Consider the following 111,704-nt stretch of genomic DNA (forward strand, 5'->3'; position numbering starts at 1 on the left):
CTCGGCGAGATACAGGCCAAGATTTTCAGCCTGCGTTTCATCCATCTGCATTCCGCTTTGCAACAGCCAGTCGGTGAACGCATCGGCCATATCGAGCAGCTTGTCGTGAGCGTCAGCCTCTTTCTTACTGGCAAATGTCATTTTCTCTTCACCTTTTCTTACGACAACAAATTTTGTTTCAACAGCCATCGTGCACCTCGTTATACTGTATTTATATACAGTATAGCAGCAACAGATCGATGTTGCAGCAAAATATGCATTACTGGCGAAGCTGCTGTGTTTCCGGGCCACTCATACTCCGTCGCCATGCCCCAGGCGCCTGACCATACTGACGCTTAAAGCTGCGGTTGAAGGACTGCTGGGAGTCAAAGCCCAGCGCGATCGCCACGTTCAGAATCGGTTCATCGCTGTGGGATAACCGCTCAACCGATTTTTGCAGCTTTTGCGCGCGAATATACCCGGCGAGGGGATAGCCCGTATGCTCTTTGAACAGGCGCTGGAGGTGCCATTTCGAGTAGCCGGAACGCCTGGCGACGGTCTCAATGTCCAGTCGGCTGTCCAAGTTGTTGTCGATCCAGTCGAGTAAATCATGCATAAATGCGCCAGTGTTCATCTGGTTACCCCCACGCAGCGGATGAAAAAGTATCTTTGTCTGTTGCATTTAAAGGTGGCGCGTTTTTGCAGTAATTGCAAGTTTTATTGTTGCATTTAAATCCCTGACCGAAACGGGTCTTTTCACATCCACTCAAATAGCACATAAAGTGCAACAATTATTCTTGCACTTAGTTAAGCGCCTTCCTACAATCGCCGCGAATAGTGTATTCGCAACTGTTACAGTTTTGTGGCGATGAACGACACAAATGGCCTTAAGACAGCCCCCGGACAAAGGAAGTGGCGCGGTGCCTCCTGCTGCGTCTTGCCCGGTGGCGACAATTATCGGAATAAAAATAATGAGCCTGCAAAAAACCTGGGGTAATTCTCATCTGAGCGCGCTGGGGGCCATGTTGCTCTCCGTGCTGCTCGTCGGATGCGATAACAGCGTCGCGCAAAATGCCGCGCCACCTGCGCCTGCCGTGAGTGCCGCTGACGTGGTGGTGAAATCGATTAGCCAGTGGGATAGCTTTAACGGTCGGATTGAAGCGGTGGAGAGCGTTCAGCTGCGCCCGCGCGTGTCCGGCTACATTGATAAGGTGAATTACACCGACGGTCAGGAAGTGAAGAAGGGCGAGGTGCTGTTCACCATTGATGATCGTACCTATCGCGCTGCGCTGGAACAGGCGCAGGCGAACCTGGCGAGAGCCAAAACGCAGGCCAGCCTGGCGCAAAGTGAGGCTAACCGTACCGATAAGCTGATCAATACCCATCTGGTCTCACGGGAAGAGTGGGAGCAGCGACGTTCGGCTGCCGTTCAGGCGCAGGCCGACATTCGCGCCGCGCAGGCGGCGGTTGACGCAGCCCAGCTCAACCTGGACTTTACCAAAGTGACCGCGCCTATCGATGGTCGCGCCAGCCGGGCGCTGATCACCAGCGGGAACCTGGTGACTGCGGGCGACACTGCCAGCGTCCTCACCACGCTGGTCTCGCAGAAGACGGTGTACGTCTACTTTGACGTGGACGAGTCAACCTACCTTCACTATCAAAACCTGGCCCGCAGCGGGCAGGGGGCGACCAGCAATCACACGGCGCTGCCGGTTGAGATTGGCCTGACGGGCGAGGAGGGCTATCCCCATCAGGGCAAAGTGGATTTTCTGGATAACCAGCTCACGCCGAGCACCGGGACCATCCGCATGCGCGCGCTGCTGGATAACTCACAGCGTCAGTTCACGCCGGGACTGTTTGCCCGCGTACGCCTGCCGGGCAGCGCGGAGTTCAAAGCCACGCTTATCGACGACAAGGCGGTGCTGACCGATCAGGATCGAAAATACGTCTATATCGTGGATAAAGAGGGGAAAGCGCAGCGTCGCGACATTACGCCGGGACGTCTGGCAGACGGTTTACGCATTGTGCGGCAGGGGCTGAACCCTGGCGACAAAGTCATCGTCGAGGGTTTACAGAAAGTGTTTATGCCGGGTATGCCGGTTAACGCCAAAACCGTTGCCATGACCGCCACCAGCGCCCTCAACTGATCCCTTGACCTGAGAATCCAACCCATGGACTTTTCCCGTTTTTTCATCGACAGGCCGATCTTTGCTGCCGTCCTGTCGATTCTGATTTTTATCACAGGGTTAATCGCCATCCCGCTGCTGCCGGTGAGCGAATACCCTGATGTCGTGCCGCCAAGCGTGCAGGTGCGCGCGGAGTACCCGGGCGCCAACCCGAAAGTGATTGCTGAGACCGTGGCGACGCCGCTGGAAGAGGCGATCAACGGCGTTGAGAACATGATGTACATGAAATCCGTCGCGGGTTCGGACGGCGTGCTGGTGACTACCGTGACCTTCCGTCCGGGAACTGACCCCGATCAGGCGCAGGTTCAGGTGCAGAACCGCGTCGCGCAGGCCGAGGCGCGTCTGCCGGAGGACGTGCGGCGTCTGGGCATTACCACCCAGAAACAGTCCCCGACGCTGACGCTGGTGGTGCATCTGTTTTCGCCAAACGGTAAGTACGACTCGCTGTATATGCGCAACTACGCCACGCTGAAGGTGAAGGATGAGCTGGCGCGCCTGCCCGGCGTCGGCCAGATCCAGATTTTCGGCTCCGGCGAGTACGCGATGCGCGTCTGGCTGGACCCAAATAAAGTGGCGGCGCGCGGTCTGACCGCCTCGGACGTGGTCACGGCGATGCAGGAGCAAAACGTACAGGTCTCCGCCGGTCAGCTTGGCGCCGAGCCGCTGCCGAAAGAGAGTGATTTCCTGATCTCCATTAACGCCCAGGGCCGCCTGCATACCGAAGAAGAGTTTGGCAATATTGTCCTGAAAACAACGCAGGATGGTACGGTCGTCCGCCTGCGCGACGTGGCGCGGATTGAAATGGGCTCCGGGAGCTATGCGCTGCGTTCCCAGCTGAACAATAAAGACGCAGTCGGGATTGGTATCTTCCAGTCACCCGGGGCGAACGCTATCGACCTGTCTAACGCGGTGCGCGCGAAAATGGACGAACTGTCCACGCGCTTCCCGGCAGACATGAAGTGGGCGGCACCTTACGATCCGACGGTCTTCGTGCGTGATTCGATCCGTGCGGTGGTGCAGACGCTGCTGGAAGCCGTGGTGCTGGTCGTGCTGGTGGTCATTCTGTTCCTGCAAACCTGGCGCGCGTCGATCATTCCGCTGATCGCGGTGCCGGTGTCGGTGGTGGGTACCTTCAGCATTCTCTACCTGCTGGGCTTCTCGCTGAATACCCTTAGCCTGTTCGGGCTGGTGCTGGCCATCGGTATCGTGGTGGACGACGCCATCGTGGTGGTGGAAAACGTCGAGCGAAACATCGAAGAGGGGCTTGCGCCGCTTGCGGCTGCGCACCAGGCGATGCGTGAAGTGTCCGGGCCGATTATCGCGATTGCGCTGGTGCTGTGCGCGGTGTTTGTGCCGATGGCGTTTCTGTCGGGCGTTACCGGCCAGTTCTACAAGCAGTTTGCGGTGACGATCGCGATATCTACGGTGATTTCAGCGATTAACTCGCTGACGCTCTCTCCGGCGCTGGCGGCACTGCTGTTAAAGCCGCACGGCGCGCCGAAAGATTTCCCGACCCGGCTTATCGATCGTCTCTTCGGCTGGATTTTCCGTCCGTTTAACCGCTTCTTCCTCCGCAGCTCAAACGGCTATCAGGGGCTGGTGGGCAAAACGCTGGGACGACGCGGGGCGGTATTCGTGGTTTATCTGCTGCTGCTCTGTGCCGCAGGCGTCATGTTTAAAGCGGTGCCCGGCGGGTTTATTCCGACGCAGGACAAGCTTTACCTGATCGGCGGCGTGAAAATGCCGGAAGGCTCTTCGCTGGCCCGCACCGATGCGGTGATCCGCAAAATGAGCGAAATCGGGATGAATACCGAAGGCGTGGACTATGCGGTCGCGTTTCCGGGACTGAATGCGCTGCAGTTCACCAACACGCCGAATACCGGGACGGTCTTCTTCGGTCTGAAGCCGTTCGACCAGCGTAAACATTCCGCGGCGGAAATTAATGCCGAGATTAACGCGAAAATCGCGCAAATCCAGCAGGGCTTTGGCTTCTCCATCCTGCCGCCGCCGATTTTAGGGCTGGGTCAGGGGTCGGGCTATTCCCTGTACATCCAGGACCGCGGTGGTCTGGGATATGGCGCGCTGCAAAATGCGGTGAACACCATGTCCGGTGCAATTATGCAGACGCCGGGGATGCATTTCCCGATCTCAACCTACCAGGCTAACGTGCCGCAGCTGGACGTGCAGGTTGACCGCGATAAGGCGAAAGCGCAGGGCGTGTCGCTGACCGATCTCTTCGGGACGCTGCAAACCTATCTGGGCTCGTCGTACGTCAATGACTTCAACCAGTTCGGACGTACCTGGCGCGTGATGGCGCAGGCGGACGGGCAGTTCCGCGACAGCGTGGAAGATATTGCGAATCTGCGCACCCGTAACAGCCAGGGCGAAATGGTGCCGATTGGCAGTATGGTAAACATCACGACCACCTACGGGCCGGATCCGGTGATCCGCTACAACGGCTACCCGGCGGCGGACCTGATTGGCGATGCCGACCCGCGCGTGCTCTCATCAGCGCAGGCGATGACGCAGCTGGACGCGATGTCTAAGCAGATCCTGCCGAACGGGATGAACATCGAATGGACGGATCTGAGCTTCCAGCAGGCCACCCAGGGCAACACGGCGCTGATCGTCTTCCCGGTCGCGGTGCTGCTGGCATTCCTGGTTCTGGCGGCGCTGTATGAAAGCTGGACGCTGCCGCTGGCAGTGATCCTCATCGTGCCGATGACCATGCTCTCCGCACTGTTTGGCGTCTGGCTGACCGGGGGCGATAACAACGTCTTCGTGCAGGTGGGGCTGGTGGTGCTGATGGGGCTGGCCTGTAAAAACGCCATTCTTATCGTGGAGTTTGCTCGCGAGCTGGAAATTCAGGGTAAAGGCATCATGGAGGCCGCGCTGGAAGCGTGCCGCCTGCGTTTACGCCCGATTGTGATGACCTCCATCGCCTTTATTGCCGGGACCATTCCGCTGATCCTCGGCCACGGCGCGGGCGCAGAAGTACGTGGCGTCACCGGGATCACGGTATTCTCCGGTATGCTGGGGGTGACGCTGTTTGGTCTGTTCCTGACGCCGGTGTTCTACGTGACGCTGCGTAAGTTCGTCACGCGTGGGAAGAAAGAGGAAAGGGACGTGCTGCCCGCTTAAGGACGTTGCTGATAATAAAAAACCGCCTTCACTGTGAAGGCGGTTTTTTTTTGCATCAGGTAAAACGTTAAGACGTTTTTTGATACTGGGCGATGAGGTCGGGGAGCGGATCCCAGCCGCTGCTGTCGGCGTTTTTCACCGCTTCCAGGGCACTTGCTACGGTATGGCGGGCCAGTACCGCTAACGACGCCTGCTCGGCCTCTTCGGAAATTGATTTAAAGTACCAGCACGCGTTAGCGCTGACCACGCAGCGAGCCGGTACGTCAGGGCGCGACGCCCACAGCTTTTTATCTTCGATGACCGACAGATAGATGTCGCGCAGGGTGATCTCTTCCGGCGGGCGACCAAGATGAATGGAGCCGTTACGGCCAAGCGTTGAGACGATAATGCCGTCTCGCGTCAGCGGAACCATCAATTTGCGGATGAAGCTCGGGTTCGCTTCCAGGCCATAGGCCAGAATCGCACTCGTTGAACGTTCACCCAATTGCTCCGCCATCGCTACGCTGAGAACCATCTGCAAAGCTGTCGGGAAGCGGTAATCTAACATTTCTCTGTCCTGGGTTGCGGTGAATCTTGTTCTTTTTGGCACCGCAGAGGTGAATAAGCAATAAACAACAATATAACAAATACGGTAATTATTTTGAAGCAATCTGCGGCATTTGCGATCAAACCCCCTGTTCTGCTTTAGCTAAACGTGCGGTTCGGGAAGTCAACCGTCACCAGGAGGCCACCTTCTGCAGAGGTACTCAGATTTACGCTGCTGTTGTGTTGCTGCGCCACCGCTTTGACGATGGCAAGCCCCAGGCCGCTGCCGCTTTGCACCTGATTGGGATCGCGGAAAAAGCGGTCGAACACGCGCTCCTGCAGCTCGACCGGAATACCCGGGCCCGCATCGGAGACGCGCAGCTGAACGACGCGATCGCCTGCACGCACGTCGACCTGAATCCGCCCGCCCTCGGGGCTGTACTTCACGGCATTCTCAATGAGATTATCAATCAGCGACACCAGGCGTTCCCTGACGCCTGAGATCCACACTTCATCCTCCGCAAAGAATTCCAGCTCGATCCTCCGCGCAGACGCTAAGGGCTCCAGCTCGGCCATACGTGCCTGGATGAGCGTCGTCAGCGGCACGGGCTCCATGGCCGTATCAATACGCGCTTCGCTGTGCATCATCAGCAGCAGCTGATTGACGAGACGCGCGGCGCGGCTGTTGCTGCGGATCACGCCGGCAAGCAGCTCCTGCTGGCTTTCGCTGATGACCCAAGACTGCAGCGCTTCCACGTTGATGCGCATCGCCGCGAGGGGCGTACGCAGCTCGTGCGCGGCATCCGCGATGAAAACACGCTCCCTTTCCGCGCTTTCACGCACCCTGGCAAGAAAGTCATTGATCGCGTCCACCATCTGGCGAAGCTCTCTGTGCTTCGGTACGGCTTTTAACGGGGAGAGATCGTCCGGCGTGCGTAACGTAATCTCATTGACCACCTTATTCCAGGGACGCATCGCAATGCGTATTGACAGCCACGCGGGAAACAGCAGAAAAGGGAAGCAGACCAGCAGCGGCAGGATGTAGTACCCGCGTGAGTTCAGATAGATAAAGAAGTTCCAGCCGCTGGCTGGGGTGAAAAGGGTAACCTCCACGTCGGAGTGCGGGGATTTGAGGGTGCGGCTGGTCCAGGTTCGATCACCACTTTGAACATGCTCCAGTTCGCCGAACCGGGTGTTTGTTATCCCTGCGGGCGCACCGTCGGAGGCAAAAATAACGGCATTATTTTTGCGAACGATGAGGTTAATCGATAGCACGGGATCTTCCCCTCCGCCGTAACCTTCACGCAGCGCCTTGCTGAAGGTCTCCAGCACGGCGGTACGATCCTGCGGGCGTCCGTCCATACGCTCAGCCAGGGTAAAAACGGTTTCGTACGTTTTACTGCCCGTGAGGATAGGGGGGCTACGCAGGTCCTCCCACAGAATAAAGGTTAAAAAAAGACACCACAGCAGGGTAAGCAGCAGCATCTGGGCGATGATAATTCGCCGTACCAGCGTCGGACGCCTCAGGTGATACCAGACGTTTTGCATTAACCGGTCACCTTCTGTATTGAGACGGTATCAATAACGTACCCGACGCCCCGGACCGTTCGCACATAGCCGTCGCCGATTTTTCGCCGTAAATTTCCCATATGCACGTCGAGCGCGTTGCTGATGTTCTCTTTGTTGCCGAATATCCTTTCTTCCAGAAACCGCCGGGTCAGCACGCGGTCCGCGCGCAGCATCAACGTTTCCAGCAGCGCGTATTCACTGGCCGTTAAATCGATATGCCGCGCACTCACCGTCACGCGGCGCGTCGGGACATGAAGGGATAGCCCACGAATTTCTATCGCCTCATTTTCAAAACCGTAGCTGCGCCGTGCAAGGGCTCGCACTCTCGCCAGCAGCTCGGCGAGAATAAAGGGTTTGACGAGATAGTCGTCCGCGCCGGCATCCAGCCCGCACAGGCGATCCTGCAGCGTCCCTCGCGCCGTCAGGATGATGACGGGGATCCCCTTGAGTTGCTGACGCAAACGCGTCATCAGGCTCATGCCATCGCCATCGGGCAGCCCCAGGTCGAGCAAAATAAGTTCCGGCACGCAGACGTCAAGCTGATGCAACGCATCCTCTTTACGGCGAACCCATATGACGTCAAATCCTTGATCTGAGAGGGCGATACGTACGCCATTGCCGAGATCCAGGTCGTCTTCGATAAGTAGAATTTTCACATTGGTAACGGTATCAACCGTGAATGAAGAATAACTTAAGAAAAAAACGGTAGCAGGAAATCTGTCCGGATGACAGCACCTGCCCGCGCTTCAGTGTTTCTTCATTTTCGGCTCATAAGAACCTTAGGGTCACTCTTCAAAATGGGCGTTCCGGCGTTTAACCGCCTGCATCGTCATCATTTGAATCCATAAGGACTTCCTTAATGAGAAATATCGAACTGCGTCATACGTTCCCTCATTTACTTTCGGACCGCTGCCTGAAAACCCTCGTGCCGGGCGTCGTTCTGGCGTTACTGGCTACGCCTGTACTGGCGGAAGAACAGCGCCAGGGTAACGTCTTAACCCTGGGGGGCGGCGTGGATGTGGGGCCGCGCTACTCGGGTTCAGATAAAACCCGCGTCTCAGCGGCTCAGGTAGTGGATTATTCCATGGCAAATGGCTTCTTTATCGGCACCACGCGAGGGATCGGTTACGGTAACAACGTTGGCAACCTGGATTACAGCGCAGCGCTGAGCTATCGAGTTGGCCGTAAAGATAAAGACGTGAGCAGCGATTCGATCAGCTCCGGTAGCGACGAGCTGCGAGGGATGGGAGAGATTAAAGGCTCGGCAATCATCGTGCCCGGGCTGGGGTACAAGGTGACCGACTGGCTGAATCTGCAGCTGCAGGCTGAGGTTCCGGTGTCTGAGAGAGACAACGGAGAGGCGGTGCATTTCGGCTTGAGCAGCCCGCTCTATACCTCACCAACAAATGCGGTGACGCTGGCGCTGACCGGCAGTTGGGGATCCGACAAGTATATGCAGACGTATTACGGGGTCAACGCCGCCCAGTCGGCCGCATCGGGCTTTGCCCGACATGACGCCGGGGCCGGGGTTTATGCCTGGTCGATGAACCTGGACTGGACCCACAAGCTCACCTCTCGCTGGAGCGTGCTTGCCTCAGCGGGCGTGACGCAGCTGACGGGGGATGCGGGTGATAGTCCGATTGTGCAACGCAAAACGTCGCCTACGGGGAGTTTGAAGGTGACGTACAGTTTTTAATTGTGGGTTGCGGCGGCTGGTGGTCTTGAGCCGTATATAAGCCGCTCCGGTTTAGATGGCGGGGCGGAACCTCTTGCTGACAATTACAGCACACGTGGTTGACGGATTTATCTAAAGCTCCATTGTGCTGTGATGACAAACACGGAAGGGATGATAATACCCACATCCATGCCAAAATAAGACGTAAAATTATACTGGAATCCGTGATATATGTAGGGGGAAAATCCTATCCCGGTTACTTTTTTAAAATCATGGTATGAACCATGGTCGCCACAATCATCGAATGTATCAAAGAAAAATTCGCCTACATATCCATAGATTCCCTTAAAAACCCAACCGTTATTCCACCCAGCCCAGTCTCTTCTTACGCCGGCAGCCAGACATCTGTCATTAAAGCTGTTTTTCATTGTGCCTAGCACAACACTATATTTCGATGTATCCGAAAATTTCCTCTCCACGGATATAAACTTGTTTTCAAAGTTCTCCGTGTATTGTCCGTGATTATTTGTCAGATGATAAACGTATGAGCCCGTGTTTATAGAATACAGATTTATTTCATCTGCAGAGCAATTCCATGTAACCAGATAAAAAATTCCGCACCACAGCCATGCGGGGTATCTTTTACGTGCTGTCTGCTTATGTGGAATATTATCCATATTCGCTCACTTTGGCTAACGTACTGAATTTATAAGAACTAATTTTTGGCCTGCAGCTGTACAAATTTTAGCATACATACGGAAAGTTGAGATCTTGCGTCACGGGAACGGGAAAATGTTCGCTTTCGGTGCAGACAACGCGGACCTTGTCAGACAGTTCCATGCGAGTCATCTCAATTCAGTACACGGCTGGTACAGTCCGCCTCTGGCTCGATGCGGACGATCTGACTGAGCTTAAGGTTCGCAGTGAGCGAAAAACGGTCCTTTAATCCATTCTGTATCAGATGCAGGACTAACACTAGCATGTGATAATCTACCGGGGGTAGGTCATCGCATCTGGTCAGGTAGTGGCGATGTGATTCTACGGTGTAAGAAATGAACAAAGATATTTGGTGTTAAAAAATGACGAAAATGGACGATGACTTTTTAGAATATGATCTGGACTGGTTTTTATCCAGCCAGGAAGGGTACTTAGCGCATTTTGCAACAGCAGGTCAGGGGCCGATTCCTGAAAGGATCAAGTCATCTGTCGAGGACTATAATTTTATTCTTGATTATATTTACTCATTGGAACCCTTGTCAGAGGTCTATGTGATAGAAGGCAATCTGCCTGCTTTTTCAAATGAAAATGAACGTTCTTGCTATCTGCGCTCATTTGTTGAGATGTCAAGTAAAGGATTGTTCAGCTACAACTATGAACAAGATGGGTATAAATTAATTTCGCAACCAAAAACACCATTGAAATATGAAACATTGCCAAATGAAGTGAAAGGTGTGATTTATGTTGCAGATAGAGAAATTGACTTATAGATATGATATGCTGATGCGGCATGCGCTCAATTTTTTGACACGCAATAGCCATAGAAAGATCCGATCGTGTCACGGCGCGGATCGACTCGAAGATCGATATCCGCTCTGAGCGAAGAGCGGAAATAGTATTTATGAATGACTTTTACATAGCCAAATAAATTATTATTTGCCGCTTTTTTCTGGTTAATCACGAACACCATCATAATCATTAAGTATTTGCATTAATATTATTCTTGGTATGTCTTTTGTGGATATTCTGAAACTGGTGCTCAGGCGCGAGGCAATCATGGCGGAAGTAATTTTATTATCATCGTAGGTGACGGTCATATGCTTTCCGATATTCTGTCGGGTCATGTCCGACAACCTTTTGCCACATTCATCGGAGAATCTAAAGACTAAATTCTCTGCTCCTGTCTCATCCTTCTCTACATAATCAATTGACTTTACACATCCAGAGTCAAACGAAGTTTTCTCATTACCGACCGAAAAAACAAAACTCCCTTTTGCTGCAGTCGATGTCAATGGCACAAGCACCACGAGTAACAACACCCCAAACTTGATTTGCATCTTCTTCTCCTTTTATGTGTTGACCTGATCCCCATAAATTAACATATCTCAACGTTATCAACGTCTGCTTTTGGCTTGCAACGGACCGCCTGAAGCGCCGCGAAATATGCTATGAGGGCCGGCTAAAAGTAACAAATGCGATGGCCGAAAAATAAGCTCATCAGCATGTATGGTGGATTTAACCAAAAACATGCATAGTTTCCAATTGCTCTTTTTTTATTGCATTACAAGAGGATAAAAAATTATCTTTAAAATCTGATGGGGGAGTTTTTAGTTGCTGCACTGCCGCTTTATTTACTTCTAACTCCCGTAATTGTGCGATTGTGCTTCTACGAATCGAGGAAAGAAAAAAGTCCCCTGAATTTTCTTTATGACTCTCCAAATAATTAGTTAGTATTTGAGAAGATACTTGAATTGCTTTTTCCTCAGAAAAACCCAAAGTAAAGCGAGAGTAGATAACATTGTATTGGTATAGACATGCTGCTTCAGCCATTTGTTTAGCTTGCTCCCCAGGGGAGGATTGATTTGCCCACGATTGGGAAGTGACGAGCAATATAAGCAGTAACAATTGTTTTTTCATGTGTAGAGTCCCTACCATTATGAATGCAATATTTAAAACTTTGAAGCCTGGCATTGACAACAACCGCTGACCTGCTCCCCGTTGACCAACTAAGACTCTTGTTCTTAATGTCCGCCCCTGGCACAAAACTGACATTGCAGAAATAGTAGGTCAGTTTGGATCGAGGAGCGGAAGTTTGCAATCGCTCTCATAGCGGGTGTCAGCGGCACTCATGTCAGCCCAGGAAATGTTGTCAGTTACTCTATCCAGGGGACAGGTTCACCACTATAGCCACCACAGCGATTTTCTTTACTGCTTGAGACATTCCCATCTCTTACCCCGCAATCCATTTTAGCTTCAGTAATGTTTAAATATTCTTCCGTATTTCCTGGCCTCTTTTCAACTACCAATAACGGGTTACAACGTCGGTGACCTTGCTGCCGGTTCCACCTCCGACTAACCGTTCGTTTTTGAACTATGTTTAACACCAGTCAGAATAATAAAATTGTTAAGTATTTACAGGACCTGAGCGGCGGGGCCTCCCTCCGGAGCATTTGAAAGCCAGAACCTCAGTTTAAAGTGTGGCAACATTTCGTGGGTAATATTCATGTCCGGAGAATAACGTGTTCGGAAAGCTATTGTTGAACTACATGCCAGGGCTACAAAATTTGTTGGCCTACGATAAAAGCTGGCTAAAACATGATGTTAAAGCGGGGTTATCCGTTGCGGCTGTCGCGCTCCCTGTTGCGATTGCTTACGCTGAGTTGGCGGGTGTGGGGGCAATTGTAGGGCTCTATTCCTGCGTTTTACCAATGATAGCTTACGCACTGTTTGGCTCTTCACGCCAGCTTATTGTGGGCCCTGATGCCACAACCTGTGCGGTGATTGCGGCCGTCGTATTTCCGCTTTCTGCCGGGAATCCCGAACTGCACTGGCAGCTGACGATCATCATGACATTGATGATGGGCGGGTGGTGCCTCCTTGCAAGTAAATTTCGCCTGGGCGCGCTCGCGGATCTGCTTTCTCATCCCATTCTTACCGGATTACTTAATGGCGTAGCCGTGACGATTATTGTCGGGCAATTAGGCAAGGTATTGGGGATCAAGCTTGATGAGGCGCAGGTTATTGAAAAAATAATCGCCTTGCCAGGTCGACTTTCAGATAGCCATTTATTAACCGTAGGAATATCCCTTTTTACGTTAATTATTTTAATGGTGATCAAAACGTATCGCAGCCAGTGGCCAGCACCTTTAATCGCCATTGTAATAACAACGGCACTGGTATGGGTGACCTCTGCGCAACAGTACGGTATTGCCACGATAGGGGGAGATGGCTTCCAGCCTGGTTTACCGGTCGTTCACTGGGGGGCGTTCCAGCCGGGGCCGATGCGTGATTTGGTGATCCCGGCGCTGAACCTGGCGTTGGTCAGTTTTGTCAGTCTGATGCTGACCGCCCGCAGTTTTGCCGCGAAAAATGGCTACGAAATTAATGCGGATGCAGAGTTCCGTGCGCTGGGTATTGCGAACATTATGTCGGGGTTATCTCAGGGGTTTGCTATCAGTGGCGCCGATTCCCGGACCGCGGTGAATGATTCGGTTGGGGGAAAAAGCCAACTGGTTTCCGTGGTCGCCGCCTTGATCATCGGTATCGTCGTGCTGTTTTTCACTCAGCCATTACAATACATTCCGGTATCTGCGTTAGGTATTGTTCTAATGTATGCATCATGGTCATTAATCGATTTACGTGGACTATGGAACCTGAGACGCAGAAATAAACAGGCCTTTCGCCTGGCCTTCTTCACGTTTGGCTGTGTTTTAATTATCGGCGTTATCCAGGGGATTGGCCTTGCGGTGTTGCTTGGGTTGTTACAATTCCTTCGTACAGTATTTCGTCCCTCTGAGCACCTGCTGGGCACTGACGAAGATGGAATGATTCATTCGTTAGGGAATACCACCGATATTAAAATGGTCCCGGGCGTGCTGATGTATCGATTTAACTCACCGTTGACCTATTTTAATGTGGCTTATTTTAAACGTCGGGTATTGAACCTGGTTGATGGGGCAGCCATACAACCTAAATGGGTGGTCATTGATGCCGTTGCCTGCTTCACCTATTCAGACATCAGCGTCCTGGCAACCATTAATGAGTTAAAGCGTGACCTGAAAGGCCGACAGATTAAATTAATCCTTGCGGGCAGGAAAACGGAATTAACACGCTGGTTTAAAGACAGTCGGCCAACAATGAATGATGATGACATGATTCTGGCGCCAGACCTCTACCTGGCACTTCGCTTCATTCAAAGTAAAGAGAGTGCGAGTGAGGGGGAATCAGTCAGTGATACATAACCAAATACTGGTTAAAGGCTTGTAACGCATGCTACTGGCAGGCAGGGAACCCTCACACTTTCTACCACCGAGGCGCAACTACAGTTGGCCTGGACAGTGAGGTGTTCCTAGCCTGTCTTACCTTCTTCTGCCATCTATCTCAGTAAAAACTGAATCAGCTGAACAAAGATATACACTGCCGCCGCCACTCGTATTGCCTGCCAACTCCATCTGAGATAGCGCCATTCATAGCGTTCTCTGGCATTAGCCTCTGCTATAGCGGAGTCATAACGCTTTTTTTTCTTTCTCCTGACTACGTCTATTACCCACAGGATGAGAATAAAGATAATGATAGTTTTCAGAAATATGGGATTATCCACTAAAAATGACTCCGGCTTGCTCGCTGAAAAAGCAGAATAGATGAACAGTCGTCACGTATCCACCACTAAATGTGGGGGTATGAATGAAATTTACCCTGATTCGATTTTGAGATGACCCTGCCCATAGCCGGTTTCTCCGCTGTGAATGCGCAATCTGTGGTGCGACGTATCAGGCTGACGGCTATAAGCAAGGAGCGGACCTTGAGTACCATTCATTTTTGCCGGAACAAAAATAGATAGGGTCGTGCCTACAAATAAATAAACTCATAATTCACAATGTAACTTCCAATATTATTCACACGAGCCGTTACCCACACCCCAGTCATTCCCTGCTTACGGTGGCTGTGCAGATATTCTTTGTTTGTACAAAGCTGAATCCATCTGTTGGTGTTCTGATCTTTTAACCAGAGACCCGCTTCACAATGGCCATACTTACCTCTCGAAGGCCCCGGAAAGACAACCTCATATTCAGATTCATAGCCAATTATTTTGTCCGGGAAGAGATAGACATAAATATCATAGCAATTTAAGCTCAATACAAACCCAAGGCAAAAGCCGCTAAAAAAAGCACTGGCAATATATTCTAATGTTTTGTTAAAAGTGCGCAGGTAAAAAGCGCGCATAACAAAAATTGTTCCAATCAAAACGCCAAGTGAAATATATGTCATCCATTCAGGAGCGGATTTTTTTAATATAGTATTATGGGAGATGCCAGATGCCCATGACATATACCAGAACCATCCACCTAAAACGCTGAATATCACGGCTGTAACAAGTAATTTCTTGCGTTTATCTTCGAAAGAATAATTTTTAGTCATGGTTTTGTTTTGTATGTATCAAACGAAAGTGTTGACCTTACCAGGAAAAGCTATTTTATATTATTAAATTCAATATGCCTCCTGTTTCGAGTTAAATTTTTTAAGCTTCCTCTTTTGACCGTAGCTTGCTCGCTATCCGCGAGCAAGCCACACCCCTTAGCGATACAGCGTTTTTTCCGCAACCGGAATAAGGAGCCCGGATCGCCAGTCCGCGAGTGTCAGCTGCGCAAGCTTACCGAGCGCGGTATAAAACGGATGTCCGGCGTTGTCGACAAACACGGACAGGAAGCGGGTGCTCCACGGCAGCAGGTGCCACGCCAGAAGTTGAGCGCACTCCGCATCGCGGCCGTTCTCAGCCAGCCAGGCCGCGAGCAGCAGCAAAGTCCCGAAGTGATCTTCCGGTTCATTCAGCTGCATTTCAAATGCGATAGCGTTCTCCCGCATCCACTGGCGCAGAGCGAGGGTCGAGTCGCCGAACAGTACGGATTCGCGGTCAAGCCAGACGGAGCCCCACGGTGGCGCGGGCAGGGCGTAAGGGCCAACAAACAGCCGTTGCCAGGCGTCCTTCAGCGGCTCATCGGCAGACGCGGCAAAGGTGTCAGCTACAGGCTGCAGCGTTTCCGACGGCAGGGGCCAGTCCTGAACCCAATCCCCTGCGGTGAGGGCCTGCACCAGCGGCGCGGCCTGCTCGCTGTCTGGCGAGAAATAAAACAGCGCGCCCAGCACCCGGGCGCTGAACGCGAACGATTCACGATGTGAGACGTCTTTCATTACATCTTCCTTGTTCGCGCGGAGAGTGTCCGCGCGACTGTGTTAACCGATAATACAAACCATAGAATAAACCACGACCACGCCATTCACCCGCTACACCTTCTCGATCTGCACCAGATTGGTGTGCTGCGGGTTGCCTTTTGCCAGCGGTGAAGGGCGGTGGGTGGTGAGGGTGTTGATGCAGGAGCCGTGATCGATGCGATCGCCACTCATATTGGCGTCGTGCCAGGCACCCTGGCCCATAGCGCTCACGCCGGGCATGATGCGCGGCGTCACTTTTGCTTCAATTCGTACCTCGCCGCGGTCGTTAAAGACGCGCACCGTATCGCCGTTCTTAATGCCGCGTTTTTCAGCATCGACAGGATTAAGCCAGACCTCCTGGCGACAGGCGGCTTTCAGCACGTCAACGTTACCGTAGCTCGAGTGGGTACGGGCCTTAAAGTGGAAACCAAACAGCTGCAGCGGGAACTGTGCGCGCTCGGGCGCATCCCAGCCGTCGAACGTTGATGCGTAGACGGGCAGCGGACTGATGGTCTCATCTTTTTCCAGCTCCCAGGTGGCCGCAATCTCCGCCAGCTTGCTGGAGTATATTTCAATCTTACCCGATGGCGTTTTCAGCGGGTTGGCTTCCGGGTTTTCGCGGAATTTTTTATAGGCCACAAAATGGCCGTTCGGATCTTTACGCTTGTAAATACCCATTTTTTTCAGCTCGTCATAGGACGGCAGATGAGGGTCTTTTTCGAGCATTTTGGCATACAGATACTGCAGCCACTGTTCCTGCGTCCGTCCTTCGGTAAATTTCTGATGGATATCCGGCCCGAGGCGTTTCGCCACTTCGCTCATGATCCAGTAGATGGGCTTGCGTTCAAATTTCGGCGCGGTCACGGGTTGAAGGAATATCAGGTAGCCCATGTTACCCGCATAATCGTTAGGAATGATGTCTTCCTGTTCGACGGTCATCAGGTCCGGCAACACGATATCGGCATATTTCGCTGACGACGTCATGAAGTTATCGATGACCACAATCATCTCGCACTTGCTTTCATCCTGCAGGATATCGTGGGTTTTATTGATATCGGAGTGCTGGTTGATGAGGGTATTGCCCGCGTAGTTCCAGATGAACTTAATCGGCACGTCCAGCTTATCCTTGCCGCGCACGCCGTCGCGCAGGGCGGTCATCTCCGGACCGCGGGTGATAGCGTCCGTCCAGCTGAAGCAGGAAATTTGCGTTTTGACCGGGTTATCCGGCAGCGGCATACGTTCGATGGTGATGGTGTAGGTGGACTCACGCGCGCCGCTGTTCCCGCCGTTGATCCCCACGTTTCCGGTGAGGATCGGCAGCATGGCGATGGCGCGGGAGGTCAGCTCGCCGTTTGCCTGGCGCTGTGGTCCCCAGCCCTGACAGATGTAGGCCGGCTTCGCGGAGCCGATTTCGCGGGCAAGCTTAACGATGCGATCCGCCGGAATGCCGGTGATGCGTGAGGCCCACTCCGGCGTTTTCGCCGTGTGGTCATCGCCCTGGCCGAGAATATACGCTTTGTAGTGACCGTTAGCGGGCGCGCCTTCCGGCAGCGTTTTTTCGTCATAGCCGACGCAGTATTTGTCGAGGAACGGCTGGTCGACCAGGTTTTCGTCGATTAACACCCAGGCAATACCCGCTACCAGCGCGGCATCGGTACCCGGACGGATCGGGATCCACTCATCTTCACGTCCGGCTGCCGTGTCGGTGTAGCGCGGGTCGATAACAATCATGCGCGCGTTGGACCGCTCGCGGGCCTGTTCCAGATAGTACGTAATCCCGCCGCCGCTCATGCGCGTTTCTGCCGGGTTATTGCCGAACATGACCACCAGTTTGGTGTTTTCGATGTCCGAGGTGCTGTTGCCGTCGTTACTGCCGTAGGTGTAGGGCATCGCGCAGGCAATTTGCGCCGTGCTGTAGGTACCGTAGTGGCTCAGGAAACCGCCGTAGCAGTTCATCAGACGCGCCACCAGCGAAGCGTAAGGGGAGGAGCGGGTGATATTGCCCCCGACAATCCCGGAGGAGTAGTTGATATACACCGCTTCGTTGCCGTAGTCGGCCACCACGTCTTTCAGACTGGCGGCGATCGTGTCGAGCGCTTCATCCCAGGTGATGCGTTCGAACTTACCTTCGCCGCGTTTGCCCACGCGCTTCATCGGGTAGTTCAGACGGTCAGGGTGATTGATGCGACGGCGAATTGAACGTCCGCGCAGGCAGGCGCGCACCTGGTGATCGCCATACACATCCTCACCAGTGTTGTCCGTTTCGACCCAGTACACTTCGTTGTCACGCACGTGCAGACGCAGCGCACAGCGGCTGCCGCAGTTGACCGAGCAGGCGCCCCACACCACGGTATCTTCAGGCGGCTGGACGGCGTGCTTCACCGCCGCGGCGGCGCTTTTTAAACCAAAAGGCAGCGAGATCCCACCAGCGGCAAGCGCCAGAGAACCTATCGCCGTAGATTTCACGAGAGTTCGACGGCTAATTCCGCCGTGATGTTCAATATCGGACATGGCTCACCCCATCATTATAATTGCGTATTATTTTTCCCGAAATGATATCCGGGCTAATGATGGGGTGAGTGTTACTTATTTGGGGGTATTAAATATTAATCCTCATCAAATCAAAGGGGATTGAGGGTCAATTACTGAGCTTCAGCTGCCGCACCACTGCCTGTGCGGGTGTATAAAATTTTGAAGGTGTCGTTGGCGCAGTGGCCCACCACCTGCGTGCCCGCCTGGTCGGCCTGGTCGTTCGGCACAATGCTCAGCGTAAACCCTGATTCAGGCACGCCGTTGTTGATAATCTTCTGCTGAATGTCGCTTTTCACGCGCTCGCAGGAATCCGGTGCCGCCAGCGCGACCGTTGAGGCACTCATTAACAGCAGGGCGGTAATCCAGGGTAACCGTTTCATCTGTAGCTCCTTTTCTCTGTGTAGAGATTAATTTTAGCAGGCTTCGTGTAAACAACTGTATTTGCTAATATGATTGGGAATAATCTCCCTGTACGGTAATAAATGTGAAGAAATACGCAGCGATAACGCTACTGGCAGCAACACTGATGGGGTGCGACAACAGCTCCGCGCCGCTGTCGTTTACGCCCGAGATGGCGAGTTTTTCAAACGAGTTTGATTTTGATCCGCTGCGCGGGCCGGTCAAAGACTTTACCCAGACGCTGTTCAACGAGAAGGGCGAAGTGTCCAAACGGGTCACCGGCACCGTCTCGACGGAAGGGTGTTTCGATACGCTGGAGCTGCACGACCTGGAGGCCAACACCGGCGTGGCGCTGGTGCTGGATGCCAATTACTATCTCGACGCAGAAACCCAGCAGCGCAAAGTGAAGCTGCAGGGGAAATGCCAGCTGGCCGAACTGCCGTCAGCCGGGGTGACGTGGGATACCGACGACAACGGTTTTGTGGTGGCGGCGCACGGCAAAGAGATGGAAGTGAAGTATCGCTACGACGCGGATGGCTACCCGCTGGGCAAAACCACCGTCTCCGGGGATCAGCATCTGTCCGTCCAGTCGACGCCGTCTAAAGATCTTCGCAAAAGAATGGATTACTCGGCAGTGAGCATGTTGAATGATAAGCCGCTGGGCAACGTGAAGCAGAGCTGCGATTACGACCGCCACAATAACCCGGTGAGCTGCGATCTGACGATCACGGACGACAGCGTCAAACCTGCCGTTGAGCGCAAGTACACCATCAAGAACACGATTGAATATTACTGAGAGTAACGTGCATTTTGTACGTTTCGCCCGGCGACGCTACGCTTGCACGGGCCTACAATGAAGCACCCTGTAGGCCGGGTAAGCACAGCGCCACCCGGCAAGAAAGACAGCGCAATGGTTCATGACAAGGTTTGTCATCAATCTCACTGCGCGGTAGGTTTCAGCAGGCTGGCGCCTGACGGTTTGTGTCCGGCCAGGTGCTGATGCTGGAAAATGCACATGCGGATGGTGTTGCGGTATTCACCGTTAATAAAGAACTCGTGAATCAGCTCGCCTTCCACCATAAAGCCCAGCTTGCGGTAGATATGGATCGCTTTCTCGTTCTCTTTGTCCACAATCAGGTAAAGCTTGTAGAGATTCAGAACGTTGAATCCGTAATCCATTGCCAGCTTAGCCGCCCGTGACGCAAGGCCTTTTCCCTGATGCTCAGGGGAGATGATGATCTGAAACTCCGCCCGGCGGTGAACGTGGTTGATCTCAACCAGCTCCACCAGCCCGGCTTTTTCACCTTCACACTCCACCACAAAACGACGTTCACTCTGATCGTGAATGTGCTTATCGTAGAGATCGGAAAGCTCGACAAACGCCTCGTAAGGCTCTTCGAACCAGTAGCGCATCACACTGGCATTGTTGTCGAGCTGGTGGACAAAGCGCAGGTCCTCACGCTCCAGCGGACGGAGTTTAACGTCGCAGGACACCGACATTATGGGGCTACCGTGCGGCCAGTGCGGCGATCCAGGCAGCGCAGGGTGTTAGGCTCCCAGTAGGCATTGACGTTTGCACTTTGCTGACACTTATCGCGCGCGTCAAAAGCGACATCTTCTTTGTCCCACTCTTTTTCAGCACGTTTGTTGACCTTCTGACGAAGGTTACGGGTGTCATTCCATTGTTCTTTGTCCATGGCGGCGTTCTGACGGCTTTGCGCGCTGTCACCAGACTCAATAATGAGCTTGCTAGTTTCCGCTGTCGCAGAGGCGGCAAAGGCGAACGAAGACAGCGCCAGCAGGGCTGTCAGACAAAGGCGTTTGCTTAATGTGGTCATAGCGTTTCCTTTTAAATGGGTGCAGATAATCAAGTTACCCCGTACAGATTCTACACTAAAGCGAAATGACGGCATACCCGCGGAGCAAGTATGGAAAAGTAAAGGGCATCATCAGGTATGATGGTTAAATAAATCCTCACCTGACGTGAAATATGCTTAAAACGACGCTGCTTTTTTTTGCCACCGCGCTATGCGAAATCATCGGTTGCTTCCTGCCCTGGCTCTGGCTGAAGAAGGGAGGATCCGTACTGTTGCTCATCCCGGCAAGCGTCGCGCTGGCCCTGTTTGTCTGGCTGTTAACGCTGCATCCGGCGGCCAGTGGGCGCGTCTACGCGGCCTACGGTGGCGTCTATGTCTGCACGGCGCTGCTGTGGTTACGCGTGGTGGACGGCATCAAACTCAGCGCATATGACTGGGCCGGGGCGCTGATTGCCCTGTGCGGTATGCTGATTATTGTGGCGGGATGGGGGCGCGCGTGAGCCCCGGGTTTTGTGATCGTTAGCTGATTTTATGATCATTATACTTGTATGGTAGTAGGGTTGGTGGGTGGATTTCCAGCATCACAACGAACGATGTAAGGAAAGGAATTATGAAGATTGTCGCGGCTGACGTGTTTGTTACCTGCCCGGGGCGGAACTTTGTCACCCTCAAAATCACCACCGATGAGGGGATTGTCGGTCTCGGTGACGCTACGTTAAACGGACGCGAGCTCTCCGTGGCCTCTTACCTGAAGGATCACCTTTGCCCCCAGTTGATTGGCCGCGATGCGCACCGCATCGAAGACATCTGGCAGTTCTTTTATAAAGGCGCCTACTGGCGTCGCGGTCCGGTTACCATGTCGGCCATCTCCGCCGTGGATATGGCGCTGTGGGATATCAAAGCCAAAGCGGCCAACATGCCGCTCTACCAGCTGCTGGGCGGCGCCTCCCGGGAAGGGGTGATGGTCTACTGCCATACTACCGGCCACACCATTGACGACGTGCTGGAAGATTACGCCCGTCATAAAGAGATGGGCTTTAAGGCGATCCGCGTGCAGTGCGGCGTGCCGGGCATGAAAACCACCTACGGCATGGCCAAAGGAAAGGGGCTGGCCTACGAGCCTGCGACCAAAGGCGACTGGCCGGAAGAGCAGCTCTGGTCCACCGAAAAATACCTCGATTTCACGCCGAAGCTGTTCGACGCGGTGCGCAGTAAATTTGGCTTCAATGAGCACCTCCTGCACGACATGCACCACCGCCTGACGCCAATTGAAGCGGCGCGCTTCGGCAAGAGCATCGAAGCATTCCGCATGTTCTGGATGGAGGATCCAACGCCTGCGGAAAACCAGGCCTGCTTCCGCCTGATCCGCCAGCACACCGTCACCCCCATTGCGGTAGGCGAAGTGTTTAACAGCATCTGGGACTGCAAGCAGCTTATCGAAGAGCAGCTTATCGACTATATCCGCACCACCATTACCCACGCGGGCGGCATTACCGGGATGCGTCGCATCGCCGACTTTGCTTCGCTCTATCAGGTGCGTACCGGTTCACACGGTCCGTCGGATCTGTCGCCCGTTTGCCATGCCGCCGCGCTGCATTTCGACCTGTGGGTACCGAACTTTGGCGTGCAGGAATACATGGGCTACTCCGAACAGATGCTGGAGGTCTTCCCGCACAGCTGGCGCTTTGATAACGGCTATATGCATCCGGGCGACAAGCCGGGGCTGGGCATTGAGTTTGATGAAAAGCTGGCAGCGAAATACCCGTACGATCCGGCCTATCTGCCGGTAGCCCGTCTTGAAGACGGCACGCTGTGGAACTGGTAAGCGAGGAGCGAACGATGAAAAGCGTAGTGATTCAGCAGCCAAACCAACTGATGATTGAAGAGCGGCCACGCCCGGAACCAGGCGCAGGCGAAGTCCGCGTGAAAATCACGCTGGCGGGTATCTGCGGGTCGGACAGCCACATCTATCGCGGCCATAATCCTTTTGCGAAATACCCACGCACGATCGGCCACGAGTTCTTTGGCGTGATTGACGCCACAGGCGAAGGGGTTGACGCTGCCCGCCTGGGCCAGCGCGTCGCGGTTGACCCGGTGATCAGCTGCGGACACTGCTACCTGTGCTCCGTGGGAAAACCGAACGTCTGCACCTCGCTGGTCGTGCTGGGGGTGCACCGTGATGGCGGCTTCAGTGAATATGCGGCAGTGCCTGCTCAAAATGCCTGGGCCATTCCGGATGACATTCCCGATCGACACGCCGTCATGGTTGAGCCCTTTACCATTGCCGCCAACGTAACGGGACAGGTGAAACCGACGGAACAGGACGTCGCACTGATTTACGGCGCTGGCCCGATGGGACTGGTCACCGTGCAGGCGCTGAAAGGCGTCTATCAGGTGAAGCAGGTTATCGTGGTTGACCGCATAGACGAGCGCCTGGCGATGGCCCGGCGCAGCGGCGCGGATTGGGTCTTTAATAACGGCGAGCAGTCGCTGCAGGCCGCGCTGGAGGAAAAAGGCATCAAACCGACGTTAATCATTGATGCCGCCTGCCATCCATCTATTTTGCAGGAAGCGATAACCCTGGCCTCGCCAGCGGCGCGCATCGTGCTGATGGGCTTTTCCAGCGAGCCGAGCCAGATTGTTCAGCAGGGCATTACCGGCAAAGAGTTGGCGATCTTCTCCTCGCGCCTGAATGCCAACAAATTCCCGGTCGTCATCGACTGGCTGAAGAGGGGGCTGATCGACCCGGAAAAACTGATCACCCATACTTTTGACTATCACCACGTAACAGACGCCATCGAACTGTTTGAGAAAGATCAGCGGCAGTGCTGCAAAGTCTTACTGACGTTCGGCCAATAATCATTTACGCGATTAAGAGCCTGCGCAGACAGGCTCTATGTGGTTCGCATCTTACCTTTCAGAGATAGCCATCATGACACAAGTACAACCGCAACGATCCACCGCCGATCTGGTGAAAGCCGCCGTTTCCGGCTGGCTTGGCACCGCTCTGGAGTTCATGGACTTTCAGCTTTATTCGCTGGGGGCCGCTCTGGTCTTCCATGAGATCTTCTTCCCCGAACAGTCTGCCGCGATGGCGCTGATCCTGGCGATGGGGACCTACGGCGCAGGCTATATTGCGCGCATCGTCGGGGCCTTTATCTTTGGCCGAATGGGCGACAGCATTGGCCGTAAGAAGGTGCTGTTTATCACCATCACTATGATGGGGATCTGCACCACGCTGATTGGCGTCCTGCCGACCTACGCGCAGATCGGGATTTTTGCCCCGGTTCTGCTGGTGACGCTGCGCATCATTCAGGGTCTGGGCGCCGGGGCTGAGATCTCCGGGGCGGGGACCATGCTGGCGGAGTACGCGCCGAAAGGAAAACGCGGCATCATCTCCTCGCTGGTGGCGATGGGCACGAACTGCGGGACGCTCAGCGCCACGGCGATCTGGGCGGTGATGTTCTTTGCTCTCGATCGTGAAGAGCTGATTGCCTGGGGCTGGCGCGTGCCGTTCCTCGCCAGCGTCGTGGTGATGATCTTTGCCATCTGGCTGCGCATGAACCTGAAAGAGAGTCCGGTCTTTGAGAAAGTGAACGATGCACAAACCGTGCAGCCGGACACGTCGCTCGGTTCCATGGTGAAAAGCAAATCCTTCTGGCTGGCGACAGGTCTGCGTTTCGGCCAGGCAGGCAACTCAGGTTTGATCCAGACTTTCCTTGCGGGCTATCTGGTCCAGACACTGCTGTTCGATAAAGCCATCCCTACCGATGCGCTGATGATAAGCTCCATTCTCGGGTTTATCTCCATCCCGCTGCTGGGCTGGCTTTCCGATAAAGTGGGGCGCCGTCTGCCGTACATTATCCTCAATATCTCCGCCATTCTGCTCGCGTACCCAATGCTGTCGATCATCGTCGATAAGAGCTATGCGCCGGGAACGATCATGCTCTCTATCATCGTTATCCATAACTTCGCCGTTCTGGGGCTGTTCGCGCTGGAAAATATCACCATGGCGGAGATGTTTGGCTCGCGAAATCGCTTTACGCGTATGGCCATCTCCAAAGAGGCGGGTGGTCTGGTGGCGGTGGGTTTTGGTCCGGTGCTGGCAGGGATCTTCTGCAATATGACCGGCTCCTGGTGGCCGATTGTTGCCATGCTGGTGGCCTATTCCGTGATTGGACTGGTCTCGGCGATCCTGATGCCGGAAGTGCGCGACCGTGATTTGAGCGCGCCGCATGACGCAGCTGAGTCTGCGACAAAAGAGACGGTCGGTTACGGCGCTGTCTCCTCGCGCCGCTAGCGGTTTATAGCTTGCGTGACTTATCACACAACTTTGTTTTTATGTCACACCACATGACCAAAAGTTAATATAAATCAAAATCTCAAACGGCAGTATCAGTATGGTTGATGGCAGTAATTTTTTACCCCAACTGCCATTCTAGTTGGTGTAGTCAGCAGGCGCTGCCGCTTCAGAAAGAGCGGCAGCGATCCACAGCTTTCTAATTAACGAGTCTTAATCATGGAAAATACCTTATTACAGGCCAATGCGACGCTGCCTCAGTACGATCGCGACAGCCTTAAAGCTCGCATCGTTCATTTAGGCTTTGGCGCATTTCACCGGGCGCATCAGGCAGTGTATGCCGATATTCTCGCCGCTGAGCACGGCAGCGACTGGGGCTACTGTGAGGTTAACCTGATTGGTGGTGAGCAGCAGATTGCCGATCTGAACGCGCAGGATAATCTCTATACCGTGGCGGAAATGTCTGCCGATGCGTGGACCTCCCGCGTGGTGGGCGTGGTCAAAAAGGCCCTTCATGCGCAGGTTGACCGGCTGGAGACGGTGCTGGCGGCGATGTGTGACCCGCAGGTCGCGATTGTCTCTCTGACCATCACCGAGAAAGGGTACTGCCACTCGCCGGCGACCGGGCAACTGATGCTCGATCATCCGTTTATCGTCGCCGACCTGCAAAACCCGCACCAGCCAAAATCTGCGCCGGGTGTCGTCGTGGAAGCGCTCGCGCGCCGTAAGGCGGCAGGTCTGCCGGCGTTTAGCGTAATGTCCTGCGACAACATGCCAGAGAACGGTCACGTGATGCGCAATGTCACCTGCGCGTACGCCCGTGCGGTAGACGGTGAGCTGGCGGACTGGATCGAATCCCACGTCACCTTCCCGTCAACCATGGTGGATCGCATCGTGCCTGCGGTCACCCCCGACACGCTGGATAAAATTGAACAGCTTACCGGTGTGCGCGATCCTGCGGCGGTGGCCTGTGAACCGTTCCGCCAGTGGGTAATCGAAGATAACTTTGTGGCAGGGCGTCCTGCGTGGGAAAAAGCCGGTGCTGAACTGGTGTCGGACGTGATCCCGTTTGAAGAGATGAAGCTGCGCATGCTTAACGGCAGCCACTCATTTCTGGCCTACCTGGGCTATCTGGCGGGCTACCAGCATATCAATGAGTGTATGGAAGATGAACATTACCGCATCGCCGCGCACGCGCTGATGCTCAACGAGCAGGCGTCTACGCTGAAGGTCAAAGGCGTCGATTTAGGACGCTATGCCGATCTCCTGATTGCCCGCTACAGCAACCCGGCCCTGCGCCATCGGACCTGGCAAATTGCGATGGACGGCAGCCAGAAGCTTCCGCAGCGCATGCTGGATTCCGTGCGCTGGCACCTGGTGCATCAGAAGCCTTTCCCGCTGCTGGCGCTGGGCGTGGCAGGGTGGATGCGCTATGTCGGCGGCGTGGACGAGCAGGGTAATGCGATTGACGTGAGCGATCCGCAGCTGGCAGTGATTCAGGCGGCGGTTAAAGGCAGTGCGGAAGGGGAAAACCGGGTCAAGGCGCTGCTCGGCATCGAGGCCATCTTCGGCAAGGAATTACCGCGTGAAGCCGTCTTTGTTGATGCGGTGATGAAGGCGTACCAGACGCTGCTGCAAAAGGGGGCGAAAGCGACCGTGGCACAGTACGTGTCTCAACGGTAATTCAGCACATGCCGCCGTTCGCGGCGGCATGTCTACGCACCGTTTAGTGCATACCCAGGCGAATCAGCTCAATCGGTTCGAACTTACCTTCGCATCCTTCCACTTCAACCGTTTTGCTGCGGCGCACCTGCGCGGCATCCAGCCCGTCGCTGTGGATCGCTTTAATCACGCCAGTTTTGCCCGTGCCGCTAATCATGACGCGGCTGCCGGTGGTGATTGCATTGCGGTTACGGTCGTATGTCATCATGGTATTTTCTCCTCTCTAACCTGTTCGTTACGGCGTTATTTCAGGGTTGCCGTTCACGGAGCATATAAATACGCCTGTCTGCATCACATGTTTTTGTTTTTGATCAAACTCACACTTTTTTCTTTATTGTGCCGGGCGCTGACGGTTCACGACAGCAATTGACAAAGCAGACCGTTATTTTCATTTATTGATAGTTTCAGCAGGGAAGCGTTGAGGGTTGGTTTATATTCCCGGTGCCATTCTGGGTACAGGAAATAACCCTTTCATCGGAATAAGGAGTCAGGCTTATGTATAAGAAGATTTTGATGCCTGTTGATGTGTTTGAAATGGATTTGAGCGACAAAGCGGTTCGCCACGCGGCAAACCTTGCGAAGGCAGAGGGCGCCTCGATTACCCTGGTCAATATTCTGCCGGCCAGCAGCCGCTCCCTGCTGCGCGGATTTAATGCCGATATTAAAAAGTTCGAAGAGTATATGACCGAGGAATCCGGTAAGAAAATGAACGCGTTAAAAAGACTGTTCGATATCTCGCTGGAGAAAATTGACAGCCTGGTGCGCTTTGGCAACGTCCGCGATGAAATTATCAGGCTGAGCAAGGAGGGGGAATATGACGTGATTGTCATTGGGTCGAAAAATCCGGGCATCACCACCCATCTGCTGGGATCAAATGCGGAATCTATCCTGCGCTACGCCACAATTCCGGTGTTAGTCGTTCGCTAAACCTATCGCCGCGTCCGAAAGGGGGCGGCGTAATATTACTCTTCGCTAAACCACTCGCTATTTTCCTGACGAATCAGCTGCACGGATTCGCTAATTTCCTGCAGATGCAGCGTCATCGCTTTTTCCACGCCGTCCGGGTCGCGTTTTTCCAGCGCGCTGAAAATATCGTGATGCTGTCGGAGCAGCATTTCCGGCGGGGAGACGTGATCGAGACTCATATAACGCACGCGGTCGATGGTGGCCTTGATGTTTTCGATGGTGTCCCAGGCCAGCTGGCAATCCGCAATCTGCGCCAGTTTCTGGTGGAATTCATCATCAAGCTGGAAGAAATCATTCAACTGCTTACGGTCAATCGCAATCCGCTGCTGATGCAGGTTTTGCTCCAGTAGGTAACACTGCTTGTCGTTGATGAGCGTTGCGGCACGGCGCGCCACCGCGCATTCAATGGCCTGGCGAACAAAACAGCCGTTGCGCACCTGAGAGAGTGAAATTTTGTTCACGTAGCTGCCGCGCTGCGGGCGGATCTGAATCAGACCGTTTTCCGCAAGCTTAATAAACGCTTCACGCACCGGCTGACGGGAAACGTCAAAACGCACGGACACCTCTTTTTCAGAAAGCGGCGTTCCCGGTGGGATCAGGCAATGGACAATATCACGTCGCAAAATGCGATAGATTTGCTGGTTTACGGGCTGGGTGGGATTGAGTTGCGATTCAGCGGCCATGAGTTGTCATTTCTCAGAGAGTTAGCCTGAACATACTACCATTCTTTTATAACCCGAAACAGACCCGGCCCGCAGGCCGGGAAGGTCAGCGTTAGCCACGATGGACGCTAAGTCCGGCAAAACTCTGGCTGACCGGCATCATTTCTACGGTATTGATGTTGACGTGTTTTGGCAGCGTCGCCACCCACCAGACCGTTTCGGTGACATCTTCCGGCGTCAGGGCGTTTGCGTTTTCATAGGTTTTGTCTGCTTTCGCGTCATCGCCTTTGAAACGCACGTTGGAAAACTCGGTGCCACCCACCAGGCCCGGCTCGATGTCGGTGACGCGAATGGCGGTGCCGTGCAGATCGGTCCGCAGGTTAAGGCTGAACTGGCGCACAAACGCTTTCGTCGCCCCGTAGACGTTACCGCCTGCATAGGGCCAGCTTCCGGCGGTGGAGCCGATATTAATAATGTGGCCACGATTACGCTCAACCATGCCCGGCAGCACTGCGCGGGTCATGTAGACCAGCCCTTTGTTGTTGGTGTCGATCATGTTTTCCCAGTCTTCCACGCTGGCTTTGTGGGCAGGCTCCATGCCCAGCGCCAGACCGGCATTGTTGACCAGCACGTCGATGGCGCGCCATTCTGCTGGCAGATTCGCAATCATCTCTTCGATCGCCGCGCGGTTACGCACGTCCAGCTGCGCGGTCAGAATGCTGTCGCCTAGTTCGTCCTTCAGCTCCTGCAGACGTTCCTGACGGCGGCCGGTCGCGATAACCTTGTGCCCGTTGGCGACGAAGCGACGCGTGATGCTTTCACCAAAACCTGCCGTTGCCCCGGTAACTAAAATAATCATCTCACTGTTCCTCAACGCTTTTTGTGTTGTACTAACATAGCACGGCCGTAGAGGGTGCGTTAAGGCAACATTTGTATGACAGCGTTGCAGGGGAAGGCGGCCTGGCCTACTCTGGGAGGATACCCGTACTCAGGAGCGAAAGATGACGGCCACGAATCCCTTTTTTAACATCAGCCTGCTGCCTTACCAGGCCCCCCATTTTGATGAGATCAACGACAGTCACTATCGTCCGGCCTTCGATGAAGCCCTTCGCCAGAAGCGGGTGGACATTGACGCGATTGTCGCTCAGGCCGCTGCGCCTGACTTTGCTAACACCGTGCTGGCGCTGGAGAAAAGCGGCGCTTTGCTCGCGCGCGTCAGCAGCGTGTTCTTCGCCATGACTTCCGCGCACACCAATCCGTATTTACAGGAGCTGGAGGAACAGTTCTCCACCGAGCTTGCCGCGCTGGCAAACGATATCTGGCTGAATGACGTGCTGTTTGCCCGCGTGGAGAGCGTCTGGCAGGACCGTGCCGCGCTTGACGCCGAATCCCGCCGTCTGGTCGAAGAGACGTATCAGCGGTTTATTCTGGCCGGCGCGCGTCTGAATGAGACAGAAAAGGCCGAGCTAAAGGCGTTGAATACCGAGGCGGCCTCCCTGACCAGCCAGTTTAACCAGCGTCTGCTGGCGGCCGATAAAACGGGTGGGCTGGTGGTGGATTATGCGCACCAGCTTGACGGGCTAAGCGCCGGTGAGATTACTGATGCGGCTCAGGCTGCCGCGGAGCGAGGGCTAAACGATCGCTGGCTGATCCCGCTTTTGAACACCACCCAGCAGCCCGCGCTTTCCGCGCTGCGCAATCGTCAGACGCGCGAAAGCCTCTTCAACGCAGGCTGGAAGCGTACCCAGAAAGGGGATGAAAACGATACTCGCGCGCTGATCCTGCGTCTGACGGCGCTGCGTGCGCGGCAGGCCCGTCTGCTGGGCTTTGAGGATTACGCCAGCTGGAGCATCGCCGATCAGATGGCGAAAACCCCGGCTGCCGCGCTGGAATTTATGCGCGGCATTGTGCCTGCCGCCCGCGCCCGCGCGGAACGCGAGCAGGCCGACATTCAGAAAGTTATCGACGACGAGCAGGGCGGTTTCACCGTGGAGGCCTGGGATTGGGCCTTTTATGCGGAGCGCGTGCGCCAGGCAAAATATGCTCTCGATGAGTCGCAGATCAGGCCCTACTTTGCGCTCAATACCGTGCTGCAGGATGGCGTATTCTGGGCAGCCAGCCAGCTGTTTGGCATTCGCTTCGTCGAACGCTTCGATATCCCGGTGTACCACCCGGACGTCCGCGTATGGGAAATTTTCGACCACACCGGTGAGGGCATGGCACTGTTTTACGGTGACTTCTTTGCCCGTGATTCCAAACAGGGCGGGGCATGGATGGGGAATTTCGTCGAGCAATCCTTCGAGTTTGCTGCCCGTCCGGTGATCTACAACGTCTGTAACTATCAAAAACCGGCGAATGGCGGTGTCGCGCTTCTCTCCTGGGATGACGTGATAACCCTGTTCCACGAGTTTGGCCATACGCTGCACGGTCTCTTTGCCAGCCAGCGGTTCGCCACGCTTTCCGGCACCAATACGCCGCGTGATTTTGTTGAGTTCCCGTCGCAAATCAACGAGCACTGGGCCAGCCATCCACCGGTGTTTACCCATTATGCGCGCCATTACGAAACCGGTGAGCCGATGCCGGACGCGCTGCGGAAAAGCATGCTCAACGCGACCCATTTCAACAAGGGTTATGACATGACTGAACTGCTGGCTGCCGCGCTGCTGGACATGAACTGGCATGGCATCGGCGAGGCCGTTTCGAGCGTGGAGGATTTTGAAGCGGCTGCGTTGAAAAAAGAGGGGCTGGATCTGCCTGCCGTGCCGCCGCGCTACCGCAGCAGCTATTTTGCCCATATCTTCGGCGGCGGCTACGCGGCGGGGTATTACGCCTACCTGTGGACGCAGATGCTGGCTGACGACGGCTATCAGTGGTTTGTTGAACAGGGCGGCCTGACCCGTGAAAACGGGCAAAAATTCCGCGAGGCGATTTTGTCGCGCGGCAATAGTACTGATTTAGCTGAACTGTATCGCAACTGGCGCGGGCACGATCCAAAGATTGAGCCGATGCTGGAGAATCGCGGGTTGAGCGAATAGAGTCAGTCTCGTCAGAAAACAGAACCGGGCTTACGCCCGGTTTTTTATACGTTTCATCGTTCCTGTGACCACGATAACAAAAATAGTCTTAATACCCATTCTGAGTAAATACAACCGCTGAGGTTAACAGTTACTTTTACCGGTATATTTAATTAACCGGGTTTGGGCTGTAAAAGAATTAATGATTAATAATTTGATCTGGACTGTAAAAATTAAACATTCTTTAGCTTCATGCTTTTAGCTATAAAATTTCATTAATATTTGCCGATAAATGAAGGTGGCATAAAAATTGTCGTAATAGTTGTTAAGAAGGCGAAAGATGACCCTACCTCTGAACACTCCGGGCTTCACGGATACCGAGCCTTCTAAAGGCCTGATAAATAAAACCTTTACCTATATAGTAACGCTGTTGATTAGTATTTTCATCGCAGCAATAATATCTCTGCTAATAATAAAAAATAATGTTAATGAAATCAGCGACAAACATGATGAATTTTTGTTAAGGAAAGCGCTGGATGCCCGTCAGGAAAGCATGCGAAGTCATTTGAAAGACAATGCAGAGTGGGGAGATGCCTACAAACATCTTCATCTGAACACTGACGTTCACTGGGCATGGGATAAGCAAAACCTGGGTAAGTCCCTTTATGACAACTTTGGTTACGAAGGGGTTTTTGTTCTGTCCCCGGCAGGCACCACGCGATACAGCGTGGTTGACGGGAAACTGAAGCTTCAGGATCCTGAGCGCTGGTTAGATAAATCAACCAAAGACCGTTTACTCCATGATGTGAGCATAAGAAATGGATTGCCGGTTTCTATGCTCGCGCTCATCGACTCCGTTCCGGCCATTGTTTCTGCAGAATGGATAACGACGGGCGATGATACGAGCGTGCAACCCTTACCGGGGAAACCTTCGACAATGGTGTTTATCGACAAATTAACGGCTGAAAAACTCCTTACGATTGGGCTGGATGCCGGAATCAAAAATGTTCGTACTTCACCCACAATAATCAGTTCTCCAATAAACAATCAGACAGCATTTACCTTAAGAACTCAGAATGGCGATGTGCAAATTATCTGGGACAGCGAAAACCCCGGCCAGGCGTTGATTGTTTATTTTTTACCATTACTCATCCTTTCAGTCATTCTGACGGTATCAATGACGGTTATTCTCATGCGTCATATTATGCAGAAGGCAAGAATGCTTGATGAAAATACCTTTCTCCTCGATCAGGCGCGGTTGAATCTTATCACCAGTGAAAAACGATTCCGGGACGTCAGTGAAACAACCAGCGACTGGTTCTGGGAAACAGATTTATCGTTAAAGATTACCTGGCTTTCAGGTCGTTTTTCTACAGTGACGGGATATGAAAATAGCGAATGGATAGGCCGTAAATTAGATGACCTTTTTTCCTCGACAAGCGCATTATTACATGGCTGTGTCAGCCGCCGCGAGTTAACTGAACGATTTGAATTTAAGAACTGTCCTTATACACACGCGCAACAATCCACGTCCTATTGCACGCTTCTGGCAAAGTTTTCGACTCAACCTGATGGAACGGTGGTTTTGCGAGGCGCGGCAACCGACGTCTCTCAGGAAGTTGAAGCAACAAAACGTGTGGAGTTCCTTTCACGCCATGATGAATTAACCGGTCTGCCGAACCGGTATCATATTAAGGAGTTTCTTGCAGGCCAGTTCGCTAAAGAAGGCGTCAGTCATTACCCCTTTGCCATGATTTGCCTCGATTTAGACAAGTTTAAACCCGTTAATGATATTTTTGGACATTCCGCGGGCGATGCTCTGCTTGGCGAGGTCGCTTTACGTCTAAAAAATTGTGTTCGTCGAGGTGATTTTGTCGCAAGGCAGGGGGGAGATGAATTTATGCTGCTCCTCGGCAACAGCAGCCAAAAAGCGCAAATTGAGGAGGTGTGTCACCGTATCGTGCAAGAACTTAACCGTCCTTTCTCCATTGAGGGCAATGATGTGGCGATAGGCGTAAGCATGGGTATTGCGCTGGCTCCCCAGGATAGCAGCAGCGCAAGCGATCTTTTACGCTATGCAGATATCGCGCTTTACCAGGCGAAACAATCCGGCAGAAACCGATGGGTCTATTATCGTCCGGATATGTCGGAAAAGTTGACCGAACGGAGAAAACTGGAATTAGAACTGAAGACTGCAATTCGTGAAGAGCAGCTCTACCTGGTATACCAGCCGCGTTATAACCTCCGATATTCAAAAATAGATGCCGTCGAAGCGCTGGTACGTTGGAAGCACCCGCAGCGAGGGACGATGATGCCCGATCAGTTCATCACCCTGGCGGAAGAAACAGGCCTGATTATTAACCTCAGCAACTGGGTCATACGTACAGCGTGTGCGGAGACAAAAGAGAAATTGCCGGGGTTATCGGTATCCGTAAATATTTCGGCCATCGAATTTCAGGCAAGCGATCTTGCCGAAAGGATAAAAGAGATACTTCACGAAACAGGACTTGAACCTAACCGTCTGGAAATAGAAGTGACTGAAAATGTCACGCTTTCCGATCCTGAAAAAACCTTGCAGACAATGAAGGCTCTCAAAAAAATGGGCATCCGCATCCTGATTGACGACTTCGGTACCGGCTATGCATCTCTGAGCTATCTGCGGAAGTTTCAGTTTGACGGGCTCAAGCTCGACAAGAGTTTTATTTTTACCCTTGGCGATTCACCGCAGAACCAATCAGTCGTAGAGAAAATTATCGATCTGGGTAAAGCCTATTCGATGGCGGTAACCGCAGAAGGGGTGGAGACTGCCGAACAGCTCTCTTTTCTTAAAAAAAATAAATGTGATGAAGTTCAGGGCTACTTGCTGGGAAAACCAGCCGCTATTACGGACTTAAATTTAAATGCAAACAGCGTAAATCTCTAAAGCGTGCTTTCACTCAGGGAAGCGTAAATGAAAAACCGGGCGTTACGCCCGGTTTTTTTATCTTACCACCAGCACAGGGCATTTCGCATGCCGAACCACTGCCGCAGCGTTTGAGCCCAACAGATAGGTCGAGATGTCCGGCTTATGGGAGGCGATAATGATCAGGTCGGCGCCGATCGTATCTGCGAGCTTAAGGATCTGATCCTTCGGAGACCCCGTCACGGCATGCGTCTGTATCTTGTCTGCAGGGATTTTGAATTGCTTAACTATTTCATCCAGTTTTGCTAAGGCCGCGTGCTGGAATTCTTTCATCTTCGGCATTTCTACGGGGTAGGCCAAACCTAACGATGAATAATAGGGAAGCGAAGGAATAACGGTAAGAAAGTGGACTTTGGCCGTGTTAAGTGCGGTATGTGCCTGAACGAAAGGGATAACCATGTGCGTCAGGCTATCCTCGGAGATATCAATGGGAACCAAAATTGAATTGTACACGTGTCCCTCCTGGGTATTTTTTGCACAACTCAGGGTAAACCGTTATTTCCAGCAAAACAGAGAGCAGGTGGTCATAACGGGGACAAATTTCGGTTCTGTGATTTAGGTACAGTTGAACCTGCCTGTCATTCCGTCGTGACAATGAACATTCTTGCTTCCTGGGCGAGCTGGCGTTCAGCCTTAATCGGCGCATATTTTTCCGAATGATAGAAGGCAAGGGCCTGATCTAACGTCGGGAATTCAAAAATGCCCGCATAGGGTAACGGCTCTTCATCACCTTCCAGTACCTGTGCGACAGCACCAAAATGAACAATTTTACCGCCTGCTTCCTCTAATGCTGACGTGAAGCGGGGGGCAAGGCTGGCCTGTCTGGCTGGGTCAATAACGCGTAAGTTGATATGAACAAAGGCTGGCATAACCGTTCCTCAAACATGCTTAATAGTGTATATACACTATTAACTTTAGCATTGAATGTCGAGATGAAATGATGAGCAACATTGATGTAACGTTGTTGAAGGCCATTCCGGAAGTCTGCCCGGCGTTTCAGGCGCGCGCTACTGCTCGGGCTATTACGCGCTATTACAACGCCTGCTTCAGACCGTTTGATCTGACCGCTGAGCAGTTCAGTCTGATAGTTGGCATCGGGGGTTCTCCTAATGAAACCGTTGCGGAACTCGCCGCCAGAGCAGGGGTGGATGCGACAACACTGAGTCGTAATATCCGTAGTCTGGAGTCCCGAGGCATTATTGGCTCTACTGGAGGGCGTGGACGTTCAGGAAAACGACTCATGTTGACGGGGGAAGGCTGGCGTCTGCTTGAACAGGTCATTCCGGTATGGCAATCCGCTAAGCAGGAATTGTCCCAACTTGTGGGCAGCGAGCAGCTTAGCCTCACGACGAAAATGATGAAAAGTCTTGCCAGAATCAGCGCTTCTCTATGACTCTCTCCGTGTCACTGCTCTTTTCTGCAAAACAGCAAAGCCTCAACCGGGCGCAATGCCCGGTATCGTATTCATATTGCGTGACAGCTTACGGAAGCCATAATTTTATTCCCGCCAATATTACCCATAATTAGCTCGAGTAATTTCCGGTATTCCTCACGGGTCATCACCTCGGCCCGTATTTCGGTTTTACCTTCTGCTTGCGCCGTATCGCAATAAATGGCTTTCAGGCTTAACGTCAACTCTTTCGCCATGTTGACAATATTCTGCCGCACCGCATCTTCATGCTCGTCATTACAGGTGATTTTCAGGACATAGCATTTTTCGCCTTCATGGAGCGCGGGCAGTTGATTAATCCGCTGCGCAGCTTCGCGAAGCAGAATGTTGGCGCACAGAATAATCACGCTGGCCATACCGGCATTCCAGAATTGACCTAATCCGCATAGCACGCCAATTCCGGCCGAACACCACAGCGTTGCGGCGGTATTGAGACCCCGGATATTCATTCCCTCACGCATAATAACGCCTGCGCCAAGAAAACCTATGCCGGAGACGATCTGCGCTGCGATGCGCCCCGGGCTATCGGGTGACGTCGAGAGGGAACTTAAAATAAACACGGCCGCGCCCGTCGCAACCAGTGCATTGGTACGAAGCCCCGCCATACGCTGGCGCCATTGTCTTTCCGCGCCGATAATTGCGCCCAGCAGCATCGCTGCGAGCAGATGAGAGATATAAGGGAACATCAACCTGTCGCCTGTTAACATGATTAAACGATAAGCGTCAGCGCTTCACAAAGCACAGTATGACGCCATTAAAACGCAAAGCATGTCAGCGCGAGGGCGGTGGAAAGAGTGAATGATGAAACATGAACATCGCGATGCCCCAAAAATTTGGTCGTTCTTAATGTATTGGGATGCAATCACGTCAAGAGGATTGCTGCCCACCCTTAAGGTAAGCAGCGAGAAAATCGCGTCAGCTTACCTTCGTATCGACGATAAAATAACTTTCCAACGAAGGACTCCTGTGAAAATTTATTGCCAGTATAGTCAGGGCCGATTATGAGTAAAGTGAAAAAACATCGTCCGTTATGAATTGTTTAAGTTCGGAAGGCATGTTTTTTAAGACGTCATCTGATTTTCAAAAATACCCGGTATACTACATTTTCTTTTTTTCAGGCGATAACAGGCAAGGCAGGAAGTATGTCTCTTCGTTCGCTGCGGGCGCTATGCCTGACAAGTTTTTTCATTGCAGATGTCCGCGATGGCCTGGGGCCTTTTCTCGGTATTTTTCTGACCGAACGCCACTGGACCCCTGATGATATTGGCATTCTGATGACGGCCGGCGGGCTGGCGGGGTTACTGGCCACGCTGCCGGCGGGGTTCATCACCGACACCTCCCGCAACAAGCGTGCTGTACTCGCGCTGCTGTGCATTCTGATCACACTAAGCACGCTTCTGCTCTGGTTTAGCCAGCAGAGCGGCGTTGTCGCCGTGTCGCAAATCGTCACCGGTATCTGTGCGGCATTTGTCGGGCCGTTGATCGCCGGGATTATGCTGGGGTTGACCGGGCAGAGCGGCTTCAGCGCGCAGATGGGCAGAAACGAGGCGTTCAATCACGGCGGAAATTTTGTCACCGCGCTGATTGCGGGCGGCATTGCGTGGTACTGGGGCGTGGGCGGGATTTTCCTGCTGATGACCAGCACCACGCTGCTAACGCTGTGTGCGCTGCTTGCCATTCGCAACAGCGATATCGATAACGACGCGGCGCGCGGGCTGTCCTCTTCAGCGAGCCTGCCGGTCCCCGGTTTTGCCGTGCTGATGAAAAACCGGGCGCTGTTTGTGACCGGACTGACGCTGCTGCTGTTCCACCTGGCGAACGCCGCGCTGCTGCCGATGCTGAGCATGAGGGTTGCTGCGGCACCTGCCGCGATCAACCCCGGTTTGTATGCGGCCGGTACCGTCATCATCTCTCAGGCCGTGATGATCCCGGTCGCCATCTGGGCCTCGCGCCGGATCGAACACTATGGTTACTGGCGCTTGATTATGCTGGCGCTGCTGGTTATGCCGGTGCGCGCGGCGCTGGCGGCATCCACGGACGCGCCGTTAATGATGATCCCCGTACAAATTCTCGACGGCCTGGCCGCCGGGATCCTGGGAGTCGTCGTACCGTCGTTTATTGTGGTGCTGCTGCGTGGAAGCGGGCACGTCAATGCCGGGCAGAGTGTGGTGATGTTGATGCAGGGAGTAGGGGCATCCATGAGCCCGGCGTTAACCGGGACGATCGCCGGACATTACTCCTTTGCGACGGCATTCAGTGTCCTGAGCGCCATTGCCCTGGCCGCCGTTCTGCTCTGGTGGCGCGTTGCGCACCGGAGCTGGGAAACAAACGCGCCGGGTGAGGCTTAGCCCCACCCGGCGTAGCACTTAAGCCAGCTCGTTAGGGCACGGCTCACCCTTTTCTAACTGCTGAAGGTTACCCAGCGTGGTTTCCGAAATGCTGATCAGCGCTTCGGCAGTCAGAAACGCCTGATGTCCGGTAAACAGCACGTTATGGCAGGCAGAGAGGCGACGGAACACGTCGTCCTGGATGACATCATTAGACTTGTCTTCAAAGAACAGGTCGCGTTCGTTCTCATAGACGTCCATCCCCAGCGCGCCAATTTTCTGGGTCTTCAGCGCTTCGATAGCGGCCTGGGAGTCAACCAGTCCGCCGCGGCTGGTGTTGATGATCATCACGCCATCCTTCATCTGGTCAAATGCCGCCTGGTTAAGCAGGTGGTAGTTTTCCGGCGTCAGCGGGCAGTGGAGGGAGATTACGTCGGACTGAGAGAACAGCGTCGGCAGGTCGACGTACTCCACGCCCAGATCCAGCGCTGCGGCGCTTGGGTACGGATCGAATGCCAGCAGACGCATGCCGAAGCCTTTCAGGATGCGCAAGGCAGCCACGCCAATTTTACCGGTCCCGATCACGCCAGCGGTTTTGCCGTACATGGTAAAGCCGGTCAGCCCTTCCAGCGAGAAGTTGGCGTCACGGGTGCGCTGATAAGCGCGGTGAATACGACGGTTGAGCGACATCATCATGCCAATCGCATGTTCCGCCACCGCTTCCGGGGAGTACGCCGGGACGCGCACCACCTTCAGACCCAGCTCTTTTGCCGCGTCGAGATCCACGTTGTTAAAGCCCGCGCAGCGCAGGGCGATGTACTTCACCCCCTGTTTTTTCAACTCTTCCAGCACCGGACGACTGCCATCATCGTTTACGAAAATGCAGACGCCTTCACAGCCGTGCGCCGTTTTAGCGGTTTTTTCGGACAGCAGAAAGTCGAAAAATTCAAGCTCAAACCCGTAAGCCTCGTTAACATGTTGCAGATACTTTTTGTCGTACTGCTTTGTGCTGTATACCGCGAGTTTCATAAGACTTTCTCCAGTGATTTTGCATTCACGTTAGCATGATTAAAATTATCTTACAATTTCTAAAATATTATTGAATTCAATAAGTTCTATCAATTATTCTAGAGCATATGTCCACCCTAACTCCATGATATTCTTGCTACGAGGAATCTTTGGCGTGAATCTGGTCAGGGCGTGTAGAGAAAAATACAGTGGGTTGAGGATGCGAAAAAAGCCTGTCTGAATTACGTTAAAGAATGGCAAGAGGGTGTGAAAACTGCAATCCTTCTGGATGTGATGGGACGATATCAGGAACCGGGTGAGTTTCTGATAAAGAGGGAGAATGATGCATGTCGCAACAACTGGGGTTGTCCTTATCTCCGCCAATGCTGCCCGCTTTGTACTATTTCATTGTATCTATAGTAGTTTTTTTCTTGTTATATATTGGGAAACAGAAGATTAACCGGCTACGAAAATACCCACTGTTCATTGGCTATACGCTGTTTGTGATAGCCATTGCAGCCATCCAGATTAACGTTTTTGCCAACGGCTATGAGTTTGTTCGCGGTTTTTTACATATCGATTTTGATCCCTGGCGGTACGACTCGGTGTACTGGGGGTCATTGATATTCGCAATGCTTTACCTGCTGGCAATGCCCAGGAACAGGTATTAATTACGCAGTTATTCCGGCTTCTTCGCCTGAAATTATGCGTAACCCACTGAATCTAAATTGTGTTCTTCAGGTTACGCATAGCAAAAAAGTTACCTCATACTATTTACAGCATCTATCCTTAATCTTGGCGTTAACTTCAACTCAACCGCTAAACATGCGACAATGATCGGCACTGCCGGCTTAATTCTTTCGCTAAATCAGGATATTAACTGCCCATGAAGGGTAAATACAAAGCCGCTCTTGCGCTATTACTGCTGTTCATACTGTTGCCGCTGACGCTGCTGATGACGCTCGCCCAGTGGGTGCCGACGCTCGCTGGGATCTGGCTTCCCGTCGGGACGCGCATCGCTTTCGAAGAGAGCCCGAAACTGACTCGCCACGCGCTGGTGATCCCCGACCTTCGCTATCTGGTGGAAGACTGCGAAATTGCCCGCATCGATAACGTGACGCTGTCACATCCCAGCCGCTGGAAGCTGGATATCGGCGCGCTGGATCTTAACTCCGTCTGCCTGAGCAAAATTCCCCAGTCAGCGCCTTCAACGGTCGCCCCGAAAACGCTGGCGGAATGGCAGGCGGTATTGCCCAATACCTGGCTTACGGTTCACCGCCTGACGCTGTCGCCCTGGCAGCAGTGGCAGGGTGAGCTTCACGCGTCCCTGACCCCGTCCAGCCAGGAGATCGCCTATAAAGGCGAGCAGGTCAGCATTAAAGGCACGCTTCGCGGTCAGACGCTATCGGTCAGCCAGTTCGATGTTCAGCTCCCTGACCAGCCGCAGCCTGTTAAGCTGGTGGGCGAGTTTACCCTGCCGCTGGTGCCGGACGGCGTGCCGGTGAAAGGCCACGCGGTGGCGACCTTTAACGTGCCACAGTTAACGTCTCTGGTCGATGCCGATCTCGACTGGGAAGACAATCAGGGACAGCTGGTGGTGATGGCGAGAGACAACCCCGATCCGCTTCTCGACCTGCCGTGGCAGATCACGGCGGAACAGCTGAACATCAGCGACGGACGCTGGAACTGGGATCTCTCGGGTATGCCGCTGAGCGGGCGGGTGTCCCTTCGCGCCGACAACTGGCAGCAGGGGCTGGAGAAAGCTACGCTGACCGGACGACTGAACGTGTTGACGCAAGGCGATGCGGGGAAAGGCAACGCGGTACTGAATATCGGGCCCGGCAGGCTCAGCATGGAAAACAGCGACATGCCGCTGCATCTGAGCGGCGAGGCGAAGCAAAACGATCTCATTCTTTACGCCAAATTACCGGCAAAACTGACCGGCAGCCTGTATGAACCGCAGCTCGCCTTTGAGCCGGGCGCGCTGCTCCGCTCGCGCGGGCGCATCATCAATTCACTCGATATCGATGAAATCCGCTGGCCGCTGGCGGGCGTGAAGCTCACCCAGAAGGGCGTGGACGGTCGTTTACAGGCGATTTTACGCGCCCATGAAAACGAGATGGGCGATTTTGAACTCCATCTGGACGGTCAGGCCAACGACTTTTTACCTGATAACGGCCTGTGGCAGTGGCGGTACTGGGGGAAAGGCGGCTTTACGCCGATGCATGCCCGCTGGGATGTCGCCGGGAAAGGCGAGTGGCGCGACAACCTTATTGAGCTGACGGCGCTCTCCACCGGTTTTGACAAGCTTCAGTACGGCACGATGGAGGTCAGCAAGCCGCGTCTGGTGCTGGATCAGCCTGTACGCTGGTTGCGCGATGCCGAAAAACCGGCCTTCAGCGGTGCGCTGTCGCTGAATGCCGGGCAAACGCGCTTCTCCGGCGGCAGCGTGTTGCCGCCATCGGTCCTGACCTTCAGCGTCGATGGCACCGACCCGACAATTTTTCAGTTTAAGGGCGACCTCCATGCGGACAACATCGGCCCGGTACAGGTCAACGGAAGGTGGGATGGCGTGCGCCTGCGCGGGCAGGCCTGGTGGCCGAAACAGTCCCTCACCGTATTCCAGCCGCTTATTCCGCCGGACTGGAAAATGACGCTGCGCGACGGTGAGCTTTATGCGCAGGTCGCCTTCTCGGCGGCGGCCGATCAGGGCTTTGAAGCGGGTGGTCACGGGGTACTGAAATCCGGCAGCGCCTGGATGCCGGACAACCAGATAAACGGCGTCGATTTTGTGCTGCCGTTCCGCTTCAGCGAGGGAACCTGGTCTCTGGGCACGCGCGGACCGGTCACGTTGCGCATTGGCGAAGTGGTAAACCTGGTGACCGCGCGCAACATTACCGCGGATTTACAGGGCGATTATCCCTGGACGGAGGACAATCCGCTGCTGCTCACCAACGTGAAGGTGGAAACCCTCGGCGGGAAGATCACCATGCAGCAACTGCGGATGCCGCAGCACGATCCGGCCCTGCTGCGGGTAGACAATATCTCTTCGAGCGAGCTGATTAGCGCCGTCAATCCAAAACAGTTTGCCATGTCGGGTCCCGTCAGCGGGGCGCTGCCGTTCTGGCTGGACAACGAAAAATGGATCATTAAGGATGGCTGGCTGACTAACCCGGGCCCAATGACGCTGCGCATCGACAAAGATACGGCCGACGCCATCGTCAAAGACAATATGGTCGCGGGCGCCGCGATTAACTGGCTCCGCTATATGGAAATTTCGCGTTCGTGGACGAGAATCAATTTAGATAACCTGGGTGAATTAACCATGCAGGCGACCATCAAGGGGACCAGCCGGGTCGATGGCAAGAGCAGCTCCGTCAACCTGAACTATACCCATGACGAGAATGTCTTTACCCTCTGGCGCAGCCTGCGTTTTGGAGACAATCTGCAAACCTGGTTTGAGCAACACGCGGCGATACCCGGTCTCCGCAGTTCGACTGGCAAGGAAAGTGAGGAACAACAATGAAAAAGATGGCTGGTGCGCTCACCGTTGCCGTTGCCGTGCTACTGTCCGGCTGTACGCCGCGAATTGAAGTCGCTGCACCAAAGGAGCCGATTACCATCAATATGAATGTCAAAATCGAACATGAGATCCACATTAAGGTCGATAAAGACGTTGAAACTTTGCTGAAATCGCGCAGCGATCTGTTCTGAGGACGCCATGAAACGAGTAGCTCTGATTCTACTGGCGCTGGGGATGAACGTGCAGGCGGCTACGCTCACCCTAAATGACGCCCGGGCGCAGGGGCGCGTGGGGGAAACCCTCAGCGGTTATCTCGCCCCGATTCAACAGGACGCCGAAACGCTGGCGCTGGTTAATCGCATCAACGCGGCACGCACGGAAAGCTACCAGAAGCTGGCTGACAGCAATAATTTGCCGGTCGATGAAGTGGCCAAAATTGCAGGGCAGAAACTGGTTGCCCGCGCGCAGCCGGGCGAGTACGTGAAGGGCATTAACGGAAAGTGGCTCAAAAAATAGCTAGCGGTAGCGCTTGCGGTATTCACCCGGCGAAACGCCAAAGCGCTGCTTAAACGCCGTTGAAAAATGGCTATGGTCGGTGAACCCCCAGCTGTAGCCAATGCCCGCCAGCTTTTCGTCATCACCGGCAGCGCGCAGCACCTCCGCGCAGCGATCCAGGCGGCGGTTTTTAATGTACTGCGCCACCACCAGACCCTTCTCGGCAAACATGCGGTAAAGGCTGCGCACGGACATACCGCTCTCGGCGGCAATCCATTCCGGGCGCAGCGATTCAGACTGAATGTGGTCGTCAATCAGCGCCACCACATGCTGGAACTGGCGTTCCTTACGCGGCTGAATGATTTCGCGCTGCTGGAAAGCGGGGCGCAGCAGGCAGATCATCGCTTCGAGCGCCGCTTCGCTCTCCCGGTCACTCAGGCTGGTATTGCTCATACTCTCCATCAACAGGCGATGGCTCAGCTGTACCGTGGGCAGCGTGCGGGAAAGGGCGGTGGCGCAGCTTATCTCCTGAAAGCGGCACTGCTGCTCAATGATCTGACGGGGAACCAGGAGCGAAATCTGGCGGGATTTTTCCTGCCAGTTGATCGAGCAGGGGCGTGAGGCATCAATCAGCGTAATATCACCGGTTCTGAGTACCGCGCGGCGGTCATCCTGCTCAATTTCCGCACTCCCTTCGAGCTGGAACACGGTATAGAACCAGGCATCGTTACTCTGTTTGATCTCCTGACGGGAGCGGAACAAGTTGACGCCGCCGGCGGTGACGGTGCTGAGCTTCAGGCTGCGCGCATAGCTGGTCTCCAGCTCGCCGTAGAATTTTCCCTCGGTGGGCTGCGCGTTAAAACGCCCGCAAACCTGGTTAATTTGCGCCAGCCACTGCTGATACTGTTCCTGCTCGCTTGCACACGCCATCGTTTCTCTCACTGCACCGTCAACGTTTTCGCATTGTTGCATTTGTGTTGCATTTTGTCAGAGCTATGAGGCTGACTATAGGAAAGAACACTCACCGGTAACAGCGATATAAGCGGCAATTATCGTGATTTGCGGAGCCTGTCACAGGTGGCAAAGCGAATGTCACAGAGACAAAAGCGAGAATGCAAAACCCCACTTAGACTGGATGAACACCCTGCGAAGAATAACGAAGGAGTATCCTATGTCTGAATCACTGGTAGCTATTCAGCCTGCCGTGCAACAATTTTTAGACCGACAGCATGGCCTGTGGATTGAAGGGCGTCAGGCCGCATCGGACAGTGAAAAGCGGCTGAATGTCTACAACCCGGCCACGGGCGAGGTCATCGCCTCGACTGCCGACGCCAGCGTCGACGACGTTGATCGTGCCGTCATGTCCGGCTGGCGCGCCTTTGTGGCCCGTACCTGGGCCGGAAAACTCCCGGCGGAGCGCGAGCGGATCCTGCTCCATTTCGCCGATCTGGTGGAACAGCACAGCGAGGAGCTGGCCCAGCTTGAAACGCTGGAGCAGGGCAAATCCATCAACATCTCCCGTATGTTTGAAGTCAGCTGCACCCTGAACTGGATGCGCTATACCGCCGGGCTGACCACCAAAATTACGGGTAAGACCCTCGACCTCTCCATTCCGTTACCGCAGGGCGCCCGCTATCAGGCGTGGACGCGTAAAGAGCCCGTTGGCGTGGTGGCCGGGATTGTGCCCTGGAACTTCCCGCTGATGATCGGGATGTGGAAAGTGATGCCAGCGCTGGCCGCGGGCTGCTCTATTGTCATCAAGCCGTCTGAAACCACGCCGCTGACCATGCTGCGCGTGGCGGAACTGGCCAGTGAAGCGGGCATCCCGGACGGGGTGTTCAACGTGGTGACCGGCAGCGGCGCGGTGTGTGGCGCAGCGCTGACCTCGCATCCGCATATTGCAAAGGTGAGCTTCACTGGCTCAACGGCGACGGGTAAGCAAATCGCCCGCGCGGCGGCGGACACGCTCACCGGCGTGACCCTGGAGCTTGGCGGGAAAAACCCGGCAATTGTGCTCAAGGATGCGGACCCGGCGTGGGTAATCGAAGGCCTGATGACCGGCAGCTTCCTGAACCAGGGGCAGGTGTGCGCGGCGAGCTCGCGTATCTATATTGAAGCGCCGCTGTTCGACACGCTGGTCAGCGGGTTTGAACAGGCGGTGAAATCCCTCAGCGTCGGGCCGGGCATGTCGCCAGAGGCGTTTATCAACCCGCTGGTGTCGCGTGCGCACTGTGACAAGGTGCAGAGCTTCCTCGATGAGGCGAAGTCGCGCAACGCGGAGCTGATTGTCGGTAACCGTGGGCCGGAAGGCAAAGGCTATTACGTTTCGCCTACGCTGGTGGTGAACCCGGATGCCTCGCTGCGCCTGACCCGCGAAGAGGTGTTTGGCCCGGTGGTCAACGTGGTGCGCGTCGCCGACGGGGAAGAGGCGCTTCAGCTGGCAAACGACAGCGACTATGGCCTGACGGCGAGCGTCTGGACGCAGAATATCAGCAAGGCGCTGGAATATACCGACCGCCTGCAGGCGGGCACCGTCTGGGTCAACAGCCATACGCTGATCGACGCCAACCTGCCGTTCGGCGGCATGAAGCAGTCCGGGACAGGGCGCGACTTTGGTCCGGACTGGCTGGACGGCTGGTGTGAAACCAAGTCGGTTTGCGTACGGTATTAAAAAGCAAGCCGGGTGGCGGCTACGCCTTACCCGGCCTACAACGACTCGAACCGTAGGCCGGGTAAGCGCAGCGTCACCCGGCTTTTATTTAGAGCGACCACCGATCCCGTCCGGCCTCTTTCGCACGATAAAGCGCCGCATCGGCGCGGGCGATGATCTCGGTGCCGGCCAGCCCCTCCGCCATGCTCGCAATCCCCATGCTTACGGTGACATGGTCGCTGACCGTGGAGGCGTCGTGCGGTATGGCTTCCGTACGCAGGCCGTCCTGAATACGCAGGGCAACCTTTTCCGCGATGTTTGCCGGGCAATTGAAGAGGATGACCACGAACTCCTCACCCCCGTAGCGTGACACCACATCATCAGGTGTGCGCACCGACTGCTTCAGCACGCGCGCCACGCGGGTCAGACAGTCGTCGCCTGCCTGGTGCCCGTAGGTATCGTTGTAGCGCTTGAAGTAGTCGATATCCAGCATGATCACCGAGAAGGTTTTTTTCTGCTCAACCGCGTTCTCCAGCACCACCTCCATTTTCCGGCGATTGGCGGTCTTGGTTAACGGGTCCTGGTGCGCCAGCGCGTCCAGCCGTGATATCAGCAGCTGATTTTGCTGGTTACGTCGCCAGGCTTCGTCAAACCAGCTCAGCAGAATGAAACGCCCGCAGACCAGGATCAGCGTAAACACGCTCCAGATGATGATGAAGTGCAGGTTTAGGCCATCATTGCGTACCCAGCTTGCGACCGGCAGGGTGATCCAGAGCGGGAGCACAAAGGCGAGCAGCCCCTCAGGGTAAAAATAAAGCGCCGTTAACCCAGCGAGTAACAGAATGACGCACAGCGGCCAGACGTGGGGCAGCAGCAATTGCGTGATGAACCAGAAACAGGAGACCGACCAGATGGCGCTACAGATAAATAACACCACGCTGATTCCGGCGATACGCCGCCAGGCCATCAGGATCAGCGCAGCAGAGAGAATAATAATGCCGAGCATGGAGGCATCGACCATTCTCGTCAGCTGCGGCGAGTGGGGATAAAGGGGATCGCTGGCCTTAAGCAGGATGTGTCGCAGCAGGATCATCACCGCGAAACTGACGTTGACGAAGGCCAGCCACGGCAGGTTCATCGCCAGCCCATGCATGACCATGGCATGGCGCGTGGACCAGGTTGCCCGTTCCAGCGTCGGTTGTTTTCTTTTTTCCATAAAGGCCTTTCCCGTCCGGGGGATAAATCATGCAGGTGAGATATCAGTAACTATAAGCAAGCCAGGGCGATCCTCAAACTTCAGGGCAAAAAAAACCGGGCAACTGCCCGGTGGATGGTTATTTTTCGTCTTTTTTCTTTCCGAGCGTTGGCGTCTCGTCGAAGAAGTTCCACGGTTTAAGCAGGGTATGCACCCATTCCGTTGGCATGATCGGCCACTCTTCCGCACGTGCCACGTGGGTGGTGCCGGTGGTCATCCAGACCACGTCATCCTGATCGTTGAGCGACTCGTTATCCTTGCTGTACTGCCCCAGGCCGGTGTCGTGCACGGAGCGGTTAGGGAATTTTCCTTCCGGGTAGAGCTCATCCGGGTGGTAGCGGGTCACCCACAGCTGTTTGTCCATAAAGCTCAGGCGATGGTAAATCCACTCGTCCGGCGCAAATTTCGCGCCGGTTGCCACCGGGTGCGTGCCGCCCGCGTAAGGGATGATCTGGTACGAAACCGGGTTGCCCATGCGGTTCTCTTTGCGGGTGTTGCTCAGCAGGCGAATCGTGCCCGGGTCGAACTTCTGCGCTGCCTGCTGCTCGGTATCAATATCATACTGATTGATCTGCATGGTGCTGGTGCGCGGGCCACCGGTGGTATTCGGCTTCACTTCCGGATCCATGGCCACCAGCTTGTTGTTGATGCCGTCCACGTCCATATCGAGACGGAAGTTGTAGATGTGCTGGTGCGTGGTGCCCACGATGTTGTGGTCGATCAGCGTACCGTATTTTGTATCGTCTTTGGCGGTGGCATCGTGCATGGTTTTCGCCTGCACGCCTTTCACCGCTTCGATACCCGTCGCACCGGCGTCAATGCCGATGGTGCCATTTTCATGGAACACCCAGTCGAAGATGTAATCGTAATTGCCCACGGTACTCACCCAGCGCACCACCAGTTCGCGGCGCTCGGTGCTGACGTTAGGCTGGGCCATCTCCTGATGCTTATATTCCGGGCCTGCGTAGCGTTCGAAAATGGCGATTGCGCGCGGGACCTCCATCGGCGCGCCGGTGTAGTCCGGGATGGTTTCATTGAGCATCACCGCGTTGGACGGCACGTCTTTACCGCGCACCAGCGGCGAGGTCAGGGTGCCCATGCCGTAGTCGCCGGAATCAAGATAGGCCTTAAAGTACCAGCCCACGTCCGGATCGCCGTAAGGAACGATCATGCCGCCGAGCGACCCCTGATACATAATCTGGCGTTTTTTGCCGTTGTCGTTATAGGTGACGGTTGAAATCATCGGGCCGACGCGGGAGTCCAGGCTCAGGTGGAAGTCCCAGTTCTGCCAGTGCACCATATCGCCGGTAATGGTGTAGTTCTTGCCTTCCGGCTCAATGATGTCGAGCGGTTTTTTCGGCGTCTCTATACGGTCGCGGCCATCGTAGGGGCGCGGCGTCATCGGAACCGGAACAACGGCACCTTCCTCAATCTTCTGGATTTTCTTCTGCTCAAGATCGACCACGGCCACCAGGTTTTCAATCGGGTGCGCCCAGTAGTTGCCGTCGCCGACATCCAGATAGCTCACCACTTTCAGCAGGCGATCTTCCTGCTTCAGGCCATCTTTACCGTCGAAATAGCCGACGGTCAGCGGCGTGGTAATCACTTTTTTCGGGTCGGTGATGCCGTGTTTTTTAAGCACCTCGGCAAACTCCGTGCTGTCGTTGATGATCTGCTGTACCGCGGTGAAATCATCCAGCAGCACCATGCCGTGCGCATCTTTCACCGGCTCCCAGCGCAGGATTTTTTTATCCTTCAGATCCACCAGGCTTTCGATAACGTGCTTTCCATCGAGCATCACAATCTTTGCCTGACGCGGGGCATCCACAGCCGTACCGTTAAGCACAAAGTCCCACACTTTGGCTTTCTCTGGCTCAGCAAGGGCAATCTGGGTAAAGCGGGTATTCGGTTTAAAATCCGCTGAGGCTTTGACAATCTCAACGGCTTGCTTAATTTCGTCCGCCGTCAGCGCGTTTAGCGGGTGAGGGCGTTTTTCAACCTGGAAAGTCTGGTCAAGACCGGACTGGAAAACATCGTTGATGAAGCTGTCAGAGATAAAGGCTTTTTTGCCTTTCATTACCACCGGCACCTCGAGCTTGAGGGTTTTCCCGTTGACGATGGCGGTTTTAGCGCCCGGTTTGACCTTCACAAAGGCGCCGTCTTTCGCAATGGTGAACATCTGTGCGTAATCATCCCACTGAACGTCGGCGCCAAAGTCCTGCAGCGTTTTGTCCATCGGGACCATATGCGCCTCACTGCCGTGGGCGAAAACAGGGGATTGCCAGGCGCAACACAGCGCAACGGCCATAGCCAGCGCCGTTCTACGGGCAGAAAAAGAAGAATTGCTTCCCATCGTAGACCTCATCTTGTTGTGTTTATTGTGTTGTGACAGCCTTATCCTGACAGGCGCCTGAGAAAAGCGTTTGCCTGCATCTGCCAGATTATTTGCCAGTCTTGCCAGGTTAAAAAAAGAGCGGGGCGATGTCACACCCCGGTTGGTCGTCGTAGGCCGGGTAAGCATCGCGCCACCCGGCAGGAAAGGCGGTGAAGGGAAGGTGTCAGAAATCCCCCTGCTGGCGCGCCACCAGCGTCAGGATAGAGTAGAGCGCCACGGCCTGCTGGTGCTGGTTGAAGATCTCAACCGCCCATTCCACCACGCCGGTTGGTTTTTCCTCGGCGGTACGCTGTTTCTTCAGCGTTTTACGCTTGCAGGTCAGACGCACCTGAATGGTATCGCCCGGTTTAACCGGCTCGATAAAGCGCAGGTTTTCCATGCCGTAGTTGGCGATCACCGGCCCGACGCCCGCATCAACAAACAGCCCTGCTGCGGCGGAAATCAGGAAGTAGCCGTGCACTACGCGCTCGCCAAAGATCGACTCTGCCGCGCCAATCTTGTCCATATGGGCGTAGAAGTGGTCGCCGCTCAGGCAGGCAAAGTTCACGATGTCCGCTTCCGTCAGGGTGCGGCGCGGCGTCAGCAGGCTGTCGCCAGGCTGCAGCTCCTCAAAGTATTTGCGGAACGGATGCACGCGATCTTCCTGCACCGTTGCGCCACGCACCCACTGCTTGCCAATGGCGGCCAGCATGGTCGAACTGCCCTGAATGGCGGTGCGCTGCAGGTAGTGCTTCACCGCGCGCAGGCCGCCCAGCTCTTCGCCGCCGCCCGCGCGGCCCGGGCCGCCGTGCACCAGCTGTGGCAGCGGGGAACCGTGGCCCGTGGACTCTTTCGAGGCTTCCTCATTGAGGATCTGAATACGCCCGTGGGCGCGCGCCGCACCGGTAATAAACTGACGGGCAATGTCCAGGTCTGCGGTGACCAGCGTACCCGCCAGGCTGCCGCCGCCCGCGCGGGCAAGCTGTATTGCGTGGCGCGCGTTGCGATACGGCATCAGCGTCGCGACCGGGCCAAAGGCTTCGGTTGAGTGCACTGCCGGAGTTTCATCCGGCTGCGGGCAGAACAGCAGGGTCGGCGGGTAGAACGCGCCCGCGGCCTGCAAATCCGCTTTGCCACCCAGGCGGACCTGGCAGCCTGCGGCGATCAGTTGCTCCACTTTCTCCTGCACGTCCGCACGCTGTTCGGCGTTGACCAGCGCGCCCATCTTTACCCCTTCCTGCGCCGGGTCGCCCACCACCACCTTTTCCAGCCGGGCAACCAGCGCCTGGCTCACGGCGTCAATCTGGCTCTGCGGGACGATAATGCGGCGAATGGCCGTACATTTCTGCCCGGCTTTGGCGGTCATCTCGCGCACCACTTCCCGAATGAACAGGGCAAATTCCGGCTGCTCCGGCGTGACGTCTTCCCCCAGCACGCAGCAGTTCAGGGAGTCGGCTTCCATCGTGAACGGAATGGCATTCGCCACAATATTCGGGTGCACGCGCAGGCTTTGCCCGGTGCTGGCGGAGCCGGTAAAGGTCACCACGTCCTGACTGTCGAGCTGGTCGAGCAGATCCCCCGCACCGCCGCAGATCAGGCTGATGGCGCCGTCCGGCACCAGGCCGCTGTCGACGATGGATTTCACCATCGCCTGCGTCACCTGTGCGGTGGCGGTGGCGGGTTTGATGATGGCGGGCATACCGGCAAGCCAGGTCGGGGCCAGTTTTTCCAGCATTCCCCAACAGGGGAAGTTAAAGGCGTTGATGTGCACCGCCACCCCGGATTTGGAGGTCAGGACGTGACGCGCGGCAAAGCCGCCTTCTTTTGACAGCGGGATCAGCTCGTCTTCCGGCCACACGGTGTCATCCGGCAACTCGCGGCTGCCCAGGCTTGCATAAGTGAAGAGGGTGCCGATCCCGCCTTCGATATCGACCCAGCTGTCTGATTTTGTCGCCCCGGTCTGGGCGGACAGGGCATAAAACGTCTCTTTCTCGCTAAGCAGGTGCTTTGCCACCGCCTTCAGCATGGCCGCGCGTTCGATAAAGGTCATTTCGTGAAGCGCTTCGCCGCCGCGCTCAATCGCATAGCGACGGGCGGCCGCCATGTCCAGCCCTTCGCTGGTCACGCTCCACAGCGCTTCGCCACTGATGGCGTGATGAATAGTGCGTTCGCGGCCCCGGCCAGACTGCCAGGTACCGGATAAGAAGCTGGCTAACTGCTGCATCGCTTATCTCCAAATGTTACGTAATTTACCCATTAATAGTTTGATCATGAATCATAAAAATCAAGCTGAGTTTTAATGAATTGTTAACATTGTGATCCGCTCTGATGAAACGCGGCGCGCCAGGACGCTCTTCAGCGCGCTTGTAGTAAAAGACTTGCGAGCAGAGTCACATAATCAGGAAACAATTCTTGGGGTTATATTTAACCTTTGTGTAACTTTTAAAAAACAAAGTGATTCAACATTACGCTTTAATTTGCAAACTAACGAATCATAAAGGTGATGACGTGACGCAAGAACAACGGTTTGAGCAGCGCATAGCGCAGGAGACGGCGATTGAGCCTCAGGACTGGATGCCTGACGCCTACCGTAAGACGTTGATCCGCCAGATTGGCCAGCATGCGCACTCCGAAATTGTCGGCATGCTGCCGGAAGGGAACTGGATCACCCGCGCCCCGACGCTGCGCCGTAAGGCAATCCTCCTGGCGAAGGTGCAGGACGAAGCCGGACACGGGCTTTACCTCTACAGCGCGGCGGAAACGCTGGGCTGCGCACGGGAAGACATCTACCAGAAGATGCTCGACGGCAAGATGAAATACTCCTCCATCTTCAACTATCCGACCCTGAGCTGGGCCGATATCGGCGTGATCGGCTGGCTGGTAGATGGTGCCGCCATCGTCAACCAGGTGGCACTGTGCCGAACCTCCTACGGTCCGTATGCCCGCGCGATGGTGAAAATCTGTAAAGAAGAGAGCTTCCATCAGCGTCAGGGCTTTGAAGCCTGCATGGTGCTGGCGCAGGGCAGTGAAGCCCAGCGCCAGATGCTGCAGGACGCCATCAACCGCTTCTGGTGGCCGGCGCTGATGATGTTCGGGCCGAACGACGACAATTCGCCGAACAGCGCCCGCAGCCTGGCGTGGAAAATCAAACGCTTCGGCAACGACGAGCTGCGCCAGCGCTTTGTCGACAACACGGTGCCGCAGGTAGAGATGCTGGGCATGACGGTGCCCGATCCCGACCTGCGTTTTGATGAAGAGAGCGGTCATTATCGCTTCGGCGAGATTGACTGGCACGAGTTTGACGAGGTCATTAACGGGCGCGGCATCTGCAACCACGAACGCCTGGCCGCCAAACGTAAAGCCTGGGAAGAGGGGGCGTGGGTGCGGGAAGCCGCACTGGCGCACGCCGAAAAACAACACGCCCGCAAAGTGGCTTAAGAGGAATCACGATGAGCAATGTCTACTGGCCGCTGTACGAAGTGTTCGTACGCAGCAAACAAGGGTTATCCCACCGTCACGTGGGCAGTCTGCATGCCGCCGACGATCGCATGGCGCTGGAAAATGCGCGTGATGCCTACACCCGCCGCAGCGAAGGCTGTTCTATCTGGGTGGTTAAGGCGAGCGAGATTGTCGCCTCCCAGCCGGAAGAGCGCGGCGAGTTCTTCGATCCGGCGGAAAGCAAGGTTTACCGCCATCCGACGTTCTACACCATCCCTGACGGCATCGAGCACATGTGAGGCAAAGAATGAATTCAGTGACTGCCTATGCCCTGCGTCTGGGCGACAACGGTCTGGTGCTCTCCCAGCGTCTCGGCGCCTGGTGCGGCCACGCGCCGGAGCTGGAGATCGATCTCGCGCTCGCCAATATCGGCCTCGATCTGTTGGGACAGGCGCGCAATTTCCTGACCTATGCCGCGCAGCGGGAAGGCCAGGGCGATGAAGACACGCTGGCGTATGGCCGCGATGAGCGCCAGTTCCGCAATGTCCTGCTGGTGGAGCAGCCGAACGGCAGCTTCGCCGACACGATTGCCCGCCAGTACCTGATGGATGCCTGGAACGTGGCGCTGTATGAACGCCTGACCCAAAGCCGCGACGGCCAGCTTGCCGCCATTGCCGCCAAAGCGATTAAAGAGGCGCGCTACCACCTGCGCTTCAGCCGCGGCTGGCTGGTGCGTCTGGGCGACGGGACCGAAACGTCCGCGCAAAAAATGCAGCAGGCCATCGACAACCTGTGGCGTTTTACGGCCGAGTTGTTTGAAGCCGACGAGGTCGAGCGGGAGCTGATTGAGTCCGGCGTGGCGGTTGACCCGCGCCTCCTGCGCCAGCCGTGGGAAAGCGAAGTGTATGCCGGTCTGAATGAAGCCTGCCTGCAGGTGCCCGCCGAGGTGGCGTACCGCACCGGGGGCAAGCAGGGGCTGCATACCGAACATCTGGGCCCGATGCTGGCGGAAATGCAGTACCTCCAGCGCGTGTATCCCGGTCAGCAGTGGTAAAGGAGAACGCTATGCAACGCCTCGTCGACATCGCGCCCGCGCAAATCCCGCAGATCTGGGCGCTGCTCAGCCAGATCCCTGACCCGGAAGTGCCGGTGTTAACCATCACCGATTTAGGCATGGTGCGCAGCGTGAAGGCGCAGGGGGAAGGCTGGGTCATTGGCTTCACACCAACCTACTCGGGCTGTCCGGCGACGGAACACCTGTTGGGGGCGATCCGCGAGGCGATGACCGCGCACGGCTTTACTCCGGTGCACATTGTGCTCCAGCTTGAACCCGCCTGGACCACCGACTGGATGACCCCCGACGCGCGTGAGCGCCTGCGGGCGTACGGCATCAGTCCGCCGGTGGGGCATAGCTGTCACGCGCACACGCCGGTGGAGGTGAGCTGTCCGCGCTGCGCCAGCACCGACACCTCGCTTATCAGTGAATTTGGCTCGACGGCCTGCAAAGCGCTCTACCGCTGCAATTCCTGCCGTGAGCCCTTCGACTATTTCAAATGTATTTGAGGCTGCCATGACAACGTTTCATTCATTAACAGTGGCAAAAGTGGAACCCGAAACCCGCGACGCGGTGACCATTACCTTTGCGGTGCCGCAGGCGCTGCAGGAGGCCTACCGCTTTCGTCCCGGCCAGCACCTGACGTTAAAAACGACGCTTGGCGGAGACGAGCTGCGCCGCTGCTACTCCATCTGCCGGAGTACCGCCCCGGGCGAAATCAGCGTGGCGGTCAAAGCCATCGACGGCGGGCGCTTCTCCCGCTATGCCCGGGATGAGATCAAAGCGGGCATGGCGCTGGAGGTGATGGTTCCTCAGGGGCAGTTTGGCTACCAGCCACAGGCCGAACGCGAAGGCCACTACCTGGCGATTGCGGCAGGCTCCGGGATCACCCCGATGCTGGCGATTATCTCCGCGACGCTTGCGACCGAACCCAACAGCCATTTCACCCTGATCTACGGCAACCGCAGCAGCCAGAGCATGATGTTCCGCCAGGCGCTGGCGGACCTGAAGGACAAATACCCGCAGCGGCTGCAGCTGGTCTCCATCTTCAGCCAGGAGCGGCTGGACAGCGATCTGCTCTATGGCCGCATCGACGGGGAAAAACTGCAGGCACTGGCGAAAACCCTGATCAACTTTCGCCAGTATGACGAGGCCTTTATCTGCGGCCCGTCGGCGATGATGGATGACGCGGAAGCCACGCTGAAGGCGCTGGGGATGCCGGACAAATCCATTCACCTTGAGCGCTTTAACACCTCCGGAATCACCGTTAAGCGCGCGGTGCACGTGCAGGCGGGCGGACAGAAAGTGACCGTTCGCCAGGACGGGCGCGACCGTGAAATAACCCTGACGGCGGACGACGAAAGCATTCTGGATGCCGCCCTGCGTCAGGGGGCAGATCTGCCGTATGCCTGCAAGGGCGGCGTCTGCGCCACCTGCAAATGCAAAGTGCTGCGCGGGAAGGTGGACATGGCGACCAACTACAGCCTGGAGCCGGACGAGCTGGCCGCCGGGTATGTGCTGAGCTGCCAGTCGTTACCGTTAACCGCCGACGTGATCGTCGACTTCGACGCGAAGGGGATGGCATGAGCGAGTTGACTGTTACCCGTCATGGCCGCGTGCTGCAGCTGACGCTAAACCGTCCGGCAGCGCGCAACGCCCTCAACAACGCGCTGTTGACCCAGCTTGCGGAACAGCTTGAGGCCGCCGCTGTGGATGCCGACATCACCGTCTGCGTGATTTACGGCAGCGAGCGCTGCTTTGCCGCCGGGGCCGATCTCAATGAGATGGCGGAGAAAGACCTGCCCGCCACTCTGAACGATATTCGCCCGCAACTGTGGGCGCGTATCAACGCTTTTCCTAAACCGCTGATCGCCGCCGTGAACGGCTTCGCGCTGGGCGCGGGCTGCGAGCTGGCGCTGCTGTGCGACGTGGTGATTGCCGGTGACAACGCCCGTTTCGGCCTGCCGGAAATCACGCTCGGCATCATGCCCGGCGCGGGCGGCACCCAGCGTCTCATCCGCAGCGTCGGGAAATCGCTCGCCAGCAAAATGGTGCTGACCGGCGAGAGCATTTCCGCCGAGCAGGCGCTGAACGCCGGGCTGGTGAGCGATGTTTTCCCGGCGGCGCTGACGCTGGAGTATGCCCTGAAGCAGGCGGCCCTGATGGCGCGCCACTCGCCGCTGGCGCTGCAGGCGGCCAAACAGGCGCTGCGCCAGTCACAGGAGGTGCCGCTCCAGGCCGGTCTGGCCCAGGAGCGCCAGCTGTTTACGCTACTTTCCGCCACTGAAGACCGCCGGGAAGGCATCGACGCCTTCTTACAAAAACGCACCCCCGACTTTAAAGGACGCTAATTGTGGAATTTATTCTCAGTCATGTAGAACAGGGCGTGATGACAATTACGCTGAACCGTCCGGAGCGTCTGAACAGCTTTAACGACGTGATGCACCAGCAGCTGGCCGAGTGCCTGAAACAGGCCGAGCGCGATGACAGCGTTCGCTGCCTGCTGCTCACCGGGGCGGGACGCGGCTTTTGCGCCGGTCAGGACCTGAATGACCGCAACGTCGACCCCAACGGCCCGGCGCCGGATCTGGGGATGTCCGTTGAAACCTTCTACAACCCGCTGGTGCGCCGCCTGGCAAAGCTGCCGAAGCCGGTCATCTGTGCCGTTAACGGCGTGGCGGCGGGCGCGGGCGCCACGCTGGCGCTCGGGTGCGACATGGTGATTGCGGCGCGCTCCGCCAGCTTTGTGATGGCCTTCAGCAAGCTCGGCCTGGTGCCGGACTGCGGCGGCACCTGGCTGCTGCCGCGCGTGGCCGGACGCGCCCGCGCCATGGGGCTGGCGCTGCTCGGGGACAAACTCAGCGCTGAACAGGCGCAGGCGTGGGGCATGATCTGGCAGGTGGTCGATGACGAGCAGCTCTCCACCACGGCACAGCAGATGGCCCTGCATTTTGCGTCGCAGCCGACCTTCGGCCTGGGGCTGATCAAGCAGGCGATCAACGCTGCGGAAACCAATACTCTGGACGCCCAGCTCGATCTGGAGCGCGACTATCAGCGCCTGGCCGGGCGCAGCGACGACTACCGCGAGGGCGTCAGCGCCTTCCTCGCGAAGCGCGCGCCGAACTTTACGGGGAAATAAGATGCTGAATATACGGACTGTCGCCGTGATCGGCAGCGGCACGATGGGCGCCGGCATTGCCGAAGTCGCCGCCAGCCACGGTCATCCGGTGCTGATCTACGACATCTCCAGCGATGCGATATCACGCGCCATCGATGGGATCCGCCAGCGTCTTGCCTCCCGTGTAACGCGCGGAAAGCTCTCCGCCGATGCCGGGAGCCAAATCCTTGCCCGGCTGGTTCCCGTCACCGATATCGACGCGCTTTCCGCGGCCGATCTGGTGATTGAAGCGGCCTCCGAGCGTCTGGAGGTGAAAAAGGCACTGTTTGCCCAGCTGGCGGAGATCTGCGCGCCGCAGACGGTGCTGACCAGCAATACCTCTTCCATCTCCGTCACGGCGATTGCGGCGGACGTCCACCACCCGGAACGCGTCGCAGGCCTGCATTTCTTTAACCCGGCGCCGGTCATGAAGCTGGTGGAGGTGGTCAGCGGGCTGGCGACCTCCCCGGAAGTGGCCGACGCGCTGTGCGAGCTGGCGCTGAACTGGGGCAAACAGCCCGTTCGCTGCCAGTCAACGCCGGGGTTCATCGTCAACCGCGTCGCGCGTCCGTTCTATTCCGAAGCCTGGCGCGCGCTGGAAGAACAGGTCGCTCCGCCGGGGGTGATTGACGCCGCCCTGCGTGAAGGCGGCGGCTTCCCGATGGGGCCGCTGGAGCTGACCGACATGATTGGTCAGGACGTCAACTTTGCGGTGACCTGCTCCGTATTTAACGCCTTCTGGCAGGAGCGTCGTTTTCTGCCTTCGCTGGTTCAGCAGGAACTGGTGCTGGCAGGAAGGCTGGGCAAAAAGAGCGGGAAGGGCGTGTACGACTGGCAGGGTGAAAAACCTGACGTGAAGTGGGTTGAGTCGGTGAACGACAGCTATAGCCCGATGCGCGTGGAAAAAAGACGTGACGGTGTCACGGAAATAGATGATGTCTATCTGGTTGAAACGCAGGGCGAGACCGCGCAGGCGCTGGCGCTGCGGCTCAACGGCCCGGTGGTGGTGGTCGACCGGATTGAGCGTGACGTGGCGGTCATTGCCGCCGCCGCCAGCAACCCGCATACCGCGACGCAAAAAGCCATCCGCTACCTGCAGCAGCAGGGGCATCGGGTGGTGCAAATTGCCGATTATCCCGGCCTGCTGATCTGGCGGACGCTGGCGATGATTGCCAACGAGGCGCTGGATGCCCTGCAAAAAGGGGTCGCCAGCGAGAAGGACATCGACACGGCCATGCGCCTGGGCGTGAACTACCCGAGCGGGCCGATCGCCTGGGGCGAGCGTCTGGGCTGGCAGCGCCTGCTGACGCTGCTGGAGAACCTGCAGCGTCATTACGGCGAAGAGCGCTATCGCCCCTGTTCACTGCTGCGCCAGCGCGCGCTTCTGGAGAGTAGCTATGAGTCATAACGCCTGGCATAACGCCCGCACCATGTACGAACGGGACGCCTGTGCGCAGGCGATGGGAATGGACATTGTCGAGATGGACGAGGGCTACGCGGTGGTGACCATGACCATCACCCCGCAGATGCTGAACGGCCACAAGACCTGCCACGGCGGCCAGCTGTTTTCGCTGGCGGACACCGCTTTTGCCTACGCCTGCAACAGCCAGGGGCTGGCGGCGGTAGCCTCCGGCTGCTCGATTGACTTTCTGCGTCCGGGCTTCGCTGGGGACACGCTCACCGCCACCGCGCGGGTGAAGCATCAGGGCAAGCTGACCGGCGTGTATGACATTGAAATCCAAAACCAACAACAGAAAACCGTCGCCCTTTTTCGCGGAAAATCTCACCGCATCGGCGGCAGCGTGACAGGAGAGGCCTGATGCGTGACGCATTTATTTGTGATGGCGTTCGAACCCCGGTGGGCCGCTACGGTGGCGCGCTTTCCGCTGTTCGAACTGACGATCTCGGTGCTGTGCCGCTGCGCGCGCTGCTGGCCCGCTACCCGCAGCTCGACCTGGAGCGGATTGACGACGTGATTTTCGGCTGCGCCAACCAGGCGGGGGAAGATAACCGCAACGTGGCGCGCATGTCGTCGCTGCTGGCCGGTGTGCCGCAGACGGTCTCCGGCACGACGATCAACCGCCTGTGCGGTTCCGGGCTGGACGCGATTGGTTTTGCCGCGCGCACCATTAAGGCGGGCGACGGCGACCTGCTGATCGCGGGCGGCGTGGAGTCGATGTCCCGCGCGCCGTTTGTGATGGGCAAAGCTACCGCGGCGTTTCAGCGACAGGCGGAGATGTTCGATACCACCATCGGCTGGCGATTTGTGAATCCGCTCATGCATCAGCAATTCGGAACTGACAGTATGCCGGAAACGGCAGAGAATGTAGCTGAATTGTTAAATATCAGCCGTGCCGATCAGGACGCCTTCGCGCTGCGCAGCCAGCAGCGTACCGCGCAGGCGCAGCAGAACGGCGTTCTGGCGCAGGAGATTGTCCCGGTGCCGGTGCCGGGTAAAAAAGGGGCGATCACTGAGTTCAGCGTGGATGAACATCCGCGCGCGGACACCACGCTCGAACAGCTTGCCGGGCTGAAAACGCCGTTCCGTAAAAACGGGGTGGTCACGGCCGGAAATGCCTCCGGGGTTAACGACGGCGCGGCGGCGCTGATCGTCGCCAGCGAGAAGATGGCGCTGGCGCAGGGGGTAGTTCCTCGCACGCGGATCGTGGCGATGGCGACGGCGGGCGTGGAGCCACGTCTGATGGGGCTCGGCCCGGTGCCGGCCACCCGCAGGGTGCTGGAGCGCGCCGGACTCAGTATTCACGATATGGACGTCATTGAGCTTAACGAAGCTTTCGCCGCGCAGGCGTTGGGCGTGCTGCGTCAACTGGGCCTGCCGGATGACGCCGCGCACGTCAACCCGAACGGTGGCGCGATTGCGCTGGGCCACCCGCTGGGCATGAGCGGCGCCAGGCTGGCGCTGGCCGCGAGTAACGAACTGCACCGACGCGGCGGGCGCTACGCGCTGTGTACGATGTGCATCGGTGTGGGTCAGGGCATTGCCATGATCCTTGAGCGTGTTTGAGCATAAAAACAATGTGAGTACCCTACAATGACAAATACAACAAAGCTTGATCCGATTGAAACGGCCTCCCTTGACGAGTTACAGGCGCTGCAGACCACGCGTCTGAAATGGACGCTGCATCACGCCTATAACAACGTGCCGATGTACAAACGCAAGTTTGATGCTGCGGGCGTTCATCCTGACGATTTCAAAGAGCTGGCGGATATCCGTAAGTTCCCGTGCACCACCAAGCAGGATCTGCGGGATAACTATCCGTTCGATACCTTCGCCGTGCCGATGGAGCAGGTGGTGCGCATTCACGCATCATCCGGCACCACCGGCAAACCGACGGTTGTCGGCTACACCCAGGGCGACATCGACAACTGGGCCAACCTGGTGGCGCGCTCCCTGCGCGCCGCGGGCGGCAGTGCGAAGGATAAAATTCACGTGGCGTATGGCTATGGCCTGTTTACCGGCGGGCTGGGGGCGCACTACGGTGCCGAGCGCTTAGGCGCGACGGTGATCCCGATGTCCGGCGGCCAGACGGAGAAACAGGCGCAGCTGATCCGTGACTTCCAGCCAGACATGATCATGGTGACGCCGTCCTACTGCCTCAACCTGATTGAGGAGCTGGAACGTCAGATGGGCGGCGATGCCAGCACCTGTTCCCTGCGCGTGGGCGTCTTCGGCGCCGAGCCGTGGACGCAGGCCATGCGCCGTGAAATTGAAAAACGCTTAGGGATTACGGCCCTGGACATCTATGGCCTCTCCGAGGTGATGGGGCCGGGCGTGGCGATGGAGTGTATCGAAACCGTCGACGGCCCGACCATCTGGGAAGATCACTTCTACCCGGAAATCGTCAACCCGAACGACGGCACGCCGCTGGATGACGGCCAGCAGGGCGAACTGCTGTTCACCACGCTGACCAAAGAGGCGCTGCCGGTGATCCGCTACCGCACCCGCGACCTGACGCGTCTGCTCCCGGCAACCGCGCGCAGCATGCGCCGTATGGACCGCATCAGCGGCCGCAGCGACGATATGCTGATCATTCGCGGCGTTAACGTCTTCCCGTCGCAGCTGGAAGAGGAGATTGTGAAGTTCGAACACCTTTCTCCACACTACCAGCTTGAGGTGAACCGTCGCGGACATCTTGATTCACTTTCCGTGAAGGTGGAGCTGAAAGAGAGCAGCCTGACGCTGACGCACGAGCAGCGTTGCCAGGTGTGCCACCAGCTGCGCCACCGTATTAAGTCGATGGTGGGGATTTCTACCGACGTCATGATCGTGAACTGCGGCAGCATCCCGCGCTCGGAGGGCAAAGCCTGCCGGGTGTTTGACCTGCGTAAAGTTGCGGCCAACGGTTAAAACAACACCCCCCTCATCCTGGCCTTCTCCCCGGAGGGGAGAAGGGACGGTACGGTGCGGTCTTTTGCCTCCTCAGAAAGGGCGAAGGGACTGCTCGGTGTGGCATTTTCCCCTCTCCCCTCTGGGGAGAGGGTCAGGGTGAGGGTCCTATGCTATGATTCATCCAGGACAAAAATAACAACAGAATGAATCACATGAATAAACTCGACGCCTTTATCCAGCACGCGGTCAGCTCTGTTCCCGTCAGCGGGACTTCGCTTATCTCCTCGTTATACGGTGACGCGCTTTCCCATCGCGGCGGTGAGATTTGGCTCGGCAGCCTGGCTGCCTTACTGGAAGGCATGGGGTTTGGCGAACGGTTCGTGCGTACCGCGCTGTTTCGCCTCAACAAAGAAGGCTGGCTGGACGTCTCGCGCATCGGGCGACGCAGCTTTTACCGCCTGAGCGATAAGGGGTTGCGCCTGACGCGTCGCGCGGAGAATAAGATCTACCGCGCGGAACTGCCCGCCTGGGATGGTAAATGGTTATTGCTGCTCTCCGAGGGGCTGGATAAAACCACCCTGGCCGACGTTAAAAAGCAGCTGATCTGGCAGGGGTTTGGCACGCTGGCGCCGAGCCTGATGGCCTCGCCGTCACAGCATCTGGCGGACGTGCAGTCCCTGCTTCACGATGCCGGCGTGGCGGAAAACGTGATTTTCTTTGAAGCCCACTCGCCGCTGGCGCTCTCGCGCGCCGCGCTGCGTTCACGCGTAGAAGAGTGCTGGCAGTTAACCGAGCAAAACGCGATGTATGAGTCGTTTATCAGCTCGTTCCGGCCGCTGCTGCCGCTGCTGAAAGAGGCCGCGCCGGAGGATCTGACGCCGGAACGCTGCTTCCAGATCCAGCTGCTGCTGATTCACTTTTATCGTCGCGTGGTGCTGAAGGACCCGCTGCTGCCGGAAGAGTTACTGCCTGCGCACTGGGCAGGACAAAGCGCCCGACAGCTCTGCATTAATATCTATCAGCGTGTCGCGCCGGGGGCGCTGGCGTTTGTCAGCGAGAAGGGCGAAACCTCTGTCGGCGAACTGCCCGTGCCCGGCACGCTCTACTATCAACGCTTTGGTGGTCTTACAAGCGCATAAGGAGGGAAGATGCCTGTTTATCAAATTGACGGCCTGACGCCGGTCGTGCCTGACGAGAGCTATGTTCACCCCACAGCGGTGCTCATTGGCGACGTGATTCTGGGCAAAGGCGTTTACGTCGGTCCCAATGCCAGCCTGCGCGGTGATTTTGGCCGTATCGTGGTGAAAGACGGGGCGAACATTCAGGATAACTGCGTGATGCACGGTTTCCCGGAGCAGGACACGGTGGTGGAAGAGGACGGGCACATCGGCCACAGCGCCATTCTTCACGGCTGCGTGATCCGCCGCAATGCGCTGGTGGGCATGAACGCGGTGGTGATGGACGGGGCGGTCATTGGTGAAAACAGCATCGTCGGCGCGGCGGCGTTCGTGAAGGCCAAAGCGGAGATGCCTGCCAACCATTTGATCATCGGCAGCCCGGCTAAGGCGATCCGTGAGCTGAGCGAGCAGGAACTGGCCTGGAAGCAGCAGGGCACGCGGGAATATCAGGTACTGGTGGAGCGCTGCAAGCTGACGATGCATCAGGTAGAGCCACTGCGCGAGGTTGAGCCTGAACGGAAGCGGCTGACGTTTGACGAGAATTTGAGGCCGAAGTCGGCGGTGTAGGACGGGAAGTTCGCGCCACGGCACTAACGGGAAGATGTTACCCCGGCTCGCCATGCTATAAATCCTCCGACACAGACTCATCACGATAAAGGACGCAGAGTTATGCTGAGAGGAAAACGCGCTGTTATCACGGGTGGCGGTGGGGGATTTGGTCAGGCGCTGTGCGTCTGGCTGGCGCGAGAGGGCGTTGACGTGGATTTTAGCGCCCGTCGGGTAGAGGATATCGAAAAAACCTGCGCCCTCATCGCGGCTGAAGGGGGGGTGGCAAGAGGATATCTCTGCGATTTAGCCCAGCCGGAATCCGTTTCTCAGTTCTCTTCGCAGGTCTTACATTCAGACAGGCCAATTGATATTTTACTACTGAATGCTGCTCAGTGGCTGTCAGGGACTCTAGACGAACAATCGAGCACAGAAATCGTCAATACCGTCAGTTCAGGCCTGACAGGTTCAATCCTGCTCACCCAGGCGCTGCTTTCAGGATTGCGACGTTCAGACGGCGCAGACATCATTGCGATTATATCCGCATGCGGTATTCCGAACTTTACAGATTCCATTGCCCATCCCGCTTTTTTTGCCAGCAAACATGGAATGAGCGGCTTTATCACCAAACTGTCAAAACAATTGTCCCGGGAAAATATAAGGGTGACCGGCTTGTATCCACCCGATTTTGAACTTACCGGGTTAGACGCGCTTGTCGACGATCGCTCACGAGTGGGGGAGCGCTTAATGAATGGACGATCTGTCTGGGAAACGGTGCGTTTTGTGCTCACTCAGCCCCGTAGCTGCCATATTGGTACCGTCTACTTTCAGGGGCCCACTCGCGAAGATCTGGAATGTCAGTCATGAACCTCGTATTTTTGTATCCACCTCTCGATTAAGCAGAACAGGGACCATACAGATGACGCGCTTTTACGAATTTACCGCTACCAGCCTTGATGGCCGACCGATCTCTATGGCCGACTATGCGGGTAAGGTGGTTCTGGTTGTAAATACGGCCAGCCAGTGCGGCTTTACGCCCCAGTATGCGGGTCTTGAAGCACTGTTTAAAAAATATGCCGCTCAAGGTCTGGTGGTGCTTGGCTTCCCCTGCAACCAGTTCGGTAAGCAGGAACCTGGCGGTGCCGATGAAATCTCAAAGACCTGTTACATTAACTACGGCGTCAGCTTTCCCATGTTCGAGAAAGTCGAGGTTAACGGTGCCGCAGCACATCCGATGTTTCGTTATCTGAAAGACGAATTGTCCGGCGTGCTGGGTGGGCGGATTAAGTGGAACTTTACCAAGTTCCTTGTCGGGCGTGACGGTAAACCCCTCAAGCGCTTTGCACCAATGACTACGCCAGAGAAAATGGAGGGGGCAATTGTTGCGGCACTGGGAAGGTGAGTATTTTTGTCGCTAAAACCATCTATTTGTCGGGGATAGCCGATGTTCTGATGTCCGCTCTGTGCCAGATGCGGACATGGAGGAGAATGTTATTTTGATGCGAAATATTTGCGTAATATTTTTTCTAATAGCAAGAAAACGACCGTCACCCTTTTTGGAGTAATCAGCTGGTAAGGCCGATATAAATAAAATTGCCATTTCTCCTGTCGCAGTTCTGGCAATGGGGGAACAAGTTGGCCGCTTGCTAAGTACTCCCTACAGATAAAGTCGCTGGACTGTACAACCGTTCTCCCGGCCAATGCAGCCTGAATTTCGGCATATGGATCTGTAGTATAAAACTCAATATGACGAGGGACAAAAGTATTTACTGCGTCACTCATAAATTCAAATGATTTTCCCGTCTCAGGATTAATTAAACCACTAAATGGATAACGCTGTCGAAGATCTTCTAAATCAGTAGGTGCTCCCAGGCGCTCAATAAGTTCAGGGGATGCAACCAAAATATGTTCAACTTGTCCGATATTTTTAATGATAAAGTTTGGGTTAGGTTCTCTCCCTACGCGTATACCTATATCGATACGATGCTCAATAGTATCAAGTTTCATCATATCTAAACGCCAGTCGATAAATAACTCAGGATAGGGACGTAGTGCAGTCAATAGTTCATACAAGATTTGTTCATGATTTGGAAATCGAAGTAATGTGATACGAACAATACCCTTCATGTCATTATCATCTTTCCCTGTCTGAAATAGTTTTTCAGAATCTTCAAGCAGTCGCTTCGCTTGGGGTAAAAATAGTTCGCCGAAACTAGTGAGAAAGATCGAACGAGTATTGCGTTTGAATAAAGGTTCACCAAGTTGTTTCTCCAGCTCAGCGACTGTTCGGGTTACTACTGATGGTGAAACCGACAGCTTGATGGCTGCTTCGCGGAAGTTCAAGGTCTCAGAGGCGATGATAAAAAATTTTAGAGCGTCAAGTTTGTCCATGATTATTGTGAAATCTGCAATAATGTATTTTGATAATAGCAATTAATTTGCAACTATTCCAGCCATATAATAGAACAATCAAATAAGTAACCTGTCTTACTTTTTATCAGAACTCAAAAGAGTAAACTATGTCAATTCAACCAGTAGAGTTAAACAAAGCCTATCGTTTATTACAGGTCGGGCCAACGACGATGATATCGGCTAAAAATGATGGCATTGAAAATGTCATGGCAGCGGCCTGGGTGGGATTAGTAGGCAATAACAAAGTGATGGCTTTTATAGGTCCACAGGCATTTACTCGCGGGCTTGTAGAAAAAAGCGGATATTACGTTGTACAGATCCCAGTAGTAAATCAGATGGAAATGGTTTTATATGCTGGAGGTCACAGTTATTCCGACACACCCGATAAAAATAGTAAAATCCCACTATTTTATCAGAAAGAGTTTGATCTGCCTTTAGTGGAAGGTTGCGCTGGCTGGTTAGTATGTAAGGTCATACCCAATGAAGAAAATGAAAAGCAGCACAACTTGTTCATGGGGGAAATTGTCGGAGCATGGAGTGATGACCGCGTTTTCAAAAATGGGCACTGGATTTTTGATGATGCACCAGATGAATTACGTACTGTCCATTACGTTGCTGGCGGACAGTTTTACGCCATTGGCAAAGGGACAAAATTTAATTATGGGCCGGGAAAAGACTAATCCTTACTTCTGCATAAATGTAGCCATATAACATGGCTACATAGAGGTAGTAGCATAAAAGAACAACCTACTTAAGATGTTTGCTTCTCACTCACAGCGGACCTTTAGCTCAGTTAGCATATCCGCTCAGTGCCAGAAGCGGATGTCGTAAGATTCGTTCGGCTAAAAGAGCAAATTCTTCTGCATCAGAGTGACAGGCCCTGCGGATTCACATTTATCATTACTCTCTGAAAAGTACTTTTATTTTTGCCCGGGGTTACGATAAATATCGGGTCGATTGATTTGCCAGACAAAATCTGGTCGGTTCAATGGGTTATACCCCAGCTTCTGGTATAACCATGGCGCGCTGTCGGTTACCAGCATTATCCGTCGCAGACGTGACAACAATGGATGGGCATGACAGCATTCAATCAGCCAACGTCCAAGACCACTTTTCTGATAATCGTTCAGCACGTAGACGTCACACAAATAACCAAAAGTGGCATAGTCTGTGACCAGACGGGCGAAGCCGATTTGTCTTGTTCCATCCAGGAGCGCGAAACAAAGGCTGTTCTGGATTGATATCCTGACCGTTTCAGCATCAATACCAGGAGCCCAGGACGATTGCGAGAGGTAATCGTGAATGGCTTCCAGCTGAAAAAAGCTGGGATCGGTTGTGACAATAAATTTGTCTTTGGTAAAACGCAGATGCTGATTATTCACCGAACTCCTCCTTTTGGGCTACTTGTGATGAGGCACAGGGCTGTCCTCTATGCCGGGGAATGCTCAGGATGCTTTTTCATGTACTGTCATGATAAATACCAGCGGGTTCTCCCCCTGGTTTTCATAGAAATGAGGAACGTCCGTTCTGGCGGTTGCCGAACAGCCAGTATTTACCCGATACACGTGATCCTGCACGCCGAGTGTGAGCGTGCCCGACTGCACATAAAACAGTTCAAGCGTTCCTTCCGTGTGGCCGGGGGACGCAAACTTTTCCCCCGGCTGCATTTCCCACATCCAGAGCTCGGTCATATCAGGGCCACCCGACCCTGCTAGCAATCTTGCTCTCCCGCCTTTTTCACCTTCCCACAATTCAGGGATCTCATCTTCAGCGATGAGATGCACGGTCGGTTTTGAACTGACATCCACAAAATCAGCCACTGAAACCCCCATTGCGGCAGCCAGGCGGCATAGCAGGGCAATGCTGGGATTCGCCCGGCATCCCTCTATCTCAACCAGCGCTCCCTTGCTGACGCCTGCCCGACGCGAGAGTTCATCAAGGGAGATTTTCTTTTGCTTACGATACAGTTTTATTCGCTGCGATACGGCTTCATTCACGGAACTGGCGATCGAATTTGCATCGGTCATTAAATTGACTTTTTTGGTCATTGGTCATTATCATGGAATAAATTGGTCATTACAGGATTATCACGTGCTAACAGTATCGCCGTCAATTGCCCCTGAAATTTATCGTATTGCTCCCGGTTTTCGGGCACTCAGCATCTGCGTAAAAGCTGCGCCAGTGCTTAATCCCGACACTGGAGAAATGGCGCTGCGTGAAGCCTGTGAAGCCGTTCTGGCCGGTGAACCAGAGTGGGCGGACTCTCATCTGGCGGCATGGGCCGACGTTTTTCAAAAGTTTGGTGCTAAACCTAAACGCACTCCTTGCTCAGCGGATGCGTTACGCAAGCGCGTGTTACGTGACGGAACGATGCCAGCGCTCGATCCTATCGTTGATCTTTATAATGCCGTTAGTCTCCGCTATGCCGTTCCGGTTGGTGGAGAGAATCTCTCTGCCTATCAGGGGGCGCCGCGTCTGACTGTGGCAAAAGGAACAGAGCCTTTTGATACCGTCAAAGAGGGAGAGGCCACCGTTGAGTATCCTTCACAAGGCGAGGTTATCTGGTGTGATGATATTGGCGTGACCTGCCGTCGCTGGAACTGGCGACAGGGGATCAGAACCCGCTTAGGCGTGGAAGCTCAGGAAATGTGGTTCATTCTGGAGAGTCTCCCGCAGATGCCGCTGGATAGACTTCACGAAGCCGGGAAGATGCTGACCGACGGCCTGGAAAAAATGATGCCCGGTCTGTGGTTTGAAGTTGCTCTCATCGAAGAACAACAGCAGTAATACCCTTCAGGAGAAACAGTTATGTTTACCGGTTTGTCGGCGTTTCCATTAACCCCAGTCACTGTCAGCGGCGTGGATGAAAAGGGTTTCAGCCATATTCTTTCCCGTCTTACAGACGCTCGGGTTGATTCTATGGGCATCCTGGGGTCAACCGGAAGCTACGCCTATCTGACCCGGGAGCAGCGCAAGCGCGTAGCAACGCTGGCAAAACAGCATGCAGGGAACATCCCCGTTATGGTGTGTGTGGGAGCGGTCAGTACCGATGCCATTCTGCATCTGGCAGATGATGCACAGGCAGCTGGTGCGAATGCGCTGTTACTCCCGGCGGTCAGTTACCAGCCACTCCGTGACGAAGAAGTCTTCTCACTCTTTGAGACCGTTACCCGGCACGTTTCTGTACCGGTGTGTATCTATGATAATCCGGGCACTACGCATTTTACCTTTACGGATGAACTCCACGGTCGTCTCTCCTCACTTGAGGGGGTTCGCTCGGTCAAGATCCCTGGCGTCCCGGATAGCCCCGCTGCAGCGATTGAGCGGGTGAATGCGTTACGTCAACATTTGCGCCCTGGCGTAACAATCGGTATTAGTGGCGACGCTTATGCGGGGCTGGGATTAAACGCCGGTTGTGAAGTGTGGTATTCCGTGTGTGGCGGTCTGTTCCCTGAGATGGCGAAACAAATCACCGAAGCTGCGGCGGCAAACGATCATCAACGCGTTACAGCCCTGACAACCCGCCTTGAGCCGTTGTGGTCGCTCTTCCGGAAACATGGCGGAAGTATTCGCGTTATTGCCGCTGCTGCTGGTGTGCTTGGGCTTACCGACATGGATTGCCTGCCTCGACCTCTGCAACCATTGTCAGCTGGTGATATCGCGGATATTGCCCATGTGATAAGCATGCTGGAGCTGAAGTGATCTCTCCGCATGACGGGGTCTCTACCGGTCCTTTTGAAACCTGGTGGGGGATCAATCGTCAGATGTTTGACACAAGTTCTTTAGGTCCGCTCTTCGCTAAAAGCGGACCATACTTTAAAACTTTATTAGTGACGTGACTCTTCCTCTCCTGAGAGCGTATCCGCATCAGGTGAATAATTCCGGTAAACGCATGCCAGTTTATGCCCGTCAGGATCGCGCAGATAGGCAACATAAAAATCGGGGCCGTAGGCGGTTCGTGTACCGGGCACGCCTTCATCCTTTCCTCCCGCACGGAGGCCCGCTGTATGGAAGCGTCTGACAATTTCCGCGTTATCGGCTCTGAATGCGAACATTGTCCCGTTTCCCGCCGTCGCGGGTTGCTGGTCAAAAGGAGGACAAATGCAGAAGCTAAATTCGTCATCCGGATGATTTTCGTTTCCCCACATTGCCCAGCTATCAGTCCAGGCGGGCAGACGTGAATAGCCCAGCACGTTAAAAATAGCGTCATAAAAGTTCACGGCGCGCTGAAAGTCATTTGTCCCTATCGTGATATAAGCCAGCACCTTATAACATCCTCTATCCACGCAGCCACGGCGTAATCGTCAGACCGGTCAGTAAACCTTCCGGGCTGAGCAGGCGAGTGACTGTCTGCCCCCACGGTTCTGTGCGGTTGGCGATCAACAACCGATAGCCTTTTTCACTCAAAACACGGGTAGCGGAATCGAGATCCTGCACCTCGTATTCAATCCATCCCTGCGGTATCGGATGCTCCACGGGCCACTGCGCTTCACCAAAACAGGACGTTGCCGCCTGTGACAGCGGCCAGACGGCAAAATGCTTCACGCCCGGTAAGCGTCCCTCTTCAGTGAGCAGATAATCGGCATTGCCCTCCATCGGCTTCAGCGGCAGTGCAAGAGTCTGGATATAAAACGCGGTGCTGGACGCTGTATCCTGTGAAATGGGCCCGAACCCGGCGACGAACATGACATCAATTCCCGGTAACGTCTGCGACATATCCACTCCTTAATAGCCTGAAATGATGGAATTTAGCGTAGAGCCGTCTTAAATACGACTCTCAATTATGGTATCGCATTCACCGCGCCTGCACGTTCACGGTGGGTTTGAAAGTGAACGCGATAACGATCAACAGCACAACTCCTGCACTCATCACCAGCCAGGCGCTGGTCAGCGAGACCGAACTGTCGCGAACGATCCCTGCAACTAACGGCATGAGCGCGGCGATCATATATCCTCCTCCCTGAACTTTAGACAGTAACTTCCCGGCCTGCGCGGGCGTTCGCGCATGATCGAACGTGACGATAAGCGACAGCGGGAAGAGGGCGCCGATACCGATGCCAAGCAGCAAGGTTGATAAGACCGGCGTCGTACCTGGAGAGAAGACCAGACACAGTAACCCCGCGAGCAGCAGTAACAGTACAGTTATCAGCGGAACACGGCGGTCGGGGAATTTACCGATCAGCGCGGAGACGGCAAACCCGGCGGCCACCTCGGTTAAGGTCAGCCAGGCCAGCATATAGCCGCTGCTGCGTGCTGACCATCCTGCCTGAATATAGAGCGGGGGCAGCCAGGCTAAGACCAGCGTGTAGGCACCCGTCCCCACGCCAAAAAAGAGCAGAAGGAGGCCAGTCCGGGAGGAAGAGAGCGTAACGGGTTCATGTGCTGTTTGTTCCCCTTGAGGCTGTTTAACCAGGGGTAACCACAGCATCAGCGCCAGCAGCGCGAGCACGCCTGCCATAGCCAGCGCGGGCTTGAGCGAGAGCCATGAAAACAGCGGCTCGGCGCTGGCGGCGGCGACTGCCGCACCGGCCATAATGCCCGTGCTGAATAGCGACATGATCGTGCTGGCCGTTTGCGTATACGCCTTTTTTATCAGGGCAGGCATTAACGCCTGGATCGTGCCGATGCTGGCCCCGCCCAGTAACGCGGTACCCATCAAACCCGTCAGCGAGGTGCTAAAACCGCGTAATGAACAGGCTACCAGCAGGATGAACAGCCCGAGCATAATTCCCCTGACGGCACCGATCCTGGCTAAAAGCCAGGGGCCACACAGGGCAGCCAGTCCCATCATCGCCACCGGCAGGGTAGTCAGCAGGCTGAATTGCGTCGCGGTCAGGCCCGCTTCGCGCTGCAGCACGGAGAAAAGAGGGCCGACCGAGGCCAGAATGGGGCGCAGGTTCAGCCCGACGATAAAAGCGATAACGGCGAAGAGTAACGGTGATGTACGTTTCAACATGGCATCCTTTTCGGTTGTGAATGGCCCAGGCAAATTGCCGCGAGCATTTATCTTAACGTTAAGATAAAATCTGTTTTTGTGTAAGATGTACCGCACAACTCGATAAATTCCCACGCTATCCGGGGTGAAGATGAAAGACCATGTAGACTTCGTTGTCGGCCAGTGGAGCAGCGCCATGCCCGAGCTGGACGCCTCGTCGATGAAAATTTTTGGCCGAATGCTCAGGCTGATGAAGCACCTGGGAAAAGAACGCGCGCAGGCCATGGCGCCGTTTGGCTTTCGCGAGGGCGAGTTTGACGTCCTCGCCACGCTGCGCCGCGCCGGGGAGCCGTACTGCCTTTCGCCCACGCAGCTGTATACATCCCTGTTGATCACTTCAGGGGCGATGACGAACCGGCTCAACCATCTTGAACAGCAAGGCCTTATCAGGCGGATTGCCGATCCTGATGACAAGCGCAGCTCGCTCGTCAGCCTGACGCCGCACGGGCAGGCTCGTATCGAACAGGCGCTGCTCGTGCATACGGAAACGCAAAATGCGCTGCTGAGAAACCTCTCTGAGGCGCAACGCGCGCAGCTTGAGTCTCTGCTCAGGGGGCTGCTGCTGACGTTTCCGGCTGAGGAATGGGGTGAAACGTCACCGAGTGCCGATAATACAAAAACTGCATGATTACACCTGACAAAAAGGGAACGTATGTCTTTACCGCCACTGTATGCGCTGCGCGCGTTCGAAGTTGCCGCACGGCTAAACTCCTTCAGCAAAGCGGCTGAAGTCCTGAATATCACGCCGGGGGCAGTCAGCAGACATGTCCAGACGCTTGAAATGTGGTTCGACTGCGAGCTGTTTAAACGCCAGGGTCCGAAAGTAGAGGTCAGCGATGCCGGGCGTATTCTGGCCGGGCAGCTTAGCGAAAGTTTCTCGACTATTGAGTGGGCTTGTCGCGCATTCAAAAGTGAAAACCACCTTCTGCGCCTCAAAGCGCCCAGCTCGCTGACGATGCGATGGCTTCTGGATGTGCTTAAATCCTTCCGCGAGAACCACGCGAAGCCGAAAATCGAAATTGCCAGCGTCTGGATGGACTTCGACACGGTTGACTTCAGCCGCGAGCCCTACGATTGTGCGATCCTCCTCGGGAACGGCTATTTTGGCGAGTCAACGGAGAGCCGGCTGCTGTTCAGCGAATGGCTTATTCCGGTTTGTACGCCGTCTTTGCTGGAGCCTGCCCGGCATAAGCTTCCAGAATGCGATCTTATTCATCCGTCACCGGACAGACGGGACTGGAAGCGCTGGCTGAAAAGGACGGGCTTATTCCCCGGCCTCGACATGAGCGGTGGGATCGTGTTCGACACCCTGGAGCAGGGAAGCCTTGCGGCCATGCACGGACACGGCGTGGCGATGGCCGATCTCCGGCTCACGCTCGACGCGCTGAAAAGCGGCCTGCTCGCGCTGCCCTTCAGGGAGGCGATAGCAACAGGAGACGGTTACTACCTTGTCTGGCCCAAAAATTCGCTCAGAGGACAGAGTATTGAACGGTTGCTGACCTGGCTTAACCTTAATGCGCCAGTGGTGCCCTCTTTGGATATTGTCTGTCTTGATTTCAATGAAAAGCGGATTTAATAAATAGCGGAATATTAACAGGGAGATAATCCGCATAGTGAACGTATTTATGCGTAGGGAATATTTGCCATCTTTTTATATCTTTCCGGCAGGGCGCTGTTCAGGTTGAGTAATTTATCCAGTATATAAAGCGCAGGCGTTCCCTTTGCGCGTTCAGCTTCGATCAGCGCAGAACGTAACAGATTGGTAGCCGATGTCATTTCACGGAAGTACTCCTCAGATTCAGGCGTCTGAACTTCACCTGACCCCACGTAACGCACCCGGGGCCAGTCCGCGAAGTCCAGAACCGGAAGGATCCCGTCATCTTTGGGTAAATGCGCAGAGAGTAACTCTTCGGCATTACGCGGATTGCTTTGGGCAAAAGAGAGCAGATGCAGGCGATGAATAAAGGGTGAAAGGACCTCAGCGCTATCGTTTTCTGACGAAAGTAACGTTATTAACGCATGAATATTTTCACCCGCGATGTTTTTTTCAGGTGAGATCATTTTCATTAGGTAAAATAAAATATCAAGGGTCATAGGTGCTCCATATACATATATTATTATTTGAATTTCGCTATCAGTTTCTGGTCAGCAATATACCAAGGATGAACTGATGGTATTCAACGCGGATACTTTTGAAAAACGATAAATAGTGGAAGTTAATGTGAGTTTTACTCAACGTTGGATGATGATCCATTATCCATCACACTACCTCATGGGTACGCATGAAGAACCAGATTCATTCATTAACTCATTGTTAATTATGAAGAAGAAAGAAATGTTGTTTGCATTGCTTTTCTACTGTTTTTCGGCGTTGCAGTTAAGTGTGTATTGCAATGTGTATTGCAGAATGAGGTTTTATGGCGGGTGAGAACAAGTTAAGCGACAAGGCGTTAAAAGCCTTACATGGTAAACCGCAGCCGCGTCAAAAGATGGTGGCTGATGGTCGCGGACTGTCTGTCAGAGTGAGCATGAGTGGCACAGTGAGTTTTGTTTATTTCTTCAGACATTCCGGCCGACAAAGCGCTCCCGTCTGGATGACGTTAGGCAAGTATCCAGATATGACCCTTAAACAGGCCAGGGAGAAAAGGGACGAGTGTCGGGGATGGCTGTCGCAGGGACTTGATCCAAGGATAGAGAACAAACTCACCAAAGAGAGCCTGTTCACTCCTGTGACTGTTAAGAACGCTGTTGATTACTGGTTTGATAACTATGCCAGGGAAAAACGCAAAGAGACTGTGAGACTCTATCGCCGTTATGAGAGATACATCTTTCCCTACATCGGCGGGTTTCCTGTCGATAAATGCGGCCTGTCTGACTGGATCAAGTGCTTCGACCGCATAAAGAAAATCGCGCCGGTTCAGTCTGCTGCAATGCTGATTGAGTTAAAGCAGATCTTCAAATACTGCCGGGTACGCCAGTATGTGCGGTGTAATGTGCTGGACGACTTAAGCCCAGGCGATATTGGTAAGTATCAGAGCAAGAGAGAGCGGCTACTTGAGGAAAGCTACGTCGCCGATCTGTGGGGAGTGTACTTTCATGGTAAAGGCAAAACCCGTGTAATGAATTACAAAAAAAGGATGGCGATTTTGTGTCTCGTGTTTGGTTGCAGGCTGAGTGAGGCGCGTTTATCTACATGGGATGAGTGGGATTTCGATAAGTGGATTTGGACAGTACCTAAAGAGCACAGTAAAAACGGCGAAGAAATTATTCGCCCCGTTCCTCAAAAAATGCGCCAGTGGATCGTAAACCTGCACGAAGAGACTAAAAGGAGAGGCTACATACTTGGCGAACTGAAATCTGATTCAACCGTCAGTACGATGGGATGCACAAACTTTATCTCTTTGAAACATGAAAAACGCTGGTCATTACATGATTTGAGACGAACTTTCTCGACAAGCCTTAACGATATGGGCGTTGATTTTATGGTCGTAGAGCAGCTGCTGGGGCATACCATAAAGGGCGTGGCCGGAATCTATAACCGCAGCAAGTATATCCCTCAAAAGCAAGAAGCACTGGACCGATGGGTTGACTACCTTGATGGGCTGGTGGGTGAAGAAAATACAGTAAAAGTAATTAAGAAAAGGAGTGCCTGATATGGCTATGTTATCCGTTGTGAAAAAAGAAGATCTCCAGTACATGCCTGACCTTGACAGAATGATTCGCGAACCTGAATGCCGGGCTATGACTACGTTGTCTAACTCAACGCGCTGGCGCATGGAACAGGAAGGAAAATTTCCAAAGCGCATAAAAATCGGACCGTCAGCCGTCGCATATCGGCTTTCTGAGGTACAAGCTTGGATTCGAGGAGATTGGCATCTTGGATGGACTCAATCTCAACCGATGCAGTGAAACTGTAAATTAGGCCAATTCAAAATGAAAACTGTATCAGTCTCCCCAGTAAATTGCGGGGGGACTCCATTTAAGCTAATATCTCTTCTATAAATTACTTTATGGGATGTGAGGCTGTTTGTGAAATGGTTTTATGATGCGCTTAATATTCTTGGCGGGATATCATTTGTTTCTGTTGCTGTAATTGGTTATTTGGGTAAGTTATATTTTGAGAGGTATAAACGAAAGCAGGATGAGAAAATAAAAAGCCTACAGTCCCGATTGGACTTGACTAATGCAGAGATGAAATCGCAGTTGGAAAATATTAATCATGTAAGCAAGGCACAATTTGATAAAGAATTTTCAATATATCATGAAATATGGTCATGCATTTTCGAGGTTGCTGACTCAGTTAGTAAATTGCGCCCTGTGCTTGATCATTTTGATCCTAACGAATCTCGCGAAGAACGTAGGGAAAGAAGACTTAAAGCTTTTTATGATAGATACAATCCTCTTGTGGTAGCAATAGAGTCCAATAGGCCTTTTTATTTTGAGCAAGTTTACAAACTTGTCTGTGAATACAGGGAGTTATGCAGGAAAGAGGCTTTTGAATATGAGCATTACGAAGATTATCCGAACTTCAAAGATTATTGGGAGTCTCATGAGGATAATATGAAATTAATTAAAGAAGTTATGCAGAAATGTAGTGAAGCTATTCGTGATAGAATTTATTCGTTGACAATAATTAAATGATGTAAGTCATTTTTAATAACTAAAAAGGCCCTCTAAAGTTATCTGGCACCGTTACTACCATAAAGTAAAAAGGCGGCGATACAGGGCCGCCACTGCTATGAAACGAAAATAAACCAAGAAAAGACTACCGACCCTCAGCTGGAGATCAATATCATCCTTTCGGCTCGATGCCGCGCCTTCTCAATTCGGCTCTACCCAACTCTTTTAGCCAGTTGCTTGTGCTGGTGTTCTCAGCTTGTGCGAGTTCATCAAATTGCTTACGTAAGTCTGCTGGGATGCGGATAGGAAGCATGGGGGACTTACCTCCGCCCTTGGGTTGCTTATCTCTAGATATTGACATGCATATGCCTATAGGTTTAAGGTTAATTTAAATAGGCATATACACTAACATGTGTGAGTCTAGAAAAACAACGCCCTAGACTGCGGGAACAGTACGAGGGCGTCTAACCACAAACCGTTAACTGGAGTAACGACTATGGCTGGAACACAGCATACCCAAACTCACCCCAAATTTACATGGCTATTCCTTGGCACGCCGCGAGGTCACTCCAGTCTCCCGGTAGTTCTTCGCACCGTTGCAGACACTGAAGACACTGCCCGTGCAAAGTTCTGCGGCTGGGACTTAACCTTTGCCGCCAAAATCCGGACCGAAAGCCCGCTCTCAGTGTCGTTTATGGGTCCTGAGAATCGCACCCTATGGAGCATTCTGGGTAGCGATCCTTACAGCAATGAAGCTGTGGCAATGGAGGTGCGCCATGTATAAGTCCGACTTACCCGCTGATTACGAGATCCGCGTACTGGTGACGGTTAAAAACGGTCAGGTTAAAGAGCGCCGCCTTCGTTCGGATGAAATCGTGGCCACACCGGAAGGTTTTATCCAGGCAGTTCGTCAGGCTGCTGATGCATACGGTTTAACGGCTACCGACAAGGAATAACTTCATGATTAAAAAATTCAATCAGGTTCAGCCTGATGGCGTCGCTCAACCAAAAATCGAGGCACACAGCCGCTGGAAAAATAACTACGGTGAAAAAATCACTGTTAAGTGCGTGGCGTTCGGTCGTGTGACATATATCCGCGACGGGTATGACAGCGAATGCATTTGCTCTGAATACCGGTTCACGGGTGAGTTTAAGTACCTTCCGGAAGAAACGGAGAAGAGCCAGGCGGAAGCGAAAAAAATGGGCGTAAAAAAATTGCTGAGCTGCGTTCATCGCTGCCGCTGAGTGTTGGATCTGACGGATGGGATAAGGGGCTGAAATGAAAAACGCACCGAACCTGAAACACCTGCCAAAGGAAAAATTCACGGAAGCGGTTATTTTTGCCGGGTCAGATGCTTACACCCATGCGAAGGGTTGGGAAGAGGGGCTGGGTAAACAGATCGCGGAAGATACCATACCTCCTGTTTACCTTGGGCCAAAACAGCTGGCTGAGCTGGATAACCTGCGCATTGTGGACGATGGACGTCGAGCTGCGCGTGTATACCTTGCCGGAGATATTGAGCCGATCGTGATTAATGCGATTGCCGAGAAGCTGGCGCGCGCCGGAGTCCAGCATGCAAAATTATACAAGGGCATACCGGATCGCCAGCCAGAAGACTGGCACGATTATCTGAAAAGGATCCGCGCAGATAACGTTGTGGCGCTTCCTTTAGCTCGGAAAGAAAAAAGCCAGGATAACGTTACTCCAGCGTTAAACCAGATGGGGGCAAGTCAGCGCGGTGAGGTACTACTTGCGCACTATAACGGGGATCTGGCGATCAATGCCGACTCTGATACCGTACATCATTACAACGGTGTGGTGTGGTTGCCGCTGCCGGATAAAGAGTTACAGCGTGAAATGGCTCAAATCTTTATTGAAGCGGACGTTGCGTACTCGCAGAACGGTATCAAGTCAGCGGTGGAAACCATGAAATTAAGTCTCCCGGTAATGGGGGTGACTGCCCGAAACCTGATTGGCTTCAGTAATGGCGTATTTGATACCCGCACAGGAGAATTCCGACAGCACAGAAAAACGGACTGGCTTTTGATCGCCAGTGAGCTGCCATTCAGTCCACCAGCCGAAGGGGAGACGCTTGCCACTCATGCACCGAATTTCTGGAAGTGGCTCCGCCGTTCTGTAGCCAATAATGACCGCAAGACAGATCGTGTACTGGCGGCGCTGTTTATGGTGCTGGCGAACCGGTACGACTGGCAGCTGTTTCTTGAAGTAACGGGGCCGGGCGGCAGCGGTAAAAGCGTGATGGCGGAAATCTGTACCATGCTGGCAGGTAATGCCAACACGGTGTCTGCCAGCATGAAAGCGCTGGAAGATGCCCGGGATCGCGCGCTGGTGGTTGGCTATTCGCTGATTATCATGCCGGATATGACCCGATATGCCGGGGATGGGGCTGGGATTAAAGCCATTACTGGTGGAGATAAAGTGTCTATCGACCCCAAACACAAAGCACCATACTCGACCCGAATCCCGGCTGTTGTGCTGGCGGTCAACAATAACGCTATGACATTCAGCGACCGCAGCGGAGGGATTTCGCGACGCCGGGTGATATTTAATTTCTCTGAGGTAGTGCCGGAGGGCGAACGCGATACGATGCTGGCCGAGAAGATCGAAGGTGAGCTGGCGGTTGTTATCCGACATCTGCTGACACGTTTTGCCGATCAGGACGATGCGCGGCGTTTACTGCACGAGCAGCAGAAATCAGAGGAAGCGCTGGCGATTAAACGTGAAGGTGATTCGCTGGTGGACTTCTGCGGTTACCTGATGGCTTCAGTTGTGTGTGATGGGATGTTTATCGGAAACGCCGAGATAGTGCCGTTCAGCCCGCGTAAATATCTCTATCATGCTTATCTGGCTTACATGCGTGCCAATGGCCTGAGCAAACCCGTATCGTTAATGCGCTTCGGTACTGATATGCCAGGCGCAATGGCTGAGTATGGCAAGGAGTACCAGAAGCGGAAGACTAAGTACGGTATCAGGTCAAACGTTACACTGCACAACGACTCAGACGACTGGATGCCATCCTGTTCCAGCACTTCTGAAAATAGCGGGGTAGAGTAAGGTTATAGATTAAGTGTTCACCAGTGTTCACCCTGTTTTAAAAGCCTTTAATAACAGTGAGTTAAGGGGTGAACACTTTTTTGTTAAGTATTCACCGGGTATTCACCTGTTCACCTTTTGATTGTTTTTTGCTCTAAAGGGTGAAGGGTTGGGTGAACACTAGTGAATACCTGAAAGTATAGTGTTCATCTCATAAGCATATGAAATGTAATGTTAATTTCTGTTTGGTGAACAGGTGAACACTTAAAAGCATGTTTTTTAATTTCATATCTCATAAATTGATCTGCTTCTTGATAGAAGAATAATCATTCGGTCTAAGATGTTGTAAATAGCACTTACTTAATTCTCTTGGAGGTAGATATGACGCCATTGTTTACACCTGACTGTGTCTTAGTGGGTTGGCTTGAAGATAATGAACATATTTTCGACACAAACTTGAATTGGGTAGCTTTTGTAGATAATGGGCATGCTTGGTCAGCGAACGCTTGCCACTGGCTCGGCCCAGTGAATGACGGATGTTTGCTAGATACATTAGGAAAAGTAGTTGCATTTTCTGAGGGAGCTTCGGTTTCTGGTTCTTTAAGACCGATGAAGCCATTGAAGCCATTGAAACCATTGAAGCCTTTAAAACCACTAAAGCCATTACGTCCACTGAAACCTTTAAAACCATTGAAGCCTTTAAGTGGCTGGTCTTCGTTAACGTGGCCGGCATGGCTCAGTCAGTAAGTTTTCACCACCAAACTAAAATTGCGTGAGTGTTAACTACCGGGGAAACCCGGTTTTTTTTGCATCTGAAAATGATTAATCTGTTTATCTGATAAAAAATAATTTACTTACCACTTTTAACAATCAATTATTGTGTCCTGTTTACTTATACAGTAGAGGACACCATGACTGAGATGAACGATTTAAACACTGGCGAGACTAAAGGCGGCTCCGTACATCTGGACGCGCAGACCGTTTTACGCCTTAAGCAATACCGTAACGATCATCTGAAAAATCTTCCTGGCCAGCCATTGCCCGGAGTGGCACAGGTAGTCCGGCACGCCGTCAATGCATGGCTTGATGAAAATGGCTTCGCTGTAACGGAAGGTGAAAAATGAAAGGCTGGTACACTATCAAAGCGGCCAGCGATGGCACCAGCGCCAATATCAGCATTTACGAAGAGATCGGCGGCTGGGGTATTACAGCGCAGCAGTTCTCCGAAGACCTGAAAGCCCTGGGCGATATCTCCCATATCAGCCTGCACATTCATTCACCCGGTGGCGATGTTTTTGACGGCATCGCTATCTATAACCTTCTGAATAAACACCCGGCAAAAATCACCGTGCAGATCGACGGTCTGGCCGCGTCTATGGCGTCAGTTATTGCAATGGCTGGCGACCGTATCGTTATGCCTGAAAACGCGCTCATGATGATTCACAAACCGTGGGGAATCTCTGGTGGGAACGCCAATGACATGCGCGACTATGCCGAACTTCTGGATAAAGTCGAAAGTGTTTTGATCCCGGCATATGCACGCAAAACGGGTAAATCAGCCGAATCACTGGCGGAAATGCTGAGGATGAAACATGGATGGATGGTCGGGAATATGTAGCACAGGGTTTTGCTGACGAATTGTTACCCGCCGTCAGTGCAATGGCCTGTATTGAGTCAAAACGAATTGAGGATTTTGAGCATATGCCAAAAGATATTAAAGGGATGATCACCACCCCCAAAGGCTCCATAAATAACGCGGTACCGGAACAAAATCGCATCAATGGAATTAAAGACCTGTTTGCTATGTTCGGCGGAAAACATGATGCCCTGAAAATGCAGTGTCTGGAGGATGTGGACTGCACACCGGAAAAAGCGAAGGACATGCTCCTGGCATCTTTGGGTAAGACCTCAACCCCATCGGATAAAACCAGTAACGCGCACATTTATGCAGGTAACGGCAACATTACCGGCGATGCTATCCGCCAGGGGCTTTTTTCCCGTCTGGGTCACGAACGCGCCGAAAGGGGAAACCCTTACGCCATGATGAGTCTGTTTGAAATGGCGCAGGCTTCGCTGGTGGATCGTGGTATCAGCGTCAGTGGTTTCGGGAATCGCTCGCAGATTGTGAACCTTGCATTTACGCACAGCACCAGTGATTTCTCTCATATCCTGGCTGGTGGTGCTGAAAAGTCGGTGCTGACTGGCTGGCAGAACAGCGGGGAAACTTTCCAGCAGTGGACAAAGACCGGTTCTCTGTCGAATTTCCATGAGGCTAAACGTGTCGGTCTGAATGGTTTTTCAGAACTGGATAAAGTCCCGGAAGGTGCTGAATACAAATATGTCACTACCAGCGACAGCGGTGTGCCGATCGCGCTGGCCACCTATGGAAACATCTTCTCTGTTACCCGCCAGGCCATTATCAACGATGACCTGAGCCAGCTCACGACCATCCCACAGGCAATGGGGCGTGCCGCCGCACGAACGGTTGGCAATCTGGTCTACATGCAACTGACAGCTAACAGTAAATTCACTGATGGTAAAGCGTTGTTCCACGCCGACCATAAAAACCTCATTGCTAAAGGGATGGATACAGACGGACTCAATGAGGCCCGTAAGGCCATGCGCCTGCAGGAGGATGCGAACGGCGACCCTATCAACGTCATTCCTGCCTATATTCTCGTACCGGCGGCACTGGAAGGGCAGGCAAATCGCGCCGTGCTCTCCTCCTCTTCACTGTTCCCGGTAGACCAGAGTGGCACGCTGAATCAAAACCCCGGCATTATTAACGTCGTGAAGGATATGGCGCAGGTAGTGGTTGAGCCGCGACTGGACAAGGCCAACAACAAGGAGTGGTACGTCACTGCAGCGCAAGGCGCCGTCACTATCGAGGTGGCATACTTATTTTAAAGGTACTCCTGGCGGGGATGGCTGCCACGGGGCGGCGGCATCGCGGAAAACGACTAGTTTTTAGATTTTCTTGGACATCATCATCATCCTGTAACTAACTGATATTTATGGAGTGTATTTTTTAGGAACGGAAAAGATGATGGTTTGTATGTTTTGTGTTCATCATCATGAGATGTTATGCGCCAGATAAAAATGACAATAGTCGAACTTGCTGCGGTAACAGGAATTCATCGTCAAACAATATCGAAACGACTTATGGCGACAGAGCCTTTGCCAGGTAGCAACTGCAAGAAAAAATATACGATTTAAAAACAGCATTAACTGCTATATATTCTGTTCATTATAAATAAAATCAGCTTAATTAATTTTATTGATGAGCAAATGTGAAGATCATGAGCTACTGAGTAATCTTATTCAGTAGCTCATGAGATAAGTTGTAATCAACTTGAAGGTTTTTCTTTACTCTTACTCTTATCTTCTTCGGGCATTACACGTGCTATAATTTCTTTATTGATTTGCATAGTTGTTGAAATTAGTTCATTAATGCTCTTTACTTCTTCTCTTGTATGTTTTTTATCGTTTGAGTTTAAAGGAGAACTAAGAACATTCTTTAAAATGTTGTCCATGAACTCACCCACTTTTTCTGATTCATTACTACCAATCTCTTGTTTGAATGAAATTAATGTTTCTGAAAGGAGTTTTTTATGTGCGTAATCTTCACTGATGTTATTCTGCTTCACATATTGCACTGCACTAAAAGCAAAAAAGCCAATTAAAATAGGTATCATTGATAATCTGGCTATGAACAGTAATATTAAATGTGATTCCTGACCAGATCCACCAGTTGCGTCATAAACTTTGTTCATTTCATAGAGTATATAAATCACAAATCCAATGCAGCTTAGGGCTGATAATATAGATGTGGTTGCCCAAAATTTTCTATTCGACTTAGCAAGTTGATATGCAGTTTTGAAATGTCGAGAAAGTCTGTACGTCCCAGCTAGGTTCATTGCGGCTTTTGCATTGTTTAAAAGTTCTATAGATGTTTCCTTTTGTTTGGAAATTTCTTCATCTAATTTATTTATCATTTCAGTTTTATTAATAATCCCTTCAACATCCTCTTGGGATCTTTTTAAGAAAGTGACTAGCTCGGATTGAAGTTTCCTAGATCTTTCATAAAGATCATCTAGAGTTATTTTGGCCGTGCTCAATGCTTCTTGTATTACTTCAATGTTACTATGTGAAGTTAGGCTTTTTGCTAGTACATGACTAATTTCGTTTCCTTTTTTTATTGCTGTATCATTTTCTCGTTTTAAGTCGGTGACTAATTTAATTATGGTTTCATGTGCCTCCGTGCTATTTGAAAGTATATCTTGAGCTTTTGCGAGTTTTATCTCAATATCATTTTTAATGTTGTTTATTTTTAGCAGTTCCTCTTTGGCTTTGTTTTCTAACGTTGCCGTTGCTTTCTCATTTTGGTCGGTTTCTTTAATGAGTTGCGCAATTCTGACATATTTTATTAATTCCTCAGACAAAATTTCTAGTTTTTCATGTGCCAGATCATCAAAAGGTGATGACTGGATTATTGTAAGAAAGTTTCCGATAGTGATTATTTTTTCATAAAGTTCATTTTTTTCCTCTGTAGTATACAGATTAGGGTAGTGAATAAAGCTATATTTATTTATAGTTGATATTTGTAATCTTAAGTTTTCTAAGGTAATAGCCCGATTAGAGTTTTGAATAACTAAATAAGGATCGGATTTAGCTGAGCGTAATTGACTTATTACATTGCTAAGTATCGAAAAGCTTGAAGTAACTGTCGATTTGAATTCATTTAAGTCCATGATATTTGTGTCCAGTTTTGTGTATTGCTATGTGTATTGCATTCAAAGAGCGGCTAGATAATTCTGATAAAAAAAATCATGTTAATCAATAGGTTTTTTCAATCTCTTGCATGATGATCCATCACGCTATACTTACGTTCTGTAACCAAACGTGTGGCTGAGGATGGTATGGCTGGCGAAAACCTGTCCAGAATGGGCGCAGCAAAAATCCAATTGATTGCAGATCAACATGGCAACCAGGTAATAGAGAAATGCCCTGTTAGTGATGTTGAATACAGCTTTTATGAACATGCAGCAGATCCACTCTGTGGCGTTATTGAATCCCCTCGACTGTTGCACGCAGATACCCATCGACGCAGCCTGACGCTCGAATACGTTCCTCATAAGATCTGCCAGGAAGAGGTTGCAGGGGACGATATACTGAAACGACTTTCGAGCCTTCATGATTATCCTGCCGATCCTGCATGGATTTATCACACCCATACCTGGTCTGAGTCAGCGCTTGAAAAATCCTTGTCTCTTTTGGAATTACCCATGCGTGCTGAGCAGCAGATGCGATGTTTTCAACAAGCGGGCAGCGTTTTGTTTAGTCAGGGATGTTTAATTTCTGGTGATACCAATGCGGGTAACTGGGGCAGAAGAGAAAACGGCGATGTGATCCTTTTCGACTGGGAAAGATTCGGTACTGGCAGTCCGGCTATCGACCTTGCTCCGCTGGTTAAGGGGATGGGCTCAAAACAAAGCATTTTACAACTTGCCGAGCGCTACTGTTTTTTTGCCACGCATTCTGATGCATATCAACTAGCCAGGGAAATCACTATCGCCAAAGCATGGATTGTCACAGAAGTGGTGTTATTACTGCACGAAAGGAAAAAGCCCGATTTGAATCTTTACCTTAACTGGTACAGAAAACACCTCCCTGATTGGCTTGAAGAGTCCGTCTCATCTCTTTAATGCCTTATATCAGCCTTAGGGGCGATAACGCAGGCAGCGATTTGTTTCACAAATCCCATCGCTCCTCGACCGTTCAGGATGGTATAACGTCTTGCGGCAATCGGGTTGCCGTAGACAGCCCACATTCCTAAAGGTGTATATGAAACAGATTACTTTCAGTGACCTGCAGCAGCAAAGCGAGCAGGCCGCACATTCTCCTCGCTTACGCGCGCACCGTAATTTACACCCTGACCTGAGCGACCCGGTGCAGCGTCTGGCCATTGCAATGGAGCCCGGTACCTATGTTCGTCCCCATCGCCATCCGCACACCTTTGAACTGCTGACGGCGCTGAGCGGTCGCTTTCTGGTGCTGAATTTTGACGACAGCGGAAACGTGACCCGGCGCGTGGTGTTAGGCGAAGAGTGTAAAGTCCTGGAGATGGATGCCGGAACCTGGCATGCCGTGCTGTCGCTGGATAAAGGAGGCGTCATTTTTGAGGTTAAACACGGGGGGTATCAGCCCGTGCCCGAGCATGATACCGCCCCATGGTCACCGGCAGAAAACGAGCCTGGCACCGAGAAGCTGATGCAATGGTACGCTCAGGCACAGGTGGGTGACGGTGGTTTTACCCTGTAATTATTCTATTATGTGCCCGGCGGCGGAAAGGCGAGCCGGGTAAAGAGATAAGTGATCACCTGAGTCAACTCACCGTACTAAAAAGCCAGTCACGAGCAGTCGACAGCGTCACAAACGGGCCTGCCAGTGTGTTGTTGTGATGGGCAATAATGTAGCTGGCGGATAAATAGTCATTATCCATTGTGGTATGCGCATCTGAAATTAATACAGTCCTGAAACCCAGCTCCGGTGCGGCCCGGCAGGTCGTATCGACGCAAAACTCTGTTTTCATTCCGGCAATGACCAGCTGTTTAATACCTCGCTGATTAAGTTCTCGCAGCAATACCGTATCCCGAAAACAGCTGGGATAGCGCTTGGTGAAAACAACGTCCTGGTCCTTCACGTCCAGTTCAGGTATCAGCTGGGTTAACGGCCCCTTTTCTGAGAAGGGGGAGTCGTCAGGCCCAATATGGCGGGCAAAAAAGACGGGCACCTGCGCGTCTCGGGCGTTGGCGATTAACAAGCGGATATTGGCCAGAACGGCATCGGCGGAGCGAGGGGAAACTGGGCCCCGAAAGAGGCCCTGCTGGATGTCGATAATCAAGAGAGCATTGTCAGATGAAACCATTTTCTTTCTCCATTCAGAGGGTGGTGAACGGAGAGAGATTTCCCCGTCCATGTCGGCGGGGATTGAGGTTCTGTTTGTCAGTCGTTCACTACAGATACGTTCTCACCGCCGAAGGATCCGGTGGTGGTGAGGGTGGTTGTTGGCTGAACTGACGTAAACATATTATGACCTTCGCTGATATATCTTTTAAGTCATATCCGGACGAGCCGTTAAACTTTAAAAATTTGCTGCCGATAGTTCTTTTCAATACCATCAATATGCATGTAAAGATGAACAAAATCATATCAGCATATTTGGTAGTTGCGTATTTGTCGGCTCGACTTATTGCACAATCCAACAGTGCGAGAGACTGGATAAAAACCGTTGTGTTTCGATAAAAAATCACAAAAAGGATGTGCGTATGTTGAAAAGATTAGTCGCGGGGCAGATGAGCTTACCGATGACTTTCTGGGGATGGGGAATTTGCGGTAATTTTCTACTGGGTCTCATTGGGCTTGCTGGAGTGCAGACCGGTCATCCGGCCATGATGCCGCTTTCCTATATACTTAAAGCCATTCTGTTCAGTGCTGTACTTTCGGGCATAACTTTCATTCTGCGTCGAAAAATCACGGTATTAGGTGGGATCGCTTTTTTTATTATTTTGATTCAGGTGATTATGAGTGTAGTGATGACGATAGGCCTTTTCTCGTTATTTTTTGAATAATCACAAGAAAGAGAGTTCCGGTTTGCCAGCAGGATCCCTGACGGTTAGTAACATCGAGAACTCGTGCCTCCTTTTGGCGAAGGAGGCACGCCGTTGCTGGCTGGATAGCCGATATTATTTTAGGTTGCCGATCTTGCTCAGGAATTCTTCTACCTGCTCAGGCGTCGCCGTATCTGCCTGGTAAAGGATATCGAGCTTAACGTTCTTCAACCCGCAGAAGCCAAATACCCCTTCGATGATTTGCGTCTGAATCGCCGTCGAATAGCCGTGTTTATCAAATCCGGTGAGATCGCTACCGCCAGTGGCAATCAGGCGAACGGGAACATCCCGTAAATTGCCCACGATCCGGCCGTCGTCAGCCACCTTATACGCCCAGTTCAGGGTCAATACGCGGTCGAACCAGCCTTTCAACAGCGCGGGAACCGACCACCAGTACACCGGGAAGACAAACACCAGCATATCCGCGCGCTCGACGCGCTGCTGCTCGCGCAGAATATCGTCCGGGAGGGCGCTCGGATCGCCGTGATACAAATCGAGATCGGCGCGAGACATGGCCGGATTAAAGCCTTCAGCATGAAGATCGGCCATCTCAACCTGCATACCTTCCTCGCGTAATTTTCCGGCAATGCGGGCGGCCAGTGAATGGGACAAGGACGTGTCGACAGGGTGAGCCGTCACGATCAGCGCGTTACTCATGGCATTTGTAGCAGACATAGCAACCTCAAAATGGGGGAGAAGAGACATCTATGTTACTATTGGTAACTTAAGTGTCAATCCACCCCCGGCGATCATTTTGTGCTATTCGCGTAGGTCGCAAGCACGCCGGTCATGGCACCGCTGAGCGTATCTTCCGCAACGTTTCGGGCGAGCACGCCGTTGCCCGCCGCGGTGCTGAGCGCCTCCGCCGCGCCAATGATGGCCGTCAGTACCGCTTCCCCCTGAACGCCTTTTAAGACGATAAAAGGCGAAAGCGCGGTGCGCAGGCAGTCGGCACATTCGGCCACGCATGCTTCCCGGAACGTCTGCAGCGCGTGAGAACCGGACAGCGCCGCGGCGATTGGCCCGGTTTCAGGCCCGGCGGCAATGGCACAGTCGATATAGGCCGCGCTGAAAAAGCGGATCGTCTTTTCCAGCGTTTTGCTGTCAACCGCCAGCGTCTCGCGGAATTTCGCCAGTTGCCGATCGCTATAGTCCTGATACAGCGCCATCAGCAGCCCTTCGCGATCGCCAAAGTGGTCGTAGGGGATCGGCTTGGTCACGTTGGCCCGTTCTGCCAGATAGCCAAGGGTCAACGCCTCGGTGCCTTGCTGACGCACGATTCCACGCGCAACCTCCAGCAGTTGCACGCGGCGGTCCTCTTTTCTTAAGCGCTTAACAACCATGCTTTCCTCAGATTAGTTATCTACCAATGGTAGTTTACACGTTTTCCGTGCCGTGCTGAACGCGTTGTTCAACCGGGCGGATCCGGAACCAGATCGCATACATCGCGGGCAGGAAGACGAGGGTAATGATCGTCCCGCCCAGCGTTCCGCCGATCAGCGTCCAGGCCAGCGTTCCCCAGAACACCGAATGCGTCAGGGGAATGAACGCCAGCACGGCCGCCATGGCGGTGAGTAAGACCGGTCGCGCTCGCTGGACCGTCGCCTCGACCACCGCCTGGAACGGATCGAGGCCGTCCTTCTGGTTATGATCGATCTGACCGATCAGAATCAGCGTATTACGCATCAGAATGCCGGAGAGGGCGATCAAACCGACCAGCGCGTTGATGCCAAACGGCTGATTAAATATCAGCAGGGTCGGCACGACGCCAATCAGCCCCAGCGGCGCGGTTAAGAACACCATGACCATCGCGGAGAGTGAGCGCACCTGCAAAATGATGATCAGTAGCGTCAGGGCAATCATGATCGGGAACAGTGGTAACATGGCCTGCGTGGCTTTACCCGATTCCTCAATCGAACCCGCCATGTCGATACGGTAGCCGGCCGGTAGCGCATCGGCGATCGGCTGGAGCTGCTTCATGATGGCGACCGACACGTCCGGCGGCTGAAGATTGTCGGCGATATCGCCCCGTACGGTAATCGTGGGGGTGCGATCGCGGCGGCGCAGGATCGGGTCTTCCATGCCGATCTCAATCCTGCCGATTTGAGACAGCGGCACGCGCTGTCCCGCATTGCCGACCAGGGTAAAGCCTTCGATTTTTGCCGGGTCAAGGCGGATATCACCCGCCGCGCGGGCAACGACGTCTACCGATCGAATATCTTCCCGCACGGAGGTGACAGGCACGCCTGATAACAGGAACTGAAGCTGCTCGGCAACGGCGCTGGAGGTTAAGCCGGTCGCCTGCAGGCGGTTCTGATCGAGAGTGAAATGCAATACCGGAACGCGTGACCCCCAGTCAGTGTTGACGGTTCGCATCATCGGGCTTGCCTGAAGCACGGCTTTCACCCGTTCGGCGATGTCCTGTACCTGTTTGACGTCCGGCCCCGACACGCGCCAGGCAACCGGGAAGGGCGAGTAGGGGCCAAACACCAGCTGTGTTACCCGCACGCGGGCTTCGGGTGCAAGACCGCTGGCGACGGCCTCCCTGAGCCTGAACTTAAGCGCCTCACGTGACGTCTCGCTGTCCGTCAGGATCACGATTTTCGCAAAAGAGGGATCGGGCAGCTCGGGAGCCATTGCCAGATAGAAACGGGGCGAGCCCTGACCAATATAGGCCGTGACGATTTTGGCTTCCGGCTGCTGGCCCAGCCATGCTTCTATTTTTGCGGTTGCGGCGCTGGTTTGCGCAATCGAGGTGCCATAAGGCATCTGTACTTCAACCAGTACTTCCGGGCGATCGGAGGTCGGGAAGAACTGTTTTTTTACCAGCCCCATGCCAAGCACGGCCAGAATGAAAATGGCGACCACGGACCCGGCCACGCGCCATTTTCTGGCAATAACGCGGCCAAGGAGCTGGCGAAAACGGTTATAGCGGGGCGTGTTATAGATGGCAGCATGGCCCCCTTCCACTTTGGGGATCGCCGGCAGGATCTTCACCCCAAGATACGGCGTGAACACCACCGCCACAAACCATGAGGCAATCAGGGCGAGGCCGACAATCCAGAACATATTGCTGGTGTATTCCCCGGCGGTCGACTGGGCAAAACCATTTGGCATAAAGCCAATGGCCGTCACCAGGGTACCGGCCAGCATCGGCGCGGCGGTGTGGCTCCAGGCGTAGGCCGAGGCTTTGATTCTGTCGTAACCTTCCTCCATCTTCACCACCATCATTTCGATGGCGATAATGGCATCGTCAACCAGCAGGCCGAGGGCGAGGATCAGGGAGCCCAGCGTGACGCGGTCAAAGTTTATTCCCGCGGCTTCCATCACCACGAAAACGACCGCCAGCGTCAGCGGTACCGCCGCGGCAACCACCACCCCCACGCGCCAGCCCATGCTGACAAAACAGACCACCATGACCACAAGCAGGGCGACGAAGAATTTGATCATAAACTCATCGACAGACGAGCGGATATTCACGGACTGGTCGGTGACTTTGGTCAGGGTCATGCCAAGCGGCAGGCTATCGTTGACTTTCGCCGTTTCCGCATCCAGCGCTTTACCCAGCGCCAGGCCGTTCCAGCCCTCACGCATGACTATGCCCAGCAGCAGGGCGGGGTCATGCTGATTGCGTATCAGCATCGTCGGGGGATCTTCATAGCCTCGTTCAACCGTTGCCACATCAGACAGCGTGAGCGTTTTGCCCTGGGCGACTAATGGCGTATCGCGGATTTTCTGCAGTTCATCGAACGCGCCGTCCAGGCGGATAAAAATCTGCGCGCCCCGGGTCTCAATGGCACCCGCCGCGGCCAGGGCGTTCTGGCTATTGAGGGCATTGAAAATATCCTGCGGTGAGAGGCCCATCGTGGCCAGACGATCATGGGAGAAGGCGATATATATCCGCTCGGCCTGTTCGCCGATAATGTTCACTTTTTTTACCCCGGGAACGTGCAGAAGCTGCTGTCGCAGGCCTTCGGCATCGCGTACCAGCTGCCGCTGCGGTTCGCCTTTTGCTTTCAGGGCAAAGAGGGCAAAGGTGACATCCGAGAATTCATCATTGATCATCGGGCCAATGACGCCCGCCGGAAGACGCAGGGATTCATCACCAAGCTTCTTACGCGCCTGATAGAACTCCTCCTGCACTTCAGAAGGCGGGGTCTTGTCCTGCAGTGACAAGGTGATATACGCCATGCCGGGGCGGGTGTAGGTTTCCGTACGGTCATACCATTTGAGCTCCTGCAGGCGCTTTTCCAGCGGTTCGGCCACCTGATCCTGGATCTCCTGCGCGGTTGCGCCCGGCCAGACGGCAATCGCCGTCATCTGCTTCACGGTGAAGGGCGGATCTTCCGCGCGTCCCAGTCCAAAAAAAGCGTAAATACCGGCAATCGTCACCAGAACGATCAGAAACAGCGTGACGGAACGCTCGCGGACGGCCAGCGCTGACAGGTTGAAACGACGTTGGCTCATGGCGCGTTCTCCGCCGGAGCGGCATGGCGTTGTTCTGCAAGCCTGACAACTTCACCTTCGTGCAGAAGATGGGCGCCTAACGCAACGATCTTCTCCCCTGGCTTCACGCCGCCCGTGACCTGGACCGCATCTTCGCCCACGCTCAGCACCTTAACCGGCGTCCATGTGACCTTTGCTGGCTGGGCGGAAATGCGCCAGACGCCGGGCCCTTTACCCGCATCGTAGAGTGAGGCCAGCGGGACCTGCATCGCCTGACCTTCCGTTTTCACGTCTTCAATGCTGAGCGTGACGGTCGCCCCCAGCGGCGCGTTCGCCAGCTGACCATCCAGCACGTAGCGGGCTTCATACGTGCGGGTTGTGGCATCCGCGGAGTCAGACAGCAGGCGCAACGTCGCGGTGACCGGGTGTTGTTCACTGCCATAAAGCGTGGCCTGCGCTTCGCTGCCGACGGCAGGGCGCAGCGTCTCCGGAAGATGGACAAGCGCTTCGCGCTGTCCTGCTCTGGCAAGGCGGATGACGACCTGCCCGGCGCTAACGACCTGACCGGGTTCGGCGAGCGTCTCCATCACCACGCCGTCTGAATCCGCCAGCAGTACGGCATAGCCCGTGGCGTTTTGCGCCACGTTGGCCTGCGCGCGGGCAGCGCTGAGATCCGCCCGGGCCGTATCGGCCGCCGCTTTAATCTGATCGTACTCCGAGGCGGAAACCGCGCCGGACGCCACCAGGCCGCGATAACGCGCCTCATCGCTGGTGGCTTTTCTCGCCCGCGCCTGGGCAGCATCCACCGCGCGCTGCTGCGCCTGGGCCTGTAATTTCAGGTCAACAGGATCGAGACGCAGCAAAGGCTGTCCCTGTCTGACGGTCTGCCCGGTATCCACCAGGCGTTCGAGGATTTTTCCCTGAACCCTGAAGCCCAGGTCGCTTTGCGTTCTTGCCACCACCACGCCCGTGAAGGCGCGGGCGGCAGGGTTCGCCATCTCGACAGAGGCTGATCTGACAAGCGGTGGCTTAGTGCGCGGATCGTCACTCGCGGAATTATCGCCGCACGCCACCAGGGCAAACGGCAGAAGACATACGGCAACGCGGGCTGAAGTGAGCCTGAGCATGGGAAACCTTATTGAAGTAACAGGACGGTATCCGCATTCTCTGACTAGTGACCAATAATGTCAATGGTCACAAATTAGGGGGCCAGGCTTCTTAATATCAGTGAGGAGAGAAGCACCGCGGCAGCAGGGGCCATTTCAAGGTTGTACTGCAACTGAACGGGATTAATAAAAGGACACATCACCATGTGGATGGCCTGAGTGACCTCATCCAGCGGCGTTTTTCTTTCAAACTCTCCGGCCTGCCTGCCTTCGATAATGATGCTCTCAATCAGCTTCATCAGGCTTTCAGCATACCGTTCTGTCGACGGCCACTGCTCGCGCGCGGCGACGGCGGCGATGTCGTAAAGCTTGCGATCGTGGAAAAACAGCTCGCTTCCTGCCTCGGTAAGCGCTTTGAAGAGCCGGCGTAATTTTTCGCTTGCTGACGGTGCACCCTCAAGGGCGGAAAGCACTGCCGCCATGATCAGCTCCAGGCGGTTAGCGCAGATCACCTCGCCGATAGCCTGTTTGGAATCGAAGAACTTATAAATGTAGGACTTTGAAAAACCGATCGATTTCGCCAGCTCGGCGACGGTGGTTTTTTCATAGCCGTAGTGACCGAAGTGCTCAAAAGCCGCTTCGACGATTTGCTCTCTGACAGAGTGGTCAAGCGGACCACGTATTGATGGGGCGTTCATAGTTTTAGTCATTATGTAAGCTTAGCGCGACAGGCGACGATTAACAACGAGTGACCATTTAGTACTTTGGTTACCGTCATTGATCATGAGCCCTTCAGATGGGACGATCAACCCGGTGGGGTAAGTGTATCACTGTTTTTCGCGCACTATGGCATCTATCTGCCGACGATAAGCGAGGGTTTCAGCGCAGTTCCCTTGCGCTGAGCAAAGACCTTTTTTGCTTAAGCCGAGAGTGGACGCAATATGATCAGAATGTCCGAGGAAACCGTGTTTTGATCGGCGGGTGAGAGGAGGCCGCAGAACCGATGCGGCCTTATATTTCAGGCAGCCAGTTCAGGCATCTGTTCCTTTACGAAATCCAATACCTTCCTCGCGTCCAGAGAGGCATAGGGAAGACTCTCAACGATGGCGAGTGAACGCGTATTACCCACCGTTTCTTTTATCTCATCGAGTTTGTACTGAATGTGCGGTGCGATGAGAAACCCATCGAAGGCGGGAGCGACGCTGGCGAAGTTATCCAGCCCTACAGCGCTAATCATCAGCGGATAGCCTTCGCGTTCTGCCAGAGACTGCATCTTTTTGGCGAGGGAGTTTGCGGTATTACCAAACAAACAACATATCAGAAGCTTTTTCATGTTTTGTTCCTCCTGAAAACCGCTCTCAGGGTAGTCCTGAGGGGGGCACCGAAATGGGCGCTGTCTCTTATTTTGGCGACAAATTAATGTTCTTTTAGCCAGTCGAGAAAAAACTGGCTGAACGCCGTAACCTGAAGCGGCTGCAGCTTGCGCTGCGGATAAACAAACTGCAGCCCGACATCTTTGCGATCGTATCGGCTAAAGCCGGTGAAGCTGTCGGCAAACAGCACCGTGAGTCTTCCGGCCTCAACGTCGTCTTTGACGTCCCACCACGATTTCCCCGCGATGCCGGCCCCGCTGAGCGCCCACTGACGAAGCACTGCGCCGTCGTCGCACACCATGGCGGGCTCGACGCGTACAATGTTTTCCTCTCCCTCTTTTTCAAAACGCCATTCGTTCATCACCACGCCCTGAGACTCCAGCGCCAGGCACCGGTGTCGGACTAAATCTGCAAACGTGGCGGGGATGCCGTGGTCGTTAAGATACGCCCCGGAGGCAACCAGCACCCGATGGTTCGGGCGGATGTTTCTGACGACAAGGCTGCTGTCCGGCAGGTTACCGAAACGCACGCTCATATCCAGCCGGTTAGCAACCAGATCCTCAACGTGTTCTTTTAGCGAGATGTAAAATTTTACGGCAGGATGGCGTCGGGAAAATTCAATGACGGCAGGGCTGAGATACTGTCTGCCAAAGTCCGAGGGAGAGGAAAGGCGAATGTTGCCGCTGAGCACGCCCTCTTTTTGCGTCAGCAGCGACTCGGCGTGATGCACCTCTTCCAGCACGCGCAGCGCGGCGTGGTAAAACTCTTCGCCTGCGCGGGTCAGGGTGAGGGATCGCGTGGAGCGATGAAACAGCCGCGTCTGGTAACGCTCCTCAATCGCCTTCAGCCTGGCCGTCATGGTGGCAGGGGAAAGCGACAGGCGTCGTCCGGCGGCGGAAAGACTTCCGGCCCTGGCGACTTCCACCAGTAAGGCCATGTCTTCGAGTTTACCCATTATTCATTTTTTCCGAAAAGTGCATCTATTTTTATCGTAATTATCAAAATCAGATGCCGACTGTAAAGTGATTTCATCCAAACCATAAGGGATGAAAACATGAAACCTACCTCACTCTTTGAACGTTACAGGCTGGGTCAGTTAGAGCTGAAAAATCGTATCGTCATGGCACCGATGACCCGCGCGCGCTCCCTTCAGCCGGGCAACATTCCCTCCGCGCTGATGGCCGAGTATTACCGGCAGCGGGCCAGCGCGGGGTTAATCATCACCGAAGCCACGCAGATCTCGCCTCAGGGTCAGGGATACTCCTGGACGCCCGGCATCCATTCGCCGGAGCAGGTTTCAGGATGGCAGCTCACGACGGGGGCCGTGCATCAGGCGGGCGGCGTCATTTTTTCTCAGCTCTGGCACGTTGGGCGAATGTCGCACGCCAGTTTTCACCCGGACGGTCAGCCCGTCGCCCCGTCTGCCCTTGCGCCAGACGCGCAGGTGTGGGTGGTGAATGAGCGTGGTGAAGGCGAGATGGTTGACTGCCCGCAGCCGAGAACGCTCTCACGCAAGGACATTCAGAACATCGTCGCGGACTATCGCCAGGCCGCTTTGAATGCCGTCCAGGCCGGGTTTGATGGTGTGGAGATCCACGGTGGAAACGGCTATCTGATCGACCAGTTCCTGCGCCAAACCTCCAACAAACGCACGGACGAGTACGGCGGTACGGTGGCTAACCGGATCCGCTTCGCCCAGGAAGTGTTAAGCGCGATTGCCGAAGCCATTGGTCACGAACGTACGGGCATCCGTCTTTCGCCGTTTATTACCCAGCGCGGGATGAATGACCCGCAGGTCTCTGAAGCCATACTCGCGCTTGCGGCCTGGTGCGAACAAAAGGGGATTGCGTTCATCCACCTGGCGGAAGCCGACTGGGACGACGCGCCGCAGATACCCGAGCGTTTCCGTCAATCCCTTCGCGAGACCTTCAGCGGAACGCTGATCGTCGCGGGCAACTATGACCTTGCCAAAGCCGAAGAAATTCTGGCGGCGGGCTATGCCGATTTGATTGCCTTCGGACGACCGTTTATTGCCAACCCGGACTTACCTCACCGGCTGGCGCACCGCTTGCCGCTGGCCCAGGTGCGCGACCCCGCCACGCTGTTTGGCGGCACCGCCACGGGCTATACCGATTACCCAACGTACACCCTGCAGGAGGAAACATGATGACCCGTAAAACCTTAATTATCGGCGGCGCTTCCGGCATCGGTTTCGCCCTGGGAAGTCTGCTTGCCGGGCGCGGCGAGGAGATTATGCTTGCAGGGCGCGACAGCGTGAAACTGGACGCGGCACGGCAACGACTGAGCGCTCATGCCGCGTCTGTTAGCACTCTCGTGCTGGATATCAGCCGTGAGGCAGAGCTTGTTGCGCTCAGTGAAACGCTGGGCGAGGTCAATAATATTGTCGTCACTGCGGGCTCACAGGCGCCGGGCGGGCTGCTTTCCGGACTGGATCTCCGTGCGGCAAGACAGGCCTTTGATACAAAATTCTGGGGAAGCCTCAATGTCGCCCGCTATCTCAGCGGGAACATCGCTCCCCGCGGTACGCTGACCTTCACCAGCGGCTTTGTGGCGCGCCGCACCGTGACGGGCGCCATCGTAAAAACAACGATGAATGCCGCCATTGAGGCCGCGACAAAAGTGCTGGCGAAGGAGCTTTCCCCGCTGCGCGTCAACGTCGTGAGTCCGGGGCTGACCGACACGGAAGCGTATGCGGGGATGGACGCCGCCGCGCGGGAAAAAATGCTCGCCGGCGCGGCGGAAACTCTGCCAGCCAAGGCCTGGGGAAGAGCGGAGGACATCGCGCAAGGATATCTTTTCGCCATGGACAATCCCTTTGTCACGGGGTCGGTCATTGATATTGAGGGCGGGGCGTTAATTAACTGAATCCCCACCGGTTTGAACCGCGGGAAATCGTCTGCGGGTAACGTAATACTCTGTTGAGAGACATCATGAAATATACGACGTGTTTTCGTCCAGCTGTGGCGATGCTTATTCTTGCCGCTCTGTCCGGCACCACATTTTCGGCGCAGCGGGAATGGCTTCAGCCGAAACAGCTTATTGTTGATAAGAGCTTGCCCCAGGCGCAATTAAGGGCGAATGAAGCCGTTGCCAGAGAATATGCAACGTTCTGGAATACGGGAGAAGAATCCCTGGCGCGTGATGCGCTGGCGGTGAATTTCATCGATAAAACGCCCCCGGAAGGTCGTAAGCAGGGGCCTGAAGGCGCTATTTTAGCCTCCCGGGCGTTTCGTGCCGCCGTGCCGGACTTACGCTGTGACGTTGATCAGATGATTATTTCAGGCAATCGCGTGGTTTCGCATTTGCATTTTTACGGCACATTCACCGGGACATTCGGCAAGCTGAAAGGAAAAGGGCAGAAAATAGATTTCATCGCTACGGATATTTATGAAGTCCGCGACGGTAAAATTACGGCAAACTGGCATATTGAGGACAACCTGACGCTGATGAAACAGCTGGGCGCACTCTAAACCCATCACTCCGGGGCGCCCCGGAGTGATGTAAAAATCTTATAAGCCCAGATCGCTCAGCGACGGGTGATCGTCCGGGCGTCTGCCCAGCGGCCAGTGGAACAGTCGCTCGGATTCTTTTATCGGCATATCGTTTACGCAGGCAAAGCGGCGCTTCATCAAGCCGTCCGGGTCGAATTCCCAGTTTTCATTGCCGTACGAGCGGAACCAGTTTCCTGAATCATCATGCCATTCATAGGCATAGCGGACCGCGATGCGGTTATCCGTAAAGGCCCACAGCTCTTTAATCAGACGATAATCCAGCTCTTTTTTCCATTTCCGCTCCAGAAACGCCCGGGCCTCTTCACGGTTGGTGGCGAACTCTGCGCGGTTGCGCCATTGGGTATCCAGCGTATAGGCCAGCGCGACTTTCGCCGGGTCGCGACTGTTCCAGCCATCTTCTGCCAGCCTGACTTTTTCGATGGCGCTTTCACGGGTAAAGGGCGGTAAAGGAGGACGTGTGTTCATGGCGGTTACCTCAGTGTGATTTTATGTAGACAGGTCTGTCTACTTGGGGTAATCTATGCCTGAAAAATAACGCTGTCAACACCCTTTTTGAGGCTGTCGAAAAAATGAAAACTGAACACGCAGGCAACGAAACAAAAATTAGCGTCCGGGATAAAATATTACTCACGGCGCACGATCTGTTTTATTCCACGGGCTTCAGGGCGACGGGGGTGGATACGCTTATTAAAGAAGCGAAAGTGACGAAGGTGACGTTTTATCGCCATTTTTCGAGCAAAAGTTTACTTATTCTCGCCTATTTGCACTATCGGCATGAAATATGGATTAACTGGTTTGAATCCACGCTGCGCCGACATCTCGATGAAGGCGAAATACCTGCTGATGCGATTTCTGCAACGCTCTGTGAATGGTTTATTTCGCCCGAGTTCCACGGCTGTGCGTTTATTAATGCCAGCGCCGAAGCCAAATCCGAAGATATTGAAAGCGAAATAAAAGCGATATGCCGCGATCATAAAATCGAAACAAAGAGTATTATTGCGTCGCTGACGACGATCGCGGATGAGCGCGTCGTCAATGAAATCATGTTGCTCATTGACGGCGCCATTATTCATGCGCAGATGGGCATGGAGACGGATGAGGTCATCACGTCGTTGAAGAGGGCGCTGGCAGACTTAATCGGGGGCTAGCGAGGATCCCCTTAGTCCTCCAGACGGGCTAACAGGTGCATTCAGCATTTGCGAGTAACAGTCGGCTGGCGTGCGCCGAGGATGAACAATCCTCGGCCTCAGCATGTGCCGCTATACAATGCTGTAAACCCCCGCTCCCCAGTACCCCTTACCCGGACGAGTCTGTTCTTTCCAGCCTGATGCGATCAGTTCTTTTGCAATGAACCGGTTGATGACCCCGTGCCCCATGAGCAAGACGGGTCCGTCAGAGTCCTTCGCTACATTCACCAGGATTTCTGCCGCCTTAACGGCACGTTCTTTTGCGGCGCTTACGCGCTCTGACTCGCCAGACAGGCCGCAGAGCCAAAGAACGCGAAACAGCGCTGTCCAGTAAAAAGGCGATAGCCGTAACCCCGGAATACGGAACACCGGCAGCTCTGCTTCCCGAAAAACCTCATCGATTAAGCCCGGTTCACACCCCAGCGATTTCAATGATGAAAGGGCTCGCGGGAGAGGGCTGCTGAGAAACGTCAGCGCGCGGCACGCGAGGATTTGAGCCATCTCCAAAGGTCTGTCGCGGCCCGTTGAAGAGCGGTTATAGCTGTCGATCCATCCCACCATTTCCCTGTACGACACCTTTCCCGCGCCCCTGTATTCGGGGTCGCCGTGGCGCATCAAAATAATTTCCATATGTCTTCATCGCTCACCATCCATTCACCAGAGGCAGACTAGCGCGTTCTCACACTGATTTTCACCCACCCGTTTTGGTGTTTCAGGGCGTTGATCGCACTTATCAGACTTGTCGGTCTGTTAATTAATAAGTAGACTCGCCAGTCTTTTAAATGATCAAAGAGATAATTCAGTGTCAAAAATCACGTCATCTATCACAACACTCTGTCTTTCAAGAATTTTACTGACCTTTTTCTTCTGGATGGCAGGCTTTTACGGGTTGTTCAACTTTGGAGAGATTGTGCTGGAAATGGTGGACGTGGGTCTCCCCTGGCCCGTCTTATTCGCGACAGGCACCATTCTCTGTCAGCTTGTAGGCTCTGCTCTGGTGATTTCGAATTTTGCGGGCTACGGATGGATTGGATCGGCAATGCTGATTGTGTTTACATTACTCACCATTCCGGTGGGGCATCCATTCTGGAAATTTAGCGAGCCCCAGCGCACCCAGGAGTTTCATATCGCGCTTGAACACATAACCGTTATCGGGGGGCTCATGATGAGCATGCTTTTGTCAGGTCGTAAACGATGAGAGAAAAGGTTCGGCAGAAAGGCCGCCCAAAAGATCCGTCAAAGGAGCAGGCGATACTGCAGGCCGCAAGAAGCCTGTTTCTCGAGAAAGGCCTCGATGTCACGACGGAAGAAATTGCCCGCGTTGCCGGGGTGGCAAAAGCCACGCTTTATGCCAATTTCGCGGATAAAGATCTGCTTGTTGAGGCCGTACTCCGTAAGGAATCGGATCTGACCATCAGTGACAGTGATTTTTCCGAGCGGCATCATCTGTCGTTGACCGAGGTCTTAACCGCGTTTGGCAACCGTTTTGTCCGCTTCATCAACCAGCGCGAGCTGACGGGCTGGGACCGCTTAATTGCCTCCGCCGCTATTCGTCATCCGGAGTTACCCGCGCGTTTTTATGCGGCAGGTCCCGGCAGGGCGCAGCAGATGCTGGAGACAATTATCGGTGAAGCCGTTGAAAAGGGCTTACTGATCGCGTGCTCCCCGCGCGAAGCAGCTGACGACCTGGCCGGGTTATGGCTCGGGATGACAAGCCTTGAGATAAAGCTTGGCGCCAGAAAAAGCTTATCTGATGAAGAAATTGCTCGTCGGGTTACGCATGCGATCGCTGTTTTTATGTGCGCGTATTCAGTGGAAAAGCGCTGAGCATAACCATTTAGAGTAAAGGTAACGGAAATGAGAACACAGAAACGATGCCTCGGCTGCGTGGCTATTGTGGTTGATGACTACGATCGTGCCATTGAATACTACACCGACAAGCTGGGGTTTACCCTTGTAGAGGATACGCCCCAACCGGGGAAACGCTGGGTAGTCGTCTCACCCAACCCGGAAAGCGACTGCAATATTTTGCTGGCTCGTGCGTCTAACGAGAGGCAGGAAGGTTTTATCGGTAATCAATGCGGTGGCCGAGTTTTCCTGTTCCTTCAGACGGATGATTTTTGGCGCGATTACCATGCCATGAAAGCAAAAGGCGTTCATTTTTGTGAAGAACCTCGTGAGGAAGAGTACGGTATGGTGGTGGTGTTTGAAGATATTTACGGCAACCGCTGGGACCTCTATCAACATGCCCAACGCGGGTGATGGCCAGGGATACCTTCCATGACTCTTCGAATTCGACAGGCCAGCGGTGCCGATTCTGCGCTCGTATGCGAACTTGGATACCGCATATACCCCGCCCATTTTCAGCATCTGTGGGTATCCGACGCCGAGATGAAGGCCTTTCTGGACGGCGAGTACGCCGTTTCTGTACTTGAACAGAGCCTGATAGATAACACTGTGTCCTGGTATGTTGCAGAGACCGATCGGCCAGTGGGATTCATGAAAGTGACCTGGGACGCCATGCTTCCAGAAACGGACAAGAGGGGCGTTCTCCTCAACAAGCTCAACCTCGATCCTGCCGAGACCGGCAAGAACTATGGTCAGGACATGTTCAATAAAATTATCGACATGGCCCGGAGCAGGGGAAAGGACTATCTCTGGCTGGAAGTGCTTGAGCAGAACGGAGGAGCGTACCGGTTCTACCAGAAGCAGGGCATGCTCTGCATTAAGAACGTCCTTTTTGAAACAGCCTCACAGCAGAGCATACTCAGAATTATGGGGATGTCTCTTTAGGGCCTGGGCTCTCGTCCCGCTGTGCCAGCGACAGCGCGCTGGCGCTGGCGGGATCGAACAGCGAGATGCTCTCAATCTGATTGAGTAAAATCACCTTGCGGAATGACATGGCGCTGCGGGGGGCCGAGTCGAGCGTAATGTCATGCTCGGCGTACCACCGGCTGTAATTATTCTCGATGCGCAGGTTCATCGTCTTCGTGTCCCGGTACCCGCTCAACATCGGGATCAGCACGATATTGGCCGTTTTTTCATATTCCAGCGTCGCGGTGTGGATCATACCCACGTATATCCGCCTCGAGCGGAGCGTGACCTGCGCCAGCTCGCCTTGCTCCATACACTGATAGAGCAGTTGCTCGATCCCGCTCGCCTGCGCAAGCCGTTTGTAGAGCTTTTTCCGGCTCTCGCCGTCCAGCCTGGCGCTGCCTGCCCAGTTAGACCGGTAGAGACAAAACAGGATGGCAAACGCCAGCATTACCACCACCGGCGCCTGAATGCCTAAGAAACTCCAGTTCATAAAGTCGATTTGCCAGTCTGTGTATTTCGGTGAGGCAAAGTGGAAAGCGTTGTTGGCGGCGGAAAGGCTAAGCAGCAGCAGCCAGAGCAACCCCGTGGCAATCACCCCCTGCAGAACGAAAATACAGCCGTAAAGCGCAACGAGAAAATAGACATCCCAGCCGAAGGAACGCTTGATTTTAAAGCGGGTCGACAGGTCGCGGCTGGTGTACCAGTACCCGCAGACCATCAGCACCATAAATATCGCCGTTCCCATATCAGGCCCTCTTCAGCGCGTTAACGTGACGCAGAAAGTCCTGCCGCACCTCGTTGCTCTTGTAGTTCACCGAGGCGTTCCCGTCCTGGTCGATGATGATGCGGTCGCCATCTTCCACGGCTTCAATAATTTCCTGCTGACTCATCACCTGCAGTAAGGATTCCGGGCTTGAGAACAGGGAGAGAAAGAAACGTTTCATGTCAGGCATCCTTATGAATAAAAAGGATAAGCCTGGAAGATGACCGCTGAATTTGCCTTAAGGATAACCTGAAAGTAAGTGAAAGCCGGGTGGCGGCTATGCCTTACCCGGCCTACAAAACCTTCAAGTGAATGAGATTTCAACCTATTGATATTTATGAGTAATAAAAAATAAATTCGCACAAACTTGGACAAATAACGTTAATTGTGTAAGTTTTAATTATGCGATTACGCCACGTTGTTTACAGCCAGGATGTGACCCATGAGCACTTTGCCCTCTGTCGTGAGTCGGTTTGTCGAGTACTACGCCGCACTGGATAGCCAGCCGCCGTCCGCGCTGGCGGGGCTTTATCATTCGAATGCCACGCTTATCGATCCCTTCGGTGAGCACAACGGTATTTTTGCGCTTCAGCGCTATTTCACCCATCTGCTGGCCAACGTCGAGAACTGCCGTTTTTCTATCGATCCGCCGCTGTGCAGCGGGAACCGATTTGTTGTCACCTGGGTGATGCACTGGTCGCATCCGCGCATTGCCGGAGGCGAACCGCTCGATCTGCCGGGGTGCTCGGTGGTGGAGACGGAAAACGATCTCATCACGCGCCAGCGGGACTACTACGATGCGGGAGAGATGATCTACGAACATCTTCCTCTGCTGGGCTGGGCGGTTCGCGGCGTGAAGCGGAGGGTAAAATCATGAAGACGGTGTTGATTACCGGCGCAAGCTCGGGGATTGGCGCCGGGCTGGCGAAATCCTTCTCTGCTGACGGCTACCATGTGATTGCCTGCGGGCGCGATCCAGCGCGTCTGGAAGCGCTGCATCAGATCTGCCCCAATCTCACCGTGCGCCTGTTCGATATGACGGACAGGGACGCCTGTCGCCAGGCGCTGACCGGCAGCCACGCCGACCTGATCATTCTCTGCGCGGGTACCTGCGAATACCTCGACGGTGGCGTGGTGGATGCGGCGCTGGTGGAGCGGGTCATGAACACCAATTTCCTTGGGCCGGTGAACTGCCTTGAGGCGCTACAATCGCAGCTGGTTGCCGGTAACCGTGTGGTGCTGGTGAGTTCGATGGCGCACTGGCTGCCTTTTCCCCGTGCAGAGGCCTACGGCGCGTCCAAAGCGGCGCTGAGCTGGTTTGCCGAGAGCCTGCGCCTGGACTGGGAGCCAAAAGGGATTGCCGTCACGGTTGTCTCTCCGGGCTTTGTCGATACGCCCCTGACGCAAAAAAACGATTTTGCCATGCCGGGCAGGGTGACCGTCGACGAGGCGGTCAAGGCGATCCGTATCGGACTGGCGGCCGGGAAAATGCACATCGCGTTTCCGTCCGGGTTTGGCTTCATTTTGCGGCTGCTTTCCGGGCTGCCTGCGTTTCTTCAGCGCACGCTGCTGCGCAGGATGGTGCGTTCATGAAAATTGCGATTATCGGCAGCGGCATTGCCGGGCTGACCTGCGCCTGGCGCCTGGCCGGACACCATCAGGTGACCCTGTTTGAAGCGGGATCGACGCCGGGCGGCCATACCGCAACGGTTGACGTGACGACGCCACAGGGTACATACGCGATCGATACCGGGTTTATCGTCTACAACGACCGTACCTACCCGCGCTTTATGGGCCTGCTCAGCGAGCTGGGCATCAGCGGGCAAAAAACGCAGATGAGCTTTTCGGTGCACGACCCCGCGACGGGGTTTGAGTACAACGGCCACACGCTGACGTCGTTGTTTGCCCAGCGTCGAAACCTGGTGAATCCGGCATTCTGGCGGCTGCTGGGCGAGATCGTTCGCTTTAACCGTCTGGCAAAACAGGCGCTGGACGGGGAAGTGGATCCGAACGCCACGCTGCAGACGTTTCTGGACCAGCACGGCTTCACGCCGTTTTTTGCGCGCCACTACATTCTGCCGATGGGGGCCGCCATCTGGTCATCGTCGCTGCAGGAGATGACGCGCTTCCCGCTGCCGCTCTTTTTACGTTTCTTCCAAAACCACGGTCTGCTTGATATCACTCATCGCCCGCAGTGGTACGTGGTGCCGGGCGGCTCGCGGGAGTATATCCGCGCGATGCGGGACAAATTGGGGGATCGGCTGACGCTGCATCTCAATTCGCCGGTTCAGCGGGTGAGCCGCCACGAGCGCGGGGTCACGCTCCAGCTCGAAAACGGCAGCCATACCTTCGATCAGGTGATATTTGCCTGCCACTCCGCTCAGGCGCTGGCCATGCTTGACGACCCGACCACCGCAGAGCGCGAGGTGCTGGGCGATATCGGCTGGCAGCGCAACGAGGTTGTGTTGCACAGCGACCCGCGCTGGCTGCCGGTGCGGCCGCGCGCCTGGGCGAGCTGGAACTACCGCCTGAGCGAGCAGGCGCAGGCCAGCGCCTGTGTCACCTACAACATGAATATCCTGCAGGGGCTGCCTGCGGGCAGCCCGCTGTTCTGCGTCACCCTGAACCCGGACGCGCCGGTTGATGAGCGCTTTGTTCTGCAACGCTTCGTTTATGAGCATCCGCTGTTTAACCCGCAAAGCTGGCAGGCGCAGGCGCGGCGCGGCGAGATCAACGGCCACCGGCGGAGCTGGTTCTGCGGAGCCTACTGGTACAACGGTTTTCATGAGGACGGGGTGCGCAGCGCGCTGGACGTGGTCAATGCGATAGCGGCCGGGGAGGGGAACTGAGATGAACAGCTGCCTTTACCACGGCGTATTACGCCACCGCCGCCTGCAGCCGAAAACCCATGAATTTCGCTACAGCGTGTTTATGGCCTGGCTGGATCTCGATGAGCTGCCGCTGCTCTCGTCCGTCGGTGTGCGGCGCAATCGCTTTGCTGCCGCCTCTTTCCATGACGCGGACTATCCGCTCGGCACGCCGCTTAAAGAGAACGTGCTGAGCAGGCTGGAGAGCCTGACCGGGGAACGTCCGGACGGGCGGGTCATGCTCCTGACGCAGCTGCGCTATTTCGGCTTTCATTTCAATCCGGTCAACTTTTACTACTGCTATGACGGGAGGGGAATCCTGCGCTGGCTGCTGGCGGAGGTCCGCAACACGCCGTGGAACGAACGTCATTATTACGCGGTCGACGGGCAACATGCCCAGCCTACGGAAAAAGCGTTTCACGTTTCCCCCTTCAACCCGATGGACATGATCTACCACTGGCGCTTCAACGACCCGGATAACACGCTGCATATGCACATTGAAAATCATCAGGAGGCGAAGGTGTTCGACGCCACGCTGGCGCTGCGCCGGGAGCCTCTGACGCGCCCCGCGCTGCGTTCGCTGCTCCTGCGCATCCCGCTTATGACCCTGAAAACCGTTTTCGCCATTTACTGGCAGGCGCTGCGCCTGTGGCTCAAGCGCGTGCCGCTGTATAACCATCCCGTCAGCAGGAGTGAACGCTCATGACCGATCCCGTCTTTGCGTTAGAACCCGATATCCCGCGCAACGTGCGCCTTGCGCGCTGGCTGCTTTTTCGTCTGTTAAGCGGTATCCGCGGCGGCTCGCTCACGCTGCGAGAAGGGGCGCAGACCTTCCATTTTGGCGAGACATCCTCCACGCTGCATGCCGACGTGCAGATCCTCACGCCCACCGTCTACTGGCGCGTCTTAACGGGCGGGAGCCTTGCCGCGGCAGAAGCCTGGATAGACGGCGAATGGGAAACTACGCACCTTACGCCGCTACTGGAACTTCTGGCGCTCAACGGCGAGGTGCTTGGCCGTCTGGAAAACGGGTTCCGTCTGTTCGGCAGGCCGCTGGAGCGGCTACGCCACTGGACGCGACGAAACTCTCGCGCGCAGGCGCGTGAAAATATTGCCGCCCATTACGATCTGGGTAACACCTTCTATGCCCATTTTCTGGATAAGGAGCTCCTCTATTCCAGCGCCTTGTTTACAGAGGACGAGCAGGATCTCACGGCGGCCCAGCAGGCCAAAATGGCGCGTCTGTGCGAACAGCTGGCGCTGACGCCGGGCGATCATCTGCTGGAAATTGGCACTGGCTGGGGGGCTATGGCGGAATACGCGGCCCGTCATTATGGCTGTCGGGTGACCACCACCACGCTATCGCAGGAGCAATACGTCTGGGCGACAGAGCGGATCGCCCGCGCCGGACTGCAGGATCGTGTCGATGTGCTGCTCTGCGACTATCGCGACCTCACCGGGCAGTACGACAAGCTGGTCTCGATAGAGATGATCGAAGCCGTCGGGCAGCGCTATCTGCCCACGTTCTTCCGTACCTGCCAGGCGCGGCTGCGCCCGGGAGGACGCATGGCGATTCAGGCCATCACCATTCAGGACCAGCGCTATCGCGACTACTGCAAAAGCGTCGATTTTATCCAGCGCTACATTTTCCCCGGCGGCTTCCTGCCGAGCATCACCGCGATGAACGATCTGATGACGCGCCACACCGATTTCGTGGTGCGCAATCTGTTCGACATGGGGCCGGACTACGCCCGCACGCTGGCGCACTGGCGACAGCGCTTTGTCCACGCCTGGCAGGAGATTGAAAAGCTCGGCTTTGATGAGCGGTTTCGCCGCATGTGGCTGTACTACTTTGGCTACTGCGAAGCCGGGTTTAACGCCCGCACCATCAGCGTGGTGCAGCTGACCGCCGAGCGCGTATGAAACGATATCTTCAGGTCTTTCTGCTGGCCGTCGCGTTCGATCTTTACTGGACGCTGGTGGTGCTCTTTCGCGAAAAGGGCCTGATTATCTGGCTCGCGCTGGCGATCCTGGCGTGCCTGCTCTTGCCGTCTGTATACCGTTTTTACGCCATCGGGCTGGCCGCGGCAGGCAGTTTGCTGGATACGCTCTGGGCGCTGACGGGACTGATAGCCTTCACGGGCGACTCCCTGATGCCGCTATGGATGGTGGCATTGTGGCTGATGTTCGCCACCGTCTGGACGCAGCTTACGCGCACCACCACGTTGCCCGGCTGGCTGCTGACCCTGCTGGCCGCCGTGGGAGGCCCGGTGGCGTACCTGATTGGCGAGCGGCTGGATGCCATCACATTTCTGGAGCCGACTTTTATCGTCGTCAGCTGGATGGCGCCGGGTTGGCTGGTGTTGATGCTGTTTTTCCACCTGTTGATGGGGAGACAAAAATGAGAGCTGCGATTTTGCTGCTTTGGCTGATCGCCATGCCTGCGGCCCAGGCCGCCGACTGGCTGGCGTGGCGTAAGGTGGGTGATGCCACGCTCACCTGGGGGCCGTTCACCGTCTATACCTCCCAGCTGCGTACGCCGGACGGGCGTTACGGTCGGGAGAACCAGGATCAGGCGCTGATAATTACCTATGCGCGCGACATCGATCGCGATGAGCTGGTCGAGGCGACCCGCGACCAGTGGCAGGCGCAGGGGATCCTGGCGCAGGAACCGCAAAGCGAAGCCTGGCTGCGGATGCTCCGGTCGCTGTGGCCGGATGTTCGACCGGGCTCACAGCTGGCGTTTGTCCTTGATGACCAGCAGGGGCAGTTCTGGTACCGCGATCCGACCCTTCAGAAAACCTTTATTCCCCTGGGACCACGCCAGTCAGAAGCGTTCAGTACCCGTTTTCTGGCCATCTGGCTGGCTCCCCGTACGCAATATCCTGAGCTGCGTCAGCAGTTAATCGGAGGCCAAAAATGAAACGTTTCCTGATGATGGTGCTGGCATTAACGATGCTGCTGGCGGGCTGTAGCACAGAGGTGACCGAGTACCGCCACCAGCAGCCGCGGCTGGATATCTTCCACTTCTTCCAGGGCAAAACCGAAGCGTGGGGGATGGTGCAGGATCGCAGCGGCAAGCAGATCCGACGTTTTCACGTTGAGATTGCCGGGGACGTTATCGGCGATACGCTGACCCTGAACGAGCACTTCGTTTACGACGACGGCGAGAAGCAGCAGCGAGTCTGGCATATCCGGCGCCTGGGGAACGATCGCTATGAGGGCACGGCGGGGGATATCGAAGGGGTAGCGACGGGGCAGGCCGCAGGCAACGCGTTCAACTGGCATTACAGCATGAACGTGAAGGCCAACGGCAGCACCTGGCTACTGAACTTTGACGACTGGATGTACCTGCAGGATGAGAACCATCTGTTTAATAAAACCGAGATGAAGAAACTGGGCGTCACCGTCGCCACGGTGACGCTGTTCTTTACCCGTAAAGAGTGATGATACGAGCAGTGAACAATCCCCTCGCCCCTATGGGGAGAGGGTTAGGGTGAGGGGAACATACGGCTAAGGTGGTATTTCCGTTCACTTTATGTTCCTTGCTACTCTGTAACGACATGACCGGTGAACGTGCCAGGGTGGCTCAGTCGCCACCACCCTGGCGACCCGGGCTCCCGGCGGTAAATCGCCGCTTCGCGGTACCCTCAGCTTATTCCTTCAGGCTATCGGGTCGGGCATGAGCCTGCATCCCTGCAGGCCACGCCCTCTCGGCGCATCCCTGCGCCTCGCCCCGGCCTTACGGAAACGCTTCGGCGATTTACAGCCGGACCAGGGCATGGCTGCAAGTAATTGCTTCACTTTAAAAAAACTTAATCGCTTTCGGTAAAAATTTTCTGGGGAGCCCTCAGTCCGAAAGATGCGATCTCATGTCCTGTCGGTGCGGGTTTTACTACCCGAGTAAATAAAGACAAGCGCAATCCCCAGGCAGACTACCGCCCCCAGACGACTCGTTGAAAAGGGAATGGCGGGGTTACCCAGCCAGCCAAAGTGATCAATCAACATGCTCATGGCGAGCTGGCCAAAGATGACCGCCACCGTCGCGACGGCGGTGCCGATGCGCTGCACCGCCACGACCATAATCACAATATAAGGCACGCCAAACATTGCCCCGAGAAGCTGCCATTTCGGCACGTCCAGCAGGCTGACGGCCTGCTTAGGCTCAAAGAAGAAAATCAGCAGGGCTGTCACCAGCGCGCCGACGGAGAAGGTCAGAAACGCGCTTTTAAATACCCCCACGCTGCTGCCGAGCTGGCCGTTAATGGCAGCCTGAATGCTCAGCGTTGCGCCGCCGCAGACGGCCAGAAGAATCATAATCAGTGTCATACGTTACCCCTGCGCGACCAGAACCAGTGCCGCAATAATGAACCCCAGTGCAATAATGCGCTTTGCGTTTATCTTCCTGTGCGGCGAACCCAGCAGACCATAATGATCAATGATCAGGCTTTTAAAGACCTGGCCGGCCAGAATGCCAATCATGGTCATGGCGATGCCGATGGTGGGTGTCGCCACGGTCAGGATGACCACATATACCGGACCGAGCACGCCGCCGAGCAGCTGCCAGCCGGGCTGTGCGAAAAACGACGGACTGTTGCGCGGGCTGAAAAACAGCATCAGCAGAAACGTTAGCGCGGCACCGACGCCGAAAATGCTGAACGTCGCCCATAAATCCCCGACCTTTCCCCCCAGCGGTCCCAGCAGGCCCGCCTCGACGGAGAGGCCCATCCCGCCAGCAATCACCAGTAAAATCAAAACAAACTGCATTCTTCTTCCTCCGTTTTCAGGCGAAGAAGATTACGTGGGTTGTTCAATGAGAAAAATGCCATAATGCAGTAAACACCTTTGCGAGAAATGCATTAATGGTTGACGCCAGCAACATCAACATCCGCGCGCTGCTGATCTTTATCGACGTGTATGAAGCGCAGAACTTCTCCGTCGTGGCGCGACGACAGGGGATATCGGCCTCGCAGATATCGCGTGTGATCCACCAGCTTGAGGATGCGCTCGGGCAGCAGCTTTTCTATCGCAATACGCGGGCCGTCATTCCCACGGAAAGCGGTCATCTGTTTATCCGTTACGCCCGGTCAATGGCGGAAAACCTGGAAGAGGCGCGCCGGGAGCTGGACGCGCGTGCGGTGGAACCGTCCGGTGCGATCCGCATTAACGGACCGGTATTTTTCGGCCAGAAGCATATAGCTCCAGGACTTCCCGGCCTGTCAGAACGCTATCCTCGCCTGAACGTAGAGCTGACGTTGACCGATGATTTTATTGACCCCCACCGGGATGCGGCAGACCTTATCTTCCGCATTGGCGTGCTGACGGACTCCTCGTTTCGGGCGCGGGTGTTCGGGCAGCAGGTGTATCATCTGGCCGCGTCGCCAGATTACGTGCGTAGACACGGTGCGCCTGAAGGGCCGGACGATCTGAATCGCCATCACTGTCTTGTCTATCGTGGATCGTCAGGGCCTAACCGCTGGCTGTTGCGAAGTGCGGGCGAGGCGTGGATGCACTATCCCGTGACGCCATTGATGACCTCGAATAATGCGGAAGCGCTGCTGGCTGCGGCGCGGGGCGGGATGGGGATTGTGCTGTTCCCGGACTGGCTGGTGAGCGAGCCGCTCCAGCGCGGTGAGCTGATTCCGCTCCTGCCCACGCTGGAGTGTGCCATCAATACGGAACAGCAGGCGATCGCGGCGATCTACCCCGATGCCCGACATCCGCCCCTGAACGTCAGGGCGGTGATTGATTATTACGTCGAGCGTTTTGGTACGCCGCTTTACTGGCAAAGGTAAGGGGATTACGCGCCAAGCTCTTTGCGGATAATCTCCGCGCCCGCGCTTAAGGCTCTCAGCTTGCCGTTGGCCACCTGACGGGAGAGGGGAGCCATGCCGCAGTTGGTTGACGGATACAGCTTGTCGGCGTCGACAAACTGCAGCGCTTTACGCAGCGTATCGGCCACTTCCTCTGGCGTTTCAACCGTGTTGGTTGCTACGTCAATCGCGCCAACCATCACTTTCTTGCCGCGGATCAGCTCAAGCAGATCCATCGGCACGCGGGAGTTGTGGCACTCCAGGGAAATGATGTCGATGTTAGAGGTCTGCAGCTTAGGGAAGGCCTCTTCGTACTGGCGCCACTCGGATCCGAGCGTCTTTTTCCAGTCGGTATTGGCCTTAATGCCGTAGCCGTAGCAGATGTGGACCGCGGTCTCGCACTTCAGCCCTTCAATGGCGCGCTCCAGCGCGGCGATGCCCCAGTCGTTGACCTCATCAAAAAAGACGTTAAACGCCGGTTCATCGAACTGGATAATATCCACGCCTGCGGCCTCTAACTCTCGCGCTTCCTGGTTGAGGATTTTGGCGAATTCCCAGGCCAGCTTTTCGCGGCTTTTATAGTGCGCGTCGTACAGGGTGTCGATCATGGTCATTGGCCCCGGCAGGGCCCATTTGATCGGCTTGTCCGTGAGCTGGCGCAGGTATTTTGCATCGTCGACGAAGACCGGTTTCTGGCGCGCGACGGCGGAGACCACGGTAGGCACGCTCGCGTCATAGCGGTTACGAATGCGCACCGTCTGGCGGTTCTCAAAATCGACGCCGTTCAGGTGTTCAATAAAGGTGGTGACGAAGTGTTGGCGGGTCTGTTCCCCGTCGCTGACGATATCGATTCCCGCACGGATCT

The 111,704-nt window shown here is 54.6% G+C and carries 119 protein-coding genes and 1 pseudogene (2 of these 120 running past the window's edge); 71 read left to right on the plus strand and 49 right to left on the minus strand.

The window, feature by feature from the left end; all coding sequences use genetic code 11:
• Both ACMGGU_RS08245 and ACMGGU_RS08250 read right to left on the minus strand, forming a co-directional pair.
• Positions 1-189: the 5' portion of a YebG family protein gene (locus ACMGGU_RS08245; RefSeq protein WP_024909116.1), read on the minus strand. Its footprint begins 129 nt before the window's first position; only the first 189 of its 318 coding nucleotides appear in the window; the start codon lies at positions 187-189; its stop codon lies beyond the left edge, outside the window.
• Between the two features lie 70 nt (positions 190-259).
• On the minus strand, positions 260-613 hold the full coding sequence (locus ACMGGU_RS08250; protein ID WP_045910400.1) for a helix-turn-helix domain-containing protein: 354 nt from the start codon (positions 611-613) through the stop codon (positions 260-262).
• Between the two features lie 337 nt (positions 614-950).
• Between ACMGGU_RS08250 and ACMGGU_RS08255 the strand changes: the two genes are divergently transcribed.
• A complete protein-coding gene (locus tag ACMGGU_RS08255) occupies positions 951-2,126 on the plus strand; it encodes an efflux RND transporter periplasmic adaptor subunit (RefSeq protein ID WP_045910401.1) in 1,176 nt (391 codons plus the stop codon).
• A gap of 24 nt (positions 2,127-2,150) precedes the next feature.
• Entirely contained in the window at positions 2,151-5,306 is a 3,156-nt protein-coding gene (gene oqxB, locus ACMGGU_RS08260) for a multidrug efflux RND transporter permease subunit OqxB (RefSeq protein WP_021241210.1), read from the plus strand.
• A 67-nt stretch (positions 5,307-5,373) separates the two neighbouring features.
• Here the strand turns inward: oqxB and ACMGGU_RS08265 are convergent, their stop codons facing one another.
• The 3 genes from ACMGGU_RS08265 to ACMGGU_RS08275 all read right to left on the minus strand — a co-directional run bounded on the left by ACMGGU_RS08265 (position 5,374) and on the right by ACMGGU_RS08275 (position 8,056).
• Positions 5,374-5,853: an RrF2 family transcriptional regulator gene (locus ACMGGU_RS08265; RefSeq protein WP_025760257.1), complete on the minus strand. Its 480-nt coding sequence runs from the start codon at positions 5,851-5,853 to the stop codon at positions 5,374-5,376.
• A 137-nt stretch (positions 5,854-5,990) separates the two neighbouring features.
• On the minus strand, positions 5,991-7,379 hold the full coding sequence (locus ACMGGU_RS08270; RefSeq protein ID WP_395299172.1) for a sensor histidine kinase: 1,389 nt from the start codon (positions 7,377-7,379) through the stop codon (positions 5,991-5,993).
• Positions 7,379-8,056: a response regulator gene (locus ACMGGU_RS08275; RefSeq protein ID WP_395299173.1), complete on the minus strand. Its 678-nt coding sequence runs from the start codon at positions 8,054-8,056 to the stop codon at positions 7,379-7,381. Before ACMGGU_RS08275 ends, ACMGGU_RS08270 begins: the two co-directional genes overlap by 1 nt.
• 203 nt (positions 8,057-8,259) lie before the next feature.
• On the opposite strand from ACMGGU_RS08275, the gene ACMGGU_RS08280 reads away from it, so the two are divergent.
• Entirely contained in the window at positions 8,260-9,096 is an 837-nt protein-coding gene (locus ACMGGU_RS08280) for a MipA/OmpV family protein (protein WP_163342368.1), read from the plus strand.
• A gap of 107 nt (positions 9,097-9,203) precedes the next feature.
• On the opposite strand, the gene ACMGGU_RS08285 is transcribed toward ACMGGU_RS08280, so the two are convergent.
• Complete coding sequence (locus tag ACMGGU_RS08285; RefSeq protein ID WP_239516612.1) at positions 9,204-9,752, minus strand: hypothetical protein; 549 nt, start codon at positions 9,750-9,752, stop codon at positions 9,204-9,206.
• 402 nt (positions 9,753-10,154) lie between these two features.
• On the opposite strand from ACMGGU_RS08285, the gene ACMGGU_RS08290 reads away from it, so the two are divergent.
• Positions 10,155-10,562, plus strand: a complete 408-nt coding sequence (locus ACMGGU_RS08290) for a hypothetical protein (protein WP_284961528.1) — start codon at positions 10,155-10,157, stop codon at positions 10,560-10,562.
• 183 nt (positions 10,563-10,745) lie between these two features.
• Here the strand turns inward: ACMGGU_RS08290 and ACMGGU_RS08295 are convergent, their stop codons facing one another.
• Positions 10,746-11,129: a SecDF P1 head subdomain-containing protein gene (locus tag ACMGGU_RS08295; protein WP_069719327.1), complete on the minus strand. Its 384-nt coding sequence runs from the start codon at positions 11,127-11,129 to the stop codon at positions 10,746-10,748.
• A 178-nt stretch (positions 11,130-11,307) separates the two neighbouring features.
• Positions 11,308-11,709 carry a hypothetical protein gene (locus ACMGGU_RS08300; RefSeq protein ID WP_083261466.1) on the minus strand — a complete coding sequence of 134 codons (402 nt, stop codon included), beginning with the start codon at positions 11,707-11,709 and terminating at the stop codon, positions 11,308-11,310.
• Between the two features lie 602 nt (positions 11,710-12,311).
• Here ACMGGU_RS08300 and ACMGGU_RS08305 point away from each other — a divergent pair.
• The gene (locus ACMGGU_RS08305; RefSeq protein ID WP_262796172.1) at positions 12,312-14,033 is read left to right on the plus strand and encodes a SulP family inorganic anion transporter; all 1,722 of its coding nucleotides are present in this window, start codon (positions 12,312-12,314) and stop codon (positions 14,031-14,033) included.
• A gap of 134 nt (positions 14,034-14,167) precedes the next feature.
• Here ACMGGU_RS08305 and ACMGGU_RS08310 read toward each other — a convergent pair whose 3' ends face one another.
• The 5 genes from ACMGGU_RS08310 to ACMGGU_RS08330 all read right to left on the minus strand — a co-directional run bounded on the left by ACMGGU_RS08310 (position 14,168) and on the right by ACMGGU_RS08330 (position 18,914).
• On the minus strand, positions 14,168-14,392 hold the full coding sequence (locus tag ACMGGU_RS08310; protein ID WP_069719325.1) for a hypothetical protein: 225 nt from the start codon (positions 14,390-14,392) through the stop codon (positions 14,168-14,170).
• Positions 14,393-14,640: 248 nt separating this feature from the next.
• Positions 14,641-15,210: a hypothetical protein gene (locus tag ACMGGU_RS08315; RefSeq protein ID WP_420300396.1), complete on the minus strand. Its 570-nt coding sequence runs from the start codon at positions 15,208-15,210 to the stop codon at positions 14,641-14,643.
• Positions 15,211-15,366: 156 nt separating this feature from the next.
• Positions 15,367-15,981 (minus strand): Tat proofreading chaperone DmsD, encoded by a 615-nt coding sequence (gene dmsD / locus ACMGGU_RS08320; RefSeq protein ID WP_111966766.1) that lies wholly within the window; start codon positions 15,979-15,981, stop codon positions 15,367-15,369.
• Positions 15,982-16,074: 93 nt separating this feature from the next.
• Positions 16,075-18,513: a selenate/tellurate reductase subunit YnfE gene (gene ynfE, locus ACMGGU_RS08325; RefSeq protein ID WP_420300397.1), complete on the minus strand. Its 2,439-nt coding sequence runs from the start codon at positions 18,511-18,513 to the stop codon at positions 16,075-16,077.
• 131 nt (positions 18,514-18,644) lie between these two features.
• A complete protein-coding gene (locus tag ACMGGU_RS08330) occupies positions 18,645-18,914 on the minus strand; it encodes a DUF1161 domain-containing protein (RefSeq protein WP_048030665.1) in 270 nt (89 codons plus the stop codon).
• Between the two features lie 104 nt (positions 18,915-19,018).
• Between ACMGGU_RS08330 and ACMGGU_RS08335 the strand changes: the two genes are divergently transcribed.
• A complete protein-coding gene (locus ACMGGU_RS08335; RefSeq protein ID WP_072052294.1) occupies positions 19,019-19,729 on the plus strand; it encodes a YnfC family lipoprotein in 711 nt (236 codons plus the stop codon).
• 143 nt (positions 19,730-19,872) lie between these two features.
• Here ACMGGU_RS08335 and speG read toward each other — a convergent pair whose 3' ends face one another.
• Both speG and ACMGGU_RS08345 read right to left on the minus strand, forming a co-directional pair.
• Positions 19,873-20,433 (minus strand): spermidine N1-acetyltransferase, encoded by a 561-nt coding sequence (gene speG, locus ACMGGU_RS08340; protein ID WP_048030664.1) that lies wholly within the window; start codon positions 20,431-20,433, stop codon positions 19,873-19,875.
• Positions 20,433-20,771, minus strand: coding sequence for a DUF1283 family protein (locus ACMGGU_RS08345; RefSeq protein WP_023335541.1), 339 nt, complete (start codon positions 20,769-20,771; stop codon positions 20,433-20,435). The genes speG and ACMGGU_RS08345 overlap by 1 nt, the downstream gene beginning before the upstream one ends.
• 152 nt (positions 20,772-20,923) lie before the next feature.
• Between ACMGGU_RS08345 and ACMGGU_RS08350 the strand changes: the two genes are divergently transcribed.
• The 5 genes from ACMGGU_RS08350 (at position 20,924) to ACMGGU_RS08370 (ending at position 26,733) form a co-directional block, all read left to right on the plus strand.
• Positions 20,924-21,250: a YnfA family protein gene (locus ACMGGU_RS08350; RefSeq protein ID WP_111966763.1), complete on the plus strand. Its 327-nt coding sequence runs from the start codon at positions 20,924-20,926 to the stop codon at positions 21,248-21,250.
• 110 nt (positions 21,251-21,360) lie between these two features.
• A complete protein-coding gene (manD, locus tag ACMGGU_RS08355; RefSeq protein WP_023292552.1) occupies positions 21,361-22,575 on the plus strand; it encodes a D-mannonate dehydratase ManD in 1,215 nt (404 codons plus the stop codon).
• 14 nt (positions 22,576-22,589) lie between these two features.
• Positions 22,590-23,609 carry a Zn-dependent oxidoreductase gene (locus tag ACMGGU_RS08360; RefSeq protein ID WP_420300398.1) on the plus strand — a complete coding sequence of 340 codons (1,020 nt, stop codon included), beginning with the start codon at positions 22,590-22,592 and terminating at the stop codon, positions 23,607-23,609.
• Between the two features lie 73 nt (positions 23,610-23,682).
• Complete coding sequence (locus ACMGGU_RS08365) at positions 23,683-25,050, plus strand: MFS transporter (protein ID WP_420300399.1); 1,368 nt, start codon at positions 23,683-23,685, stop codon at positions 25,048-25,050.
• Positions 25,051-25,269: 219 nt separating this feature from the next.
• A complete protein-coding gene (locus ACMGGU_RS08370; protein WP_420300400.1) occupies positions 25,270-26,733 on the plus strand; it encodes a mannitol dehydrogenase family protein in 1,464 nt (487 codons plus the stop codon).
• A 43-nt stretch (positions 26,734-26,776) separates the two neighbouring features.
• Here the strand turns inward: ACMGGU_RS08370 and ydfZ are convergent, their stop codons facing one another.
• A complete protein-coding gene (gene ydfZ, locus ACMGGU_RS08375) occupies positions 26,777-26,980 on the minus strand; it encodes a putative selenium delivery protein YdfZ (RefSeq protein ID WP_014883679.1) in 204 nt (67 codons plus the stop codon).
• A gap of 287 nt (positions 26,981-27,267) precedes the next feature.
• Here ydfZ and ACMGGU_RS08380 point away from each other — a divergent pair, with 287 nt between their 5' ends.
• Positions 27,268-27,699: a universal stress protein gene (locus tag ACMGGU_RS08380; protein ID WP_417929089.1), complete on the plus strand. Its 432-nt coding sequence runs from the start codon at positions 27,268-27,270 to the stop codon at positions 27,697-27,699.
• A 35-nt stretch (positions 27,700-27,734) separates the two neighbouring features.
• Here the strand turns inward: ACMGGU_RS08380 and ACMGGU_RS08385 are convergent, their stop codons facing one another.
• Complete coding sequence (locus ACMGGU_RS08385) at positions 27,735-28,421, minus strand: GntR family transcriptional regulator (RefSeq protein ID WP_008502405.1); 687 nt, start codon at positions 28,419-28,421, stop codon at positions 27,735-27,737.
• A 91-nt stretch (positions 28,422-28,512) separates the two neighbouring features.
• A complete protein-coding gene (ydfG, locus tag ACMGGU_RS08390; RefSeq protein ID WP_023292548.1) occupies positions 28,513-29,259 on the minus strand; it encodes a bifunctional NADP-dependent 3-hydroxy acid dehydrogenase/3-hydroxypropionate dehydrogenase YdfG in 747 nt (248 codons plus the stop codon).
• Between the two features lie 142 nt (positions 29,260-29,401).
• Between ydfG and dcp the strand changes: the two genes are divergently transcribed.
• Positions 29,402-31,435, plus strand: coding sequence for a peptidyl-dipeptidase Dcp (gene dcp, locus ACMGGU_RS08395; protein ID WP_420300401.1), 2,034 nt, complete (start codon positions 29,402-29,404; stop codon positions 31,433-31,435).
• A 319-nt stretch (positions 31,436-31,754) separates the two neighbouring features.
• Complete coding sequence (locus ACMGGU_RS08400; protein ID WP_420300402.1) at positions 31,755-34,337, plus strand: bifunctional diguanylate cyclase/phosphodiesterase; 2,583 nt, start codon at positions 31,755-31,757, stop codon at positions 34,335-34,337.
• Between the two features lie 57 nt (positions 34,338-34,394).
• Here the strand turns inward: ACMGGU_RS08400 and uspF are convergent, their stop codons facing one another.
• Together uspF and ACMGGU_RS08410 are read right to left on the minus strand one after the other, a co-directional pair.
• The gene (gene uspF / locus ACMGGU_RS08405; protein WP_032674686.1) at positions 34,395-34,829 is read right to left on the minus strand and encodes a universal stress protein UspF; all 435 of its coding nucleotides are present in this window, start codon (positions 34,827-34,829) and stop codon (positions 34,395-34,397) included.
• A 125-nt stretch (positions 34,830-34,954) separates the two neighbouring features.
• A complete protein-coding gene (locus ACMGGU_RS08410; RefSeq protein WP_032674687.1) occupies positions 34,955-35,245 on the minus strand; it encodes a DUF1330 domain-containing protein in 291 nt (96 codons plus the stop codon).
• A gap of 68 nt (positions 35,246-35,313) precedes the next feature.
• Between ACMGGU_RS08410 and ACMGGU_RS08415 the strand changes: the two genes are divergently transcribed.
• Entirely contained in the window at positions 35,314-35,769 is a 456-nt protein-coding gene (locus tag ACMGGU_RS08415; RefSeq protein WP_233099167.1) for a MarR family winged helix-turn-helix transcriptional regulator, read from the plus strand.
• Between the two features lie 71 nt (positions 35,770-35,840).
• Here ACMGGU_RS08415 and ACMGGU_RS08420 read toward each other — a convergent pair whose 3' ends face one another.
• Entirely contained in the window at positions 35,841-36,512 is a 672-nt protein-coding gene (locus ACMGGU_RS08420; RefSeq protein WP_045910420.1) for an MgtC family protein, read from the minus strand.
• 456 nt (positions 36,513-36,968) lie between these two features.
• Here ACMGGU_RS08420 and ACMGGU_RS08425 point away from each other — a divergent pair, with 456 nt between their 5' ends.
• Positions 36,969-38,174 carry an MFS transporter gene (locus ACMGGU_RS08425; protein ID WP_420300403.1) on the plus strand — a complete coding sequence of 402 codons (1,206 nt, stop codon included), beginning with the start codon at positions 36,969-36,971 and terminating at the stop codon, positions 38,172-38,174.
• Between the two features lie 18 nt (positions 38,175-38,192).
• On the opposite strand, the gene ACMGGU_RS08430 is transcribed toward ACMGGU_RS08425, so the two are convergent.
• Positions 38,193-39,182, minus strand: a complete 990-nt coding sequence (locus tag ACMGGU_RS08430; RefSeq protein ID WP_028013015.1) for a 2-hydroxyacid dehydrogenase — start codon at positions 39,180-39,182, stop codon at positions 38,193-38,195.
• A gap of 326 nt (positions 39,183-39,508) precedes the next feature.
• Here ACMGGU_RS08430 and ACMGGU_RS08435 point away from each other — a divergent pair, with 326 nt between their 5' ends.
• From ACMGGU_RS08435 to ACMGGU_RS08450, 4 genes are all read left to right on the plus strand, one after another.
• Positions 39,509-39,832 carry a hypothetical protein gene (locus ACMGGU_RS08435; protein ID WP_069719312.1) on the plus strand — a complete coding sequence of 108 codons (324 nt, stop codon included), beginning with the start codon at positions 39,509-39,511 and terminating at the stop codon, positions 39,830-39,832.
• Positions 39,833-40,047: 215 nt separating this feature from the next.
• Positions 40,048-42,687 carry a YdbH family protein gene (locus ACMGGU_RS08440; RefSeq protein WP_420300404.1) on the plus strand — a complete coding sequence of 880 codons (2,640 nt, stop codon included), beginning with the start codon at positions 40,048-40,050 and terminating at the stop codon, positions 42,685-42,687.
• Complete coding sequence (locus tag ACMGGU_RS08445) at positions 42,684-42,875, plus strand: YnbE family lipoprotein (RefSeq protein ID WP_196364644.1); 192 nt, start codon at positions 42,684-42,686, stop codon at positions 42,873-42,875. Before ACMGGU_RS08440 ends, ACMGGU_RS08445 begins: the two co-directional genes overlap by 4 nt.
• Positions 42,876-42,882: 7 nt before the next feature.
• Positions 42,883-43,200, plus strand: a complete 318-nt coding sequence (locus ACMGGU_RS08450; protein WP_420300405.1) for a YdbL family protein — start codon at positions 42,883-42,885, stop codon at positions 43,198-43,200.
• On the opposite strand, the gene feaR is transcribed toward ACMGGU_RS08450, so the two are convergent.
• Positions 43,201-44,109 carry a transcriptional regulator FeaR gene (gene feaR, locus ACMGGU_RS08455; protein ID WP_045910621.1) on the minus strand — a complete coding sequence of 303 codons (909 nt, stop codon included), beginning with the start codon at positions 44,107-44,109 and terminating at the stop codon, positions 43,201-43,203.
• 241 nt (positions 44,110-44,350) lie between these two features.
• Between feaR and ACMGGU_RS08460 the strand changes: the two genes are divergently transcribed.
• Positions 44,351-45,850 carry an aldehyde dehydrogenase family protein gene (locus ACMGGU_RS08460; RefSeq protein WP_063621528.1) on the plus strand — a complete coding sequence of 500 codons (1,500 nt, stop codon included), beginning with the start codon at positions 44,351-44,353 and terminating at the stop codon, positions 45,848-45,850.
• A gap of 88 nt (positions 45,851-45,938) precedes the next feature.
• Here the strand turns inward: ACMGGU_RS08460 and ACMGGU_RS08465 are convergent, their stop codons facing one another.
• The 3 genes from ACMGGU_RS08465 to paaZ form a co-directional block, all read right to left on the minus strand.
• The gene (locus ACMGGU_RS08465) at positions 45,939-47,045 is read right to left on the minus strand and encodes a diguanylate cyclase (protein WP_045910425.1); all 1,107 of its coding nucleotides are present in this window, start codon (positions 47,043-47,045) and stop codon (positions 45,939-45,941) included.
• A 118-nt stretch (positions 47,046-47,163) separates the two neighbouring features.
• On the minus strand, positions 47,164-49,437 hold the full coding sequence (gene tynA / locus ACMGGU_RS08470) for a primary-amine oxidase (RefSeq protein ID WP_420300406.1): 2,274 nt from the start codon (positions 49,435-49,437) through the stop codon (positions 47,164-47,166).
• Between the two features lie 205 nt (positions 49,438-49,642).
• Complete coding sequence (gene paaZ, locus ACMGGU_RS08475) at positions 49,643-51,682, minus strand: phenylacetic acid degradation bifunctional protein PaaZ (RefSeq protein ID WP_420300407.1); 2,040 nt, start codon at positions 51,680-51,682, stop codon at positions 49,643-49,645.
• Between the two features lie 284 nt (positions 51,683-51,966).
• Between paaZ and paaA the strand changes: the two genes are divergently transcribed.
• The 15 genes from paaA (at position 51,967) to ACMGGU_RS08550 (ending at position 64,584) form a co-directional block, all read left to right on the plus strand.
• Positions 51,967-52,896: a 1,2-phenylacetyl-CoA epoxidase subunit PaaA gene (gene paaA / locus ACMGGU_RS08480; RefSeq protein ID WP_420300408.1), complete on the plus strand. Its 930-nt coding sequence runs from the start codon at positions 51,967-51,969 to the stop codon at positions 52,894-52,896.
• 11 nt (positions 52,897-52,907) lie between these two features.
• A complete protein-coding gene (paaB, locus tag ACMGGU_RS08485; RefSeq protein WP_008502380.1) occupies positions 52,908-53,195 on the plus strand; it encodes a 1,2-phenylacetyl-CoA epoxidase subunit PaaB in 288 nt (95 codons plus the stop codon).
• Between the two features lie 8 nt (positions 53,196-53,203).
• Positions 53,204-53,950 (plus strand): 1,2-phenylacetyl-CoA epoxidase subunit PaaC, encoded by a 747-nt coding sequence (paaC, locus tag ACMGGU_RS08490; RefSeq protein ID WP_420300409.1) that lies wholly within the window; start codon positions 53,204-53,206, stop codon positions 53,948-53,950.
• Between the two features lie 11 nt (positions 53,951-53,961).
• Positions 53,962-54,459: a 1,2-phenylacetyl-CoA epoxidase subunit PaaD gene (gene paaD / locus ACMGGU_RS08495; RefSeq protein ID WP_262763990.1), complete on the plus strand. Its 498-nt coding sequence runs from the start codon at positions 53,962-53,964 to the stop codon at positions 54,457-54,459.
• Positions 54,460-54,466: 7 nt separating this feature from the next.
• Entirely contained in the window at positions 54,467-55,537 is a 1,071-nt protein-coding gene (paaE, locus tag ACMGGU_RS08500; RefSeq protein ID WP_223540419.1) for a 1,2-phenylacetyl-CoA epoxidase subunit PaaE, read from the plus strand.
• Positions 55,534-56,301: a 2,3-dehydroadipyl-CoA hydratase PaaF gene (paaF, locus tag ACMGGU_RS08505; protein ID WP_414746596.1), complete on the plus strand. Its 768-nt coding sequence runs from the start codon at positions 55,534-55,536 to the stop codon at positions 56,299-56,301. Before paaE ends, paaF begins: the two co-directional genes overlap by 4 nt.
• Positions 56,301-57,089 carry a 2-(1,2-epoxy-1,2-dihydrophenyl)acetyl-CoA isomerase PaaG gene (gene paaG / locus ACMGGU_RS08510; protein ID WP_420300964.1) on the plus strand — a complete coding sequence of 263 codons (789 nt, stop codon included), beginning with the start codon at positions 56,301-56,303 and terminating at the stop codon, positions 57,087-57,089. The genes paaF and paaG overlap by 1 nt, the downstream gene beginning before the upstream one ends.
• Before the next feature lies 1 nt (position 57,090).
• Positions 57,091-58,515, plus strand: coding sequence for a 3-hydroxyacyl-CoA dehydrogenase PaaH (paaH, locus tag ACMGGU_RS08515; protein ID WP_420300410.1), 1,425 nt, complete (start codon positions 57,091-57,093; stop codon positions 58,513-58,515).
• Positions 58,505-58,927 (plus strand): hydroxyphenylacetyl-CoA thioesterase PaaI, encoded by a 423-nt coding sequence (gene paaI / locus ACMGGU_RS08520; protein WP_008502373.1) that lies wholly within the window; start codon positions 58,505-58,507, stop codon positions 58,925-58,927. The genes paaH and paaI overlap by 11 nt, the downstream gene beginning before the upstream one ends.
• On the plus strand, positions 58,927-60,132 hold the full coding sequence (gene pcaF / locus ACMGGU_RS08525) for a 3-oxoadipyl-CoA thiolase (RefSeq protein ID WP_048223005.1): 1,206 nt from the start codon (positions 58,927-58,929) through the stop codon (positions 60,130-60,132). The genes paaI and pcaF overlap by 1 nt, the downstream gene beginning before the upstream one ends.
• A gap of 27 nt (positions 60,133-60,159) precedes the next feature.
• A complete protein-coding gene (gene paaK / locus ACMGGU_RS08530) occupies positions 60,160-61,476 on the plus strand; it encodes a phenylacetate--CoA ligase PaaK (protein ID WP_167213120.1) in 1,317 nt (438 codons plus the stop codon).
• A 185-nt stretch (positions 61,477-61,661) separates the two neighbouring features.
• Positions 61,662-62,597 (plus strand): phenylacetic acid degradation operon negative regulatory protein PaaX, encoded by a 936-nt coding sequence (paaX, locus tag ACMGGU_RS08535; RefSeq protein ID WP_024908033.1) that lies wholly within the window; start codon positions 61,662-61,664, stop codon positions 62,595-62,597.
• A 9-nt stretch (positions 62,598-62,606) separates the two neighbouring features.
• Positions 62,607-63,203 (plus strand): phenylacetic acid degradation protein PaaY, encoded by a 597-nt coding sequence (paaY, locus tag ACMGGU_RS08540; protein ID WP_025757959.1) that lies wholly within the window; start codon positions 62,607-62,609, stop codon positions 63,201-63,203.
• 102 nt (positions 63,204-63,305) lie between these two features.
• Positions 63,306-64,049: an SDR family oxidoreductase gene (locus tag ACMGGU_RS08545; RefSeq protein WP_420300411.1), complete on the plus strand. Its 744-nt coding sequence runs from the start codon at positions 63,306-63,308 to the stop codon at positions 64,047-64,049.
• Positions 64,050-64,101: 52 nt separating this feature from the next.
• Positions 64,102-64,584, plus strand: coding sequence for a glutathione peroxidase (locus ACMGGU_RS08550; RefSeq protein WP_420300412.1), 483 nt, complete (start codon positions 64,102-64,104; stop codon positions 64,582-64,584).
• 89 nt (positions 64,585-64,673) lie between these two features.
• Here the strand turns inward: ACMGGU_RS08550 and ACMGGU_RS08555 are convergent, their stop codons facing one another.
• Positions 64,674-65,573 carry a LysR family transcriptional regulator gene (locus tag ACMGGU_RS08555; protein ID WP_420300413.1) on the minus strand — a complete coding sequence of 300 codons (900 nt, stop codon included), beginning with the start codon at positions 65,571-65,573 and terminating at the stop codon, positions 64,674-64,676.
• 128 nt (positions 65,574-65,701) lie between these two features.
• On the opposite strand from ACMGGU_RS08555, the gene ACMGGU_RS08560 reads away from it, so the two are divergent.
• Entirely contained in the window at positions 65,702-66,274 is a 573-nt protein-coding gene (locus ACMGGU_RS08560) for a flavin reductase family protein (RefSeq protein ID WP_021241342.1), read from the plus strand.
• 240 nt (positions 66,275-66,514) lie between these two features.
• On the opposite strand, the gene ACMGGU_RS08565 is transcribed toward ACMGGU_RS08560, so the two are convergent.
• Positions 66,515-66,976 (minus strand): GNAT family N-acetyltransferase, encoded by a 462-nt coding sequence (locus tag ACMGGU_RS08565; protein ID WP_008502363.1) that lies wholly within the window; start codon positions 66,974-66,976, stop codon positions 66,515-66,517.
• A 63-nt stretch (positions 66,977-67,039) separates the two neighbouring features.
• Positions 67,040-67,642 carry a helix-turn-helix domain-containing protein gene (locus ACMGGU_RS08570; protein WP_048223019.1) on the minus strand — a complete coding sequence of 201 codons (603 nt, stop codon included), beginning with the start codon at positions 67,640-67,642 and terminating at the stop codon, positions 67,040-67,042.
• Positions 67,643-67,685: 43 nt separating this feature from the next.
• On the opposite strand from ACMGGU_RS08570, the gene ACMGGU_RS08575 reads away from it, so the two are divergent.
• Positions 67,686-68,381 carry a B3/4 domain-containing protein gene (locus ACMGGU_RS08575; protein ID WP_045910441.1) on the plus strand — a complete coding sequence of 232 codons (696 nt, stop codon included), beginning with the start codon at positions 67,686-67,688 and terminating at the stop codon, positions 68,379-68,381.
• Positions 68,382-68,402: 21 nt separating this feature from the next.
• A complete protein-coding gene (locus ACMGGU_RS08580) occupies positions 68,403-69,296 on the plus strand; it encodes a dihydrodipicolinate synthase family protein (protein WP_420300414.1) in 894 nt (297 codons plus the stop codon).
• Between the two features lie 125 nt (positions 69,297-69,421).
• On the opposite strand, the gene ACMGGU_RS08585 is transcribed toward ACMGGU_RS08580, so the two are convergent.
• The 3 genes from ACMGGU_RS08585 to ACMGGU_RS08595 all read right to left on the minus strand — a co-directional run bounded on the left by ACMGGU_RS08585 (position 69,422) and on the right by ACMGGU_RS08595 (position 71,550).
• Positions 69,422-69,859 (minus strand): VOC family protein, encoded by a 438-nt coding sequence (locus ACMGGU_RS08585; protein ID WP_262823341.1) that lies wholly within the window; start codon positions 69,857-69,859, stop codon positions 69,422-69,424.
• 13 nt (positions 69,860-69,872) lie between these two features.
• The gene (locus tag ACMGGU_RS08590; protein WP_420300415.1) at positions 69,873-70,310 is read right to left on the minus strand and encodes a glyoxalase; all 438 of its coding nucleotides are present in this window, start codon (positions 70,308-70,310) and stop codon (positions 69,873-69,875) included.
• A gap of 79 nt (positions 70,311-70,389) precedes the next feature.
• The gene (locus tag ACMGGU_RS08595; protein ID WP_045910445.1) at positions 70,390-71,550 is read right to left on the minus strand and encodes an MFS transporter; all 1,161 of its coding nucleotides are present in this window, start codon (positions 71,548-71,550) and stop codon (positions 70,390-70,392) included.
• A gap of 130 nt (positions 71,551-71,680) precedes the next feature.
• Between ACMGGU_RS08595 and ACMGGU_RS08600 the strand changes: the two genes are divergently transcribed.
• Together ACMGGU_RS08600 and ACMGGU_RS08605 are read left to right on the plus strand one after the other, a co-directional pair.
• Positions 71,681-72,217 carry a MarR family winged helix-turn-helix transcriptional regulator gene (locus ACMGGU_RS08600; protein WP_048030625.1) on the plus strand — a complete coding sequence of 179 codons (537 nt, stop codon included), beginning with the start codon at positions 71,681-71,683 and terminating at the stop codon, positions 72,215-72,217.
• 24 nt (positions 72,218-72,241) lie between these two features.
• Complete coding sequence (locus ACMGGU_RS08605; RefSeq protein ID WP_420300416.1) at positions 72,242-73,165, plus strand: LysR substrate-binding domain-containing protein; 924 nt, start codon at positions 72,242-72,244, stop codon at positions 73,163-73,165.
• Positions 73,166-73,212: 47 nt separating this feature from the next.
• Here ACMGGU_RS08605 and ACMGGU_RS08610 read toward each other — a convergent pair whose 3' ends face one another.
• Positions 73,213-73,683 carry a hypothetical protein gene (locus ACMGGU_RS08610; RefSeq protein ID WP_420300417.1) on the minus strand — a complete coding sequence of 157 codons (471 nt, stop codon included), beginning with the start codon at positions 73,681-73,683 and terminating at the stop codon, positions 73,213-73,215.
• 323 nt (positions 73,684-74,006) lie between these two features.
• Between ACMGGU_RS08610 and ACMGGU_RS08615 the strand changes: the two genes are divergently transcribed.
• The 10 genes and pseudogenes from ACMGGU_RS08615 to ACMGGU_RS08660 form a co-directional block, all read left to right on the plus strand.
• Positions 74,007-75,242 (plus strand): tyrosine-type recombinase/integrase, encoded by a 1,236-nt coding sequence (locus ACMGGU_RS08615; RefSeq protein WP_420300418.1) that lies wholly within the window; start codon positions 74,007-74,009, stop codon positions 75,240-75,242.
• 1 nt (position 75,243) lies between these two features.
• Complete coding sequence (locus ACMGGU_RS08620) at positions 75,244-75,498, plus strand: helix-turn-helix transcriptional regulator (RefSeq protein ID WP_420300419.1); 255 nt, start codon at positions 75,244-75,246, stop codon at positions 75,496-75,498.
• A 120-nt stretch (positions 75,499-75,618) separates the two neighbouring features.
• On the plus strand, positions 75,619-76,230 hold the full coding sequence (locus tag ACMGGU_RS08625; RefSeq protein WP_420300420.1) for a hypothetical protein: 612 nt from the start codon (positions 75,619-75,621) through the stop codon (positions 76,228-76,230).
• A 475-nt stretch (positions 76,231-76,705) separates the two neighbouring features.
• On the plus strand, positions 76,706-76,993 hold the full coding sequence (locus ACMGGU_RS08630; protein ID WP_420300421.1) for a host cell division inhibitor Icd-like protein: 288 nt from the start codon (positions 76,706-76,708) through the stop codon (positions 76,991-76,993).
• The gene (locus tag ACMGGU_RS08635) at positions 76,986-77,165 is read left to right on the plus strand and encodes a hypothetical protein (protein ID WP_420300422.1); all 180 of its coding nucleotides are present in this window, start codon (positions 76,986-76,988) and stop codon (positions 77,163-77,165) included. Before ACMGGU_RS08630 ends, ACMGGU_RS08635 begins: the two co-directional genes overlap by 8 nt.
• 4 nt (positions 77,166-77,169) lie before the next feature.
• Positions 77,170-77,454: a DUF4222 domain-containing protein gene (locus ACMGGU_RS08640; protein WP_420300423.1), complete on the plus strand. Its 285-nt coding sequence runs from the start codon at positions 77,170-77,172 to the stop codon at positions 77,452-77,454.
• Positions 77,455-77,488: 34 nt separating this feature from the next.
• On the plus strand, positions 77,489-79,285 hold the full coding sequence (locus ACMGGU_RS08645) for a DNA primase family protein (protein ID WP_420300424.1): 1,797 nt from the start codon (positions 77,489-77,491) through the stop codon (positions 79,283-79,285).
• 360 nt (positions 79,286-79,645) lie between these two features.
• Entirely contained in the window at positions 79,646-80,011 is a 366-nt protein-coding gene (locus ACMGGU_RS08650) for a 4-fold beta flower protein (RefSeq protein WP_248043142.1), read from the plus strand.
• Between the two features lie 164 nt (positions 80,012-80,175).
• On the plus strand, positions 80,176-80,388 hold the full coding sequence (locus ACMGGU_RS08655) for a hypothetical protein (protein ID WP_248043143.1): 213 nt from the start codon (positions 80,176-80,178) through the stop codon (positions 80,386-80,388).
• Positions 80,385-82,165, plus strand: a pseudogene (locus ACMGGU_RS08660) (ClpP-like prohead protease/major capsid protein fusion protein); the annotation flags it as partial. The gene ACMGGU_RS08655 and the pseudogene ACMGGU_RS08660, both read left to right, overlap by 4 nt.
• 446 nt (positions 82,166-82,611) lie before the next feature.
• On the opposite strand, the gene ACMGGU_RS08665 reads toward ACMGGU_RS08660, so the two are convergent.
• Positions 82,612-84,015, minus strand: coding sequence for a hypothetical protein (locus ACMGGU_RS08665; protein ID WP_420300425.1), 1,404 nt, complete (start codon positions 84,013-84,015; stop codon positions 82,612-82,614).
• A gap of 168 nt (positions 84,016-84,183) precedes the next feature.
• Here ACMGGU_RS08665 and ACMGGU_RS08670 point away from each other — a divergent pair, with 168 nt between their 5' ends.
• Positions 84,184-84,969 carry a phosphotransferase family protein gene (locus ACMGGU_RS08670; protein WP_252077200.1) on the plus strand — a complete coding sequence of 262 codons (786 nt, stop codon included), beginning with the start codon at positions 84,184-84,186 and terminating at the stop codon, positions 84,967-84,969.
• A gap of 139 nt (positions 84,970-85,108) precedes the next feature.
• Positions 85,109-85,585: a WbuC family cupin fold metalloprotein gene (locus ACMGGU_RS08675; protein WP_008502351.1), complete on the plus strand. Its 477-nt coding sequence runs from the start codon at positions 85,109-85,111 to the stop codon at positions 85,583-85,585.
• Positions 85,586-85,649: 64 nt separating this feature from the next.
• Here ACMGGU_RS08675 and ACMGGU_RS08680 read toward each other — a convergent pair whose 3' ends face one another.
• Entirely contained in the window at positions 85,650-86,192 is a 543-nt protein-coding gene (locus ACMGGU_RS08680) for a cysteine hydrolase family protein (protein WP_420300426.1), read from the minus strand.
• Positions 86,193-86,592: 400 nt separating this feature from the next.
• Between ACMGGU_RS08680 and ACMGGU_RS08685 the strand changes: the two genes are divergently transcribed.
• Positions 86,593-86,895 carry a hypothetical protein gene (locus tag ACMGGU_RS08685; protein ID WP_048030616.1) on the plus strand — a complete coding sequence of 101 codons (303 nt, stop codon included), beginning with the start codon at positions 86,593-86,595 and terminating at the stop codon, positions 86,893-86,895.
• A gap of 114 nt (positions 86,896-87,009) precedes the next feature.
• On the opposite strand, the gene ACMGGU_RS08690 is transcribed toward ACMGGU_RS08685, so the two are convergent.
• From ACMGGU_RS08690 to ACMGGU_RS08720, 7 genes are all read right to left on the minus strand, one after another.
• A complete protein-coding gene (locus ACMGGU_RS08690) occupies positions 87,010-87,609 on the minus strand; it encodes an NAD(P)H-dependent oxidoreductase (RefSeq protein ID WP_420300427.1) in 600 nt (199 codons plus the stop codon).
• 74 nt (positions 87,610-87,683) lie between these two features.
• Positions 87,684-88,277: a TetR/AcrR family transcriptional regulator gene (locus ACMGGU_RS08695; RefSeq protein WP_420300428.1), complete on the minus strand. Its 594-nt coding sequence runs from the start codon at positions 88,275-88,277 to the stop codon at positions 87,684-87,686.
• Positions 88,278-88,311: 34 nt separating this feature from the next.
• On the minus strand, positions 88,312-91,401 hold the full coding sequence (locus ACMGGU_RS08700) for an efflux RND transporter permease subunit (RefSeq protein WP_420300429.1): 3,090 nt from the start codon (positions 91,399-91,401) through the stop codon (positions 88,312-88,314).
• Positions 91,398-92,507 (minus strand): efflux RND transporter periplasmic adaptor subunit, encoded by a 1,110-nt coding sequence (locus tag ACMGGU_RS08705; RefSeq protein WP_420300430.1) that lies wholly within the window; start codon positions 92,505-92,507, stop codon positions 91,398-91,400. Before ACMGGU_RS08705 ends, ACMGGU_RS08700 begins: the two co-directional genes overlap by 4 nt.
• 74 nt (positions 92,508-92,581) lie before the next feature.
• Complete coding sequence (locus ACMGGU_RS08710) at positions 92,582-93,196, minus strand: TetR/AcrR family transcriptional regulator (protein WP_045910456.1); 615 nt, start codon at positions 93,194-93,196, stop codon at positions 92,582-92,584.
• Positions 93,197-93,504: 308 nt separating this feature from the next.
• Complete coding sequence (locus ACMGGU_RS08715; RefSeq protein WP_045910457.1) at positions 93,505-93,819, minus strand: PTS sugar transporter subunit IIB; 315 nt, start codon at positions 93,817-93,819, stop codon at positions 93,505-93,507.
• A gap of 83 nt (positions 93,820-93,902) precedes the next feature.
• Positions 93,903-94,814 (minus strand): LysR family transcriptional regulator, encoded by a 912-nt coding sequence (locus tag ACMGGU_RS08720; RefSeq protein ID WP_045910458.1) that lies wholly within the window; start codon positions 94,812-94,814, stop codon positions 93,903-93,905.
• A 99-nt stretch (positions 94,815-94,913) separates the two neighbouring features.
• Here ACMGGU_RS08720 and ACMGGU_RS08725 point away from each other — a divergent pair, with 99 nt between their 5' ends.
• From ACMGGU_RS08725 to ACMGGU_RS08735, 3 genes are all read left to right on the plus strand, one after another.
• Positions 94,914-96,026 (plus strand): alkene reductase, encoded by a 1,113-nt coding sequence (locus tag ACMGGU_RS08725; RefSeq protein ID WP_420300431.1) that lies wholly within the window; start codon positions 94,914-94,916, stop codon positions 96,024-96,026.
• Positions 96,023-96,745: an SDR family oxidoreductase gene (locus ACMGGU_RS08730; protein ID WP_420300432.1), complete on the plus strand. Its 723-nt coding sequence runs from the start codon at positions 96,023-96,025 to the stop codon at positions 96,743-96,745. The genes ACMGGU_RS08725 and ACMGGU_RS08730 overlap by 4 nt, the downstream gene beginning before the upstream one ends.
• A 65-nt stretch (positions 96,746-96,810) precedes the next feature.
• Positions 96,811-97,350, plus strand: a complete 540-nt coding sequence (locus ACMGGU_RS08735; protein ID WP_420300965.1) for an ester cyclase — start codon at positions 96,811-96,813, stop codon at positions 97,348-97,350.
• 39 nt (positions 97,351-97,389) lie between these two features.
• On the opposite strand, the gene ACMGGU_RS08740 is transcribed toward ACMGGU_RS08735, so the two are convergent.
• The gene (locus tag ACMGGU_RS08740; RefSeq protein ID WP_021241363.1) at positions 97,390-97,857 is read right to left on the minus strand and encodes a DUF1348 family protein; all 468 of its coding nucleotides are present in this window, start codon (positions 97,855-97,857) and stop codon (positions 97,390-97,392) included.
• A gap of 104 nt (positions 97,858-97,961) precedes the next feature.
• Here ACMGGU_RS08740 and ACMGGU_RS08745 point away from each other — a divergent pair, with 104 nt between their 5' ends.
• Positions 97,962-98,540, plus strand: coding sequence for a TetR/AcrR family transcriptional regulator (locus ACMGGU_RS08745; protein ID WP_420300433.1), 579 nt, complete (start codon positions 97,962-97,964; stop codon positions 98,538-98,540).
• Positions 98,541-98,651: 111 nt separating this feature from the next.
• Here the strand turns inward: ACMGGU_RS08745 and ACMGGU_RS08750 are convergent, their stop codons facing one another.
• Positions 98,652-99,209: a histidine phosphatase family protein gene (locus tag ACMGGU_RS08750; protein WP_420300434.1), complete on the minus strand. Its 558-nt coding sequence runs from the start codon at positions 99,207-99,209 to the stop codon at positions 98,652-98,654.
• A gap of 172 nt (positions 99,210-99,381) precedes the next feature.
• On the opposite strand from ACMGGU_RS08750, the gene ACMGGU_RS08755 reads away from it, so the two are divergent.
• Genes ACMGGU_RS08755 through ACMGGU_RS08770 form a run of 4 tightly spaced genes read left to right on the plus strand, consistent with a single transcriptional unit; the run spans position 99,382 to position 101,372 of the window.
• Positions 99,382-99,777, plus strand: coding sequence for a DoxX family protein (locus ACMGGU_RS08755; protein WP_023292497.1), 396 nt, complete (start codon positions 99,382-99,384; stop codon positions 99,775-99,777).
• On the plus strand, positions 99,774-100,406 hold the full coding sequence (locus ACMGGU_RS08760; RefSeq protein WP_021241367.1) for a TetR/AcrR family transcriptional regulator: 633 nt from the start codon (positions 99,774-99,776) through the stop codon (positions 100,404-100,406). Before ACMGGU_RS08755 ends, ACMGGU_RS08760 begins: the two co-directional genes overlap by 4 nt.
• Before the next feature lie 30 nt (positions 100,407-100,436).
• Positions 100,437-100,841: a VOC family protein gene (locus ACMGGU_RS08765; protein WP_028015889.1), complete on the plus strand. Its 405-nt coding sequence runs from the start codon at positions 100,437-100,439 to the stop codon at positions 100,839-100,841.
• Between the two features lie 18 nt (positions 100,842-100,859).
• Complete coding sequence (locus ACMGGU_RS08770) at positions 100,860-101,372, plus strand: GNAT family N-acetyltransferase (RefSeq protein WP_420300435.1); 513 nt, start codon at positions 100,860-100,862, stop codon at positions 101,370-101,372.
• Here the strand turns inward: ACMGGU_RS08770 and ACMGGU_RS08775 are convergent.
• Together ACMGGU_RS08775 and ACMGGU_RS08780 are read right to left on the minus strand one after the other, a co-directional pair.
• Positions 101,353-102,141 carry a hypothetical protein gene (locus tag ACMGGU_RS08775; protein WP_420300436.1) on the minus strand — a complete coding sequence of 263 codons (789 nt, stop codon included), beginning with the start codon at positions 102,139-102,141 and terminating at the stop codon, positions 101,353-101,355. The two genes, ACMGGU_RS08770 and ACMGGU_RS08775, sit on opposite strands and share 20 nt — an antisense overlap.
• Position 102,142: 1 nt before the next feature.
• Entirely contained in the window at positions 102,143-102,340 is a 198-nt protein-coding gene (locus tag ACMGGU_RS08780; protein WP_008502331.1) for a hypothetical protein, read from the minus strand.
• Positions 102,341-102,601: 261 nt separating this feature from the next.
• Here ACMGGU_RS08780 and ACMGGU_RS08785 point away from each other — a divergent pair, with 261 nt between their 5' ends.
• Genes ACMGGU_RS08785 through ACMGGU_RS08820 form a run of 8 tightly spaced genes read left to right on the plus strand, consistent with a single transcriptional unit; the run spans position 102,602 to position 108,473 of the window.
• Positions 102,602-103,036, plus strand: coding sequence for a nuclear transport factor 2 family protein (locus ACMGGU_RS08785; RefSeq protein ID WP_045910466.1), 435 nt, complete (start codon positions 102,602-102,604; stop codon positions 103,034-103,036).
• The gene (locus ACMGGU_RS08790) at positions 103,033-103,752 is read left to right on the plus strand and encodes an SDR family NAD(P)-dependent oxidoreductase (RefSeq protein ID WP_420300437.1); all 720 of its coding nucleotides are present in this window, start codon (positions 103,033-103,035) and stop codon (positions 103,750-103,752) included. Before ACMGGU_RS08785 ends, ACMGGU_RS08790 begins: the two co-directional genes overlap by 4 nt.
• Positions 103,749-105,008 carry an NAD(P)/FAD-dependent oxidoreductase gene (locus tag ACMGGU_RS08795; protein WP_420300438.1) on the plus strand — a complete coding sequence of 420 codons (1,260 nt, stop codon included), beginning with the start codon at positions 103,749-103,751 and terminating at the stop codon, positions 105,006-105,008. The genes ACMGGU_RS08790 and ACMGGU_RS08795 overlap by 4 nt, the downstream gene beginning before the upstream one ends.
• Before the next feature lies 1 nt (position 105,009).
• Positions 105,010-105,732 (plus strand): DUF1365 domain-containing protein, encoded by a 723-nt coding sequence (locus ACMGGU_RS08800; protein WP_111966722.1) that lies wholly within the window; start codon positions 105,010-105,012, stop codon positions 105,730-105,732.
• Positions 105,729-106,949 (plus strand): class I SAM-dependent methyltransferase, encoded by a 1,221-nt coding sequence (locus tag ACMGGU_RS08805; RefSeq protein ID WP_420300439.1) that lies wholly within the window; start codon positions 105,729-105,731, stop codon positions 106,947-106,949. Before ACMGGU_RS08800 ends, ACMGGU_RS08805 begins: the two co-directional genes overlap by 4 nt.
• Positions 106,946-107,431: a DUF2878 domain-containing protein gene (locus ACMGGU_RS08810; RefSeq protein ID WP_262789767.1), complete on the plus strand. Its 486-nt coding sequence runs from the start codon at positions 106,946-106,948 to the stop codon at positions 107,429-107,431. The genes ACMGGU_RS08805 and ACMGGU_RS08810 overlap by 4 nt, the downstream gene beginning before the upstream one ends.
• Positions 107,428-107,949 (plus strand): hypothetical protein, encoded by a 522-nt coding sequence (locus ACMGGU_RS08815; protein WP_048030580.1) that lies wholly within the window; start codon positions 107,428-107,430, stop codon positions 107,947-107,949. The genes ACMGGU_RS08810 and ACMGGU_RS08815 overlap by 4 nt, the downstream gene beginning before the upstream one ends.
• Entirely contained in the window at positions 107,946-108,473 is a 528-nt protein-coding gene (locus ACMGGU_RS08820; protein WP_045910473.1) for a DUF3833 domain-containing protein, read from the plus strand. Before ACMGGU_RS08815 ends, ACMGGU_RS08820 begins: the two co-directional genes overlap by 4 nt.
• A 423-nt stretch (positions 108,474-108,896) precedes the next feature.
• Here the strand turns inward: ACMGGU_RS08820 and ACMGGU_RS08825 are convergent, their stop codons facing one another.
• Together ACMGGU_RS08825 and ACMGGU_RS08830 are read right to left on the minus strand one after the other, a co-directional pair.
• The gene (locus tag ACMGGU_RS08825; protein WP_229225826.1) at positions 108,897-109,355 is read right to left on the minus strand and encodes a DMT family transporter; all 459 of its coding nucleotides are present in this window, start codon (positions 109,353-109,355) and stop codon (positions 108,897-108,899) included.
• A gap of 3 nt (positions 109,356-109,358) precedes the next feature.
• Entirely contained in the window at positions 109,359-109,793 is a 435-nt protein-coding gene (locus ACMGGU_RS08830; RefSeq protein WP_045910475.1) for a DMT family transporter, read from the minus strand.
• A 95-nt stretch (positions 109,794-109,888) separates the two neighbouring features.
• Here ACMGGU_RS08830 and ACMGGU_RS08835 point away from each other — a divergent pair, with 95 nt between their 5' ends.
• Positions 109,889-110,821 carry a LysR substrate-binding domain-containing protein gene (locus tag ACMGGU_RS08835; protein ID WP_420300440.1) on the plus strand — a complete coding sequence of 311 codons (933 nt, stop codon included), beginning with the start codon at positions 109,889-109,891 and terminating at the stop codon, positions 110,819-110,821.
• A gap of 5 nt (positions 110,822-110,826) precedes the next feature.
• Here ACMGGU_RS08835 and ACMGGU_RS08840 read toward each other — a convergent pair whose 3' ends face one another.
• Positions 110,827-111,704, minus strand: partial view of a methionine synthase gene (locus ACMGGU_RS08840; protein WP_262749542.1) — the 3' portion only. The gene runs 151 nt beyond the window's last position; the window shows 878 of its 1,029 coding nt (coding positions 152-1,029); its start codon lies beyond the right edge, outside the window — the gene reads right to left on this strand; the stop codon is at positions 110,827-110,829.

This window comes from Enterobacter sp. BNK-8 (assembly GCF_048685095.1).
Lineage (GTDB): Bacteria > Pseudomonadota > Gammaproteobacteria > Enterobacterales > Enterobacteriaceae > Enterobacter > Enterobacter quasiroggenkampii.

Coding starts and splice junctions, on each gene's coding strand:
- ACMGGU_RS08250 (WP_045910400.1), bottom strand. CDS start 613: ATGAACACTGGCGCATTTATGCATGATTTACTCGACTGGATCGACAAC.
- ACMGGU_RS08255 (WP_045910401.1), top strand. CDS start 951: ATGAGCCTGCAAAAAACCTGGGGTAATTCTCATCTGAGCGCGCTGGGG.
- oqxB (WP_021241210.1), top strand. CDS start 2,151: ATGGACTTTTCCCGTTTTTTCATCGACAGGCCGATCTTTGCTGCCGTC.
- ACMGGU_RS08265 (WP_025760257.1), bottom strand. CDS start 5,853: ATGTTAGATTACCGCTTCCCGACAGCTTTGCAGATGGTTCTCAGCGTA.
- ACMGGU_RS08270 (WP_395299172.1), bottom strand. CDS start 7,379: ATGCAAAACGTCTGGTATCACCTGAGGCGTCCGACGCTGGTACGGCGA.
- ACMGGU_RS08280 (WP_163342368.1), top strand. CDS start 8,260: ATGAGAAATATCGAACTGCGTCATACGTTCCCTCATTTACTTTCGGAC.
- ACMGGU_RS08285 (WP_239516612.1), bottom strand. CDS start 9,752: ATGGATAATATTCCACATAAGCAGACAGCACGTAAAAGATACCCCGCA.
- ACMGGU_RS08290 (WP_284961528.1), top strand. CDS start 10,155: ATGACGAAAATGGACGATGACTTTTTAGAATATGATCTGGACTGGTTT.
- ACMGGU_RS08295 (WP_069719327.1), bottom strand. CDS start 11,129: ATGCAAATCAAGTTTGGGGTGTTGTTACTCGTGGTGCTTGTGCCATTG.
- ACMGGU_RS08300 (WP_083261466.1), bottom strand. CDS start 11,709: ATGAAAAAACAATTGTTACTGCTTATATTGCTCGTCACTTCCCAATCG.
- ACMGGU_RS08315 (WP_420300396.1), bottom strand. CDS start 15,210: ATGACTAAAAATTATTCTTTCGAAGATAAACGCAAGAAATTACTTGTT.
- dmsD (WP_111966766.1), bottom strand. CDS start 15,981: ATGAAAGACGTCTCACATCGTGAATCGTTCGCGTTCAGCGCCCGGGTG.
- ynfE (WP_420300397.1), bottom strand. CDS start 18,513: ATGTCCGATATTGAACATCACGGCGGAATTAGCCGTCGAACTCTCGTG.
- ACMGGU_RS08330 (WP_048030665.1), bottom strand. CDS start 18,914: ATGAAACGGTTACCCTGGATTACCGCCCTGCTGTTAATGAGTGCCTCA.
- speG (WP_048030664.1), bottom strand. CDS start 20,433: ATGTCGGTGTCCTGCGACGTTAAACTCCGTCCGCTGGAGCGTGAGGAC.
- ACMGGU_RS08345 (WP_023335541.1), bottom strand. CDS start 20,771: ATGACCACATTAAGCAAACGCCTTTGTCTGACAGCCCTGCTGGCGCTG.
- ACMGGU_RS08350 (WP_111966763.1), top strand. CDS start 20,924: ATGCTTAAAACGACGCTGCTTTTTTTTGCCACCGCGCTATGCGAAATC.
- manD (WP_023292552.1), top strand. CDS start 21,361: ATGAAGATTGTCGCGGCTGACGTGTTTGTTACCTGCCCGGGGCGGAAC.
- ACMGGU_RS08360 (WP_420300398.1), top strand. CDS start 22,590: ATGAAAAGCGTAGTGATTCAGCAGCCAAACCAACTGATGATTGAAGAG.
- ACMGGU_RS08365 (WP_420300399.1), top strand. CDS start 23,683: ATGACACAAGTACAACCGCAACGATCCACCGCCGATCTGGTGAAAGCC.
- ACMGGU_RS08370 (WP_420300400.1), top strand. CDS start 25,270: ATGGAAAATACCTTATTACAGGCCAATGCGACGCTGCCTCAGTACGAT.
- ydfZ (WP_014883679.1), bottom strand. CDS start 26,980: ATGATGACATACGACCGTAACCGCAATGCAATCACCACCGGCAGCCGC.
- ACMGGU_RS08380 (WP_417929089.1), top strand. CDS start 27,268: ATGTATAAGAAGATTTTGATGCCTGTTGATGTGTTTGAAATGGATTTG.
- ACMGGU_RS08385 (WP_008502405.1), bottom strand. CDS start 28,421: ATGGCCGCTGAATCGCAACTCAATCCCACCCAGCCCGTAAACCAGCAA.
- ydfG (WP_023292548.1), bottom strand. CDS start 29,259: ATGATTATTTTAGTTACCGGGGCAACGGCAGGTTTTGGTGAAAGCATC.
- dcp (WP_420300401.1), top strand. CDS start 29,402: ATGACGGCCACGAATCCCTTTTTTAACATCAGCCTGCTGCCTTACCAG.
- ACMGGU_RS08400 (WP_420300402.1), top strand. CDS start 31,755: ATGACCCTACCTCTGAACACTCCGGGCTTCACGGATACCGAGCCTTCT.
- ACMGGU_RS08410 (WP_032674687.1), bottom strand. CDS start 35,245: ATGCCAGCCTTTGTTCATATCAACTTACGCGTTATTGACCCAGCCAGA.
- ACMGGU_RS08415 (WP_233099167.1), top strand. CDS start 35,314: ATGATGAGCAACATTGATGTAACGTTGTTGAAGGCCATTCCGGAAGTC.
- ACMGGU_RS08420 (WP_045910420.1), bottom strand. CDS start 36,512: ATGTTCCCTTATATCTCTCATCTGCTCGCAGCGATGCTGCTGGGCGCA.
- ACMGGU_RS08425 (WP_420300403.1), top strand. CDS start 36,969: ATGTCTCTTCGTTCGCTGCGGGCGCTATGCCTGACAAGTTTTTTCATT.
- ACMGGU_RS08430 (WP_028013015.1), bottom strand. CDS start 39,182: ATGAAACTCGCGGTATACAGCACAAAGCAGTACGACAAAAAGTATCTG.
- ACMGGU_RS08435 (WP_069719312.1), top strand. CDS start 39,509: ATGTCGCAACAACTGGGGTTGTCCTTATCTCCGCCAATGCTGCCCGCT.
- ACMGGU_RS08440 (WP_420300404.1), top strand. CDS start 40,048: ATGAAGGGTAAATACAAAGCCGCTCTTGCGCTATTACTGCTGTTCATA.
- ACMGGU_RS08445 (WP_196364644.1), top strand. CDS start 42,684: ATGAAAAAGATGGCTGGTGCGCTCACCGTTGCCGTTGCCGTGCTACTG.
- ACMGGU_RS08450 (WP_420300405.1), top strand. CDS start 42,883: ATGAAACGAGTAGCTCTGATTCTACTGGCGCTGGGGATGAACGTGCAG.
- feaR (WP_045910621.1), bottom strand. CDS start 44,109: ATGGCGTGTGCAAGCGAGCAGGAACAGTATCAGCAGTGGCTGGCGCAA.
- ACMGGU_RS08460 (WP_063621528.1), top strand. CDS start 44,351: ATGTCTGAATCACTGGTAGCTATTCAGCCTGCCGTGCAACAATTTTTA.
- ACMGGU_RS08465 (WP_045910425.1), bottom strand. CDS start 47,045: ATGGAAAAAAGAAAACAACCGACGCTGGAACGGGCAACCTGGTCCACG.
- tynA (WP_420300406.1), bottom strand. CDS start 49,437: ATGGGAAGCAATTCTTCTTTTTCTGCCCGTAGAACGGCGCTGGCTATG.
- paaZ (WP_420300407.1), bottom strand. CDS start 51,682: ATGCAGCAGTTAGCCAGCTTCTTATCCGGTACCTGGCAGTCTGGCCGG.
- paaB (WP_008502380.1), top strand. CDS start 52,908: ATGAGCAATGTCTACTGGCCGCTGTACGAAGTGTTCGTACGCAGCAAA.
- paaC (WP_420300409.1), top strand. CDS start 53,204: ATGAATTCAGTGACTGCCTATGCCCTGCGTCTGGGCGACAACGGTCTG.
- paaD (WP_262763990.1), top strand. CDS start 53,962: ATGCAACGCCTCGTCGACATCGCGCCCGCGCAAATCCCGCAGATCTGG.
- paaE (WP_223540419.1), top strand. CDS start 54,467: ATGACAACGTTTCATTCATTAACAGTGGCAAAAGTGGAACCCGAAACC.
- paaF (WP_414746596.1), top strand. CDS start 55,534: ATGAGCGAGTTGACTGTTACCCGTCATGGCCGCGTGCTGCAGCTGACG.
- paaH (WP_420300410.1), top strand. CDS start 57,091: ATGCTGAATATACGGACTGTCGCCGTGATCGGCAGCGGCACGATGGGC.
- paaI (WP_008502373.1), top strand. CDS start 58,505: ATGAGTCATAACGCCTGGCATAACGCCCGCACCATGTACGAACGGGAC.
- pcaF (WP_048223005.1), top strand. CDS start 58,927: ATGCGTGACGCATTTATTTGTGATGGCGTTCGAACCCCGGTGGGCCGC.
- paaK (WP_167213120.1), top strand. CDS start 60,160: ATGACAAATACAACAAAGCTTGATCCGATTGAAACGGCCTCCCTTGAC.
- paaX (WP_024908033.1), top strand. CDS start 61,662: ATGAATCACATGAATAAACTCGACGCCTTTATCCAGCACGCGGTCAGC.
- paaY (WP_025757959.1), top strand. CDS start 62,607: ATGCCTGTTTATCAAATTGACGGCCTGACGCCGGTCGTGCCTGACGAG.
- ACMGGU_RS08545 (WP_420300411.1), top strand. CDS start 63,306: ATGCTGAGAGGAAAACGCGCTGTTATCACGGGTGGCGGTGGGGGATTT.
- ACMGGU_RS08550 (WP_420300412.1), top strand. CDS start 64,102: ATGACGCGCTTTTACGAATTTACCGCTACCAGCCTTGATGGCCGACCG.
- ACMGGU_RS08555 (WP_420300413.1), bottom strand. CDS start 65,573: ATGGACAAACTTGACGCTCTAAAATTTTTTATCATCGCCTCTGAGACC.
- ACMGGU_RS08560 (WP_021241342.1), top strand. CDS start 65,702: ATGTCAATTCAACCAGTAGAGTTAAACAAAGCCTATCGTTTATTACAG.
- ACMGGU_RS08570 (WP_048223019.1), bottom strand. CDS start 67,642: ATGACCAAAAAAGTCAATTTAATGACCGATGCAAATTCGATCGCCAGT.
- ACMGGU_RS08580 (WP_420300414.1), top strand. CDS start 68,403: ATGTTTACCGGTTTGTCGGCGTTTCCATTAACCCCAGTCACTGTCAGC.
- ACMGGU_RS08590 (WP_420300415.1), bottom strand. CDS start 70,310: ATGTCGCAGACGTTACCGGGAATTGATGTCATGTTCGTCGCCGGGTTC.
- ACMGGU_RS08595 (WP_045910445.1), bottom strand. CDS start 71,550: ATGTTGAAACGTACATCACCGTTACTCTTCGCCGTTATCGCTTTTATC.
- ACMGGU_RS08600 (WP_048030625.1), top strand. CDS start 71,681: ATGAAAGACCATGTAGACTTCGTTGTCGGCCAGTGGAGCAGCGCCATG.
- ACMGGU_RS08605 (WP_420300416.1), top strand. CDS start 72,242: ATGTCTTTACCGCCACTGTATGCGCTGCGCGCGTTCGAAGTTGCCGCA.
- ACMGGU_RS08610 (WP_420300417.1), bottom strand. CDS start 73,683: ATGACCCTTGATATTTTATTTTACCTAATGAAAATGATCTCACCTGAA.
- ACMGGU_RS08615 (WP_420300418.1), top strand. CDS start 74,007: ATGGCGGGTGAGAACAAGTTAAGCGACAAGGCGTTAAAAGCCTTACAT.
- ACMGGU_RS08620 (WP_420300419.1), top strand. CDS start 75,244: ATGGCTATGTTATCCGTTGTGAAAAAAGAAGATCTCCAGTACATGCCT.
- ACMGGU_RS08630 (WP_420300421.1), top strand. CDS start 76,706: ATGGCTGGAACACAGCATACCCAAACTCACCCCAAATTTACATGGCTA.
- ACMGGU_RS08635 (WP_420300422.1), top strand. CDS start 76,986: ATGTATAAGTCCGACTTACCCGCTGATTACGAGATCCGCGTACTGGTG.
- ACMGGU_RS08640 (WP_420300423.1), top strand. CDS start 77,170: ATGATTAAAAAATTCAATCAGGTTCAGCCTGATGGCGTCGCTCAACCA.
- ACMGGU_RS08645 (WP_420300424.1), top strand. CDS start 77,489: ATGAAAAACGCACCGAACCTGAAACACCTGCCAAAGGAAAAATTCACG.
- ACMGGU_RS08650 (WP_248043142.1), top strand. CDS start 79,646: ATGACGCCATTGTTTACACCTGACTGTGTCTTAGTGGGTTGGCTTGAA.
- ACMGGU_RS08655 (WP_248043143.1), top strand. CDS start 80,176: ATGACTGAGATGAACGATTTAAACACTGGCGAGACTAAAGGCGGCTCC.
- ACMGGU_RS08665 (WP_420300425.1), bottom strand. CDS start 84,015: ATGGACTTAAATGAATTCAAATCGACAGTTACTTCAAGCTTTTCGATA.
- ACMGGU_RS08670 (WP_252077200.1), top strand. CDS start 84,184: ATGGCTGGCGAAAACCTGTCCAGAATGGGCGCAGCAAAAATCCAATTG.
- ACMGGU_RS08675 (WP_008502351.1), top strand. CDS start 85,109: ATGAAACAGATTACTTTCAGTGACCTGCAGCAGCAAAGCGAGCAGGCC.
- ACMGGU_RS08680 (WP_420300426.1), bottom strand. CDS start 86,192: ATGGTTTCATCTGACAATGCTCTCTTGATTATCGACATCCAGCAGGGC.
- ACMGGU_RS08685 (WP_048030616.1), top strand. CDS start 86,593: ATGTTGAAAAGATTAGTCGCGGGGCAGATGAGCTTACCGATGACTTTC.
- ACMGGU_RS08690 (WP_420300427.1), bottom strand. CDS start 87,609: ATGTCTGCTACAAATGCCATGAGTAACGCGCTGATCGTGACGGCTCAC.
- ACMGGU_RS08695 (WP_420300428.1), bottom strand. CDS start 88,277: ATGGTTGTTAAGCGCTTAAGAAAAGAGGACCGCCGCGTGCAACTGCTG.
- ACMGGU_RS08700 (WP_420300429.1), bottom strand. CDS start 91,401: ATGAGCCAACGTCGTTTCAACCTGTCAGCGCTGGCCGTCCGCGAGCGT.
- ACMGGU_RS08705 (WP_420300430.1), bottom strand. CDS start 92,507: ATGCTCAGGCTCACTTCAGCCCGCGTTGCCGTATGTCTTCTGCCGTTT.
- ACMGGU_RS08710 (WP_045910456.1), bottom strand. CDS start 93,196: ATGACTAAAACTATGAACGCCCCATCAATACGTGGTCCGCTTGACCAC.
- ACMGGU_RS08715 (WP_045910457.1), bottom strand. CDS start 93,819: ATGAAAAAGCTTCTGATATGTTGTTTGTTTGGTAATACCGCAAACTCC.
- ACMGGU_RS08720 (WP_045910458.1), bottom strand. CDS start 94,814: ATGGGTAAACTCGAAGACATGGCCTTACTGGTGGAAGTCGCCAGGGCC.
- ACMGGU_RS08725 (WP_420300431.1), top strand. CDS start 94,914: ATGAAACCTACCTCACTCTTTGAACGTTACAGGCTGGGTCAGTTAGAG.
- ACMGGU_RS08730 (WP_420300432.1), top strand. CDS start 96,023: ATGATGACCCGTAAAACCTTAATTATCGGCGGCGCTTCCGGCATCGGT.
- ACMGGU_RS08735 (WP_420300965.1), top strand. CDS start 96,811: ATGAAATATACGACGTGTTTTCGTCCAGCTGTGGCGATGCTTATTCTT.
- ACMGGU_RS08740 (WP_021241363.1), bottom strand. CDS start 97,857: ATGAACACACGTCCTCCTTTACCGCCCTTTACCCGTGAAAGCGCCATC.
- ACMGGU_RS08745 (WP_420300433.1), top strand. CDS start 97,962: ATGAAAACTGAACACGCAGGCAACGAAACAAAAATTAGCGTCCGGGAT.
- ACMGGU_RS08750 (WP_420300434.1), bottom strand. CDS start 99,209: ATGGAAATTATTTTGATGCGCCACGGCGACCCCGAATACAGGGGCGCG.
- ACMGGU_RS08760 (WP_021241367.1), top strand. CDS start 99,774: ATGAGAGAAAAGGTTCGGCAGAAAGGCCGCCCAAAAGATCCGTCAAAG.
- ACMGGU_RS08765 (WP_028015889.1), top strand. CDS start 100,437: ATGAGAACACAGAAACGATGCCTCGGCTGCGTGGCTATTGTGGTTGAT.
- ACMGGU_RS08770 (WP_420300435.1), top strand. CDS start 100,860: ATGACTCTTCGAATTCGACAGGCCAGCGGTGCCGATTCTGCGCTCGTA.
- ACMGGU_RS08775 (WP_420300436.1), bottom strand. CDS start 102,141: ATGGGAACGGCGATATTTATGGTGCTGATGGTCTGCGGGTACTGGTAC.
- ACMGGU_RS08780 (WP_008502331.1), bottom strand. CDS start 102,340: ATGAAACGTTTCTTTCTCTCCCTGTTCTCAAGCCCGGAATCCTTACTG.
- ACMGGU_RS08785 (WP_045910466.1), top strand. CDS start 102,602: ATGAGCACTTTGCCCTCTGTCGTGAGTCGGTTTGTCGAGTACTACGCC.
- ACMGGU_RS08790 (WP_420300437.1), top strand. CDS start 103,033: ATGAAGACGGTGTTGATTACCGGCGCAAGCTCGGGGATTGGCGCCGGG.
- ACMGGU_RS08795 (WP_420300438.1), top strand. CDS start 103,749: ATGAAAATTGCGATTATCGGCAGCGGCATTGCCGGGCTGACCTGCGCC.
- ACMGGU_RS08800 (WP_111966722.1), top strand. CDS start 105,010: ATGAACAGCTGCCTTTACCACGGCGTATTACGCCACCGCCGCCTGCAG.
- ACMGGU_RS08805 (WP_420300439.1), top strand. CDS start 105,729: ATGACCGATCCCGTCTTTGCGTTAGAACCCGATATCCCGCGCAACGTG.
- ACMGGU_RS08810 (WP_262789767.1), top strand. CDS start 106,946: ATGAAACGATATCTTCAGGTCTTTCTGCTGGCCGTCGCGTTCGATCTT.
- ACMGGU_RS08815 (WP_048030580.1), top strand. CDS start 107,428: ATGAGAGCTGCGATTTTGCTGCTTTGGCTGATCGCCATGCCTGCGGCC.
- ACMGGU_RS08820 (WP_045910473.1), top strand. CDS start 107,946: ATGAAACGTTTCCTGATGATGGTGCTGGCATTAACGATGCTGCTGGCG.
- ACMGGU_RS08825 (WP_229225826.1), bottom strand. CDS start 109,355: ATGACACTGATTATGATTCTTCTGGCCGTCTGCGGCGGCGCAACGCTG.
- ACMGGU_RS08830 (WP_045910475.1), bottom strand. CDS start 109,793: ATGCAGTTTGTTTTGATTTTACTGGTGATTGCTGGCGGGATGGGCCTC.
- ACMGGU_RS08835 (WP_420300440.1), top strand. CDS start 109,889: ATGGTTGACGCCAGCAACATCAACATCCGCGCGCTGCTGATCTTTATC.